At 61.1% G+C, this 115,343-nt stretch carries 85 protein-coding genes (2 of these 85 only partly in view); 49 read left to right on the top strand and 36 right to left on the bottom strand.

The window, feature by feature from the left end:
- Positions 1 to 938 carry the beginning of an Ig-like domain repeat protein gene (locus tag MOP44_RS11670; RefSeq protein ID WP_260796209.1) on the bottom strand. It extends 1,489 nt beyond the left edge of the window, so 938 of the gene's 2,427 nt are visible here — the first part of the coding sequence; its start codon is at positions 936 to 938; the stop codon falls past the left edge of the window.
- A 409-nt stretch (positions 939 to 1,347) separates the two neighbouring features.
- Here MOP44_RS11670 and kdsA point away from each other — a divergent pair, with 409 nt between their 5' ends.
- From kdsA to MOP44_RS11685, 3 genes are all read left to right on the top strand, one after another.
- Complete coding sequence (gene kdsA, locus MOP44_RS11675; RefSeq protein WP_260796210.1) at positions 1,348 to 2,166, top strand: 3-deoxy-8-phosphooctulonate synthase; 819 nt, start codon at positions 1,348 to 1,350, stop codon at positions 2,164 to 2,166.
- 173 nt (positions 2,167 to 2,339) lie between these two features.
- Positions 2,340 to 3,293: a M50 family metallopeptidase gene (locus MOP44_RS11680; protein ID WP_260796211.1), complete on the top strand. Its 954-nt coding sequence runs from the start codon at positions 2,340 to 2,342 to the stop codon at positions 3,291 to 3,293.
- A gap of 18 nt (positions 3,294 to 3,311) precedes the next feature.
- Positions 3,312 to 4,499 carry a glycoside hydrolase 5 family protein gene (locus MOP44_RS11685; protein ID WP_260796212.1) on the top strand — a complete coding sequence of 396 codons (1,188 nt, stop codon included), beginning with the start codon at positions 3,312 to 3,314 and terminating at the stop codon, positions 4,497 to 4,499.
- Between the two features lie 427 nt (positions 4,500 to 4,926).
- Here MOP44_RS11685 and MOP44_RS11690 read toward each other — a convergent pair whose 3' ends face one another.
- Positions 4,927 to 5,553 carry a hypothetical protein gene (locus tag MOP44_RS11690; RefSeq protein WP_260796213.1) on the bottom strand — a complete coding sequence of 209 codons (627 nt, stop codon included), beginning with the start codon at positions 5,551 to 5,553 and terminating at the stop codon, positions 4,927 to 4,929.
- Between the two features lie 119 nt (positions 5,554 to 5,672).
- Here MOP44_RS11690 and MOP44_RS11695 point away from each other — a divergent pair, with 119 nt between their 5' ends.
- The 11 genes from MOP44_RS11695 (at position 5,673) to MOP44_RS11745 (ending at position 21,151) form a co-directional block, all read left to right on the top strand.
- Positions 5,673 to 7,796 carry a S9 family peptidase gene (locus tag MOP44_RS11695; protein ID WP_260796214.1) on the top strand — a complete coding sequence of 708 codons (2,124 nt, stop codon included), beginning with the start codon at positions 5,673 to 5,675 and terminating at the stop codon, positions 7,794 to 7,796.
- Positions 7,797 to 8,069: 273 nt separating this feature from the next.
- Positions 8,070 to 10,493 (top strand): hypothetical protein, encoded by a 2,424-nt coding sequence (locus tag MOP44_RS11700; protein WP_260796215.1) that lies wholly within the window; start codon positions 8,070 to 8,072, stop codon positions 10,491 to 10,493.
- A 144-nt stretch (positions 10,494 to 10,637) separates the two neighbouring features.
- Entirely contained in the window at positions 10,638 to 11,519 is an 882-nt protein-coding gene (gene ribH / locus MOP44_RS27865; RefSeq protein WP_313901066.1) for a 6,7-dimethyl-8-ribityllumazine synthase, read from the top strand.
- Positions 11,516 to 11,935, top strand: a complete 420-nt coding sequence (gene nusB, locus MOP44_RS11710; RefSeq protein WP_260796216.1) for a transcription antitermination factor NusB — start codon at positions 11,516 to 11,518, stop codon at positions 11,933 to 11,935. Before ribH ends, nusB begins: the two co-directional genes overlap by 4 nt.
- A gap of 224 nt (positions 11,936 to 12,159) precedes the next feature.
- Positions 12,160 to 12,633, top strand: coding sequence for a YtxH domain-containing protein (locus MOP44_RS11715; protein WP_260796217.1), 474 nt, complete (start codon positions 12,160 to 12,162; stop codon positions 12,631 to 12,633).
- Between the two features lie 131 nt (positions 12,634 to 12,764).
- Complete coding sequence (locus MOP44_RS11720; protein WP_260796218.1) at positions 12,765 to 13,319, top strand: hypothetical protein; 555 nt, start codon at positions 12,765 to 12,767, stop codon at positions 13,317 to 13,319.
- A 55-nt stretch (positions 13,320 to 13,374) separates the two neighbouring features.
- Positions 13,375 to 14,457 carry a beta-propeller fold lactonase family protein gene (locus MOP44_RS11725; RefSeq protein ID WP_260796219.1) on the top strand — a complete coding sequence of 361 codons (1,083 nt, stop codon included), beginning with the start codon at positions 13,375 to 13,377 and terminating at the stop codon, positions 14,455 to 14,457.
- Positions 14,458 to 14,751: 294 nt separating this feature from the next.
- Positions 14,752 to 15,753 (top strand): polysaccharide biosynthesis/export family protein, encoded by a 1,002-nt coding sequence (locus MOP44_RS11730; RefSeq protein ID WP_260796220.1) that lies wholly within the window; start codon positions 14,752 to 14,754, stop codon positions 15,751 to 15,753.
- Entirely contained in the window at positions 15,750 to 19,091 is a 3,342-nt protein-coding gene (locus MOP44_RS11735) for a GumC family protein (protein WP_260796221.1), read from the top strand. Before MOP44_RS11730 ends, MOP44_RS11735 begins: the two co-directional genes overlap by 4 nt.
- A 54-nt stretch (positions 19,092 to 19,145) precedes the next feature.
- Positions 19,146 to 19,757, top strand: a complete 612-nt coding sequence (locus tag MOP44_RS11740; protein WP_260796222.1) for a hypothetical protein — start codon at positions 19,146 to 19,148, stop codon at positions 19,755 to 19,757.
- Positions 19,758 to 19,846: 89 nt separating this feature from the next.
- Entirely contained in the window at positions 19,847 to 21,151 is a 1,305-nt protein-coding gene (locus tag MOP44_RS11745; protein WP_260796223.1) for a glycosyl hydrolase family 8, read from the top strand.
- Positions 21,152 to 21,156: 5 nt separating this feature from the next.
- Here MOP44_RS11745 and MOP44_RS11750 read toward each other — a convergent pair whose 3' ends face one another.
- Positions 21,157 to 21,894, bottom strand: a complete 738-nt coding sequence (locus MOP44_RS11750; protein WP_260796224.1) for an HpcH/HpaI aldolase family protein — start codon at positions 21,892 to 21,894, stop codon at positions 21,157 to 21,159.
- Positions 21,895 to 22,087: 193 nt separating this feature from the next.
- On the opposite strand from MOP44_RS11750, the gene MOP44_RS11755 reads away from it, so the two are divergent.
- On the top strand, positions 22,088 to 22,600 hold the full coding sequence (locus MOP44_RS11755; protein ID WP_260796225.1) for a DUF3617 domain-containing protein: 513 nt from the start codon (positions 22,088 to 22,090) through the stop codon (positions 22,598 to 22,600).
- 132 nt (positions 22,601 to 22,732) lie between these two features.
- On the opposite strand, the gene MOP44_RS11760 is transcribed toward MOP44_RS11755, so the two are convergent.
- The 4 genes from MOP44_RS11760 to MOP44_RS11775 all read right to left on the bottom strand — a co-directional run bounded on the left by MOP44_RS11760 (position 22,733) and on the right by MOP44_RS11775 (position 30,553).
- Positions 22,733 to 23,938, bottom strand: coding sequence for a hypothetical protein (locus MOP44_RS11760; protein WP_260796226.1), 1,206 nt, complete (start codon positions 23,936 to 23,938; stop codon positions 22,733 to 22,735).
- Positions 23,939 to 23,940: 2 nt separating this feature from the next.
- The gene (locus MOP44_RS11765; protein ID WP_260796227.1) at positions 23,941 to 25,017 is read right to left on the bottom strand and encodes a hypothetical protein; all 1,077 of its coding nucleotides are present in this window, start codon (positions 25,015 to 25,017) and stop codon (positions 23,941 to 23,943) included.
- Positions 25,018 to 25,097: 80 nt separating this feature from the next.
- Positions 25,098 to 26,507 carry a tetratricopeptide repeat protein gene (locus MOP44_RS11770; protein ID WP_260796228.1) on the bottom strand — a complete coding sequence of 470 codons (1,410 nt, stop codon included), beginning with the start codon at positions 26,505 to 26,507 and terminating at the stop codon, positions 25,098 to 25,100.
- Positions 26,508 to 26,590: 83 nt separating this feature from the next.
- On the bottom strand, positions 26,591 to 30,553 hold the full coding sequence (locus tag MOP44_RS11775; protein ID WP_260796229.1) for a TonB-dependent receptor: 3,963 nt from the start codon (positions 30,551 to 30,553) through the stop codon (positions 26,591 to 26,593).
- Positions 30,554 to 30,961: 408 nt separating this feature from the next.
- Here MOP44_RS11775 and MOP44_RS11780 point away from each other — a divergent pair, with 408 nt between their 5' ends.
- From MOP44_RS11780 to MOP44_RS11795, 4 genes are read left to right on the top strand one after another with little or no spacing between them, the layout of a single operon-like run.
- Positions 30,962 to 34,786: an FG-GAP-like repeat-containing protein gene (locus tag MOP44_RS11780; protein WP_260796230.1), complete on the top strand. Its 3,825-nt coding sequence runs from the start codon at positions 30,962 to 30,964 to the stop codon at positions 34,784 to 34,786.
- Positions 34,783 to 37,326 (top strand): tetratricopeptide repeat protein, encoded by a 2,544-nt coding sequence (locus MOP44_RS11785; RefSeq protein WP_260796231.1) that lies wholly within the window; start codon positions 34,783 to 34,785, stop codon positions 37,324 to 37,326. Before MOP44_RS11780 ends, MOP44_RS11785 begins: the two co-directional genes overlap by 4 nt.
- The gene (locus MOP44_RS11790) at positions 37,323 to 39,077 is read left to right on the top strand and encodes a CRTAC1 family protein (protein ID WP_260796232.1); all 1,755 of its coding nucleotides are present in this window, start codon (positions 37,323 to 37,325) and stop codon (positions 39,075 to 39,077) included. The genes MOP44_RS11785 and MOP44_RS11790 overlap by 4 nt, the downstream gene beginning before the upstream one ends.
- 40 nt (positions 39,078 to 39,117) lie before the next feature.
- On the top strand, positions 39,118 to 40,893 hold the full coding sequence (locus MOP44_RS11795) for a CRTAC1 family protein (protein WP_260796233.1): 1,776 nt from the start codon (positions 39,118 to 39,120) through the stop codon (positions 40,891 to 40,893).
- 15 nt (positions 40,894 to 40,908) lie between these two features.
- Here MOP44_RS11795 and MOP44_RS11800 read toward each other — a convergent pair whose 3' ends face one another.
- The 3 genes from MOP44_RS11800 to MOP44_RS11810 all read right to left on the bottom strand — a co-directional run bounded on the left by MOP44_RS11800 (position 40,909) and on the right by MOP44_RS11810 (position 43,745).
- Positions 40,909 to 42,507: a tetratricopeptide repeat protein gene (locus MOP44_RS11800; protein WP_260796234.1), complete on the bottom strand. Its 1,599-nt coding sequence runs from the start codon at positions 42,505 to 42,507 to the stop codon at positions 40,909 to 40,911.
- A 125-nt stretch (positions 42,508 to 42,632) separates the two neighbouring features.
- A complete protein-coding gene (locus tag MOP44_RS11805) occupies positions 42,633 to 43,286 on the bottom strand; it encodes a ribonuclease HII (protein WP_260796235.1) in 654 nt (217 codons plus the stop codon).
- A 105-nt stretch (positions 43,287 to 43,391) separates the two neighbouring features.
- On the bottom strand, positions 43,392 to 43,745 hold the full coding sequence (locus MOP44_RS11810) for a hypothetical protein (RefSeq protein WP_260796236.1): 354 nt from the start codon (positions 43,743 to 43,745) through the stop codon (positions 43,392 to 43,394).
- Between the two features lie 103 nt (positions 43,746 to 43,848).
- Between MOP44_RS11810 and MOP44_RS11815 the strand changes: the two genes are divergently transcribed.
- Positions 43,849 to 44,130: an acylphosphatase gene (locus MOP44_RS11815; RefSeq protein ID WP_260796237.1), complete on the top strand. Its 282-nt coding sequence runs from the start codon at positions 43,849 to 43,851 to the stop codon at positions 44,128 to 44,130.
- 1 nt (position 44,131) lies between these two features.
- Here MOP44_RS11815 and tilS read toward each other — a convergent pair whose 3' ends face one another.
- Positions 44,132 to 45,490 (bottom strand): tRNA lysidine(34) synthetase TilS, encoded by a 1,359-nt coding sequence (gene tilS, locus MOP44_RS27870; protein WP_313901067.1) that lies wholly within the window; start codon positions 45,488 to 45,490, stop codon positions 44,132 to 44,134.
- A 44-nt stretch (positions 45,491 to 45,534) separates the two neighbouring features.
- Here tilS and MOP44_RS11830 point away from each other — a divergent pair, with 44 nt between their 5' ends.
- The 9 genes from MOP44_RS11830 (at position 45,535) to MOP44_RS11870 (ending at position 53,273) form a co-directional block, all read left to right on the top strand.
- Positions 45,535 to 46,002: a GNAT family N-acetyltransferase gene (locus MOP44_RS11830; protein WP_260796238.1), complete on the top strand. Its 468-nt coding sequence runs from the start codon at positions 45,535 to 45,537 to the stop codon at positions 46,000 to 46,002.
- A gap of 48 nt (positions 46,003 to 46,050) precedes the next feature.
- On the top strand, positions 46,051 to 46,767 hold the full coding sequence (ispD, locus tag MOP44_RS11835) for a 2-C-methyl-D-erythritol 4-phosphate cytidylyltransferase (RefSeq protein WP_260796239.1): 717 nt from the start codon (positions 46,051 to 46,053) through the stop codon (positions 46,765 to 46,767).
- 148 nt (positions 46,768 to 46,915) lie between these two features.
- Positions 46,916 to 47,533, top strand: coding sequence for a 2-C-methyl-D-erythritol 2,4-cyclodiphosphate synthase (gene ispF, locus MOP44_RS11840; RefSeq protein ID WP_260796240.1), 618 nt, complete (start codon positions 46,916 to 46,918; stop codon positions 47,531 to 47,533).
- Between the two features lie 198 nt (positions 47,534 to 47,731).
- Positions 47,732 to 48,037, top strand: a complete 306-nt coding sequence (locus tag MOP44_RS11845; RefSeq protein WP_260796241.1) for a hypothetical protein — start codon at positions 47,732 to 47,734, stop codon at positions 48,035 to 48,037.
- 192 nt (positions 48,038 to 48,229) lie between these two features.
- On the top strand, positions 48,230 to 48,523 hold the full coding sequence (locus tag MOP44_RS11850; RefSeq protein WP_260796242.1) for a hypothetical protein: 294 nt from the start codon (positions 48,230 to 48,232) through the stop codon (positions 48,521 to 48,523).
- A gap of 99 nt (positions 48,524 to 48,622) precedes the next feature.
- Positions 48,623 to 50,155, top strand: coding sequence for a glutamate--tRNA ligase (gene gltX, locus MOP44_RS11855; protein ID WP_260796243.1), 1,533 nt, complete (start codon positions 48,623 to 48,625; stop codon positions 50,153 to 50,155).
- A 220-nt stretch (positions 50,156 to 50,375) separates the two neighbouring features.
- Entirely contained in the window at positions 50,376 to 50,789 is a 414-nt protein-coding gene (locus MOP44_RS11860; RefSeq protein ID WP_260796244.1) for a hypothetical protein, read from the top strand.
- Between the two features lie 69 nt (positions 50,790 to 50,858).
- Positions 50,859 to 52,589: a glutamine--tRNA ligase/YqeY domain fusion protein gene (locus tag MOP44_RS11865; RefSeq protein ID WP_260796245.1), complete on the top strand. Its 1,731-nt coding sequence runs from the start codon at positions 50,859 to 50,861 to the stop codon at positions 52,587 to 52,589.
- 375 nt (positions 52,590 to 52,964) lie between these two features.
- Entirely contained in the window at positions 52,965 to 53,273 is a 309-nt protein-coding gene (locus MOP44_RS11870; protein ID WP_260796246.1) for a Rieske (2Fe-2S) protein, read from the top strand.
- A gap of 60 nt (positions 53,274 to 53,333) precedes the next feature.
- Here the strand turns inward: MOP44_RS11870 and MOP44_RS11875 are convergent, their stop codons facing one another.
- From MOP44_RS11875 to MOP44_RS11900, 6 genes are all read right to left on the bottom strand, one after another.
- Positions 53,334 to 55,892: a hypothetical protein gene (locus MOP44_RS11875; RefSeq protein ID WP_260796247.1), complete on the bottom strand. Its 2,559-nt coding sequence runs from the start codon at positions 55,890 to 55,892 to the stop codon at positions 53,334 to 53,336.
- Between the two features lie 303 nt (positions 55,893 to 56,195).
- Positions 56,196 to 59,015, bottom strand: coding sequence for a cytochrome P460 family protein (locus MOP44_RS11880; protein ID WP_260796248.1), 2,820 nt, complete (start codon positions 59,013 to 59,015; stop codon positions 56,196 to 56,198).
- Between the two features lie 177 nt (positions 59,016 to 59,192).
- On the bottom strand, positions 59,193 to 59,483 hold the full coding sequence (locus MOP44_RS11885) for a GNAT family N-acetyltransferase (RefSeq protein ID WP_260796249.1): 291 nt from the start codon (positions 59,481 to 59,483) through the stop codon (positions 59,193 to 59,195).
- A gap of 88 nt (positions 59,484 to 59,571) precedes the next feature.
- The gene (locus MOP44_RS11890; protein ID WP_260796250.1) at positions 59,572 to 60,453 is read right to left on the bottom strand and encodes a polysaccharide deacetylase family protein; all 882 of its coding nucleotides are present in this window, start codon (positions 60,451 to 60,453) and stop codon (positions 59,572 to 59,574) included.
- Between the two features lie 444 nt (positions 60,454 to 60,897).
- Positions 60,898 to 61,398, bottom strand: a complete 501-nt coding sequence (locus MOP44_RS11895) for a protein-disulfide reductase DsbD N-terminal domain-containing protein (protein WP_260796251.1) — start codon at positions 61,396 to 61,398, stop codon at positions 60,898 to 60,900.
- Between the two features lie 106 nt (positions 61,399 to 61,504).
- Positions 61,505 to 62,137, bottom strand: coding sequence for a TlpA family protein disulfide reductase (locus MOP44_RS11900; RefSeq protein WP_260796252.1), 633 nt, complete (start codon positions 62,135 to 62,137; stop codon positions 61,505 to 61,507).
- 124 nt (positions 62,138 to 62,261) lie between these two features.
- On the opposite strand from MOP44_RS11900, the gene MOP44_RS11905 reads away from it, so the two are divergent.
- The 5 genes from MOP44_RS11905 (at position 62,262) to MOP44_RS11925 (ending at position 69,332) form a co-directional block, all read left to right on the top strand.
- Positions 62,262 to 63,272, top strand: a complete 1,011-nt coding sequence (locus tag MOP44_RS11905; protein WP_260796253.1) for a KpsF/GutQ family sugar-phosphate isomerase — start codon at positions 62,262 to 62,264, stop codon at positions 63,270 to 63,272.
- 441 nt (positions 63,273 to 63,713) lie between these two features.
- Positions 63,714 to 64,568 (top strand): SDR family NAD(P)-dependent oxidoreductase, encoded by an 855-nt coding sequence (locus tag MOP44_RS11910; RefSeq protein ID WP_260796254.1) that lies wholly within the window; start codon positions 63,714 to 63,716, stop codon positions 64,566 to 64,568.
- Between the two features lie 63 nt (positions 64,569 to 64,631).
- On the top strand, positions 64,632 to 64,874 hold the full coding sequence (locus MOP44_RS11915; protein ID WP_260796255.1) for a hypothetical protein: 243 nt from the start codon (positions 64,632 to 64,634) through the stop codon (positions 64,872 to 64,874).
- A 144-nt stretch (positions 64,875 to 65,018) separates the two neighbouring features.
- Complete coding sequence (locus MOP44_RS11920) at positions 65,019 to 66,833, top strand: proline--tRNA ligase (protein ID WP_260796256.1); 1,815 nt, start codon at positions 65,019 to 65,021, stop codon at positions 66,831 to 66,833.
- Positions 66,834 to 66,956: 123 nt separating this feature from the next.
- Positions 66,957 to 69,332, top strand: a complete 2,376-nt coding sequence (locus MOP44_RS11925; protein ID WP_260796257.1) for a transglycosylase domain-containing protein — start codon at positions 66,957 to 66,959, stop codon at positions 69,330 to 69,332.
- Positions 69,333 to 69,344: 12 nt separating this feature from the next.
- On the opposite strand, the gene MOP44_RS11930 is transcribed toward MOP44_RS11925, so the two are convergent.
- Positions 69,345 to 70,223 carry a response regulator gene (locus MOP44_RS11930; RefSeq protein WP_260796258.1) on the bottom strand — a complete coding sequence of 293 codons (879 nt, stop codon included), beginning with the start codon at positions 70,221 to 70,223 and terminating at the stop codon, positions 69,345 to 69,347.
- Between the two features lie 310 nt (positions 70,224 to 70,533).
- Between MOP44_RS11930 and MOP44_RS11935 the strand changes: the two genes are divergently transcribed.
- The gene (locus MOP44_RS11935) at positions 70,534 to 71,997 is read left to right on the top strand and encodes an alkaline phosphatase family protein (RefSeq protein WP_260796259.1); all 1,464 of its coding nucleotides are present in this window, start codon (positions 70,534 to 70,536) and stop codon (positions 71,995 to 71,997) included.
- Positions 71,998 to 72,083: 86 nt separating this feature from the next.
- On the opposite strand, the gene MOP44_RS11940 is transcribed toward MOP44_RS11935, so the two are convergent.
- From MOP44_RS11940 to MOP44_RS11950, 3 genes are all read right to left on the bottom strand, one after another.
- Complete coding sequence (locus MOP44_RS11940) at positions 72,084 to 72,533, bottom strand: OsmC family protein (protein ID WP_260796260.1); 450 nt, start codon at positions 72,531 to 72,533, stop codon at positions 72,084 to 72,086.
- A 593-nt stretch (positions 72,534 to 73,126) separates the two neighbouring features.
- Positions 73,127 to 73,957, bottom strand: coding sequence for a DNA-formamidopyrimidine glycosylase family protein (locus tag MOP44_RS11945; RefSeq protein ID WP_260796261.1), 831 nt, complete (start codon positions 73,955 to 73,957; stop codon positions 73,127 to 73,129).
- 3 nt (positions 73,958 to 73,960) lie between these two features.
- Positions 73,961 to 79,036: an Lhr family helicase gene (locus MOP44_RS11950; protein WP_260796262.1), complete on the bottom strand. Its 5,076-nt coding sequence runs from the start codon at positions 79,034 to 79,036 to the stop codon at positions 73,961 to 73,963.
- Between the two features lie 67 nt (positions 79,037 to 79,103).
- Here MOP44_RS11950 and MOP44_RS11955 point away from each other — a divergent pair, with 67 nt between their 5' ends.
- Positions 79,104 to 79,652 carry an adenine phosphoribosyltransferase gene (locus MOP44_RS11955; RefSeq protein WP_260796263.1) on the top strand — a complete coding sequence of 183 codons (549 nt, stop codon included), beginning with the start codon at positions 79,104 to 79,106 and terminating at the stop codon, positions 79,650 to 79,652.
- Between the two features lie 378 nt (positions 79,653 to 80,030).
- Entirely contained in the window at positions 80,031 to 81,950 is a 1,920-nt protein-coding gene (gene ftsH, locus MOP44_RS11960) for an ATP-dependent zinc metalloprotease FtsH (RefSeq protein WP_260796264.1), read from the top strand.
- Between the two features lie 136 nt (positions 81,951 to 82,086).
- Here ftsH and MOP44_RS11965 read toward each other — a convergent pair whose 3' ends face one another.
- Positions 82,087 to 82,389 carry a hypothetical protein gene (locus tag MOP44_RS11965; protein ID WP_260796265.1) on the bottom strand — a complete coding sequence of 101 codons (303 nt, stop codon included), beginning with the start codon at positions 82,387 to 82,389 and terminating at the stop codon, positions 82,087 to 82,089.
- A gap of 51 nt (positions 82,390 to 82,440) precedes the next feature.
- Here MOP44_RS11965 and pyrH point away from each other — a divergent pair, with 51 nt between their 5' ends.
- From pyrH to MOP44_RS11980, 3 genes are all read left to right on the top strand, one after another.
- Positions 82,441 to 83,145, top strand: coding sequence for a UMP kinase (gene pyrH / locus MOP44_RS11970; RefSeq protein WP_260796266.1), 705 nt, complete (start codon positions 82,441 to 82,443; stop codon positions 83,143 to 83,145).
- 172 nt (positions 83,146 to 83,317) lie between these two features.
- Positions 83,318 to 84,418 carry an acyltransferase family protein gene (locus tag MOP44_RS11975; protein WP_260796267.1) on the top strand — a complete coding sequence of 367 codons (1,101 nt, stop codon included), beginning with the start codon at positions 83,318 to 83,320 and terminating at the stop codon, positions 84,416 to 84,418.
- Positions 84,419 to 84,611: 193 nt separating this feature from the next.
- On the top strand, positions 84,612 to 86,045 hold the full coding sequence (locus tag MOP44_RS11980) for a serine hydrolase (protein ID WP_260796268.1): 1,434 nt from the start codon (positions 84,612 to 84,614) through the stop codon (positions 86,043 to 86,045).
- Positions 86,046 to 86,103: 58 nt separating this feature from the next.
- Here the strand turns inward: MOP44_RS11980 and MOP44_RS11985 are convergent, their stop codons facing one another.
- From MOP44_RS11985 to MOP44_RS12005, 5 genes are all read right to left on the bottom strand, one after another.
- Entirely contained in the window at positions 86,104 to 88,068 is a 1,965-nt protein-coding gene (locus MOP44_RS11985; RefSeq protein WP_260796269.1) for a hypothetical protein, read from the bottom strand.
- Between the two features lie 198 nt (positions 88,069 to 88,266).
- Positions 88,267 to 89,493 carry a beta-propeller fold lactonase family protein gene (locus MOP44_RS11990; RefSeq protein ID WP_260796270.1) on the bottom strand — a complete coding sequence of 409 codons (1,227 nt, stop codon included), beginning with the start codon at positions 89,491 to 89,493 and terminating at the stop codon, positions 88,267 to 88,269.
- A gap of 205 nt (positions 89,494 to 89,698) precedes the next feature.
- The gene (locus tag MOP44_RS11995; protein WP_260796271.1) at positions 89,699 to 90,910 is read right to left on the bottom strand and encodes a lactonase family protein; all 1,212 of its coding nucleotides are present in this window, start codon (positions 90,908 to 90,910) and stop codon (positions 89,699 to 89,701) included.
- Between the two features lie 154 nt (positions 90,911 to 91,064).
- Complete coding sequence (locus MOP44_RS12000) at positions 91,065 to 92,423, bottom strand: lactonase family protein (RefSeq protein ID WP_260796272.1); 1,359 nt, start codon at positions 92,421 to 92,423, stop codon at positions 91,065 to 91,067.
- 291 nt (positions 92,424 to 92,714) lie between these two features.
- Positions 92,715 to 93,341 carry a hypothetical protein gene (locus tag MOP44_RS12005; RefSeq protein ID WP_260796273.1) on the bottom strand — a complete coding sequence of 209 codons (627 nt, stop codon included), beginning with the start codon at positions 93,339 to 93,341 and terminating at the stop codon, positions 92,715 to 92,717.
- A 138-nt stretch (positions 93,342 to 93,479) separates the two neighbouring features.
- On the opposite strand from MOP44_RS12005, the gene MOP44_RS12010 reads away from it, so the two are divergent.
- Positions 93,480 to 94,115, top strand: a complete 636-nt coding sequence (locus tag MOP44_RS12010; RefSeq protein WP_260796274.1) for a YdeI/OmpD-associated family protein — start codon at positions 93,480 to 93,482, stop codon at positions 94,113 to 94,115.
- 40 nt (positions 94,116 to 94,155) lie between these two features.
- Here MOP44_RS12010 and MOP44_RS12015 read toward each other — a convergent pair whose 3' ends face one another.
- From MOP44_RS12015 to MOP44_RS12025, 3 genes are all read right to left on the bottom strand, one after another.
- Positions 94,156 to 94,773: a hypothetical protein gene (locus MOP44_RS12015; protein ID WP_260796275.1), complete on the bottom strand. Its 618-nt coding sequence runs from the start codon at positions 94,771 to 94,773 to the stop codon at positions 94,156 to 94,158.
- A 236-nt stretch (positions 94,774 to 95,009) separates the two neighbouring features.
- Positions 95,010 to 97,091, bottom strand: coding sequence for a M13 family metallopeptidase (locus MOP44_RS12020; protein WP_260796276.1), 2,082 nt, complete (start codon positions 97,089 to 97,091; stop codon positions 95,010 to 95,012).
- A gap of 254 nt (positions 97,092 to 97,345) precedes the next feature.
- The gene (locus tag MOP44_RS12025) at positions 97,346 to 97,852 is read right to left on the bottom strand and encodes a hypothetical protein (protein WP_260796277.1); all 507 of its coding nucleotides are present in this window, start codon (positions 97,850 to 97,852) and stop codon (positions 97,346 to 97,348) included.
- 321 nt (positions 97,853 to 98,173) lie between these two features.
- Between MOP44_RS12025 and MOP44_RS12030 the strand changes: the two genes are divergently transcribed.
- Both MOP44_RS12030 and guaA read left to right on the top strand, forming a co-directional pair.
- A complete protein-coding gene (locus MOP44_RS12030; protein WP_260796278.1) occupies positions 98,174 to 99,493 on the top strand; it encodes a metal-dependent hydrolase family protein in 1,320 nt (439 codons plus the stop codon).
- A gap of 102 nt (positions 99,494 to 99,595) precedes the next feature.
- Positions 99,596 to 101,146, top strand: coding sequence for a glutamine-hydrolyzing GMP synthase (gene guaA / locus MOP44_RS12035; RefSeq protein ID WP_260796279.1), 1,551 nt, complete (start codon positions 99,596 to 99,598; stop codon positions 101,144 to 101,146).
- A gap of 227 nt (positions 101,147 to 101,373) precedes the next feature.
- Here the strand turns inward: guaA and MOP44_RS12040 are convergent, their stop codons facing one another.
- The 5 genes from MOP44_RS12040 to MOP44_RS12060 all read right to left on the bottom strand — a co-directional run bounded on the left by MOP44_RS12040 (position 101,374) and on the right by MOP44_RS12060 (position 107,557).
- On the bottom strand, positions 101,374 to 102,177 hold the full coding sequence (locus MOP44_RS12040) for a hypothetical protein (RefSeq protein ID WP_260796280.1): 804 nt from the start codon (positions 102,175 to 102,177) through the stop codon (positions 101,374 to 101,376).
- On the bottom strand, positions 102,174 to 102,515 hold the full coding sequence (locus MOP44_RS12045) for a PadR family transcriptional regulator (protein WP_260796640.1): 342 nt from the start codon (positions 102,513 to 102,515) through the stop codon (positions 102,174 to 102,176). The genes MOP44_RS12040 and MOP44_RS12045 overlap by 4 nt, the downstream gene beginning before the upstream one ends.
- Before the next feature lie 66 nt (positions 102,516 to 102,581).
- Positions 102,582 to 103,169 carry a DUF421 domain-containing protein gene (locus tag MOP44_RS12050; protein WP_260796281.1) on the bottom strand — a complete coding sequence of 196 codons (588 nt, stop codon included), beginning with the start codon at positions 103,167 to 103,169 and terminating at the stop codon, positions 102,582 to 102,584.
- Between the two features lie 74 nt (positions 103,170 to 103,243).
- Positions 103,244 to 104,356: a hypothetical protein gene (locus MOP44_RS12055; protein ID WP_260796282.1), complete on the bottom strand. Its 1,113-nt coding sequence runs from the start codon at positions 104,354 to 104,356 to the stop codon at positions 103,244 to 103,246.
- A gap of 120 nt (positions 104,357 to 104,476) precedes the next feature.
- On the bottom strand, positions 104,477 to 107,557 hold the full coding sequence (locus MOP44_RS12060; protein WP_260796283.1) for a VWA domain-containing protein: 3,081 nt from the start codon (positions 107,555 to 107,557) through the stop codon (positions 104,477 to 104,479).
- Between the two features lie 238 nt (positions 107,558 to 107,795).
- Here MOP44_RS12060 and MOP44_RS12065 point away from each other — a divergent pair, with 238 nt between their 5' ends.
- The 3 genes from MOP44_RS12065 (at position 107,796) to MOP44_RS12075 (ending at position 110,817) form a co-directional block, all read left to right on the top strand.
- On the top strand, positions 107,796 to 108,983 hold the full coding sequence (locus MOP44_RS12065) for a thiolase family protein (RefSeq protein WP_260796284.1): 1,188 nt from the start codon (positions 107,796 to 107,798) through the stop codon (positions 108,981 to 108,983).
- A 41-nt stretch (positions 108,984 to 109,024) separates the two neighbouring features.
- Positions 109,025 to 110,143, top strand: a complete 1,119-nt coding sequence (locus tag MOP44_RS12070) for a glycerol dehydrogenase (protein ID WP_260796285.1) — start codon at positions 109,025 to 109,027, stop codon at positions 110,141 to 110,143.
- Between the two features lie 161 nt (positions 110,144 to 110,304).
- A complete protein-coding gene (locus MOP44_RS12075; protein WP_260796286.1) occupies positions 110,305 to 110,817 on the top strand; it encodes a hypothetical protein in 513 nt (170 codons plus the stop codon).
- Positions 110,818 to 110,892: 75 nt separating this feature from the next.
- On the opposite strand, the gene MOP44_RS12080 is transcribed toward MOP44_RS12075, so the two are convergent.
- Positions 110,893 to 111,774, bottom strand: coding sequence for a hypothetical protein (locus MOP44_RS12080; RefSeq protein ID WP_260796287.1), 882 nt, complete (start codon positions 111,772 to 111,774; stop codon positions 110,893 to 110,895).
- A gap of 251 nt (positions 111,775 to 112,025) precedes the next feature.
- Here MOP44_RS12080 and MOP44_RS12085 point away from each other — a divergent pair, with 251 nt between their 5' ends.
- The 3 genes from MOP44_RS12085 to MOP44_RS12095 form a co-directional block, all read left to right on the top strand.
- Positions 112,026 to 113,249: an efflux RND transporter periplasmic adaptor subunit gene (locus MOP44_RS12085; protein ID WP_313901068.1), complete on the top strand. Its 1,224-nt coding sequence runs from the start codon at positions 112,026 to 112,028 to the stop codon at positions 113,247 to 113,249.
- 96 nt (positions 113,250 to 113,345) lie between these two features.
- Entirely contained in the window at positions 113,346 to 114,065 is a 720-nt protein-coding gene (locus MOP44_RS12090) for an ABC transporter ATP-binding protein (protein ID WP_260796289.1), read from the top strand.
- Between the two features lie 138 nt (positions 114,066 to 114,203).
- Positions 114,204 to 115,343 carry the 5' end (the start) of an ABC transporter permease gene (locus MOP44_RS12095; RefSeq protein WP_260796290.1) on the top strand. It continues 1,422 nt past the right edge of the window, so the window shows 1,140 of its 2,562 coding nt (coding positions 1–1,140); its start codon is at positions 114,204 to 114,206; the stop codon falls past the right edge of the window.

The raw sequence follows: 115,343 nt of genomic DNA on the forward strand, positions 1-115,343 counted from the left end.
GGCTGTACCGTCGAGAACGCACCTCCGCTGCTCTGCTCGGTGAAGAACATGTGATTGTATGGGTCCATGCTCATTTCCCCGGGTTTCGTAATCAAATGCGAACTCAGGGTGCAGGGCGTCGCAGCGGGACAAGCTCCAGTCGTCGATCCACTGATGGTGACAACCGGGCCGTAATCGTAGATCTCATGCAGTGCATTCGACGCCGGCCGGCTAAAGTAGGCCTGTCCGAATGTGTCCACCGTAATGCCCCACGGAGCTGAGAACCCGGAGGCAAGAGTCTTGAAGGTCGCGCTCGAATCGTAATTGCGAACTACGTTGTTCCCGGTATCCGACACCCACAAGGTGTCGCTTCCGTCGATCGCCAGGTTCTGCGCTCCGTTCAGCAGACCCACGTTGGAGGGATAAGAACCGGGAAGGGTGGTGATCTGGGACGGGACGAAACTAATGATGGGAGAGTAGCCGTATCCGCCCAGGCCGAAGGCAAACGGGGTGGGCGACAGGTTGGTGCTCAAGGTGATGTGACCGAGCCGGCTTCCGGCGCCTTGCGGCGTAAAACGCACCAGGAGCGAGCAGGTGCTTTTGGCCTGGTAGGTAGTACCCTGAGCGCAGCTCCCGCCGGGCTCGATCCGGAAATCCTTCGTAGATTTGATCCCGGTCAGCTTCGTTGTCGCGGTGAAGCGAAATGTGAGCGCGTGCACATCTGCGGCTTCGCCCACGCGGCCTTCGCCCAGCCGGCGGAAGTTGGCCGGTGCCTCCGGAAGCCGAGTGCCTCTGCTGTCAAAAGCGTGCGCCTGCATTTCGAGCCCGGCAGGCGGATCCAGCGTGATTGCGGTTTGTGGCGATTGTGCAGTGATGCAGCGGGAGCTCAGAGACCACGTGAGCGCCAGACAGAGGCCCGTGCATGCCATGGGGATAGATTTGGCGATGGAGCGATTCATAGGTTTCTCCTGTCGGGGGCGAATTCGAATGGAGCGCGTGCCGGATTCAGCCGTGGGCGCTTGCCTCAAGGCCCGGTGTTGCGCGACGACTTACCTTATCGGCTTTATGCGAACCGAGGCGAACAACAACTGAAGGGAAGCAACTCCACTAGGTGGGAGCCAACTCCGGATCGTGACAGAGAGCCGGAACAGTAGTGCTATCTACAAGCCTGGGAACAGCTCGAAATTAGGAAGTAGATTGTCCGAATGAGAAAGCGGGCCTTGAATCGGACTGGAGTGTAAACGAACTTCTGCGGAAATGTCTCGAAAAATCTTTGTGGTCGCGGAACCATCGTGCAAAGCAGTGGTGACCTGTTCGGCGCGTCATTCAGTTCACGGCGCCATGGCCGGCAGACGCTAGAATTTCGTTGTGAGTCATTCGTTTGAAATCGGGCCCGTGCAGGTGGGGACGGGCCGGCTGTTCCTGATCGCCGGGCCTTGCGTGATCGAGTCGGAGACGCATGCGCGCAAGATGGCCGATGCCATCCAGCGCATCGCCTCAGACCTCAAGATTCCCTATATCTTCAAGGCCAGTTACGACAAGGCAAACCGGACCAGCGTGAAAAGCTTTCGCGGACCCGGCATTGCGGAGGGCACCAGGATTCTCGGGCAGGTCGCCAGGGACACTGGGCTGCCGGTGCTGACGGATGTCCACGAGCCATCGCACTGCGAAATTGCGGCGGAAGCCGTGGATGTGCTGCAGATCCCGGCATTCCTGTGCCGGCAGACGGATCTGCTTGTTGCGGCGGGCAAGACCGGGCGCGCCGTGAACATCAAGAAGGGGCAGTTCGTCGCGCCGTGGGATATGACGCATCCGGTGGAAAAGGTCCGCTCTACAGGCAATGAACGCGTGTTCCTCACCGAGCGCGGTGCCAGCTTCGGCTACAACACGCTGGTGGTCGATTTCCGCTCGCTGCCGGTGATGCGGCAGCAGGCGCCGGTAGTCTTTGATGGCACCCACAGCGTGCAGCAGCCCAGTGCGGCCGGTGGGGTGAGCGGCGGGCAGCCGGAGTTCATTCCACTGCTGGCACGTGCCGCGGTGGCCGCGGGCGTCGACGGCCTGTTTCTCGAAGTGCACGATGACCCAGCCAATGCTAAGAGCGACGGCGCGAACGCCCTGCGCCTCGACTTGCTGAAGTCGCTGCTGGAGCGACTGCTGGCCATCCACGGGGCTGCTGGCGGATCTTAGCTTGCTTCGCTGCGGGGATGACGACGTCGGCGACGGCAATGTTGGCGGAGAATCCTGACCATTGCGGCACAGCATGTGAGATTGAAAATCCTCCATCGGAGGAGTCAACAGAGCCAGCCACCACCTTCGTAACGTTCCCCTGTTTCAGGCGAGTGCGCTAGTCTCTTGCCGACATGCTAAACAACATAGGCCGCTCCACCCGCATCTTTCGGGCCGCTGGAATCGACGTTTACCTGCATTGGTCGTGGTTTGTGGTGGCCGTGTACGCGATCGTAAGCAGGGGGCACCGTTATTCCTCCATTGTGTGGAATGTACTGGAGTATGTCGGCCTTTTCGTGATCGTGCTCCTGCATGAATTCGGGCACTCGCTGGCGTGCCGCCAGGTGGGCGGACGATCCGATCGCATCATGCTGTGGCCGCTGGGCGGCGCCGCTCACGTTGTGCCTCCACCGCGGCCTGCCGCTACTCTCTGGAGCATCGCTGCCGGCCCGCTGGTGAATGTCGCTTTGCTGCCCATCCTGGGAGGCGCGTATATGCTTGCGGACCGGGGTGGATGGGAGACCACGACTCCGGATGCGTATCGCTTTCTGCTGATGCTCCTGAGCATTGACGTCATCCTCCTACTGTTCAATTTGCTGCCCATTTATCCGCTGGATGGCGGCCAGATATTGCGTTGCCTGCTGTGGTTCATCGTCGGCCGCGGTCGCAGCCTGATGATCACCACGATTCTGAGCTTCGTCGGCGCTGCCGGAGTTCTAATACTGGCGGCCTGGCAGCGTTCCGGCTTGATGATCGCGGTGGCGGTGTTCATGCTGATGAGCTGCTGGAGGGGACTCACGCAGGCGCGAGCACTTCTGCGCGCCGCCAAGGCTCCGCGCCGCGCCGGGGCCGCATGTCCCTCCTGCCACAGCGCTCCGTTTCTTGGGCCCCGCTGGGTTTGCAACCAGTGTTCCAGCCGCTTCGATCCATTCGAGAGTGGCGGAGCCTGCCCGGTTTGCTCCGCGCCGAACGCCACCACGCAGTGTCCCGATTGCCATCTGCGCTCGCCTATAGAGCAGTGGTTTGCGCCGGACGCGGCCCGGGCCGCAACACTGGAGACTCAGCCGGAGCATCTCGCTTCGCGCTGAGCAGCGTACAGTGTTGTCATGAATCGACGGGAATTCGCAGCGGGTACTGCGGCGGTTTTGCTCGGACAAAGACTGGTCGCGCAAACAGCGGGTGTGGATCATCCTGGGCTTGATCTAAATCGCCATCGCTTCGGCGTCAACTACACGCCTTCGCGCAATTGGTGGTTCTGCTGGAACGACTGGGACGCGGGCCCGATTGCGCGCGATCTTGATGCCATCGCCGCGCTGGGCGCGGATCACCTGCGCATCATGCTCGTCTGGCCGTTCTTCCAGCCCAACCCGAAATGGGTGAGCACGGCGCATCTGGAGCGGATGGATCAGCTCTTATCGCTGATGGGCGAGCGCAAACTGGATGCGCTGGTCACAGTGTTTACCGGCCAACTCAGCGGCTGGTACTTCCTGCCGTCGTTTAATCGCCTCAGTGATGGTTTCTATACAAAGAAGGAAATGTGGGATGCGCAGGAGCTATTCATCCGCGAGTTGGCGCGCGTGATGAAGCCGCACGCCAACATCATCGGCTTCGACTTTGGCAACGAACTTAACACCTGCTGGAAGGCGAAGCAGGCGGAGGGCGATGCGTGGATGGCGAAGATGTTCGCGCTGATGCAATCGATCTTGCCTGATGGCCTGCACGTCAACGGAGTCGATCATCATCCCTGGTTCGAGGACGACACGTTTTCGCAGAAGGCGCTCGCTACGGCGCGCTTCCCGGTGATGCATTGTTATCCGTGGTGGACCGAGGCGCTGAAGTACGGCGGCGCGATGGATCCGCCCAGCGTGAAGCTGCTGGCGGCGATGGCTGCGTTGATCCGGAGCTATGCGGGCGACGTGCGCAAGCCAGTGTGGGCGGGCGAGTTCAACACGTGCATCGAAGCGCTTCCGGAGAAAGGCCAGGCCGAGTGGCTGGAGAAGGCTGTGACCGCGGCCATCGAGCAGGGCGTGAGCTGGTTCAGCTACTGGGACTCGCATGACGTGGATCGCAAGTTCGAATTCAATCCGCTGGAGTACACGCTGGGCCTGCTCACCAATGACGGCCGCGTGAAAGAGCAGGGGCGCGTGTTCAAGCAGTTGGCGGAGACGTATCGCGGGAAGCCGGTGAAGTATCCGAGTGCCAGCTTGCCGGCGCCGCCGAAGACCAGGACCATCGCGGGGACTTGGGACTGGATCAACGGGTGGCTGGGTTGGAAGAAACCGGGAACAGCATGATACGGGTTTGCGTGCTGTGAGATGCGGGTGCCCCATATCTCCGGACGGCTCTTCGGTCCGGAGATGTGGGACCAGGGAAAACTGGTTGTGGGTCACCGCAACTTGTGATGACCAACACAGCCTCGTCTCACCCACTTACCCCACACTTATCGCTCAGGGAGACCTATGCCCATGCGTTTGTTCATTGCCGACACTGAAGTCTCTAAACAACCGAACGGGCTTTGTTAACCAGAAAAATAACGGCTTAATTCTCTATTCCGGGCTGCGTTGGTCCAAATTGAAGAGCATGTCCTTGTAAATAAATACCTTACTCCAAGCAATAAATTCGCCATTTTCGCCCCTATCGCGAATAAAAAACGAATACAAAGCGAAAATACACAAGTCACATTGATCAGAACGTTTACTCACGAGTAAACATTTCGGTGAATCAGTGCGCCACCCGGCCGTGCATCCCTGCTTCGAAGCTGCGCCGGTCCAGGCGCGGCAGCTTGCGCGCCACCTTGTCCGGGAACAGCGGATAGTGCCGCGCGGCCATGAGCAGCTCCGGCACGCACCAGAGGTCTTCTTCGGCGGTCATCCAGTTCAGGCGGTCGAGGCGCGCCAGGTTCACAGCGCGGGAGTAGGCACGCAGCGTGCGCTCGCCGCGCAGGTTGTAGTAATGCTCGAAGTAGCTGAGGGCCAGTTCGCGCAGCGTGCGGTAGACGGGCGCGCGGAAGCGCAATCCTGCGAAGTTTGACTTGGCGACGCTTCCCCAGAGGCCGTGCTCGCGGTAGAGCGCCACGACGTGGTCGTCGTCGCGAACGCCTTCGAGGTCCATCACGAGCGGCGGATGGCCGTTGACGCGCAGAGCGGCTGCGGCGATGAGCGCTCCTTCCAGGCAGTGGCCGCGGCGCTCACGTAGTGTGCGATGTGGGGAGCGGGCGGTGTCGGCGTAGTCGTACTGGATGTCGTCGACGAACCGCTGAATGCGCGCCGGCGTGTTGAGGCTGCGCAGGGTGCGCAAGTCCCCCGGCGCCAGGCCAAAGGCGGTGCGCGATCCGTTCGTCGACGGCACTCCGATGCTCCGTATTGAGCGGTTCGCAGGCAATGCTTTGGATCTCCTGAAAGTTGCGCAAATTATATCGAGGCATGGCTGGACAGCGGCGTACCGCGCGGACTTGATAGCATTCGGCTATGAATTTCCCCTCAGCGGAAAGACTCTTTCGGCTTGTGATTTCGGGCCCGGCAATGGCGGGCTTGCTGGTTTGCGCAGCGGGTGCTCAGAGTGTTGACCGCGCGCATGTAGAAGAGGTGCTGCGCGGTTTGAATCGCGGGCACGGCGGGGGCCAGGTGGCGGTTTCGCCGGATGGCAAACAGCTGGCGTGGATTGCGGGCGGCCGCGGTGGCGGCGAAATCCTCGTAGCTCCGATCGACGACCTGAAGAAGACGCAACACGTGACCGCGGCGACAAAGCCCGACCAGCATTGCAGCGAGAATGACCTGACCTGGGAGCCGGATTCGAAAGCTCTGGCGTTCTTCTCGGATTGCGCCAGCAGCGACGGACAACACGATCTCTATTTGTCGCGCGTGGACGGAACACCAGCAAAGCGGCTGACGCAGTTGAAAGGCTACGTGCACGAGGCAGCTTTCTCGCCGGATGGAAGCAAGATCGCGTTCCTCTATGTGGCGGGCGCGACTCGACCGGCGGGTGCGCTGGCGGCGATGAAGCTTCCTTCGGGAGTCATCGGAGAGGACGGCGTGGAAGTGCAGCGCGTGGCGTATGCCGATGCTGCGGCGGCTACTCCGGCGGATGCGACGCTGGCCACTCCCGCCAATCTGCACGCGTATGAATATGACTGGGCGCCTGATTCGAAGGGTTTCGCGTATGTTGCGGCTGCTCCGCCGGGCGAGAACAACTGGTGGGTGGCCAAGCTTTATACGCAGACGCTCGGCAGCGAACCAAAGGCAGTGCTGGCTCCGGCGGAGGTTGCAGGGGCGCTGCATGGGTTGCAGATCGCGGTGCCGCGCTGGTCGCCGGATGGCAAGACGATCGCCTTCATCGGCGGACTCATGAGCGATCAGGGCTCAACCGGCGGCGACGTGTGGATCGTGTCTGCGCAAGGCGGAGCGCCTCGGGATCTCACCGCCGGCAGACCGACCTCTCCCGCGTGGGTAGAGTGGAGCGGCAATGACTACTTGTTCGTAAGCGAACTGGCCGGAGGAAATAATCAGCTAATCCGGCTGCATTTGCAGGGCGACCGCACAGGCGACGGTGCCGTGACGTTCGGTTCGCCAATCTTCAGCATTCCGGGCAGCGTGGGTGACGGCCGGTGGTCGCACTCGCTGTCGAGCACTGCGGACCATTCGATGTTCGTCTTCGAGGCGAGCACGTTTGAGAAGGCTCCGGAGATCTATGGCGCGAAGCCAGGAACGGTGATGTCGTCGGGACTCGATGGTGTGATGCAGTTGTCGCACCTGAACGACGGCGTGGAGCCGGCATGGGGCAAGGCTGTTTCACTGAGCTGGAAGAATGACAACTTCCGGGTGCAGGGCTGGCTGCTGCTCCCCAAAGACTATGACCCGAACAAAAGATATCCGCTGATCGTCGAGGTACACGGCGGCCCGGCGTCGGCAGTGCAGGCGGCCTGGGGCGGACGCGGCGGCCTGAGCGCGACTGCCTTTTCGGCTCTGGGCTACTTCGTGCTGGAGCCCAATCCTCGCGGAAGCTTCGGGCAGGGTGAGGACTTCACCAAGGCCAACCGCAAGGACTTCGGCTACGGCGATCTGCAGGACATCCTCAAGGGTGTCGATACAGTGCTGGCGAAGTACCCGGTCGACCCGAACCGCGTGGGCATCACGGGATGGAGCTATGGCGGGTTCATGACGATGTTTGCCGTGACACAAACCAATCGCTTCAAGGCGGCGGTCGCCGGGGCGGGAATATCGAACTGGCAGAGCTACTACGGCGAGAACTCAATTGACCAGTGGATGATTCCGTACTTCGGCGCCAGCGTCTATGACGACCCGGCGGTGTATGCGCGCGAGTCGGCCATCAATTTCATCAAAAACGTTAAGACTCCGACCCTGGTGGTGGTGGGTGATCGCGATGGCGAATGTCCCGCGCCGCAGTCGTATGAGTTCTGGCACGCACTCAGGGATGAGCATGTACCCACGCAGTTGGTGATCTATCCGAACGAGGGGCACGGCTTCGTCAATCCCGAACATCGCCGCGACGTCATGGACCGCGCGGTCGAGTGGTTTGCGAAGTATCTGCCTGCCGGAGAAGGGAGCGAAAACCAGGCAGGTGCTAACCGGTAAGGCGCTCGCCTACAAGCGCGTGCGGAGTCTATTGAATGAGCGCGTTGGCCTCCCCCGCCCTCTACGGGCGGGAGATGGTCACGGGCTGGTACACTTTTCTTTGGAGAAAACAGGTCTCATTGGCCGGCAAATCCAGTCGGATTGCGCCGGATGCTTGAGCGGGTTTCCGCCGCAGGCCGTATAAGCGTGTCGGCGCGGAGCCTTCCCAGTTCTTTTTCTACGTTCTCAGGTGAGACCGCTTTGCCGCAGTCGAGGGTGAAGCGGGGAGGATTCATGCGGCGGTTTCTGACGCTTGTCTGTCTGTTGTTCCTGGCAATTCCGGCCGGGATTACCATCACCGGCTGCTATCGCAATCCAGCCGGCAATTATTGCAATGGTCTCGGCTATGGCGCCAAGGTCACTGATCTCTACTCGATCAATCTGGAGCCAAAGAACACCGGCATTTCTATGGCGTTCGGGCAGACGCGCCAGATCAATGCGCCCACGGCGTCTACCTGCAAGGGAACCTCCGTGTCGGTCACCGGCTATACCTACGGCACCACCAATAACCAGCTGGTGGATATTTCGCCCTCGGGCAATATGTGCGCCGGCACGTGGAACCGCAACTCGGGCGGCGGCATTGCGGACTACACCATCTGCAACTATCCCAGTCCCCTTCCGACTTCAGGTGGGCTGCCGTTCGGCTCGGTTCACGTTACTGCTTCAGCGCAGGCGGTGGTGTCAAATCCGGTAAGTGTCTATGTGCACGCACCAGTCACATCGATATCACTAGTGGGCCCATCGCAATGTCTGTCTCAGACCGAGCAGGAACACTTGGACGCGCAGGCGTGCTACGTGGCGAACGGCAAGCAGGTGCTTATGTGCGCACCCTCCTCGATTACCGCGGACAAATATGCCTGCCCGTTGCCGGCTGGCGTGACATCGGTGCCGAGCTGCTCCAACTCCATCGGAACGCTGAGCTACTCGGTGGGCAGCGCGGGCGTCGCTACCATCAATCCTGAGACCAACCAGATCACTGCGGTGAATCCCGGAACAACGGCGATCACGGCTTCCATCGCCGGATCGGGCTCGTCGGCCGGATATTTCTCCACCTGCCCTCCTGCTTCGATCTCGGTAACGCTGAACGGAAAGACAAGCGCCACGGTGACCCAGGGTGTGACCCAGAACATGGTCACTACCGTGCTCGATACCAACGGCAAGCCGATTACCGGTCTGACGCTCGACTACCAGTCGACGAACCCGCTGAACATTTCAGCCACGAGCGGCGGCGCGATCAATGCGACCTTCCCCGGCGCTTCGGCTCTTTATGCCGTGTGCCAACCGGGAACCTGCAATCCGGCCCCCATCAACCAGATCGGCGTCAACGGTACGGGCCTCTCGATTTCCAGCAACCCGGTGGAAGTCACTGTGCCGGGAACAGCCAGCGCGTATGTCTGGTACGGCGCACCCGGGTACTCGCAGTACTTTGTTCCGGTGCAGTTGTTGAGCGGGACGATCGGTTCGACTGTGCGCCTGCCTTACGTGCCTAACTCCATGATCATGGACCGCGCAGGCGTCAGCATCTATTTCGGCTCTTCGCATGAGCTGATGGTCTACAGCACGGCGAACAACAGCAAGGCGGCGGAGTATCCGTCGTTACCCGGCGTGGTTCTGGCGGTCAGCCCCAACGGCTCGCAGGTTCTTGTCAATGACCCTGTGCGGCAGGTCTTTTATCTCGCGGCCAGCAATGGTTCTAGTGTCTCGAGCTTTGGAGGCCTTGGCACGGCAGCCAACTGGACTCCCGACGGCAAGACGCTGTATGTGACTGACAGTACATCGGCGAACCAGAATGGCGTGACCGGCCACACCAACACGCTTTACGTATACAACGCGAACACCGGCTGGACGTCGTATCCTCTGTCGACTTCGGGCGGCACAGCAGGTCCGCAGAATCTTGCGATTACTATTCCGGGCGTCGGCGCGTACATGAGCGGCAACCCGACGGTTGCCCATACCTGGTGTCCGCAAGGCACCGCGGGCGCCTACGCCAACATGACCTTCTATCCACAGGGCGACTCGGTGAGTGTTGATACTGATGTTCTGGCCGCCACCGCGGACGGAGGCCACATTCTCGGCGCCGCGCTGGCAGGTTCAGGCCCGGGACCAATTTCGTTCTCGGATATTGCCGTGAGGATTCCGTCGACGGAGTGCCCCAGCGCGGGCAATCAGCTTAATCCACTGATGATCGATTCCACGCTGAACCCCCCGCAGACGCTGAATGTGAATGCCACGGCGGTAAATGCAATTGTGACCTCGCCGGCGGCGGTGAAGCAGGGCGTGGCTGTGGCAGGAAACAGCCTCAGCTTCGTTTTGTATCAAGGCTCAACCGCTGGCGCTCCGCTGCCCTACTACACGCAGAGTGTCGACGGCACGTCCGGGCTGGGAACGGTGGGTTATCTCACGCTGACTGGAAATTCGGCCGTGACTGCCCCGGTGGGCGGCGCATTCAGCCCCGACAACACGTTGTTCTTCGTGTCGACGTCGGGAGACAACATGATCCACTACATCGATACCACCACGCTGAAGGACACGCAGCAGATCAGCCCGAATCTTCCTGCTTGCACGCCCGGAGCAGATCCGGGCTGCAAGGTCACGAATCCGTCGCCGAGCGTGGTTCCTGCGACAGCAATCTGGGTGAAGCCGCGTTCCACCACGTAAGCAGCGGCTAAATTCAAGCAAGGAAGGCCGGCCACGTGCCGGCCTTCATGCTTTTGTAACCACTCTGCAATGAGCTGATCCGGGCGCCGCAGACCGGCGCCGGTGCGCCTCGGTTGCGGCAACTCAGCACGATAGAATCGAATCATGATCAAAGGGATTTCCTTCATTCGTCCCACGGCGAATCGAAGCAGCTACGACCGATTAGCCGGGTTCTTTGCGGCGCTGGGATTCGAGCCCGGCCGTGGATGGGAGGAGCCTGGAGGGCAGGGTGCATCGTTCCTGGCTCCAGTAGGAAATCTCGAATTGGTGGATGGCAGCATGCCGCAGTTCGCGCCTATCGCCATCGAAGTGACTTCGCTCGATACGGTGCTCCAGGCTGCCACGCGCTGGCTCGAATCGGAAGGGCTCGACGCGGAGAAGGCACTCTCGCCGATCAGCAGCACGCATTGGAAGTCGCACTACTTCACGGTGGAGATTGAACCGGGCCAGAGCTTTTCGTTCTGGGCATGGGACGATCCATTGAAGGGCAAGCCCGTTGCCCTTGAAGGCGATCTCAGCGCCGAAGGCATGCGGTTTGCCATCGTGGTTGCGCGCTGGAACGCGGTCATCACGGATCGCCTGCTTGAGGGCGCGCTGGACGCATTGCTGCGCAGTGGCGCGCGGCGTGGCGACATCACCATCGTTCGCGTGCCCGGGGCATGGGAGATTCCGTCCGCGGCTCGTACGCTCGCCAACCAGGCCGCGGGCGGGACCGTAGCACTCGATGCTATCGTCACGCTGGGATGCCTGTTGCGCGGTGAGACGGCACACTACGAAGCGATTTACAACGAAGTGTCGCGCGGCATTGGGCAGTCGCAGCAGGAAACGGGAATTCCGCACAGCTTCGGCGTGCTTACCTGCGAGACTCTCGAGCAGGCGCTGAATCGTGCCGGCATCAAGGCTGGAAACAAGGGCTTTGAAGCCGCGGCCGCAGCCATCGAGATGGTGAGCCTGCGCCGCAAACTGCTAGAGGGAGCGAGCGCATGACGGCTGGCACGCGAAGGAAGTCGCGCGAACTCGCCATGCAGATGCTTTTCCAGCAGGACATGGGTAAGCAGTCCCCGGATCAGGTGCGCGCCACGTTCTGGAAGGCGGGCGATGAGGTGGAGGCCGAGGTGAAGGGCTTTGCCGAAGACCTGTTCCGCGTGGCCACGCTGAACCAGGAGAAAATCGACGACCTGATCACGGCGAACGCCAAGAACTGGCGGCTTGAGCGGATGCCGGCGGTCGACCGCAATCTGCTCCGCATGGCCATTGGCGAGATGATTGGTTTCAAGGGCACTCCTTTCCCTATCGTGATCAATGAGGCCCTGGAGATCGGCCGGCGCTACTCAGCGCCTGAGTCCATCAACTTCCTGAACGGCGTTCTGGATGCCGTGGCGCATAGTCTCATCGGGAAATAACATCGCCAAAGCCCCAGCGCGGGACCGTTTGCAACTCCCCTTCATAAAGCGGCGTCCAAACCCGGAGAAGGCGAGACAGGCACGAACGCAGCCCGAGGTGCCTGTCTGTGCTTTGAACCGTTGATTCCGCGGCCGCCGAATTGCTGTAAGATTGAGACTCTTAGGCAAGGCCCCGGCATCCTTCGGGCTTAGCAAATTACGGGCTTATGGAAGGGAGATCTCATATGGCGGAAGAAAGCAGCAACATCAACGGGCTTGCATGGTTTCTGGCGGGCCTGGGCATTGGAGCGCTGGCAGGCATCCTGTACGCACCCAAGAGCGGCCGCGAAACCCGTGAAGATCTGGCCAACAGCGCGCGCGAGGGCACAGAGTATCTGCGCAACCGCAGCAAGCAGGTGGCCGACCAGGTCGGCGGCATGGTCGATAAGGGCCGTGAGCAGATGGGCGACTACATGGATCGTGGCCGGGAAGTGATGGATCGCGGGCGGGCACAGTGGGAAGAGTTCGTCGAGCGCGGCAAGAGCCTGGTAGGTGACCAGTCGCGGCGCGTCTCTGAAGCGGTGGATGCGGGCAAGCAGGCATTTCGCTCCGCAACGTCAACGGCCACCTCGACGAGCGGTTCCGGCAGCGGCGCCTTCGGTTCGGGCTCGGGCAACTCCGGTACGCCGGCCTCTTCGACCGGTGGCGCTGGCGTTTAGACCAGCCTTAGCACTTGATCACCTTCATCGAACCAGGATCCCGCCAGACGATGCCCTCGAAGCACGTTTGGCGGTTCCTGCGCTATAAAAATCGACCGAGAACGTGGCGTTTTGCCTTGTGAGGCACATTTATGGACATGCAACACCTGGATACCATTCTGATCGTGATGGTCGCTATTTTCGGAGTGTCGGTGTTGCTCCACATTGGCGTTCTGGCTGGCCTGGCTATCGGCATGAGCAAGGCTGTCAAGCAAGCCAGAGAGTACGGCCAAGAGATGGAAGAAAAAGTTCTTCCGGTTCTTGCATCCACTGCGGAAGTGCTGCAGCAGACCAAATCCCTTATTGTTCGCCTGGAGCCCAAGCTCGAGGCGGCGGCGACTGATCTTTCCGACATCACCCGCATGGCGCGGGAGGAAACTTCGCGACTTACCACGTCAGCCGATGAGATTGCGGAGAGATTCCGACAGCAGGCGGAGCGCGTGGCGCAGATGACCGACACCGCTCTCAATGGAGTGGAGCGCGCGAGCCATTTCCTCAACAGCGCCGTGAACGCCCCCGCGCGGCAAGCCTCAGGCATTCTGGCTGCGGCCAAGGCCGTGATCAGCTCGCTTCGCCAACCCACCTCGCCTCGGCCCAGCCAGCCTACCGACGAGGATTATCAGCGCGAACGGCAGCAATACGTTTAGATTTCCTGCACAGCTTCTCCGCCGCACTCGTTTAGTCTGATCGCGGAGGCCGAACGTGCGCTTGCAAGTCCCCGTGTTTCTTCTTGCTGTGCTTTCCCTCACGATTTCAGCGTCCGCCCAGGCCGGCGGATCCGCATCTCTTCTCGTGCTTTCCAAGCAGGACCACACCGTAGCGATCGTCGATCCGGCAACGCTAAAGGTGCTGGGCAAAGCTCCGGTCGGCGAGGATCCACACGAGATTGTCGCGTCTGCGGATGGGCGTGCGGCCTACGTGTCGAATTACGGATTTGGCCGCTTCCACACCATCACGGTGATAGACCTGGTGAGCAAGAAGCAGGAGAAGGTGATCGACCTGACTCCCCTGCGCGGGCCGCACGGTTTGGCGTTTGCGGATGGCAAGCTTTGGTTCACGGCCGAGGTGAACAAGTGCATCGGCAGCTACGATCCGCAGACCGGTAAGGTCGACTGGATTCTGGGCACCGGGCAGAATCGCACCCACATGCTCTATGTCCTTCCCGGCGCAAAGCGCATCGTGACCACGAATGTGAACGCGGGGACGGTCAGCGTTCTCGACTTTGTAGAGGCCAAAGGTGGCCCGCCGCCGGGCGGCCCCGGAATGGCAGGAGCGCCGGGTGGGCCACCTCCTCCGCCGGGATTTCCTCGGGGCGCGATTCTCCCGCCGGGTGGCGACTGGAACCCGACTGTCATTCCTGTGGGCACTCGAGATGAAGGCTTTGATGTCTCGCCGGGCGGCAAGCAGGCTTGGATTGCCAACGCCGGCGACGGTACCGTCTCAGTCATCGATCTGGATGCGAAGCGCGTGACCGCCACTCTGGACGTGAACGTGAAATCGGCAAACCGGCTGAAGTTCACCCCGGATGGAAAGCGGGTCCTGGTCTCGATGCTGGGAAGCGGCGATCTCGTCGTGATCGATGCCGCCTCGCACCAGGTGGTGAAGCGGGTGCCGATCGGCAAGGGTGCGGCGGGCATCCAGATGCAGCCGGATGGGGCTCGCGCGTATGTGGCGTGCACGCCGGACAATTATGTTGCGGTAATCGACCTGAAGACTCTTGAGGTGGTGGGTCACATCGATGCGGGTGGAAATCCGGACGGGCTTGCCTGGGCGATTGCGCAATAGCGGCGGCCACGGAGCTTCGCCTTGTTTTCTCCCGGGGGACGACAGAGGCTGTCTACCTATAGATTTCGATTACTTCTGGTTACCAATCGGCACAGCCTTCGCGCCCCCTTTGTGGGATTCAGAATTTGCCTTTCCGCTCATAAGCTTGTGAGCATGGCACTTCCGCCATCAGGAGTCGCGCGCCTTCACCCCCTTATGATTCGGGCGAGCCGTTCCAGAGGAGCCAGTTCAAAAAACGGCTGTACGGACCTGGAAACCGGGCGAGCAAGCTGTATCGAGGAAAGCGGAACAAAGTTGAACGGGCGGATTTTCAAGTCGTGTCTCAGCGTGCTTTTTGCGAGCGCGATGGGTGTATCTGCGGCTTGGTCACAGGCGCCGGCACAAGCTGCGTCCGAGCCCCAGAATCCTGCACTTAAGCCGAATCCGCTGGATGCGTTGCGCAAGTTCGAGCCGGCCGCCGATGAGGAGTATCAGCTCGGTCGCGGCGATGAGATTCAGGTTGATTTTTCCGGGCGCCCCGAACTGCAGGCCAAGCAGGTGGTGGGCCCCGATGGCCGCATTACGCTGCCGTTGGCGGGCGAGGTGATGCTTGCCGGGGAGACGCGCAGCGGCGCCGCAAAAAAGGTTGAAGCGGCGCTGGCGCCCTACTACGCAAATCTCAGTGTGTTGGTCACGGTAACCAAGTACACGGCGAACCGGGTGCTGGTGCTGGGCGCGGTGGATCATCCTGGCCCCGTTGTGTTCGACGGCGCGCCCACGCTGCTGGAGGCGATCACCCGCGGCGGTCTGCCGCTGGTTGGACCGCTGAAGCGGCCCCAGATTCCCGATCAGTGCGCCATCTATCGCGGCAGCGATAAAGTCATGTGGGTGCAGCTGCGTCAACTGGTCGATTCAGGTAATCCGCTGGCCGACATCAGGCTTCGGCGCGATGACGTGGTCTACGTGCCCGATCCGTCAGACCGGTTCGTGTCGGTTATGGGTGAAGTCAATCATCCCGGCCCCGTCGAGCTGAACAGCACCTCAACGTTGTCGAGCGTGCTCGCCCTGGCAGGCGGCATCACGGAAAAGGCCGGCGGCGATCCGCATGTGCAGATTGTGGACACGAAGACCGGCGCATCGCGCAGCCTCAAATTCAAGGATCTTCTGAGCTCGTCGAAATCGATGGAGATCACGCTGCATCCGGGCGATATCGTCTATGTGCCTGTGAGCGGGTTCTATCGTGCGACGTATTTCCTGGAGCGGCTCAGTCCGCTGACTTCGCTGGCGACCCTGGCCGCGGTGAACGGAGCGTTTTGAAGAGTCTCCGCGACAATTCGGAGTTCCAGGCCGCCGCGCCCAATCCGCAGGCTTCGGCGGCAACGGTGCGTCGCATGCCTGCCGCGGGACCGCAGGGGATGTTCTTCCATCTCGATTTTGTGCGCAGCCTGCAGATGCATCGCAAGCTGGCGATGGGCATCTTCTTCACGTTCCTGGCGCTTTCCGCGGGGTACATGGCGAAGCGCTGGAACACCTATAAGGCGCAGGCGCTGGTGTATGTGCAGCCGTCGCCGCATAAGGTCATCGAGAGCGGGCAGGCGCAGCAGTGGCCTTACGACGCGAACACCTATGAGTCGTACATCCAGCAGCAGGTTCATGACGTGACGCGGCCTGACGTGCTGGCTGCCGCGTTGAAGCAGTTGCCGGGCTGGCAGGGTTCGCGTGAGAGCGAGCAGGCCGCTGCGGACCGGCTGGGCAGCGCGGTGGAAGTGACGCGAGTCGGCTCCGCGTATGAAGTGCAGATCGAGTCTACGGCGGGCAGCAGGGAAGAGGCCGCGCAGATTGCCAATGCGGTTGCCGCAAGTTACATCGACAGCGCCACGCGCGAACAGAGAGCGGGCGATCCGCAGCGAATCGAATTGCTTAAGGAAGAGCGCGACCGCATTCTGAAGGAACTGGGCAGCGACCGCACCGAGCAGGAATCGCTGAACCGCCAGCTGGGCGTGGCCGCTGTGAGCGGAGCGACGCCTGATCCGATCGACGACCAGATTGCGCAGACGCGCGCCGAACTGGTGAAGGCTCGTACCGCGAATGATGAGGCTGCAGCGAAGCTGACCGCGCTGTCAGGCAAAGGCGCCACTAACGCGGCGCTTGATGCCGAGGCCGACGAGATCGTGGCGGCCGATCCGGGTTTGGTGAGCATGAAGACGGCGCTCAACAAGCGGCGTTCCGATCTCATCTCGCAGATGGCGAACCTGACGCCGAATCATCCGCAGTACAAGCAGGATGCGGAAGAACTGGCCAAGATCAATGCATCGCTCGAGTCGATGTCGCACGAATTGCGCGCGAAGGCATCGGCACAGATATCGCAGAAGCTGAAGAACGATCTGGAACGCACCTCGAGCGTAGAAGCGCGGCTGAATGGCCGTCTCGGCCAGTTGACGGGAGCGGCCGGCACCGCAGCGCCGCGGATGCAGCGATTGAATGAGCTAGAAACCGACATCCAGCGCTTGCAGAACCGTTTCACGGCGGTCGATGAGCAATACCGCAACCTGACCATGGAAAACAGCTCGCCGGGTGCGGTTTACCTGGCATCGACCGCGCTGCCGCCTTTGCACGCAGCGCGTGCGAAGGTGTTGCGCAACGGCTTCATTGTGATTCTTGCCGGGCTGATGCTCGCCCTGGCAAGCGCGCTGATCGCGCACAACTTCGACAAGCGCATCTATATCGCGCAAGACGTGGAGCGGGTGCTCGGGTTCGCGCCCATGGCGCAGATTCCAGATATGTCCGAAGTAGGCGCAGGAGTCGCCGAGGAGTACATGCTGCGGCTGGCCGCGGCAGTGGAGCACGCGCATCAGCAGGGCATGCTGAACAGCTGCATCGTGACCGGCATTACCACGGGCGCTGGCGTGACCACCGTGTCGACCCACGTGAGCGGCATGCTTCAAGCCATGGGCCGTGAGACCGTGCTGGTGGATACCGTCGGCGCTCCGCAGGCTCGCCTCGGAGAACCAGGAGGTAATCACGGGACCGGACTGGTGCACGCGCCACGCGGAAGCCGCTCCACAGCTCTGCTGCAGCAGATGAACGAGGAAGCCGGAGAGGACAGCGTCGTTGTCACGGACACTGCGCCGCTGCTGGTTTCAGGCGAGACGGAGTATCTGGCGCGATTCGTCGATTCAGCGATTGTGGTGATCGAATCGGGTGTGACCACGAAGGCGCAACTGCGCGAGGTGGCGCAGACATTGCAAAGGCTTGAAGTCTCATCGGTCGGCTTTGTGCTGAACCGGATCTCGCTGAAGAATGCTAACGCGGGTTTTCGTGAGTCAGTGGCCGCGGTGGAGAGCCATCTGCGTGCCCAGGCGCGGCAGGCCGAGGCCGTTTCGACACGTCCAGCTCCTGTAAAGGAGACTTGGGCCCAGAGCGTTCAGGAAGTTCAGCCTCTGCGGATCGCTCCAGAGCAGCCGCAACCCGCGGCACCCGCGCATGAGAATGTCGCCGACATGGAGACGCAGCAGGTTGTTGAATCTCCGGTACCGGTGCCGACTGCAGCACCGGTCGCCGAACCGAAAATGGTGGTGCGGACGCCTGAGCCGGTCGCCGAGCCTGTAGTTCCCGCGGCCGCCAGGACCGAAGTCGCTCCGGCAGAACGCTGGGGGCTGCCCTCGTATACGCCCGCGTATATCGCTCCGCGGATGGAGATGGCTGCCGAAGAGACAGTCGTTGAACTCGCTGCTGCTGCTGCGGAGGTTCCCGCGACGGTTTCCGAGCCGAGCGCCGCACCGGAGCCAGAGGAACCTGTCAACCGGATTGAAGAACTCGACAAGCCTGAAGAAAAGCTCGCCCAACGGGAGCGCCCGGCGGCAAATTCGCCGTTTCGCGCGCAGGTCGCCCTTCCTATGCGCGGACGCCAGACAGTGCGATTCGCACCTGCGGTCGAGAGCAAGCAAGAGGCGATGACACCGGATCTGCTATTTCCAGAACGGAAACCAGTGCTGAATGAACCCATGCCCGAGCTGGAATACGAGCCTGTTCAGGCCGCAGTGGCAGTCGAAGAGGCAGTGATCGATCCGGCTGTAGAGAGCACCAACCTTTGGGACTACAGCGCGGCAACCGCTGCTCACGACGCATATTGGGGCGGCAACCATCAGCCGCCTATCGCCGAGCAGCCGGCGACAGTAGCGCCCGAGCGCATCACGAGCAGTGCAACCATGGTGCTGGCGCCCGTCCCCGAGCCCGTCGCGGTGGCCGCGGGAGCCTTCGAAGCAGAATCGGAACGGACGGGTTCAATTGCAGTCTCTCGCCTGAGTGGATTGCGCTCGCTCATGACCTCGCTAGGGGTCAAGAATCTGCGCAAGGAACTTGAAGCGCATAGGGCTCATCTGGAGCTGCCGGCCGATGTCGAAAGGCCAGCCGAGCGCCCCATTTTTGCGCAGCCCGAGGCGCCTGCTTCGACAGCCGCGGCGAGCAGAGCGCTCCTTCCCGAGGTCGTGGCTCGGCCAGAGATCATTCCGCCGCGCGTCACTCCCAACGAACCCGCGGAACGCGAATCGGATGTAAGGCGCCCGGTGAAGGCGCCTCGCGTGAGCCGCTGGGATACGGTTGATGACGTGGAGATCCTGCCGTCCAAGCGCGGACAGTACCGCAAGCGGCACTAGAGCTATTTGCACTCCGGGTGCGCTGAGGCATACCCTTCTTTTTGAGACTCCGCCATGCTTAGAAACGTCCGCAGATCGCGATCGATGCTGCTGATGCTATTCGTGTGTGTGTGTGCGGCGGCTCAGGAACCTGAGGCTGCATTGCAGTCGCTGGTCACAACCGGCGAAGTCACGCTTCGCGGACAGACGCGGCAATACGTCGTGCGCCATCTGCCGTCTTCGTCCTTTCCCGACCTTCCCGACGCCGTCGCAAATGAACTCAACCAGCGCGGCTGTCTCATCCCGCAGACTTACCAGGCTCATCAGCCTGAAAACGTGGTGCACGGAAGCTTTCAGCGCGCGGGCTCATCGGACTGGGCCGTCCTCTGTTCTGTGAAGGGCACGGTATCGTTGCTGGTGTTCTTCGACAGCTCTTCCAAGCCATCTGTTCTGGCGACCTCGCCAGAGACGCAGCGGCTTCAGGCCCATGAGTCCACCGGTGTGCTCGGTTTCAACTGGGGTATTGATGCGGCATCGCCCCAAGTCGTCCATGACGCACAGAATGGGCTCTCGCCACGGCCCGCCCGGCTTGATCACGATGCGCTCTCCGATTCCATCGTCGATCGTAAGACCATCTATCACTACTTTGCCGATAGCGCCTGGTCGCTGCTCGATATGCCGGATTAGCGGCTGCCCCGCGAGACAGGCAGTTGCTAACGGGCAGCCTCCCAATTTAGAAACATAGGAATAAATCGGTTCACTTAGGAGAATCTGCGATGTCTGTTTCGCGCCGCTTTGTGTTGGCTGCAACTCTCGCGCTTGTCGCTGTGCTGGTCCCTGCGCTCCGGGCCCAGGCGCCCGACGCAAAGGGGCACGGCGCTTTCGCCACCGGCAAATACCGCAATCTCTTCGCTGAAGCGGGACACTCGCAGAAAGAGATCCAGGCGAAGATCGATGCGGCCTATCAGCAGCTCTTTCACGGCGATCCGCAGACCCAGTCAATCGGATTCGCGGCCGGCAAAAATGCCGATGGCCCGCTCATGTACGTCACCGACTGGAACAACCACGACGTGCGCACGGAAGGCATGTCGTACGGCATGATGATCGCCGTCCAACTCGACAAGAAGTCTGACTTCGACGCGATCTGGAACTGGGCCAAGACCTACATGTATATCTCAGACCCGAAGGCGCCGAGCTATCAATACTTCGCCTGGTCGTGCAAGTACGACGGCGCGCACAACTCCGAAGGAGCGGCGCCCGATGGCGAGTCGTACTTCGCAATGGCGCTGCTGTTCGCGGCCAATCGCTGGGGAAATGGTCAGGGCATCTACAACTACCAGGCCGAGGCCGACAAGCTGCTGAGCGCGATGGTGCATCGCGCGGTGATCTCTGCGCCCAGCAAGTTCGGGACGCACACTGTGGGTCCGATGATGAACGCGAATCCGCCGGAAATTCTTTTCGTGCCGGATATTTCGCCGCAGATGTTCACCGATCCCTCGTACCACCTGCCTGCGTTCTACGAATTGTGGGCGCGCTGGGGACCGAAGGAAGACCGCGCCTTCTGGGTGAAGGCCGCTGAAACCAGCCGCAAGTTCTTCCCAAAAACGGTGAACGCACAAACGGGTCTCGCGCCGGTGTATGCGAACTTCGACGGCACTCCGCACAAGAACGGCTTCGTGCAGTCGAACGAATTCGGCTACGATGCCTGGCGCACAGCGAGCAACTGGAGCGTCGACTGGTCGTGGTGGCGCAAGGAGCCGGTTGAGCAGGAACTCAGTGACCGCATTCAAGCGTTCTTTGAAGGGCAGGGAATCGACAAGTACGGTCCCGTGTACTCGCTGGATGGGAAGGACATGGGCGCCACTCCTGGCCTCACGCACGAGGATCATCCTGCAGGCCTGGTGGGCACCAATGCGGTCGCCGGTCTGGCCGCGACCAACGAGGAGCGTGCGCGCAAATTTACGGATGCCCTGTGGAACACGTCGATTCCCGACGGCAGGGGCCGCTACTACGACGGCATGCTTTACCTGATGAGCATGATGCACGTCAGCGGCAATTTCCGGATCTGGGCGCCGAAGTAGAAGAACTAAACCATCGATTGCAGAAGCTGCCTGTATGCGTTCATCAGGATCGATGAATCGATGCCGACGGCGATGAGATCGAAGCCCTGCGCTGCATACGCACGCGCCTTCTCTGCGGTTGCGGCAAAAATCCCACACGGCTTGTCGGCTTCTTTGCAGAGATCATGAACTTCGGCAATTGCCGCGACGACCTCCGGCGCTTCAACCTGGCCGGGAATTCCGAAGGAGCCGCTCAGGTCGTAGGGGCCGATAATGACTGCATCAATGGCATCCTGCCCCACGATCTCCCGCGCATTCTGTACGCCGGCGACGGTCTCGATCTGCGCGACGACTGAATAGCTCTTCGTTGTCAGGTACTCCTGAAAGGTCGAACCATAGCCCTGTGCGCGTGCGATGCCCACGCTGCGCTGTCCGCGTGGCGGATAGAGCGCGGCTCGCGCAATTGCCCGCACGTCCTCAATGGTCGACACGGCAGGCAAAATGATCGCGTCGCATCCCGTTTCGAGATAGCGCTTGATCGCTGTAGGCGAGAAGTCCGGCAGCCGCACAAACGTCAGCGGACCCGCGCTGCAGAGGGCGGAGGCCGCGGCGGCGCTGACTTCGTTGAACTGCCCGTGCTCGCCATCAATCCAAAGCCAGTCGAATCCCGATAGCTGGGCGATCTCAACAGCGGCGGCATTGTCGATGCTGAGCAGTGTTCCGAAGCGCGGCGTTCGCTCGCGCACCCATGCGTTCAGGTCCATGTGTATCAGCCTCTCCGGGATGCAAAGCCATACTCATTGTAGCCAAAGCCTTGATTCGGCTGGTCGACAGCAGGCTCTTCGGCACAGTACCGACCGCCCGGATCATGAAGAATTCTCTTCCCTTTGCTGCGTCACTGACGTTACATTGATCCCGGCGCGGAGCCAGTGCCGCGCGATCTCGCTCGGAGGATCTATGCGCAAATTTCGACTCTGGGTCCCAGTAGGCTGCTGTCTGGCTGCGTCGGCTCTTTTGCTGATGGCGCAGGCTGACCACAAGCCGGGGCTCTATGAAATGACTTCGAATATGAGCTGGCAACAGTCGCCCTTCCCCCAGGGTATGCAGATGCCCGCCAACTCCCCCTTTGGCGGTGGCCCACACACGTCGCAGGTATGCGTGACGCAGGAGATGATCGATCGCTACGGCGGCCCCACGCCACAGTCTCACGGAGACTGCCAGGTGAAGAATATGACCAGGAGCGCCACCGGCATGAGCGGCGACTATGTCTGCACCGGCCACATGAACGGCACTGGGAAGATCGACTCCACCTGGACTCCCGGAGGCGGTTCGCACAGCAAAGTTCACTTCACCGGAACCATGCAGATGGGCCAGCGCAGCACGCCGGTCGAGTGGACCATAGAGACCACGTCCACTTACAAGGGTGCCGATTGCGGCAGCGTGAAGCCTTACCCTCTTCCGCCGCAATAAACAGACCTCAGGTGAGTTCATCAAAAGCGCGCAGCTTGTCCGCTGCGCGCTTTTGTTTCAGCTCCTTCCAAAAATGAGCACACCGCAAAGGCCCGTATTTCTCTGGATGATTCGTCTGCAGCTTGTTTGAAACTAAGCGGTCACCAGCGACAACAGCTTGCTCATCTCGATCGGCGCATGCGATTCAGCTCCGCGTGGCATCGCAGGACCAATGGCAACCCCTTCACCATGGCCTTCAAACCATGCGATGAAAGCGGAATGCTCCGCATCCGGGAGCCGCTGTTGATCAATCCAGTGATAGTACGCGCCCATGTCCGCGTCCAGCAGCGAGCCTGACGGATCAAGCTCCGCTTCCCCCTGCTTGCCTGAGAGCAGCTCGTTCATCGGGCGCTGTCGCTGACGAGGCGCGTACCGAACCATCAGCGTCACTGCCTGTGCTCGTCGCAGTACCTCGCGTGACGTCCACTGCGCAAAGGTGGTGCTGTAGATCTGCGTGCCTGATCCTTCCGTGAAGAGCTTCATCTGAAAGCGGCTCAGAACCGGATCGGTGGCGCCCATGCCCAGGTCTGCTGGAGTCATCTTGGCAAGCCGCGTCCGAAGCTCCTCCGGCCCCATACCGGGCTGCCCAATTTCCGTCTGCATCTTCTTCAGAATCGATCCGCGCAGCGGGGCGAGGCTCTCATACGATATGCACGCGATCTCAGGAGCATGGGCCATTGCGGCGCCGCCGTCCACATACCAGTGCGCGTAGGCAGCGGAGCTGTTCCGCGCTCTCTGCTCCACTGCGGAGAGCAACGTCTGCAGTGCTCCATCGGGATTCACCTGAGTGAATCGCGTTCCGTGCTGGCGCAGCTTTCTGAAGAGTGGAGCGTCGTAAGTCGCCACTCCTCGGCCCGCCACTGCGATCCCCAGCCGCTGCATGGCGACTGGTTCCACATGTCGGGATTTCGCCAGGCGATCGCCATAATCGAGAGCGGCCTTGCGAAACGCATCAAGCTGATGGGTGGACCAGAGGTATGCGGCCTGCTGCTCGACAAATTGACGCGGCAGGTTGATCCAGTCAAAGTTCTCCAGCGAAGAGGAGAGCGAAATCGCGCTGAAATCGCGAAACCAGTCTTTGTGTTCCGAGTCCGAAAGAGAACTCAACGTTCGCATCTCGTCATCGATGACTGATCGTTCGACAGGGAAGCTGTAGTCGTAGTCCATCAATTGACGAAGCAGGCTTGGGGCAAACGCCAGCGGCAGCTTGCGAAGCGCATCAAGGTACGCCACCGCGAGCGTCTTTGCCTGCGAAGGATATCCGGCGAAGCTTTCAGCTTTCAGATCGCGCGGTAACATAACTACACCAACTCCCGAATGAGCTTGCCTTGCGATTGCGACGGAGAGAAACCCATCATTCCGCCGATGCTCGGAACAAGATCGACTGACTGGATTGGATCGTTGTAGATCACGCCCTGTTTCACCCCCGCGCCCAGCACCATCATCCACGTCGTACGGCTCGCCGCATCGCCGGTGCGGTGATGCTGGAAACCATTGCCTCCTGCGTCCATATCCGAGTCGCGTCCGAAATCGGGAAGCACGAACATGGTTGTGTTGCCGGCGTATTCCGGTTCCGCTTGAATTGCCTTCCACAACTCAGCGCACAGCCGATCCGTGCGCCGGATGCCCTCGATGTAGAGCGAATACGCGCCTGAGTGCGCAACATCGATGTCGTGCATCGTGATCCACAAAAGGCTCGGCGACTCTTCTCTCATCAGGCGCCTGGCGATGTACAGCGACAACTCGTCGGGGCTCGAGAGCGTGCGCGCGTGCGAAGCAAAATCGCCGACTGACAGCTTCAGGATCTCCTCCAACTGGCGCAGTTCCACTTCGCCGCCAGCAAGAGCCGGCGTATAGAGCGGAGTTTCGTAATTGTCGTGCAACAGGTGATCGTAATCCGCTGTTCCGCCCGGAGTAGCTATACCCAGCAAGCGCTTCGGCAGGATCACGCGTGCGCCCAGGCCCGGCCCGAAGCCACGGACTCCGCTTTCGCCGATGCGATTGAAGCCATTGCTGGGCGCGACCACCCATGCATCGGACGATGGTCTTCTCAGATCCTTGCGGAAGTACTCGAAGACAGTCGGATGCTCGGGCGCAACCGCCGCGAAATTGTTCAAGGTCTCGTAGACACCCGTGGTCAGGCTGGCTGTCGCAACGTAGTGCCCGAGGATTCCATCGTTCGTAACATGCGTGAAGAAGCTCGACTGCGGAGCCAGTTCGTTCAGCATGTGCGGAATATTCTCCTGGCCCTCAGGCGCGAATGTCTCCTGGTCGCGAGCTCCGCCTCCGAATGTAACCACGACCACCTTGCGCTTCTTGCGTGCCGCTTCCGCACGCACGAACGGACTCGCGCTCAGGACGGCGCTTCCCAGCGCCATTCCGGCCGCGCTCCGCAAAAAGTCTCTGCGGTTAAAACTAACCTTGCATGCGATCTCGCGCATTGACGAGGACTTCACGATCATGGCCTTTCAGTGTTCGCCGTTTGCTCTGAGTACACGAACTGGCGAACCTCTTCGTGTTCCTTCTGCACTTCCGCAAGGTGCTCGGCGCGCAGCTTCTGATACACGGCGAACTCCTTTTGTGCGTTTTCCTTTTGCCCGGTGTGCACCAGGTCCGTCGCCAGCCTGTAGTGCGCATCAGCGAGATTCGGATCGAGCTGCAATGCGCGCTGATACTCCGGGATCGACTGCTCATACTGGTGTTGATCGGCGTAGAAATTTCCCAGCTGCAGGTGCGCGTCTGCCATCGAATCGTCCAGCGAGATTGCCTTCTTGAGCAACGCCTCGACGGTGCTGGGATCTACATTGGAGTTCTCTACACGTTTCCCCTTCCACAAGCTCACGGCATAGTAGTACTGCGCCAGCGCGTTGTCTGGCTTCAGTTCGGCATAACGCTTGAATCGCGCCACAACTTCATCTGCTTGCAGAGGCGAACTGTTGTAGGCCTTGGAAAGGAAGACATAGCAACGGGCGTCCTGCGGATTCAGATCGGCTGCAGCAATCAGCGCATTCACCGCCTTGTCGTAAATGCCGCGCGAATATAGTGCGAGCCCCAGGCCGATCAGAATGCGCGGCGATTTAGGATACAGCTCCGAAGCCTTCTGAAAGATCGCGATCGCCGGCTCGTACGTGCGGTGCAGCAGCATCTCGCTGCCCCAGGCAAACAGGTTCTCTTCGCTCGGGTCAAGGTGCGCGGCAGCTTCATAGTCATTTGCAGCCGCTACAAACTTGCCATCCTTCTCGTCAATCTGTCCCAGAAGATTGTGCAACTCGCCATTGTTCTTCTGCTGCAACAGCGCCTGCACTACAGTTCTCGCTTCCTCGAATCGGCCGAGCAGGAAGTTGGCCATGGCCAGGTCGTATCCGTTGTCGTAAGCGTTGGGATTGATCTTGTAAGCCTGTTGGAGATACGGCTGAGCTTCCGCCACCTTGCCAATCTGGATGTAGTACTCGCCTAGATTGTGATTGGCATCGTAGCTCTTCGGCTCCATCGCCGCCGCTTTGCGGAACTGTTCGCCTGCGAGATCCTTCTGGCCGAAGCGCAACAGCGTTGCGCCGAGGTTGGTGCGGGCTTCGCCTGAGTCGGGCTTGAGTTGGACGGCGGTCTTCAAATGTGCGATCGCTTTATCGGTATCGGGAAGGGAGGCGTAAACCATCCCCAGCAGTTCATGAATCTCAAAGCTGTTTGGCGCGTAGGGCAGAAGCGGTTCAAGGCGGGCAGCAGCTTGGGCGTAACGGCCGGCTTCATAGTCGGCAACTGCGGACTGATACTGCTGATCGAGCTTTTGCTTTGGTGGTTCCTGTGCGGCACAGCAGAGGGCCCCTGCGAGCAGTGGGATAAATAGAGAGAGCCGGAACTTCCTGCTCACAAATCGCCTCCGCGTGAGCGGCTTTGCCCAAGATGAAAATACCCCGGCCCGGGGTCGCCGAGCCGGGGTTACCTCATCTTAGCCTAGTAGTACAGCTTCAGAGCAAACTGGATCTGACGCGGATCGTATGGATTGAAGCGCGTCGAACCCACTTCGCCGAAGTGCGGGTCAGTGTAGTTGCCTGAACCGCCGATGGCTACTACGCCGTTGCCGCCGAAGTTAGGCGGGTTGAAGTTGGGGTGGTTGAGGATGTTGAAGAACTCGGCGCGGAATTCGGTCGAGATCCGCTCGGTGATCTGGAACTTCTTGAACACTGAGTAGTCGAAACGATGAATTCCAGGGCCAACTGTGTTGCCGGGCTTGGAACCGAGAGCAGCGGCACCCGTCTCTGGGAGGCAGCCCTTCGGCGAGTCGGGAATAGGAGCAAGAGTGTTTGGATCCGTTCCGTTCCACCCGAGCTGGCATGGTTGATTGAATGCTGCGGCGTTGTTGAGCCAGAACGGCCGCGGCGCTCCGTCGATAGTCTTCGTCTTGATACCACGCTGCTGGCTTTGACCCTTGACAAGTACAGTGCGGCAGCCGGCGCCGGAAACCGACCCCGAGGGGCAGCTGAAGTCGAGCGGCGGACCACCCTGGGCCGTCACAATCCAGTTCATTGCCCATCCGCCCAGAATGGCATTGGCAATGCCGCCCGTGTTCATGTACTTCATCCCTTTGCCGAACGGCAACTGGTAACCGCCGCTGAAGTGGAACACGTTGCGGACATCGAAGTTCGCCGGACCCCAATCAAATCTGGGTCCGAGTCCCGGAATGCCCAGAGCTCTGAATGGACCGCTGTTGTTGCCGTTGCCGGACGCGCCGCCGTTTAGCAGGTCGCCCGCATCGGACATGGTCTTGGACCAGGTGTACGTCGCAAGGAACGTCAGCCCATTCGAGAACTGATCTTCAATCTTGGTCTGCAGCGCGTGATACGTGCTGTCGCCAAGATTCGCCGAGTAGGACCCGCCGCCGAAATCCTTGAACGGCACGCAGGCTCCGTTCGGGAAATCAGAGAAGGCACCGCAGTTCTTGGTGTCGAGGCCGGAGGGTAGCAGCTGATTCACGAGTTGATAACCCACGTTGGTTTGCAGCGAGCTGCCTTGCGTGAATACGTATGCCGCCTGCGCTGCAATCGACCGTGTGATCGAGTACTGGACGCTGAGGTTGGAGCTGAACGTGTGCGGCGTCTTGTAGTCGAACTGCATACCCTGCAAGCCGACGCCCAAGGCATTGACTGCCGTGGATGTAAGCGGAATGCAGGAGAAGCCCGATGTAAAGGTCGCCGTTCCGTGGCCGCTTCCTGGGTTGCCGCCAGCCGTACTGCAACTCGCGAACGGCGAGTTATAGCTGATCGGCGCTACCTGTCCATCGATGCTCGTACCGGTCGGATTCGATTGCGAGAAGTACGACAGGTTGAACACGAACGGATAGTTCTCGCCAATGTTCGGTCCATATCCCTGGTTCTCAAAGGCGTTGTAGAACACCCCGAACCCGCCGCGCACTACCAACTTCGGGTCTACCTGGTACGCGAAGCCGACACGAGGTGCAAAGTTGGTCTTCTGCGTCTGCACCAGGCCCTTTCCGTACCGGTTGGTCTGCATGAGAGTGATGCCGTCTTTCGCTAGAAGATCCACGAAGCCATAGCAACCTATGCCAGCGCAGGTCCCCGGCGTGTCAGGAGTACCAGTCGACAGCTTTCTGTTTCCACTCCCTGTAGCAGGGATGAGGAACGTGGGAGAACCAAGGTTCTTGTCTGGAAGCGCGTAGGGAACAAAGTTCGCCTGCGCGCCGCCAACTTCATTGATCGGCCCGAAGTAATCCCAACGGAGGCCGAGGTTCAACGTGAGCTTGGGCGTCATCTTCCAGTCATCCTGGAAGTAGGTTGCGAAGTAAACCCTCTGGTCGTGCGTGGTGGCGATGTTGGATGCGAACACGCCATCGGAGCCGCCCGAGTAGTCAAACTTCTTGGCACTCGGAGTGTCCGCAAAGTTGTATGAGTTGGCCTGGGCGGGCAGTACGAACTGTGCCACGCCGCCGGTTGTGCTCGATTGGTTCGGAATATCCGTGAATCCGCCGCCGTAGTTAAATTGGCCGTGCGACCATGCGGGCTGCAGCGTCGAGAACTTCACGTTCTGATACTCGATGCCCATCTTGAAGCCGTGCTTCCCGTAAATCCGCGTAAAGTCGTCCGTGACCTGGAGGGTCTGGCTGACTTCATCGGACGGCAGGAATGCGTTGCTTCCGAGCTGTGCCAGGTTTCCAATGCCGAAGGCTGGCAAGCCACCGTTCTCAGGGCCATCGGTAGGAGGTTGCGGAATACCCGCGATGCCGTACTTAGCCGGAATTCCAGCTTCCGTGGCCACCGGTCCGAAGCGCGTGGTGTGCAGGTGCGCGAACCCGCCGCGGACCTGGTTAATCACGTTCGGCGAGAACACATGCGTGTAGCCAGCGACCATCTGGTGCGACCGGGCCGTCTGCTCGCCCTGATCGAACGATCCGCCGTCGGCCACGCCGCCGAAGATGCCCGGGATGAAGATCGGATCGTCAGACATGCTATACCGTCCGAAAATCTGATTCTTATCGTTCGGGTTCACGTCCCCGCGGATGTCGAACTGGTTGCGATGCTCATAGAGCGCGGGGCTGGAGCTGAATGTCTGTAAGCCGGAGTTCGGCTCCGGAAACAGATTCAGAATGTTGATCGCAGCCTGAGACTCCGGATTGCTAAGTCTGCCGGCCGGTATGTGGTTGAGGTTGCAAGCCGCGGCTGTGAATGTCGCGGTGGCGGGTCCGCATGTGCCAAACGGATCGCGGACGTATGCTTGGCCGCCTGTGTTTTTGAGACCGGAAACGGGATCGATCGCACCGGCTGCCAAATAGCGCGTCGTCGCCGGATCGAGAATTGTGCCGCTGGGAATGGAGCGTCCCAAAGCGTCGGTACGCGAGCCGGAGTTAAATGTCAGGATGTCCGACAGATCGGTGTATCCGCTGCTGCGCATCAGCTTCGTCGGTACGTTGCCGTTCTCAGGCGTGCCCTGAACGCGGCGGAAGCCTTCGTAGTCGCCGAAGATGAACACCTTGTTCTTGATGATCGGGCCACCGAAGCTGGCGCCGAACTGGTTCTGGCGGAGCTTGCCGCGGGGCTGGCCGTTGTTGTTCTCGAAGTAGTCGGCCGCATCGAGCTTGTCGTTGCGGAAGAACTCCCACACGGCACCGTGAATGCTGTTCGTACCCGACTTGATTGTCGCGTTCATGACCGCGCCCGCCGAGCGGCCAAGCTCGGCGCTGAAGTCGGCTGTCTGCACCTTGAACTCCTGAATGGCGTCCACGGGTGGCAAAATCACGAAGTTGGTGCCGTTCAGGAAGTCCACGGCGTTGGAGTTGTTGTCGATGCCATCGATCAGGTAGTTGTTCTGCGAGGGGCGAAGGCCGTTGGCTGAAAACGCGCCGGAAGCGGCGTTGCCGCGCGTATCCGGCTGCGGCGTCTGCATGCCCGCGCCAAGCTGGGCTAGGAACGTAAAGTTACGGCCATTCAGCGGCAGCGCGTTCACCTGCGCTTCGCCAATCACCTGTCCAACCGAGGCCTCCTCGGTCTGCAGCACGGGAGGGGCGGTATTGACCTCGACGGTTTCCGTAGTGGCGCCAGGCTTCAATGAAACGTTCACCTGGACCACCTGCGCGACCTGGACCGTGATCTTGGTCTGCGTCGTCTTGGCAAAGCCCGTCGCAGTCACCGTCAGCGTGTAGTGCCCAATGCGCACTGGTGAAAACGTATAACCACCGCTCGAGTTTGTCTTGGTCTGGAGCGTGATTCCTTGGTCGATGTTCAGAAGGGTGACGTCCGCGTTGGGTACAACGGCGCCACTTGTATCCTGAACCGTTCCAGTGATTGCTCCTTCGTCAACCTGGCTGAGTGCAGGTCGGCTCTGGAGAAGCAGAATGCACAGGCAGCCAAGAACTGCACATCGTAATGCGTTGAACAGCATGGACCTTCCAGAATCACGACCCATGAGAGTAAACCTCCAAATTGCTTGCGGTTTGCTTGTTTCGCGTCACACTTCTCGATTGGGAAAAGGCAGAGCCCTAAGAGAGATCCAGGGAAGACAACGACGCCCGCTTTGTAAACGGTTTCAGTTCTTGGGCAGCAAACTACGTGATTCTTAAAATGGTTGTCAACCAAAAGTTGGAGATCAGACTAACCCTCACTGTGGATCTCGTTCTGGTGAATCGATTTGTGGCCGCCTAATCTGATCTCGCAATCCGGACATAAGCAGTCCATTTTCAATATGATACAGTCTCTACGATCGACAGACAGCCCTCGGGTAGTGCTTGTTTACATAACGACATTTAATTTTCGTGGGATCAAAGATTTCCAGCCGCGTGCCAGCCCCAAAAGATTTCCTCTATGATGTCCACCAATGAAGTCCCAGTTGAACTTACTTAGACCACGCGTCTCCAGGAGAGCGGTTCTCAAGGGACTCTCACTCGCCTCTTTCGCGCTTAAAGCGGCGCCTATCTTGGGCTTCGAACTCGGTGAAGGCGTCGAACGTGCCGGCGAGTTATCACTGGCCGATGTTCATCTTTCTCCTCACTATCCCTCGCAGTCGCCGTTGACTGACATCTTTCGCCTGGTGCCCCCAGGATCCGATGACTATCCGCTCGAAAAAGCCGCGGTCGAGATCGAAGCTCTCCTCGACCGCTGGGGGACGACGCTGAAAAATTCCCCACAAAGCACAGCTGCCCTTTCCGATCTTCTCGAGCCCGAACTCGACGCGACCGACATTGAGAAAGGCATTCAGCGCCCGATCCGAACCGGCTTTGGCATCGACGCAGTCGCGAGCAGCTTTTCCTCCACCTCGAAACGGCCGCGCGAGCAGTTCATCGCCGGCATCGCTGAGTGGCTGAAACCGGCGTCCTCCCTTCAAACAGCTGAATTCGAAATTTTCAGCATCGAGCCGGTCTCGCAATCCTCCTCCGCGCTGCGCATTGAAGTTCGATATGACATCGTCTCAACTCTGCCTGACAACAAGCGCGAGGAGCGCGTAGGCACGTGGAACATGGAATGGGCGCGCGACGAACAGCAACAATGGCGCGCGCGGCTCTGGCACTTTGGCGAGGAAAAGCGCTCATTCTCTAAGGGGCCCGCTTTTACTGACGTCACTGCCAACGCATTCGCTGGGGTCGATTCCTATCACGCGCAGTTAATGCACGGTGCCGACTATTGGCGCACAGTGATCGATGGCGCTGTAGGCATCGACGTCTACGGTAACAATGGCGTGGCTGCTGGCGATTTCGATGGAGACGGTTTTGATGATCTCTACATCTGCCAGCCCGCCGGCCTGCCCAATCGCCTCTATAAAAACCATGGAGACGGCACCTTTGAAGATGTGACGGAGAAGGCCGGCGTTGGCGTTCTAGACCGCACCGCCTGTGCTCTTTTCGCCGACTTCCAGAACCGCGGTCGCCAGGATCTGCTTGTCGTCTGCGGCAGCGGACCGCTCCTGTTTCTCAACAATGGCAACAGCACGTTCACGCTCAAGCGCGATGCCTTCAAGTTCGCACGTCCGCCGCAGGGTGCGTTCACGCACGCAGCGATTGCCGACTACGACAATGACGGCCGTCTCGACGTCTACTTTTGCCTCTACATGTACTACCTCGGTCTGGAGCAATATAACTACCCAGTCCCTTACTACGACGCACGCAACGGTCCGCCCAATTACCTCTTCCGCAATCAGGGTGACGGCACCTTCATCGAAGCCACAGAGCCCGCAGGACTCAACGTCAGCAACAATCGCTACAGCTTCGCCTGCGCCTGGGGAGACTCAAACGGCAACGGACATCCTGATCTCTTCATCGCCAACGATTTCGGAAGCTCTCAGCTCTATCGCAACAATGGCGACGGTACCTTCAAAGACGTGTCGCAAGAGGCGCACGTAGAGAGTGTCGGAGCGGGCATGGGCTGCTGCTGGGCCGACTACGACAACGACGGTCGCCAGGACGTTTACGTTCCAAGCATGTGGGAAGCCGCTGGCCAGCGCGTATCCCAGCAGCGGCAGTTTCACCCCGATGCGCCAGCCAATATTCGTGAGTTATACCAGCGTCACGCGCGCGGGAATGCGCTCTACAGAAACCGTGGCGACGGCACATTCCTGAACGTTGGCCAATCCGCCGCGGTAGAGATGGGGCGTTGGTCCTGGTCTTCCGACTTCTGGGATTGGGATCACGACGGCTACAGCGACCTGTATGTTTCGAACGGGTATCTGACCTGCCCTCAAGCGGACGAGCTCGCTGGATTCTTCTGGCGTCAGATAGTGGCCAAGTCTCCCGAAGATACAACTCCTCTTCTGACCTACGAACGAGGCTGGAACGCCATCAACGAGCTGGTGCGGGCCGATCACACGTGGCACGGTCTGGCCCGCAATGTGGCTTTCGTCAACAATCGCGATGGCACCTTCACTGAAGCGTCCGGCACGCTGCAACTCGACTTCCGCGACGACGCGCGTGCCTTTGCTCTTTCCGATCTCGATCATGACGGCCGGCTCGAAGTCATCGTCAAGAACCGCACCGCGCCGCAAGTCCGCGTACTTCGCAACGACCTGAACCCCATCGGATCGTCAATCTCGTTCTGCCTGACCGGTACGCGCAGCAACCGCGATGCGATCGGCGCATCGATCTCGATCACCGCAGCGGGCACAACACAAACGAGGTACCTGCAGGCCGGCGCGGGATTCCTCTCGCAGCACACCAAGGAACTGTTCATCGGCCTCGGCGCGCAACAAGGCATGATCCAGGCTATGGTTCGATGGCCTTCGGGGTTGACGCAGACATTCTCCGAACTACCCGTTGGCCATCGCATCCACATCGAAGAAGGCAACTCCACGTTTCGTGCGGTTGCCCATGCCGCTCCGCGCACCGGTCAGAAAGCGAATGCCTCCGCTTCTGCGCGTGAACCTTTGCCGCTGCAATCGGAGACATGGCTCATCCAGCCGCTCAGGGCCCCCGCCTTCCAACTGCCAGATATCGACGGAGCCAATCATGCGCTCGACTCCTGGAGCGGGCGCCCCTTGCTGCTGACCTTCTGGTCGACAGAAGCCGCGCAGAGTCTCCGCCAACTCTCAGCCTTGAAGGCCGCGGCTCCGCTGCTCGAACGCAGTCACCTCAAAGTCGTCGCAATCAGCCTCGATGAACCTGCCCGAGTGCCCGAGGCGCGCAAGGAGGCGACTCAATTCCGTTCTTTCGCCACGGTGCTCTTCGCAACGCAGGACGTCTCCGGAATCTACAACATTCTTTATCGCCATCTCTTCGATCGCCGGCGCGACCTGCCCATTCCCGCGTCGTTCTTGATCGACAGCAAGGGAATGATCGTGAAGATCTATCAGGGCTTCGCCGAAGCACCGCGCATCGCCGACGACACCAACGCTATTCCCACGGACAGCCAGGCCCGTATGCGCGCCGCCCTACCGTTTTCAGGCATGCTCATACAGGATGCGTTTGAGCGCAACGACTTCACCTACGGCGTTGCACTCTACCAGCACGGGTTCCTCGATCAAGCAGACGAGTCGTTCCGCCAGGTCGTCGCTGCCAAGCCCGATAACGCCAACGCCTATTACAACCTCGGCACGCTTAATCTCCGACGAAACCGCCTCGCGGAAGCTAAGGGCTACCTGCAGAAGACAGTCGAACTGCGCCCCGCCTTTGCAGAGGCCTGGAACAATCTCGGCATGATCGCTGCGCAGCAAGGCGACGCAGATGAAGCCATTCGCGATTTCCAGCAATCCATCGCGATCAGGCCCGCTTACTTCACTGCGCATCTGAACCTCGGCAATCTCTATCGCCGGCAACGCGCCTTCGACAAGGCAGATGCATCGCTTTCGCGCGCACTCGCCATCCGTCCAGACGATCCTGAGATTCACTACAGCCTCGGCATGCTGTTCGCGCAGCAGGATGACTTCCAGCGCGCCGAACAATATCTCGAGCATGCCGTCGCATTGCGGCCCGACTATCCCGAGGCGCTCAACAACCTCGGCGTCCTCTACGTGCGCCGTCAGGATTACGCGAGAGCCGAAGACAAATTCCTCGCCGGGATCAAGGCGGCGCCCACCTTCGATCAGTCGTACCTGAACCTGGCGCGTCTCTACGCCAACCGCAACGACAAGCAGAAGGCGCGCGACGTGCTTCAGCAGTTGCTCCAGTTGCGGCCGGACGACGACAACGCAAGGCGAGCTTTGGAAGTGCTACAATGAGCGCCGCAACACATCTACACATAGGTATCGAGAGGATGGCTCCCCGCATCGCCTCAAAAGCACGTTCCGCGATTGCAGATAGATTCACGCGTCAAGCCGGCGTTCTCGCGCTTCTGAGCCTTGCAGCGCTTGGTTTTGCGCAGCAGAAGGTCGACACATCTCCCTACCATTCAGCGGAGACACTTCTGGCCGAGCACAGGCTCGCCGAGGCGCGCACTGAGGCGCTCGAACAGTTGAAGACGCACCCCAGCGTTGAGGGTTACAACCTTCTCGGCATCATCCAATCGAACCAGCAGGATTATGAAGCGGCGATTGCCTCCTTCCAGCAGGCTCTGCGTCTCAGTCCGCGCTCGACCAAGACTCTCAACAACCTGGGCAACACCTACGCGGCACAGAAGCGCCTGGACCTGGCGGAGAGCGAGTTCCGCACTGTTCTTCGTATGGACCCCGCCAATGCCGATGCCAATTACAATCTCGGCGTTCTTTTGATGATGAAGGGCTCTGCCGGCGCGGCCATCCCGCATTTCGAGCGCGTTCATACGACGCAATCGCAGTTCAACCTGGTGCGAGCCTACCTGCAGACGCAACGAGCGGCAGAGGCTCTGCGCACTGCCGACACTCTCGCCGACGCTCACAAGAGTGAAGTCCAGGTGCAGTTTTCGCTGGGTGTTCTGCTGGCCTCTGCGCAACAATACAAAACCGCTCAGCGGCTGCTTGATCGGGCGGAGGCCCTAGAGCCAGAGAGTTTCGAGATCCTCTTCAATCTCGGCCAGGTGCAGGTCCGCGCCGCGAACAATGCCGCTGCCGAGGTCACGCTTACAAGGGCGCTCAAGATCCAGCCGGGAAACGTCGAGGCGCTCCACCTTCTTGCCCAGGCCTACGTCGGTCAATCGCGCCCGCTCGACGCATTGGATGTACTGATGCAGGCGCACAAGATAGCCCCGCAAAACGCCGACATCATCTTCCTCATGGCCCAAGTCACCATGTCGCAGAATTACTACGAGGATGCGATTCCGCTTCTCGAATCGGGCCTTGAGATCGCTCCACGCCGCCCCGATCTTCTCGCTGCGCTGGGCGAAAGCTACTTCATGGCGGGAAAGACCGAGAAGGCGATTGAGAAGTTCAACGCCTTGCTCGAAATCGACAAGACTTCGCGCTCCTATGCCTTTCTGGGCCTCTCCTATCGCAACCTCGGCCGCTTCGATGAAGCGAAGACCTACTTCCAGCAGGGTCTCGCGCTCGATCCGCACAACAGCACCTGCCTCTTCAATCTAGGGTTCATTGCCGAGCGCCAGGGCGACGCCGCTGCGGCAGAGAAATATTTTCAGCAGACCCTGCAATACAATCCTGATTACGCCGACGCACTACTAGAGCTCGCAAATTTGCGTACGGCTGCGAAGCGCCTGCCTGAAGCGGAAGAACTGCTTCGCCGTTATGTGAAGATCGCGCACGATCCGGGCAATGGCTACTACAAACTAGCCATGGTTGAGCGCAGCCTTCATGAAATTGAGGCCGCAAATCGCGACCTGAACGTGTTTAAGACGATGTCCAAGAACGCGCAGGCCGGACCATACCCGTTTGAACACCTCTTCGATTACCTCGACAGCCGTTCGCAACTAGCTACCGGCGCTCGTCAGCAACTCGACATTGCCGAGTTGAACAACGAGATTCAGCGTCATCCCAACCAGCCCGCTAACCTCTACATGCTTGCGGAAGCATATCTCAAAGCCGGCAAGATTCCAGAAGCGCGCGGGACCGTTCAGCAACTCAATGCGCTGAGCGCGAGTGATTATCGAACCCTGAACGGCGTTGGCGTGTTGCTGGCGCGTTATCGTCTGTATGACGACGCCATCCAACAATTCCAGTCCGCCCTTCAGGCGAACTCCGGCTCGGACGAGGTGAAATTCAATCTGGCCAACGCGTACTTTCAGAAGCACGATTACTCGCACGCCCTCGAGATCACCAGCCAGATATCCGAAGCCGGCCGCAAAGATGACGCATATCTCACGCTGATGGGCGACATCTTCGCGCATCTCGGCGACACAGCGCAGGCCGCCGGCATATTCCGCGATGCCATCGTGCGCAATCCCGACAACGATCAGAACTATCTTTCGCTCGCATTGATCGATTTGCGCTCCAACGATGTTCCAGCCGCCCAGCAGACGCTCGCCAAAGGACAGTCGCGCATTCCCGCTTCAGGCAAAATCTACTGGGGCCTCGGCCTCACCTCCGCTCTTGCCGGAAACGTTGATCAAGCCGCATCGCGTTTTGAGCGTGCTGTGGACCTCCTGCCCGAGTGGCCCGGCGCCTATTCCACACTCGGCGTCTTTTACTTCCAGATCGGCCAGATCGACAAGGCCCGCGATGTGTTGAAGCGCTTTAAGGAAAGCAATGCCGGCTCCAGTGCCGACATCAGCCGCATCGAACAGGTGCTCGATCAGGCCTCTCCACAAGCGAATCAGGAATCTGGTGTCTTGAGCGCGCAAAACAAACAACAGCTTCTTCAGTTCGCGCTCTCGCTCGCGGATAGGACACTATGAATCCGGCGCTCCGCTCATCGGCGCTATGCGCCCTTCTCACTGCGCTTGTCCTACAAACGCCGGCTAATTTGGTCTTTGGGCAAGCGGCGAAGAGCACCAAGCCTGCCCCGCCGGCCGCGCCCGCTTCTGCAGTGCGATTCACTGACATTCGCAAGTCTGCCGGAATTAGCTTCGTGCAGGACTCGACGCAGACTGACGAGAAGTATTACCTCGAGACCATGGGCACCGGGGTGGCCTTTCTCGACTACGATCAGGACGGCCTCATGGACATATACTTCGTCCAGTCTGGCGCAACCGAAGCCTACAAGCCCGCGCAGCCCTTGCGCTCAGCGCTCTACCACAACAACGGTGACGGCACTTTCACAGATGTGACCGCCAAGGCGGGCGTAGCTGGTGAAGGACATTACGGCCAGGGCGTCGCGGTCGGTGATTTCAACAACGACGGCTATCCCGACCTCTACGTCACGGGCTACGGCAGCGCAATCCTGTATAGCAACAACGGCGACGGCACGTTCACTGATGTCACTTCGCACTTAGGCCTCGCCGATGAAGGCAATTGGTCTACAAGTGCCGGCTGGTTCGATTACGACAAAGACGGCTATCTCGATCTTGTCGTCACTAACTACATCGAATGGTCGCCTAAGAACAACATGTGGTGCGGAGACCGCAAGCCCGGCTACAGATCTTACTGCAACCCGAATAACTACCGCGGTCAGAAGACGAAGCTCTACCACAACAACCACGACGGCACATTCACAGATGTGAGTGACAAATCCGGTGTCAGCGCGCCCGAGTCGAAAGGTATGGGCGTGCTGCTCGCGGATCTGAATGGCGACGGCTGGCCCGACATCGCGATCGCGAATGACACATGGCCGAATTTCCTCTTCCTGAATAACCACGACGGCACGTTCACTGATGCATCGCTGATCTCGGGACTCGCAGCCAGCGAAGATGGCCGCTACGAAGCCGGAATGGGGATCGACGCCGCCGACGTGGATGGCGACGGTCTCCTCGACATCTACATCACCCACCTCGACTTTGAATTGAATCGCATTTATCACAACAACGGAGACAGCACTTTCACTGACGCGACTTACAGCTCGGGCATCGGCAACAAAGCCATTCTGCTAAGTGGCGTCGCGGCAAAGTTCATCGACTACGACAACGATGGCTGGCCCGACATTCTCCAGGCCAACGGAGCCATGGTCGACAACGTGCAGCTCTATCACAGCCTTGTGAGTTACAAAGAACCGCTGCTGATGTTCCACAACCTGGGCCACGGCAAGTTCGAGAAAACGTCCGAGTCTCTTGGTCCCGACTTCAACCGTCCCATGGTCGGCCGCGGTCTCGCTACGGCCGACTTCTTCAATGACGGCCAGGTTGGAATAGCCGTCAATTGCCGAGGAGAGTCGCCCGTGATTCTGCGCAATGAGGGCACAGCCAACCATTGGCTTGAAGTGCTCCTCATCGGCGACAAATCCAATCGCGACGGCATCGGTTCGGTGCTCAAGCTCACCTCCGATGGCGTGGTGCAGGTCGACCAGGCCAAAGGCGGCACCAGCTACATGTCGGCCAGCGATCCCCGCATTCACTTCGGCCTTGGCAAGCGCAACAAGATCGAGTCGCTTCAGATCACGTGGCCCAGCGGCCGCGTCGACAAACTCACCAGCCTTCCCATCGACACCATCATCGCGGTAAAAGAGGGGACCGGCATCGTTCCGCATCCCTTCCCGAAGGTGAAACCGCGATGATTCACTCAGTCATCAACCGTTTTTATAATCGCTGAATCTTATGATCATTCCTCGTCGCCGCTTCCTCGGGTCCAGCTCATTCCTGCTCGGCGCCTCATTGCTCGAAAGGCTCACCACGCCCGTGTGGAAACTCGGCGCAGCGGCGCAGGTTAAGCCTGCCGTCGCATCCACGCCCGCATCGCCCGTGCAGTTCATCGACGTCGCTGAACACGCCGGACTCACGGTACCCAATGTCTGGGGAGGCGTTGAACACAAGCGCATCATCATTGAGACCAAGGGCAGCGGCATAGCCTTCTTTGATTACGACAACGACGGCTGGCTCGACATCTACCTCACAAACGGCAGCCGTCTCGACGCGCACTGGGCTCCCGGAGCCGCACCCACCACCCACCTGTTCAAGAACAATCGCGACGGAACGTTCACGGACGTGACCGAGAAATCAGGCCTCGGCCGCAGCGGCTGGCAGACGGGCGTCTGTGTCGGCGACTACGACAACGACGGCTGGGACGACCTCTTCTGCACCTTCTGGGGCCACAACATCCTGTTCCATAACAACGGCAACGGCACCTTCACTGACGTCACAAAGAAGGCCGGCCTCACGCAGAGCAAAGGCCGCTGGGGGACAGGTTGCAGCTTCGTCGACTACGATCGCGACGGACACCTCGATCTCTTCGTTTGCAACTTCGTCAGGCTCGACCCTGATAACCCGCCGTCGATCGATAACGCAAGCTTCTGCCAATGGAAAGGCGTGCCCACCATGTGCGGCCCGCGCGGGCTCCCCGGCGACACCAACATCCTCTACCGCAACAATGGAGACGGCACCTTCACGGATGTTTCGGAGAAGGCCGGCATCCTTAAGCCCGGCCCGCGCTACTCCATCACATCCGTGTGTTGCGACTTCGACAACGATGGCTGGCCCGATATCTACGTCGCTGTCGATTCCATGCCCAGCATCCTCTATCAGAACAATCACGACGGCACGTTCACTGATATCGCAGTCATCGCGGGATGCGCCTACAACGCTGATGGCCACGAGCAGGCCGGCATGGGCCTCGCTGTTGCTGACTACGATTGCGATGGCTGGTTCGACATCTTCAAAACCAACTTCGCAGACGACACCAGCAATCTCTACCACAACAACGGCGACGGCACATTCAGCGATCTCTCCTTCAACTCCGGAGTCGGCATCAACAGCACCTACGTCGCATGGGGCTGCGGCTTCATCGATTACGATAACGATGGCTGGACCGACATCGTGCAGATCAACGGCCACGTCTATCCTGAAATCGACAAGTACAACTTCGGCGAGACCTTCAAAAATCCGCGCCTCGTCTACAAGAACCTCGGCAACGGAAATTTCAAAGACGTCTCCGCGTCCATGGGTCCGGGCGTCACCGCGCGCTTCTCAAGCCGCGGCGCCGCCTTCGGCGACTACGACAACGACGGCGCCGTCGACATGCTCATTCTCAACATGAACGAGCCTCCCTCGCTGCTTCATAACGTAGGTGGAAACAAGCAGAACTGGATCAAGCTGAAGCTCATCGGCACAAAGTGCAATCGCACTGCCATTGGCGCACGCGCGCGCGTATTCACAGGCAAGCACATCCAGATCGCCGAAGTGCAGAGCGGCGCCAGCGTCATGTCGCAGAACGATCTGCGGCTTCACTTCGGGATTGGCTCCAGCACTGTTGTCGACGCGATCGAAGTTAAGTGGCCCACCACGCAGAAGGTGGAACGATTCGAGAAAGTGAAGCCGAACCAGATCCTCACCATTCGTGAAGGGGAAGGCATCATCGCCGCGCATCCGCCGGCATAGCTCGCTCGCGACAAACTACGGCTGCGCGGTCTTCTTTTCGTCTCCGCCCACCTGCACCAGGAACTGCTTCACTTCGCGTCGTTGCTTCTCCACGGCGGCAGCCTGTTGCTTTTTGAGTTCGTCGTGAACCCTGAACTCCTCGGCCGCCTTCTCCTTCTCGCCCAGCCGATCGTACGCAACACCGAGTCGATAGTGCGCCTCGGTCGAGAGCGAGTCAGCATCAATCGCCTTCTGATAAAACTCAGCGGCCCCGCGATAATCCGACTGCGACGCGCGAATCACGCCAAGCTGCAGATAAGCGATGCTGCATTTTGCATCGGCATCCACGGCCTTGTTCAGTGACTGCTCAACCTGCCGCAGCGTCTCGGCATCTGTCTTCTTCCCGTGTTGCTTCCAATACGCCATGGCGTAGTAGTAATTCGCCAGCGCATTCGCCGGCTGCAATTCTACAAATCGCTTCAGCTTCGTCTCCACGCATGGCAGCGGATTCGGCGATGCAATGTCCACCCTGCCCATGAAGAGATAAGGCGCTGCATCCTCGGGACTCAGGTCTGACGCTTCACACAGACGCTGCGCTGCATCCTCATACATTGCTCCGCTGAACAACGCCGTGCCCAGCGCGGTCAGCAGCCGTACTGATTTCGGATACGCCCTCACGCCCGACTCGAACACATCCTTCGCCTGCCAGATCGCGCGATGCTCCAGCAGTTCTGTGCCCCAGGCGAAATAATTCTCTTCGCTCGGATCTTCCTTCACCGCCCGCTCGAGCTCACGTACCGCGCCCAGCGGATCGCCGAGCTTCTCATCCACCTCACCCGCCAGCCGATGCCACTCCGACCTGTCGCCCTCTGCCAGCAGCTTATCGACATGCGCCCGCGCCTTCGCCGCATCGCCGTTCCGAAACAATGCAAGCGCCAGTTCATACTCTGCTTCCTTCTGCGTCGGATCAACTTCGAAAGCGGTCTGCAGAGGCACCACGGCCTCGGCATAGCTCTCCGTGTGCAGATAGAAACGGCCGAGCTCTTCATTTGCCTTGTAGTCCCTCGGCGACTTCGCCACCGCCTCGCGCAACTGCCGCTCCCTGCTTGCGGTCACTTCCGCGCCCTTCGGCTCAGCCTTCAACTGAAGCGTCTCGCGCGTTAACGACTCGCTGGCCCGCAGAGTTGTATCGGAGCCATGTCCTCCCGCAGCCGTCCAATCAGTAACTCCTGCCACCGTAAAGTTCGGCGCGTCAGAAAACTCCATCTCCGGCGTCTTCGCGTTCTTGTCTCCACCGCTCGCACCGTTGCCAAGCGTGAGTTCCACCCGCTGCACTGCGCCACCTGTTCCCCGCACGGTGACTTCGTTGCTGTGCGCGTCTGCCATGTGGGCGCTCACCACGTACACGCCGGCTTTCAGCCCCGCGAATCCAAAGCTGCCGGTGCCATCCGTCTTTAGTTCCTGCGCATGCCCATCGCCTTGCGCCTGCAGCCGCACGGCCGCGCCTGCGACGCCTTTCCCCGCGCCGTCGTGCACAACGCCTGTGATCGCAAACGTGTCCTGCTGCCATGCAGGGGCGAGAGGCGCCGTCATCCAAAGCGCAGCCAGAACGCAAATAATCCATCTTGCTTTCATTTGATTTTCGAAACCGATCGTACCAGCGTTCCCATCATCCAGCCTCTTATCGCCATGAGGCTATCTAGGATAACGGTTGCAGAACGAGAAAGGGAACACTGCGCGCCGGCCGCGGTGGAACCGCATCAACTCTCGCGGAGTTCCAGCAGGGAAGGGAACTCGAGCATAGTTTGCGCCACCGGACTCCAATTCTTGCGATGCAGAGGCGTCGGACCCAGCCGCGCCAGTGCCGCCATGTGCTCGGCGGAGCAATAGCCTTTGTGGCTTGCCAGCCCATAACCGGGATACTGCGAGTCCAACTCCACGATCATGCGATCCCGAAAGACCTTCGCCAGAATGCTCGCCGCCGCAATCGAGAAACTCGTGCCGTCGCCCTGCACCACCGCCTGTTGCGGACAAGCAAAGTCGATCGTATCCACGCCATCAATCAGCAGGTAGTCCGGCGTCAGCGCCAGTTGCTCTACGGCGCGCCTCATCGCAAGCAGAGAAGCGTTGCGGATGTTGATCTGGTTGATCGTTTCCACGTCGATCGCCGCAATGGCCCATGCTACCGCGTTCTCGCGGATCTCCATATCGAGCTGGTTGCGTTTCTTCTCGGAGAGCTTCTTCGAGTCGTTTAGCCCCTCCAGCCGGCACTTCGGCGCCAGGATCACCGCCGCTGCCACAACCGGTCCAAACATCGGCCCGCGCCCCACCTCGTCCACACCGGCAATGCGCAGAGCGCCGCATTTGCGCGCAGCCCGCTCGAGCCTCCATCCGCATACCGGAGTTTTTGCCATTGCGACCAGTATAGGATCATCGGGCCTGTGGGAAAGCAGGTCATTATCCCATGCTCACGCGTGCTTCGCTGCATCACGCCCGGCAATGAGAGGGGAGAATGCGGATCAGTTGCCGCCCGGGTCACCCGGCGCTGGACTCTTTCCGGCTCGTCGGCTGTTCAACGCTGTCTTCAGCCGGGTATTCTCCTGGTCATAGAAGGTCTTCGCCTCGGAGTACGTCTGGGGCAGGATCCTTCCCACCACCCAGTTGCCGCCTCGCAGGCTGGTCACCGCCACCTCGCCGGCAAATTCCACCTCGTAGTCACCGTCAGGAAGATCCAAAGGTGCCTCAATGATCGCGCAGTGTGAATAGACGGCGCGGGTCGCCTCGCTGAGTACGGTCTTGGTAGCCAGCAATTCGCAGGACGCCTCACGGCCCATCCCGCGCAATACGCCCCTGCAGAGAACAGCAAACCTCATTGAAGCCAACCCCGGAAGAAAACGATGCTGTGTTGGATGGGCGACACAGTCCGCCGGGTTGCCTGGTGGGCTCCGCCAAACTCGCCCGTTACACTGGCAACGTATGGTTCTTCACTTCCTCATCCGGGGCCGCGTTCAGGGAGTAGGCTTCCGCTGGTTCGTCCAGCGCGAGGCCAGCGAGCTGGAACTGCGCGGCTGGGTTCGCAACACTGAAGATGGCGACGTGGAAGTGGTTGCCGCAGGAGACCCCGAGGACCTGAACGAGCTACGCGCCAGCTTGCGCCGTGGTCCGCGGGGGGCCCGCGTCGACAACGTCATCGAACACTACCTCGAACCCGCCGAAGCCACCGACCTCACCGCTTTTCGAATCGAAGGCGCCTGGTAGCTCAGACCACCGTAATCCGAAATCCCGGCTCCGGCTCGACCGCAGCTCCCCGCATCCACACGATGCGGCCGTTTAGCTCCAGCACCGGCCACTTCGCCCGCTCGCTCCCGGAGACCTTCATCCGCTCCAGGACTTCCTTCACCTTCCGCGGCCCGCTCGAGTGCCGCAGGTGCACCCGGTCTCCCGGCTTCCAGTTCCGCAGAACTGCAACCGGAGGGCTGACAAAAGAGGGCTGAGCGCCGTCAACTTCAATCGTGACCCGTACTCCGAACCCCTCGTCCTCTCCCGGCACCGGAATCTCGACAACTTCATCCCCTTCAGCCTTTCCCGCCGTAACCGACTGAATTGAAAGCCTTAGCTCCCGGTGGCTTCGCTCAGCCCGCAACCCGGCGCCCAGCTCGCATTTCTGCCCGGCCCGGCCGTTCAACGCCAGCTCCCTCAGCTTCTCAGTCCCGACGAAATCCATCGCGGCGCCCAGCCGCTCCACGGCATAGCGAATCACCCGCCGCTGCAGCGCCACATCCAGCGCCGCCATCTTTGAGACCTCCAGCACCGCCAGTCCCTCGGCTGCAGCCCGGCCCCCTCCTCGCACCGGCCGCCCCTCCAGCATCACCTCCGCGGCCACTCTCGCCACCTCGGCCTGCCACCAGCTCTCCTCGTTCCGCGCCAGTTCTGCCATTTGCGCCAGATGCTCCTTCAATTTGGGGTTCCACTCTTCCAGCACCGGCAGCAACTCATGCCTGATGCGGTTCCGCGTAAACGTCAGATGCCGGTTCGACGAGTCCTCTCGCCACTCCTGCCCCAACGCCTTGAGATAGGTTTCAACCTCCGCCCGCCGTATCCCCAGCAGCGGCCGGATCACCCGTCCCTCCGCAAACTCCACCACCGGATGAATGCCAGCAATTCCCTCCGTCCACGCCCCGCGCAGCACCTTGGCGATCACGGTCTCCGCCTGGTCATCCAGCGTATGTGCCGTCGCCACGGCATCCAGCCCGCCCGAAGCCATTAACTCCCGGAACCACTGATACCGAACCCGCCGTGCCGCCTCCTCGATCGTCTCTGCTGCTTTCCCCGGCAGCTTGGCCGCCTCCGCCGCAACATCGACGTGCCGCGTCAAAAACGGCAACCCGAGCCGAGCCGCCAGCGCTCGCGCAAACTCCAGATCCGCATCCGCCTCTGCTCCCCGCAGTCCGTGATGCAGGTGCGCCACACTCAGCACAATTCCCAACTCGCCGGCCCGTTCCTGCAGCGCCCGCAGCAGCGCCACCGAATCCGCTCCGCCCGACACCCCCACGGCCACCCGCATCCCTGGCTTCAACAGGGACGCATCCAGCAGCAGATTTGCAGATTCACTTCGCACCAAGAGGATCATAGCCTCCCGCAATCCCGCCCTATACTTTCGAAATGTTAGAGACGCGCTCAGCCACCCTCAAAGACGCATCCCTCATCGTCGCTCATCGTCACGCCATGTTTGCTGCAATGGGCAGCGGTACGTCCGAAAGTCTCGATGAGATGAGCCGCAGCTTCGAGCCCTGGCTTCTCCCGCGTCTCGCCGATGGTCGCTATCGCGGCTGGATCACCGTAGACGGCGCCCGCCCCGTAGCCTCGGCCGGTCTCCTCATTCTCGACTGGCCGCCTCACGCCCTTCACCCATCCACGAGCGAGCGAGGCTACATCCTCAATATGTTCGTCGAACTCGACTACCGTCGCCGCGGTATCGCCCGAGCCCTCGTCCAGCGCTGCATCGACGAAGCTCATCGTCTCAACATCCGAGTCACCAGCCTTCATGCCTCGGCCGAGGGCCGCCCCGTCTACGAATCCCTTGGCTTCGGCCCCTCCAATGAAATGCAGTTCATCGACAAGTCCTTCTAAGGCCTAATCCCTTATCTCTACTCCCTGCCGTTGTATACTCGCCAAGTTATGCAAGTATTTGCCATTATGCCCGCTGCCGGGCTCGGTACCCGCATGGCCGGTCCGCAGCCTAAGCAATTTTTGTCCCTTGGTGGCATCCCTATCCTGATCCACTCGCTTCGCGCTTTCGCGGCCGTGCCCCGCATCACCCACATCGTTGTGGCCGTCCGCAAGACTGAGATGGAGCGAGTCCAGGCCCAGATCGCCGAGCACGGTTTTGCCGACCGCGTACAGGTCGTCGAAGGCGGAGACACCCGCCAGGATTCCGTCGCCCACGCCCTTGCCGCTGTCGAAACCACCTACGGCGCCGCGCCCGACGACATCATCCTCGTCCATGACGCCGTCCGCCCCCTCATCGATGCCGCCACCATCTCCCGCACCATCGACGCTGTCGGAGAGCACGGCGCGGCCATCGTCGGCGTCCCTGCAGTCGACACCATCAAGCAGGTTGAGCGCACTGCCCATGGAGCCCTCATCACCGCGACCATCCCGCGCGAGTCCATCGTCTACGCTCAGACCCCCCAGGGCTTCCGCTTCGGCCTGATCCAATCCGCCTTTGCCGAGGCCACCGCCGACGGCTTCGTCGGCACTGACGAGGCCTCCGTTGTGGAGCGCGCCGGGCACCCCGTTGCCGTCGTACCCGGCTCCGCGTTTAACCTGAAGATTACCCAGCCCGGCGATCTGGAACTGGCCGAGTTCTATCTGCAGCACTACCGCGCCCGCTGACGGGAAGGTCTGGAGGGGCGCCGCTAGCCGGCCCTGCTGTTCTTGCTTTTCTTCTGTCATTCGCGCAGGGAATTTGTTTTTTGCGGGCACCGCAGGTGCGGGATCTCTCGACCTCGCTTCGATTTAGCTTTATCTTGAACTGGAGACCATGGACACACGCATCGGATTCGGATACGACTCGCACGCCTTCAAAGCGGGCGTAACCTTGCGCATCGGCGGCCTCACCATCGACCACCCTGAAGGCCTCGCTGGCCACTCGGACGGCGACGTCCTCCTCCACGCCATCACCGATGCCCTGCTTGGAGCCGTCGCCGCCGGCGACATCGGCAGCTTCTTCCCTCCGGGGGACCCCCGCTGGAAAGACGCCGACTCGGCGATCTTTCTCAAGCTGGCCCTCGAAGAGCTCGAGCACGCCGGCTATCGCATCGTCAACATCGACACCACCCTGATTTTGGCCGCACCCAAGATCTCGCCCATCGCCGGTGAAATGCGCGTCCGGGTCGCCGACCTGCTCAATATCCAGCTCAACCAGGTCAGCATCAAGGCCAAGACTCCCGAGGGCCTGAACCTCGACCATGTCGCCCAGTGTCATGCCGTCGCCCTGGTCGAGCGCGCCCTCGACGAAGAAGACCTCAAGAGCATGGCGGCCGTAGTCGAGTCGCAGCGCCAGCTTGAAGACGTTGTCGAAGACCTCCTCAGCCAGGTCCACGGCGTTCCCAAAAAACGCACCATCGCCCCCCTCTACGACACCGAAGACATCACCTAAGGCAGGGAATAGGGAATAGAAAACACCGCCCGCTCGGATCGATCTCCGAGCGGGCTTTTCTAACGCCCTAAGCCTTAACCCCTAAACTCTTCTACTCCCTATTCCGTGTTGCCTACTCCCTGCCTTTTCCCGTTGCACCGTCGCCCCAATCCGCGTACCTTGACTGCGAGCACTCATTCCATCCAGGAGTTCCTTCGAATGCCTCTACTCGCATTGTTGCTGCTGCAGTCTCAAGCCGATATCCAGCGCGCTCAGGCCATGCTGCCGGCCGTATTCACCGGAATGTTCCTGTTCGCCATCATCGGTATCGCCCTCGTCATCATCCCGACCTGGTTCGTCTGCAAAAAGGCTGGATTCTCGCCCTGGCTCTCGCTGCTGGTCATCGTCCCCATGGGCGGACTCGTCCTGCTCTACGTCTTAGCTTTCGCCGAGTGGAAGGTCGTACCCACCGCACAAACGGCCTATATCCCGCCCGCACCGCCCGCCTACCCACCCCAGGCATAAAGTTAACGAGTCACCAACCTCCCGTGCCCCATCCTTTCGCGATTCCGGCGAAAGGGTGGGATACCACGAACCTGTGCGCTTCGGCCTCGCCTGGGACCAGGCCGCCGCAGGCCAACACAAATCCCTTCCCCCTCGACTTCATCCGGTGCTACGATTCCCGCGTCGCCTTCCCCCGACAATTGGAGAATCTCCATGGCCTACCTCCTCCAGCACGCTTATTTCGTATTCTTCATTGCCATCCCGTTTGTGCTGGTGTTCTGGATGCTCCCGCTCTGGTTCATTTGCAAAAAGGCCGGCTTTTCGCCGTGGCTCACCCTGCTCAATTGCATCCCTTTCGGCAACGCTGTTCTGCTTTATCTCATTGCCTTCGCCGACTGGAAGCGCCACCCCATGTTCCAGGCCGAGCCCGTCCCTCCGCCCGCCGCGTCCGAAACCACACAAAACGCTACCCACCCGCACATCGTTGCCCGCCGCATCCAGCCCTGAACAGGAAGTGGAGTAGCGCCGGTGTCCACACCGGCTGTTGTGCGGGTGTCCTCACCCAGGCTCGTGTGGCCATAAGACAGCTAAAATCGAAATAGAACAATGTCAGACCAAACCGCCACAAAACCCCGCGTCCGCTTCGCCCCCTCGCCCACCGGATTCCTCCACGTCGGCTCCGCCCGCACGTTCATCTTCAACTGGCTCTACGCGCGCCACAACGGCGGAACCATGGTTTTCCGCCTCGACGACACTGACGTCGAGCGCAACACCGACGCGAGCGTCCAGTCCATCTTCGAAGGCCTCCGTTGGCTCGGCCTCAATTGGGATGAGGAATACAAGCAATCCGAGCGGCTCGATCTCCACCGTGCCGCCGCCCAGGCCATCTTCGAGAAGGGCCTCGCCTACCGCGACTTCACCCCCGCCCACGCTGCCGAAGGCGAAGCCTCATCCGCCCAGGGTGCATGGCTCTTCAACCCCGGCATGCGCGAGCTCTCCCGCGAGGCGTCCGACCGCCGCGCCGCCGCGGGCGAGCCCTTCGCCCTCCGCTACCGCGTCCCCCGCGGAGCCGGTCGCCTGGTCCAGTTCAATGACGCCGTCTACGGCGAGATGTCCAAGCCTGCCGACGAGGTCGAAGACTTCGCCCTCCTGCGTTCCGACGGCAATCCGACTTACCACTTATCGTCCTGCGTCGACGACGCCGACCTGCGTATCACCCAGATCATTCGCGGCCAGGACCACCTCACCAACACCTTCAAGCATGTCCTCATCTTCGAGGGCCTCGGCGCCACCCCGCCGCAGTTTGCGCACCTCCCGCTGCTCGTCGCCCCCGACGGCGCCAAGCTCAGCAAGCGCAAGCACGGTCCCGTGGTCAGCGTCACCACCTACCGCGACGCCGGATTCGTCCCCGAAGCTTTCATCAACTTCCTCTGCCTCCTCGGCTGGTCACCCAAAAACGACCTCGAGTTCATGCAGATCGCTCAGCTCACCGAGCTCTTCACCCTCGAAGGCGTCAACCGCTCCAACGCCGTCGTGAACTTTTCCGAAGAGACGCCCTTCGACCCTAAGGCCGTTCATCTCAACGGCGAGCATCTCCGGGTGCTCTCCGTCGAAGACTTGACCCAGCGCCTCCTGCCGTTCTTCGTCAACGCCGGCCTGATCGCGACTGACCCATCCTCTTCCCCCTCTTCTTTCGAAAACGGCGGGATCGACGATGCGGCGATCAAGAAACTCCTCGCCGTCACGCCCCTCATCCGCGAGCGCATCCGCCTCATGGCCGAAGCCCCGGCCGCGGCCGACTTCTTCTTCCTCTCCGAACTCCCGCCCTACGACCCCGCGGAGTTGATCCCGCAGATCAGCAAGAAAGAGCAGGGCGATGCCGCCCTCGCCCTGCGCGTCCTCAAGCACGCCGCTGAAGTCCTCGACGAAACCGACTTCAACCACGACGCGCTCGATCACGCCCTCCGCGAAGCCGCCGCCGACCTCGGCCTCAAAGCCGGCCCCATGTTCCAGCCGATACGTGTTGCCGTCTGCGGCCGCAAGAACGCCCCGCCCCTCTTCGAAACCATGGTCGTCCTCGGCAAAGAAACCTGCCTGACCCGCATCCGCCAGGCCGAAGAGAAACTAACGACCCTGTAGCGCCGGTCTCCAGATTCGGCGCCCCCCGCGAGCGCTTTGTGCTCGCTGGGATAGAGATCGGCTGTCGTGCCGGTCTTCAAGACCCCACATACCGCAGCCTCCCACCTGGCTCGCTGCGGCCTGGAATCCGCAGTCCGAATTGACAGAGATCCCACCACTCCTTACCCTAATGAAACCCAATCCCTGCAATTCCTAAACCTAGAAGGAAAAGAAGGTGCTCGTGTCGAATAAGCTGATTCTGCGACTCACCGTTCTCCTCGCATGCTTCACCCTTTCCGCCAACAGCTTCAAAGCAGAAGCACAATCCCCGGCGCCAAGCGCGGGCCAGGCTGCCGGAATCTTCGCCATCCTCATCGGCTCCGCTGCCGGTGCCGGCGTTGGGATATATCTATTGGTCCGTCCAGCGCACAATGTAACCGGCTGCGTATCCGCGGAAGTCAACGGTCTGCAGCTTACCGATGAAAACGGTAAGGATCATTACGTTCTCGGGGGAGAAACTGCAATGCTCAAGGCCGGCGATCGGGTGCGCCTCTCCGGAAAGCCGGGCAAGGACGCGAACAAACAAAAGACCTTCCTGGTGAAGAAAGTAACTAAGATTTATGGCGCCTGCAACCCGGACACCCGATTACCCTGAACTGGCAGCTCGCAAGATTGCGCCAGGGCCGGCGGGCATGAACCCATCGCTCCGTGAAAAAATAGACTCATGGCAGCCACCACAGACTCGAACCCGGAAAGCACCGCGACCCGTACCGAAGAACCCCGCACCACCCCCAACTTTCTCCGCGACATCATCGCCGAGGATGTCCGCACCAAAAAGTACGGCGACGCCACCATCCAGACCCGCTTTCCGCCCGAGCCCAACGGCTACCTCCACATCGGCCACGCCAAGGCCATCTGCCTCGACTTCGGCCTCGCCGACGAAGTGGGCGGCCGTACCAATCTCCGCTTTGACGACACAAACCCCGAAAAAGAAGAGCAGGAGTACGTCGACTCTATCCAGGCCGACGTCCGCTGGCTCGGCTTCGAGTGGGAGCGCCTCTGCTACGCCTCCGACTACTTCCACCAGCTCTACGACTGGGCCATCCAGCTCATCAAAGCCGGCAAAGCCTATGTCGACGACCTGACCGCCGACGAGATCCGCCAGTACCGCGGCACCCTCACCGAGCCCGGCAAGAACTCGCCCTACCGAGACCGCTCCGTCGAAGAAAATCTCGACCTCTTCACCCGCATGAAAGCCGGCGAGTTCCCCGACGGCACGCGCGTTCTGCGCGCGAAGATTGACATGGCCTCGCCCAACATCAACATGCGCGACCCCATCATGTACCGCATCCTCCACGCCGAGCATCACCGCACCGGCAACGAGTGGTGCATCTACCCGATGTACGACTACGCGCACGGCCAGTCGGATTCGATCGAGCAGGTCACGCACTCCATGTGCACCCTGGAGTTCGCCGACCATCAGCCGCTCTACAAGTGGTTCATTGAGAACCTCGGCATCTTCCCCTCGCAGCAGATCGAGTTCGATCGCCTCAACCTCACGTACACCATGCTGTCGAAGCGTAAGCTGCTGCAGCTTGTGAACGAGAACCGCGTCTCAGGTTGGGACGACCCGCGCATGCCTACGCTCAATGGCATCCGACGCCGCGGCTTCACGCCTGAGGCCCTGAGGGCCTTTTGCGGCTATATCGGCGCCACCCGCACCAACGGGACTACCGACATTGAAGTCCTTGAACACTTCCAGCGTGACGACCTCAACAAGCGCGCCTCCCGCGCCATGGCCGTCCTGCGCCCGCTCAAACTGGTGATCACGAATTACCCAGAAGGCCAGACGGAGCACGTCGAAGTCCAGAACAACCCCGAAGACCCGACCGCTGGCACCCGCCAGGTGCCCTTCTCGCGCGAGATCTACATCGAGCAGGACGATTTCCGCGAGGTCCCGCCGCCCAAGTATTACCGTCTTTCGCCCGGGAAGGAAGTGCGTCTGCGCTCGGCTTACTTCGTTACTGCACAGTCCGTGGTGAAAGATGACGCCGGCAACATCACCGAGGTCCACTGCACCTACGACCCCGCCAGCCGCGGCGGCAACTCGCCTGACGGCCGCAAGGTCAAGTCAACGATGCATTGGGTCTCCGCGGCCCATGCGCTCACGGCGGAAGTCCGTCTCTACGACAAGCTCTTCTCCAAGCCCGACCCCTACGACTTCCCTGAGGGCGGCGACCTCTTCGACAACCTCAATCCCAACTCGCTTGAAGTCATCACCGACGCCAAACTCGAGCCGTCGCTCGCCGCGGCGAAACCTGGCGCACCCTACCAGTTTGAGCGCGTAGGCTACTTCACTCCCGACCCGGACTCAACAGCGGATAAGCTCGTCTTCAACCGCACGTTGCCGCTGAAAGATTCGTGGGCCAAGATTGAAAAGAAAACTGGAGCGTAGTAACTTACCTGCGAACCCAACTCCATGCGCGATCTGCGAGAGTTCGAGACTCTTTCCGAGGACTGGCCGAAGCGCCTCAAATCGTGGCGTGACGCTGTGTTCGTTTGGAAGCAGTGGGACCGCCCAAATGAGATCTGGACACACGATCATTGCTGGCCGTGTTTTGCGTGCATTTGCGACCATCGCGAGCGCTTCCCGGAAAGGAAACAGGCACACGCAGAACGTGGTTGCTATCGGCACGCCTACTATACGGAGCAAGAGCCTGGTGTTTACCTTTGGGTCTGCCGCAATTGTTTCAAGCGTTTGAAATCCGAACTCCACTGGACTGTCGCATCACCCGAATAGACACGTGAATGCCTTCCGAAGCGAGGAACCATGCCCGACTTCATCCGCATCTGCTCCCAGTCCGAACTCCCCGCCTCCGGCACTGTAGCCGAATTCACCGCCAACGGCCGCGCGCTCTGCGTTGCCAATCTCAACGGCGCCATCTCTGTGCTGAATGGCGTCTGCCCGCACGAGGAAGGCCCGCTCGGCGAAGGCACCATCGAGAACGGCTGCGTCGTTTGCCCCTGGCACGGCTACGGCTTCGATCTTCGCACCGGCCAGGCCCCCGACGACCCCTCCATGAAAGTTGAAGTCTTCGAATCCAAACTCGAAGACGGCGAACTCCGCGCAAAGCTCTAGCAGCAGAAACGGCAACACCCTGCCTCGCAGCAGGGTGTTGCCGTTGGTGGCGCGTTCAGTCTAGTTCAATCCCACATCATCAAACAGCGTGACGGTAGGATCTCCCGAGTAGTTATCGTCGTGACTGGTCATCGTCAGCGTGTAGCTGGTTCCGGCCGTCACGGCAATCGTCTTGTTCACCCAGGCTGTGGTCGAGCATGTCTTAGCCAGGATCGTGCTCGTGGTGCTCGTTGCGTTGTTCTTCAGCGTGATCACCGCCCAGTCGTAGGTCACGGTATCCGGGCAGGTCTCCTTGTACCACAGGCTGAGCTGGCTCTTGCCCGTTGGCACCGTGAAGGTCTGCGCGAACGTGCTGTCGCCATTCGTTGCCGCTGTCGAGCCCGCTCTTGCGCAGTAGGTGCCGCCGTGGCAGCCGCTGTTCGCAATGCTGGTTGAAGCGCCCGAAACCGTCCAGCCGCTCGACGTGCCGGTTTCGAATCCGCCATTCGTGATGCCGCCCGTCACAACCGTGTTAGTCGTCGCAACATCGTCGAACAGCGTATACGTCGCATCGCCCGAGTAGTTATCGTCGTGGCTCGTCAGCGTGAGCGTGTAGCTGTGACCCGCCGTAAGCACGCCCGTGATGTTCACCCATGAACTGTTCGTCTGGCACACCTTCGAGAGCAGCGTCGCCGTGGTTCCGGCCGTGTTGTCCTTCAGGCTCGCAGTCGCCCAGTCGTAGGTCACGGTGTCCGGGCACGTCATCTTGTACCAGAATGAAATGCCCGTAGCACCCGTCGGAGCAGTGAACGTCTGAGCAAGGCTGCTGTCGCCGTTCGTCGGTGAAGTCGAACCGGCGCGTGCGCAATAAGTGCCGCTGTGGCAGCCGCTGCTCACTACGCTCGTGGATGCGCCGGAAACCGTCCATCCGCTGGTGGTGCCGGTCTCGAAGCCTCCATTGGTGATGCCGCTGCCTCCGCCTCCGCTGCTGGTAATGGTGAGCGATACGGTGGTGGAGTGGGTTGCGGATCCCTCGGTGCCCGTCACCGTCAGCGTGTACGTCCCAGCTACCGCAGCCGAGGTGGTCGAGATACTCAGAGTAGAACTGCTGCCCGCCGTCACCGATGTCGGACTCAGCGAAGCAGTCACTCCACTCGGCGCGCCGGAGACAGCCAGCGACACCGTCCCCGCGCTGCCTGAAGTTACGGCCGTCGATATCGTGCTGCTGCCCGCACTGCCTGCCGCCACGCTCATGCTCGATGGCGATGCCGAGATCGAAAAGTCATTCGACGTCGTCCCGCCGCTCACTGAGACTGCGGAACTCGTTCCCTTGAATCCCACGTTGATTGTGCCTGTGGCAGTAATCGTCTGGCTGCCGCTCGTATTCAGCACCACGCCGCTGAAGGTGTGCGCGCCCGCGTCCGTGGACGTGAACGTGTAGTCAGCCGGCAGCACTGCAGACCCGTCCGTGCTGGTGAAATGAATCTTTCCGCGATACGACGACATGTTTGCCCCGGCGCTGTTCTTGGTCTGCACCGTGATGCTGAACGCCGATCCGGCCGTTGCGCTCGCCGGTGTCGTCACCGTGAAAGACACAGGGCCAAGAGCGCAGCCATTCTGCAGGTTCGACCACTCGGCCTGCACTGTGTACCCATCCGCTGTGCCCTGGATTGCATTGCAGATGTCGCCCACTTCGCCATTCGTGTTGTCATACCAGGCCAGCGGCGGCGCGGTCGTAGTCGCCAGGCCCACCGCGGCATCGGTGATCGTCTCCGCAAACTCGTGACTGGCAACCGAGGTGTAGTTGTTGAACCCAGTCGCGGAATTGCCGCAACCTGTATAGCATCCGCTGCCCGACTGCATATCGGGCTGCACTCCATAGAGGAGGTTCCGACCGGCGCTCGAAATCGTTCCGTGATACGCGCAGAATCCACCTGAAACGCAGCTCGATGACCCGCCCTGCGTAATCGTCTTCCCCGCCGGGAAGTAGATCATGTAGAGCGTGTCGGCGTTGCCGCTCGCGTCGTAGTCGGGCGCTGGCAGATGGCTCGCGTTGATCTGCGCCTGCAGTTCCGACTGGATCTGCGCGTCACTGATCGTCGAGCCATTATTCGCGGCGCTCGGCGTAATCGTGTAGCTGCCCAGGAATGCGTTGGAGCCGCCTCGCGCGATGATCTGATTCCCAGTGGTGCCGCCGCCGCTCACGCCCTGCGTGCTGTACTCGCTGAGCATGTCCATGTAGGTGCCATTCGTCAGCGCGGAATAGAAGTTGGGCAGCCCCGTGCTCAGGGCCGGCAGATACGAGCCGCTGCCGTAGTACACCACCACCACCTTGATGTTCGAAACCACCGGCCCACCGTAATACGTCAAGTGGGCGCCCGATGGTCCGGGGCTGATCGGCGACCGCGGATTAATCAGCGGTCCGCTGTCGTTCTTCATCGGCACGTCATGGTGCAGACGCACCTGGTAAGCCCTCTCCGGCTGCGGCGCCGGCATCGACTGGTTGGGTTCGGGAACCTGCGCCCCGGCACTCATAGCCGAGAGGCTGATGATGGCAGCGGCAAGCGCGCTGCGAGTGAACCTGAGCTTGACAATGGACTTTCCCTCGCCCGCAGGCGCGGGACGGCATGCCAGACGCATACTAACCTCCGAAGAGATTTCGTCTCTTCTCTTCTATGTAGTGTTGGAAAGGATTTTGTGCCATTCGTAGATGGCTTTTAGTGGATCGATGGGTCCGCAGGCGAACGAAGGGGAAGCAGTCATGCCCGTCGAGCAAGGGCATGACGAAAATTACCGCGGCAGTCTACGAACCCCCTGCAACACTGTCAAGACGAAAAAACCAAACGAGAGGCAAAGCGATTAAGCATCGGCACGCTTCTCATTGAACGAGGCGTGTGCCGTACTGGTCCCTGGTGCCTGGTCCCTGACTTTCTACTCTCTGCTTTACCGTCCCGCCTTCCCCACCAGCAGCTTCCAGTTCGCGTAGTCCGTTCCATCCAGCGAATTCAGCGAGTTCACCAGGAACTGTAGCCGTCCCGTAGCCGGGGTCTTCGTCTGGTAGCGGTCCGCCAGAAAATATGGCGGCAGCGTTTGCGAGTACAGACTCACCGTGGCATGCACATTCGCTGCAGTCGCTCCCGCGGGCAGCGGAATCTCGTACCGCACAATCGATTCTCCCTTGCCCTCCAGGTACACCGGATCCTTCAGCGCGTCGCCCTTCGGCAGTGTCGACTCTAGATACGGCTCAGGAATCTTCAAGTCCTTCGGTCCATCGATCCGCCAGCCCACCGGTAACAGCCTGTTGTCCTTGACTTCATGGTCGCGCCGCGTAAATTCCGTCGTGAACTGATGATTCACGTCCTGTGTCAACTCCTCGTAGATCTGCACCTGGTCGCTCGACGTGATCGGACGCTCCTGGCTGAAATGCGGCTGATAGGTTCCGTTGTCGAATGACTCGGTCTGCAGCACCTGTCCCGCAAAGTTCGTAATCTGCCCCTTCGCATTCGTCGCGCCTGAGCTGAAGAACGGCTTGCCATCCACCGTTGCCTCAAAGTCCAGAAACGCCCGCCTGAACCCTACGCCGCTCGGGAAGCGATGCCCAGCCTTGTTGGTCACCATCACTTCGGCGATCAGCTTGCCGTTCTCAACCTCCCACTTCGTGATGTTCACCGTCGCCGTGATGCTTTGTGCCTGCTGCACCACGTTGTCGCTCGCGGCCTGCAGGTCGCTGGTCAGGCCTGACATGTAATCGCTCAGCCGCACGCCCAGCGTTTCGTTGTTCCCCGCCTCGTTCACCGGCTTCAGGAACATCTGCAGCAGGAAGCCATTCGTCCCGAGCAGTTCATGCCTTCTAAAGCCCGCCTCGCGATACCGAACGTTTACATCGCTCGGAGAAGCCAGATGCTCCGCCGCGGGATAGGTCCCGTCCTGCACAATTGCAATCTTGTCTTTGATCTGCAAAACGCTCATGCCGGTCTTCGCGTTCTCGTAGTTGGTCGGCATGTGGCACTCCTGGCAGGTCTGCGGAGTCGCGCCCACTGAGCCGTACTCGTTACGGTAGTCGCTGTTCAACCACTCGGGGTACGTTGCCTGCTCCACGCTCTTCATATTGGGATCTGGGCTGTCCAGCACCGGCAGCAGGATAGTGTGGCACGTTCCGCACATCTGCGGTGATTGGATATACGCGTCATACTTCGGCTTCACGTTCACGCCCTGCAGCATGGGGTATGTCGTGATCTCGTTATCCTTGAACGGCCCGTGCAACTCGTCATGCTCGGTCACGTTGAACACGCCGTTGATCTGGTGCTCCAGGAAATACGGCAGGCTCGGGTCCTTCGGCGCCTGCATGCGATGGCATACTTCGCAGCTGATCCCATCGCGCGCCAACCCGCCAATCCTGAAGCCCTTGCTGTGCGGATCCGTGTCGAGCACAAACGCCATCTTGTAGTCTTCACCGGGATTCTCCGCTGCGAACGTTCTCTTGCCCATCGCGTTATGGCATTGCGTGCAGGTGTTGATCACGTCCTGCTGCTTATCCGTCTTCTTCAGTTCGGCCAGATAAGCCAGCTCGCTATCAATCTGCGAATAGAAAACCGGATCGCGCCCGGCGAGCCCCATTGGCGTCCAGCGCCACTCTCCATATGGAGAAACATTGATCGTGGGCGACGTGCTCGATGTCAGCACCATCGTCGGACCCAGTCCCGCTCCCGTCAATCCGCTGTGGCATCCCGTGCACTGGTCCGATGTTACGAATCCAGGCGAGTTCGCCGGCCCCGCTCCCTTCGGCTCCGCCACCACCGTATCCAGAGGCTCTGGAGGCAGGTTCTGGATGCGCGGGCCAGTCGCGCGAAGCCGCTGCACCAGCGCCATCGTCTGCACCTGCTTGGGCATCTCGCTCACGTTCTCCTGGATCGCTGCGTTCCGCTGGTGTTCCGGAAAAAGTGCAGGCGGAATCGCCTCCTCATGCTCCAGCCGCGGCGTCTCCATCAGCGGGGTGCGCGCCGACTCAATCGCATCAATCAGCGTCGGGCCGAACCCGCACGACGCCGGCGGCATCGGCGCTGTCGTGCTACGCCAGCTATCATCCACGCGGAACTGCAGCGGCCAGCCCGGCGATCCCTCAATGTTGTTCAGCGTTACAAACGTGTGCTGCTTCTCCGCGCTCGAGTGGCACCGCAGACACACCAGCCCGTAGCCCGCATTTGGATACTGAAATGCATTGTCGAACTTCATTGACGTCGATGGCTTGCTCCCGTTCCACACCTCCGCCCAGAACCACCCATCGAACGAAGCCTTCGAGTCCTTGATCATGATGGTCCAGTCGTTCGAGCAGCCCAGCTTATCCGCAGGAATATCCCGGTATCGCTCCGCCGGAACCGGCGAGAACTGCTCCTTGATGATCACCGCGCCATCCGGAATCTCGCCCTTGCGCCCGTTCACCAGCCACTGCGATACCTCCGGCGAGTAGTAGATATGCACCGCCGGATGCACAATCGATGCCGTACCGTCGATCAGCGGTCCCGTATCTCGCACCCACTTGTCGCGGCACCATCCAAGGTTGCGATACCCCAGCGTATTCAGATACGCGAGCAACTGCTTCTCCACCGCCACGGGCTCACCGGGCGGAATAAACGCGGGCAGCTTCAACTGCGCAGGAACCGGCTGCGCGTTCGGGCAGGGGTTCGCAGCAGACTGCGCGTGCGCACCTTGCACCGCAACACCAAGGAAAACCGTAAAGAGGACACAAAGACGGGAGACACGCATCGCACCGACCTCGGCAATGATCTAAAGACAGGAGTCTCATGCGCGTACGCGCACGGATTCGTTTTGCAGATTTCGGGGACGCGAAGGAAAGACTGGAGCTGATTTGCTATCGATGGGGAACATGCCAAGTCTCTGCGACTTGGCTTCAAGTGTCAACCTCGAAGTTAGCCCGAGTTACTAACCCCTGAACTTCAAGCTCTGCCGCAACTCCGGATGCTGTTGCAGATAGCTCAGCGCGATCGGGCAAATCACATCTACCCGCAACTCATTCGCCTTCGCATATTCAAAGGCCGACTTGACCAGCTCCGTTGCCAGCCCGCGCCCCCGCAGCGCCTCCGGCACTTCGGTATGCCAGATCGTCATCCACCCCGCCCCATCCAACTCGAACTCGAGCCAAGCCGTCTGCCCCTCTTCCGTAATCTCCATACGGCTCATCGTGTTCTTCTTCTCACCCGCTCTTCTATCCATAATGTCCGCCACTCTCCAGCCACCTGATCACCGGACCACCTGACCACTCGACTACTCGACCACCTGGCCACTTGACCACCTGACGCCTCTATTTACACATCCCGTTCACATCGAGGCTCATCTTCGGCCGCTCCGGCATCTTCAATCCCTTCGCGGCGATTGCGCCTTCAAGGCTGTCGGGCTCCGCGGGAAGGGAAGGATCGAGCGAGCTCCTATAGAACGGATCCTTCTCCGCCTCTTCGATCGTCACGAAGCTGAACCCCTTCTCGCGATACATCTTCAATAGCCGCGGCAGCATACGCGCGTCGAACGCCCCCACGTGCATCAGCAGCACATAGGGAATATCGTGCCCGAACAGCGCCTTCGCCATCGCGCGCCGGAAATCCACGTCTTGCGCCGCCGCATCCAGATAGCTCGACTCAAGCTGCGCAATCGCCGCCTCGTCGTTCTTCGCCACGCAGCGCGCATATGGGTCGTTCCAGGTGTAGTCGCCGAAGCCCATCGTCACCGCAGCGATCTTATAGTGGTGCTCGGCCAGAAATTTCCGCGCCGCGTCCCGCTTTTCCGGCGTGTCCCCTTCGGCCAGGTACGGATATCGCAGCCAGTGCCAATCCGAACTGCCCGCATACTTTTCAAGCACTGGCTCGTTCTTCAGCACATCGGCTTCCCAGTCCTCCAGCTTGGCGGTATTCAGGTTCATGTGTGACCACGCATGATTTCCCAGCGGAAACCCGGCCGCCCGCCAGTCCTTCATCATCGGCTCTGACGCGGGCTCGCGCTCCATGGACACGCCGTTCACAAAGCCGTACGCGTCGTCCATGTGCTCGGCCTGCATCGTGGCAATCAGCTTCTTGCCGATCTCGACGCGCGTCTCCCCGGCTGGCAAAGGACCATGCACCGGAACGTCGTCCCACGTAAAAGCAATCTGCTGCGCGCCTGCCGAAACGCCAGCCGCGAGAACCGCAGCCAAAAGAGTACCCCACCTGCTGAAACCCTTCATGTTGCCCCCGGAGCGGATAAATGGCTCACAGCCATGGTAATGATCCGGAGCGGCGGAACAAAGACGGGAGGCACCGGCTATTTATTGGGAAGTAACTTTCCCGTTTCGGGGCTTCTCGCGCTGGACGGTGGTTTCGCCATAAATTCGCATTTTCTTTCAGGAGGGTAGGCGAATACCGGACTGTAGGTGTCTGATTTTATCTTGTTTGTTTTGAATATGTTACGGATTAGAATTGGACTTAAGCGGTTCGAAAAAGAAATTTTAGCTATTATTTTTCTGGTTAACAACTTGCTTGTTTCGCTGGGGCAATTTGGGGACTTCGAAGAGCGCGGCTTGAAGCTGTCAGGCATACGAATAAATACAGCATGATTTTGCCGCAGATCGGAGGGGCCATATGTGCCGGCCATCACACGTCTATTTCGCGACGATGTCGATGGGAACCGTGATGGTCTTCGGCGGCATGCACTGCGTCTCATCGCACGCCTGGTACCGCAGCTTCGCCTCGACGAGATGATCGCCCCGCGTGGCCGTCAGCTTCGCCTGAATGGCGAACTCTCCGCTGAACACATTCAGCCTGGTCGCAGGATCAGCTGGCAGGGTATAGTCGTGCCCCTCAGGGTAAGCAGCCGACTCGAGCTTCACCCCGGCCCCGTCCGGCAGGGAGAAGGTGGTCGGAATCAGGAACTGTTCCTTCGGCGTATGCGAGTTGATATGCAGCCCCTGCGCGATCCGGAAGTGCAACTCAACGGCCGTGGGCTTCCCGGCCGGCAGCGTGACCTGCTCCGGGTAGAGGTACTTGACTGCGTTCAGCTTGGCGCCGGCGGGCTTCGTATCCCGCCACAGTGGTTCCTGGGCCGGTGCGAGAACGCTCAGGCCGAGGATGATGCTGATGGTGGCTTTTCTAGTCAGACCCATGACGCCTCGCATGAAACATCCCTCGGGGGCTAAAGCCCAAGGTCCATAGGATGAACGCCTGTTCGGCATGACTGAAGTCATGCCCTGATACAAGACTGCAGTGTTGCTACTGGAGCGCCTTCTTAATCTTCTCTTCCATATCGTCTTTCGACGTGATCCCCATCTGCGCCGCCACTACCTTGCCGTTCTTATCCACCCAGAATGAGGTCGGCATGGCATCCAGGCCGCCATACTGATTGGCAATGCTATCGCCATTCAGCAGCACGGGATAGGGCATCTTCTCCTGCTTCACGAACTTGGCCACCGACTCCTTCTGCTTTGCGAGCCCGTCCTTGTCATCGGCCTTCAGGTCGTCGCCCTCGGAGTCGATCCCCAGTACCTCGAACCCCTTATCGGCGTACTGGTTGCGCAGCTCCACAATCCACGGTGTCTCCAGCTTGCACGGCCCGCACCACGTCGCCCAGAAGTTGATCAGGAGCGCCTTGCCTTTGTAGTCCGCCAGGGTCACGGGCTTGCCACTCAGGTCATCCAGCTTGAACTCCGGAGCCGGCTTGCCCAGCAGCGGCGACGAGGTAAACATCGCATCGGCGGTCTCGCCCTTCTCCAACGTGGCCTGCACGCCAGCCGCGGCGGTTTTCTCCGCCTGCTGCTGCCGGTACTCCCAGTTGGCCCAGCCTGCCCAGGCAAAGGTGGCCAGGATGAACAGCGTAACGCCAAGCACAATCGTGTTTCGTCTCACAGGGGACAAGGACCTCTGTCCTTCATTGTACGAGAGCAGCAAATCTAGCTAAACTCCCGAGCCTGGAGCCAGTAGCCAGTAGCTACAAGCTACCGGCTACCGAAACTGTTACCATCGATAACCGATGACCCCCAAGCAGCACGCGGACTGCCCGGAGAGTGAGGCCCTTACGCCTGCGGCACTCGTGCGTACGGAAGCGGCTGCTCTTGAAGCCCTTGCCAGCCGTCTCGAGGGTCCCATGGCCTCCGCCTTTGACCGCGCCGTAGAACTCATCCTGAATTGCGGCACCTGCAACGGCCGCGTCGTTGTTACCGGTATGGGCAAAAGCGGCATTATTGCCCAGAAGATCGCGGCCACCCTCAGCTCCACCGGCTCGCCCGCCCTCTTTCTCCACCCCGCTGAAGCAGTTCACGGCGACCTAGGCGTGTTGATGCCGGGCGATGTCGTCATCGCCCTCTCTGCCAGTGGCGAAACCGAAGAGATTCTCCGTCTGCTCGCCACCCTCAAGCGCAAGGGCGATGCCCTCATCAGCTTCTGCTGCAATCTCAGCTCGACCCTGGCCACGGCCTCTGACGTTGTTCTCGACTGCGGCGTGGAGCGCGAAGCCTGCGGCATGAACCTGGCCCCCACGGCCTCCACCACAGCCATGCTGGCCTTGGGCGACGCCCTCGCCGTCGCTGTCAGCCTGCGCAAAGGCTTCCGTCCAGAAGACTTCGCCGAACTCCACCCCGGCGGCAAGCTGGGCAAGCGGCTCGCCAGCGTCCGCGACCTCATGCACGCCGGCGAAGGAATCCCAGTGGTATCGCCGGCCACACCCATGACGGATGTGATCTACGAGATGTCGTCGAAGAAGCTCGGCATGACCACTGTGCAGGAGAGCGGCCGTCTCGTCGGCGTCATCTCCGACGGCGACCTCCGCCGGCTCCTCGAGCACGAAGGGGGCGCAGCGCTTTCGAAGACCGCCGGCGAAGCCATGAACCCACACCCCCGCACGATTGCTGTCGGCGAACTAGCCGCCCGCGCCCTTTCTATTCTCGAAGAGCGCAAGATCACCAGCTTGATCGTTGTTGATCAGGATCAACACGTCGAAGGCGTGCTGCACCTCCACGATTTATGGGGTATGGAGTTGATCTGAAAGGAGAGCTGGCCGTGGACTCAGAGCCTCGCAAGACCCTTAGAGAAGTCCGAGCCGAAGTCGAGTCGAACCAGAAGGCAATCTTGTGGGAAGACGCACGCACCGGTGGCGCGAAAGTCGATGAGTTCTTATGGAAGGGGGATCCGAATGCAAAGCCCATCCAAAGGGCGGGTCTGATCGTATTTGGTCTTTGTTTTCTGTTAATCTCTTTCGGGCTCGCTCTGGTTCCGTTTCAGAAGCACTTCGAGGACGGATGGTCCATCTACTTCCTATTGGCCGCCGCCTTCGTGGCGATCTCCGGTCGGCTTGTCCGAAACGCATTCCGGGGAAATCCGAGACACGCCGGAAATCGCAGACACCATAGCGACGAATAAGCTGAACTGAGCCCCCCCGACAATCCAAACCTGTCCCACCCTCGTTCCTGGATCGGAGGCTACCTTCTTGGCTTCGACAGATCGCACCGTCCTCATCACCGGCGCATCCTCGGGCTTCGGCCTGCTGACCACGATCACTCTCGCGCGCCGCGGATGGCACGTCCTCGCCACCATGCGCGACCTCAACCGTCGCAGCCATCTCGAAGACGCCGCCCGCGGTGCCGGCGTCCTCGATCAGATCGAGATCCATCCGCTCGACGTCACCCACAACGACCAGATCGCCGCTATCGCCTCCCTGGTCGAGCAGCGCCAGACCTCCCTTCACGCACTTATAAACAACGCCGGGTTTGCCGCTCCTGGTTTTGCCGACGACGTCACCGACGCCGAACTCCGCGAGCAGCTCGACACCAACTTCTTCGGCGCCGCCGCTGTGACCCGCGCCTTTCTGCCCCAGCTCCGCCGCCAGGGCTTTGGGCGCATCGTCATGGTTTCGTCCATCTCCGGGCGCCTCGGCTTCCCCGGCGTCGGCAGCTACGCCGCCGCCAAGTTCGCCCTGGAAGGCTGGACCGAGTCGCTCCGCTACGAGATGAAGCCGCTCGGCATCCAGGTCGCACTCGTGGAGCCCGGCGCATTCGAAACCGACATCTGGACCCGCAACGCCAAGCTCTCCGCCCGCCTCCTCGACCCCGCCTCACCCAATGCAGCCCGCGTGGAACGCTGGCGCGCCCGCATCGAGGGGCAGCGCAAAAAGGCCGACCCTCAGGTGGTTGCCGACACCATTGCCCGCATCCTCGACAACCCGCATCCGCGCCTCCGCTACGTCGTCGGTGCCGACGCTAGAATGGGCCTTCTCCTCCGCAAACTCCTGCCCGCTGGGGTCTTCGAGCGCATCATCCTCAAGAACACTGGTCTTGACGGCTAGCCCTCCAGGCATGCGGCGCGTCTGCGGCTGGAATGTGTCACATTTTTGCGTGACAATACTTTTATGCCGAGCATCGACCTCCGCCAGCTTCGTGACACCCGCAAGCTCAAGCGATGGCTCAGAGCTGGCCAGACAGTTGAGGTCCGCGAACGGAACGAAGTGATCGGCGATCTGATCCCTCGTCCGCCGAGTGCCGCGCCAACGAGATTGCCCGACTTCGCGGCGCGCTTGAAAGAAGATTTCGGCGATCGCCTGATCCCCGCAGTTGACACGCTGCTCGAATCGCGGGAGAACAGCCGCTACTAATCGTCTATGCCGATTTCAGCTTCCTTATCGCGCTCAGGAAGCCCACCATTTCCCCCTCGCAAACCCCAACCTTTAAAATGAATGCTGTCCTTCTATCGTCCTGCGTCCGTCGCAGACGGACGGGAAAGCACGCGCACTCTTTCTATGCATCGTTGGTCCAAGCTCTTTGTCCCCACGCTCCGCGAGGCCCCGGCAGACGCTGAAGTCGCCAGCCACAAGTTCCTGCTCCGCGCCGGCTACATCCGCCAGCTCGGCGCCGGAATCTACAACTATCTCTTCCTCGGCCAGCGCTCGATCAACAAGATCGTGGCCATCGTCCGCGAGGAGATGGACAAGATTGGCCAGGAGTTCCTTCTCCCCGCCATCCTGCCCAAGGAGCCTTGGGAAGAGTCCGGCCGCTGGACCGGCATGGGCGACAACATGTTCCGCCTCAAGGACCGCAAGGGCGCCGACCTCTGTCTGGGCATGACCCACGAAGAGATCATGACCACCATCGCCCGGGGCGAGCTGCGCAGCTACAAGCAGTTGCCGCAGATCTGGTATCAAATCCAGACCAAGTTCCGTGACGAGCCCCGCCCCAAGTCCGGCCTGCTGCGCGTGCGGCAGTTCATCATGAAGGACAGCTACTCCTTCGATATCGATGCTGCCGGACTCGACAAGTCCTTCGATAAGCACGACCAGGTCTACCGGACGATCTTCACGCGTTGCGGCCTCAAGTTCGTCTCGGTTGAAGCCGACTCCGGCGCCATGGGCGGCTCGCAGTCGCAGGAGTTCATGGTCTACACCGATGCGGGCGAAGACCTCATCGCCTCGTGTCCGAAATGCGGCTACGCGGCCAATGTCGAAAAGGCCATCTCCCGGCTCGAGCCCATCACTGAAATGGAAGCGACCGGCGACGGCACGCCTGAGCTGGTGCATACGCCCGGCTGCGCGGCTATCTCCGACGTTGCGGCGTTCTTCAAGATCTCGCCGGCGTCGGACATCAAGTGCGTGGCGTATATGGCGCTGTATAAGGACTGGCAGCCTGTCGTGGTGTTTTTGCGGGGTGACCACGAGGTAAATGAAACTAAGTTGCTCTCTGTCTTGGGAGCTCGGCAACTGGATTTCATGGGACCGGATCAACTGGACTTGTTCCTCGGCGCTCCTGCTGGCTATTTGGGGCCAGTCGGCGGTTTCAACCGAATCCCAATGAACGAATGGGAATCCACTCGCGATGAGTTCCAGACCGGCCTCATGAAGGATGTGAATCCCATGGGCGAAGTAATTGTGGTCGTAGATCCCGGGCTTGAGGGCCGCAGGAATCTAGTCGCGGGTGCTAATAAGAAGGGTTACCACCTGCGGAATGTCGTCCCCGGCCGCGATTTCCAGTGGACCCTCGCCGCCGATATCCGCAGCGTCAACGAAGGCGAAGCCTGCCCGAAGGATGGATGCGGCGGTGTGCTCGTCGTCGGCAAGGCCGTCGAAATCGGACACATCTTCAAGCTCGGCTACAAGTACTCTGAGTCGATGGGAGCGCGCGTTCTGGACCCCAACGGCAAGGAAGTCACGCCGATCATGGGCAGCTACGGCATCGGCATCGAGCGCATCCTCACCGCGGCCATCGAACAGTCCAATGATGCTAACGGCTTCTGCCTGCCGGCGAGCATCGCGCCCTTCACCGCCGTCATTACTATTACCAACATCGCTGACGCGGCCCTGCGCGAAACCGGCGAAAAGATCGCCGCCGTCCTCGACCAGGCCGGAATTGATGTCCTGCTCGATGACCGAGACGAGCGCGCCGGCGTCAAATTCAAAGACGCCGACCTGGTCGGAATCCCCTACCGCATCAACGTGGGCAAGAAGACCGCGAGCGGAATCGTGGAACTGGTCTCGCGCGCGACATCGACAAGCGCCGATGTGGCCATCGATCAGGTCTTGCACGAACTCAAGGCCCGCATCGCCGAGGAGAATCTGCTCTAGACCGCATCCAACAACTGAGAACCGCAACCATCAACTGTGAACTGACGCTCAAAACTGACCACTGATCCCTGATCACTGACCACTATCCCTGGAGCAGCAATGGCCTTAAAAATCAAATTCCGAATGCCCACCAACCTTCGTGCCGGGTGGGCTTCCTGGCTGCTCCGGATCGTTCTTATCATCGTCGCCGCCGCGGCCATCACGTTCCTCAGCGTCGGCAGCTATCTCTATTTCAAATACGGCGCCATCGTCGACGCCCGCCTGCAGCATCCGGTGTTCGCGAACACTGCCAAGATTTATGCGGAGCCTCGCGAGGTCCGCCCCGGCCAGAAGGTCACCGTCAGCCTCATCGGGGACGAGCTGAGGCAGGCCGGCTATACACCTAAAGGCGCGCAGAAAGAATCTCTGCTCGGCACCTACCGCCAGGGCGGAGGCTCTGTCAGCGTCTATCCCGGCCCGCAGTCGTATCACGCGCAGGACTCGGCTACCATCCACGTCTCCGATGGCGTAGTCGAGTCCATCACGGATGACAAGGGCCAGCCCCTCGCCTCCTACGAACTCGAGCCCGTCCTCATCACAGGCCTCAGCGAAGACGCCAACCGCACCAAGCGCCGCCTCGTCACCTACGACCAGCTACCGCAGAATCTTGTCAACGCGGTCCTCGCCATTGAAGACCGCCGCTTCTTCGAGCATGGCGGCGTCAATTACACCAGCATGCTCGGCTGGGCGTGGCACGACCTTGTCGGCGACCGCAAGCATCGCGGCGGCGCCTCCACCGTCACCATGCAGCTCGCCAAGCAGCTTTTCGTCGCGGACACCGGCACCATCAAGTACAAGATCACACAGATCCTGGTCGCCTTTCACCTGGAGCATCGTTTCAATAAGAAGCAGATCTTCGAGCTCTACGCCAATCAGGTGCCCCTCGGCCAGCGCGGCAGCTTCGCCATCAACGGATTCGGCGAGGCCGCCCACGCCTACTTCGGCAAAGACGTCCACCAGCTCGACCTCTCGGAGTGCGCCACGCTCGCCGGCCTCATCCAGAGCCCCAGCTACCTCAACCCCTTCCGTCACGGCGAGCGCGCCATCGACCGCCGCAACCTCGTGCTTGATTCCATGGTTGAGATCGGCGCAGTCACCAAGGACGACGCCGAGCGCGCCAAGGCAGAGTCGCTCCATCTCGTACCCGGCAGCGTCGACGCCAGCGAGGCGCCCTACTTCGTCGACCTGGTGCACGATCAGCTGATTCAGAAACTCGGCGAGCGCGACGCCAACCTCGAAGGCTTGCGAATCTATACCTCGCTTGACCCCGACCTCCAGCGTCTGGCAACTGCCGCGGTCGACAGCACCACCCACCTCATCGACGAGCAGGTCGACAAGGTTCACGCCAAGCAGCGGAAGCTCGGCCAGTCTTACGTGTATCCGCAGGTGGCGCTGGTCGCCCTCAACCCGCATACCGGCCAGGTCCTCGCCCTCGTCGGCGGCCGCAGCTACGGCACCTCTCAGGTGAATCATGCCGTCGCTCACCGGCCCACCGGGTCCATATTCAAACCGTTTGTCTACGCAACCGCCTTCACCACCGCCGTTGAAGGCACCCCGCTCGAAGGACAGGACAAGCTCTTCTCGCCCGTCACCATCCTCAACGACCAGCAGACCACCTACGAAGTCGGCAACCAGGAATACACCCCGCGCAACATGCATGGCGAGTACCACGACGCCGTCACTGCGCGTTATGCCCTGCAGTGGTCGCTCAACAACGCCACCATCTCGCTCGCCTCCATGGTTGGGTTCGACCGCGTCGCCGCCCTTGCCCGTGAAGCCGGAATCAAGTCAGCCCGCGGCACGCCCTCCGTCGCCATCGGCTCTTATGACGCCACCCCGCTCGACATGGCCGGCGCGTACACCGTCTTCGCCAACGGCGGCATGCACATCGACCCCTGGATGGTCGCCAGCGTCCGTACCTCCACCGGCGACATCGTCACCGACTACACGCCCACCACCAAGCAGGTCCTCGACCCTCGGGTCTCCTACCTCACCACCAACATGATGGAAGCCGTGCTGAACGGCGGCACCGCCGGCCGCGTCCGCACCACCTACGGATTCCGCGCCCCCGCCGCCGGCAAGACCGGCACTTCCCACGACGCATGGTTCGCCGGATTCACCTCGAACCTGCTCTGCATCGTGTGGGTCGGCAACGACGACTACACCGACATCAGGATGGAAGGCGCGCACGCTGCTGCGCCCGTGTGGGCCGAGTTCATGAAGAAGGCCGTCGAGCTTCCGCAGTACTCCGACACCAAGCCCTTCGTGGCTCCTACAGGCGTTGAAGTCATCAGCCTCGACAAGACCACCAATCTGCTTGCCGACTCCGCCTGCCCCGACGATTACCAGGCCGCCTTCCTCAGTGGCACCGCCCCCACTGATACCTGCGACCACCCGCCCGACCACCGCAATGTCTTTCAGAAGATATTCGGGCTCGGCACCCCCAAACCCGGCAACTGACGCAGGCCTCTGCTACGACCTCCGCCCCGCCCAATCCTGAAGCCGATCCCACCACGATCGATCTTCTCGCCGCACGTCCGGGGTGCAGGGGAACAACTCAGGCACGGCGCCGCGATCTGCCCTCTCATACTCCTTCAACCGGTTGATCAGATCTTCCGGATGCAGCGGCTTTGCGAACACATCGAACTTGTAGCCGCGCGCCCAGAACTCCTCGATCGCCGGAGCTCCCGCCGCGCTCCCTGAGAAGATAATCACACGGCACTCCGGCAGAAACCTGAGCACCTCGGCTGCCGTCTCGCAGCCGTTCTGGTCGCAGCCGTTTTCGAAGCCGGACAGCAGCACGTCCGGCTCAAACGCACGTGCCGTCGCGATCGCCTCGTCGTGCCTTCTTACGCCCCTTGTTTCGTAGCCGTTCTGCTTCAGAATCATGCACAGCGAATCGACGGTGCTCTTATCGTCGTCCAGAATCAAAACGCGCATGGGCCTTGGCGCCATGCTCACGTTTCCATCCGCCGCCTCGCACTTCCGCATCTGGTTCAATAAATCCTGCGGATGCACCGGCTTGGCGAGAACGTCGAACCTGTACCCGAGCTGCCAGAACTCCTCGAGCACGGGCGCAGTCGAGGCACTCCCCGAGAAGATAAACACGTAGCAATGGGGCAGGAATGTCAGCAACTCGGCCGCTGTCTCGCACCCATTCTCTTCGCAGCCATTGTTGAAGCCCGTGATCAGCACATCCGGCTCGAACTCCCGCGCCGTCGCCATCGCGGAAGCATGGTCGTACGCAGGCCGCGCCTCGTAGCCGCTCTGGTTCAGCACCATGCACAGCGTATCGGCGATGACCTTCTCATCGTCCAGGATCAACACGCGCATGGGCTTGTGCACCGGCATGGAGCGTCCTCGCGAACATGATGCCTCTACCGGGCCCCAAATGCAACGTTCAGTGGGCCGAACCCGCCCCATCCGGCTCTCCACTGGCCGTTTGACCCGGCTGGCGAACTCGTAGATTGGCTAACTTGCTGAAAGCTCGCCGCTTCTGGTGTAGTCGTTGCCTCACCATGAGCACGAGTGTCGCCGGCGAAGTCGCAGTCTGCCGCGCCGCAGGCGCCAATTCACCTCGGATTCATTCCCGCCGGCCCGGCTTCAGCGTATAACTTAGCTCAAGAAACACAATTAGCTAGACCTGCAAGATAAATCCCTTATGGATGGTCCCCCCACCATGCCGTTTAAAGCCCTCTGCTTCGCCCTGTCCATTTTGTTCGCCGGATTCACCGGATACGCAACCGCTCAGTCCGTTCCCCGTTCCTCGCACGTTTGGATGATCACTGAAGAAAACCACAGCTATGAAGACGTAATCGGCAATCCAGACATGCCTTACTACAACCAGCTAGCGCGGCAATACGGCCTCGCAACCCAGTTCTACGCCAACCAGCACAGCTCCCTGCCCGCCCTCATGTGGCTTGTGGCCGGTGCCGCGGTCGAACCCAACAACGACACCACCTCCTGCCAGCACTCGCACGACAACATCGTCCGCGAACTGCTGAACTCCGGTTACACGTGGCGCTCCTACCAGGAAAACCTCCCCTACGCGGGCTTCCAGGGGCTCTACAGTTCCGACTATCTCTACTACCGGCGTCACAACCCGCTCATCGACTTCACCGACGTCTGCCCCGGCACCGGCCAGGAGAAGAACTCCGTTCCTTACTCCCAGATGACCGCTGACTGGGCCGACAATACGGACGTCAACTATGCCTACATCACCCCTGACACAGACGAAGACGCCCACAACGGCACCCTCGCCGGCGCCGATCAGTGGCTCCAGGCCAACGTTCCCGCCATACTCGCCCGCCCCGAGTTCCAGCCCGGCGGCGATGGCATCCTCTTCATCGTCTGGGACGAGGGCACGCTCTACACCGATGATCGCTGCTCAGCCACCGTCCCCATCGGCTGCGGAGGCCGCACCGCTACCCTCGTGATCGGTCCGGCCGTGAAGTCCGGCTACAAATCAACCACGCTTTATCACAACGAGAACGTCCTCAAGACCGTCTGTGTCGCCATGGGACTCTCCACCTGCCCCGGAGCCGCCCAGGACGCTGCCCCCATGGCCGATTTCTTCTCGACGAGTTCCACCCCTGCCGCCACCGAGGGCGTACTCATCTCCAGCCCCGGCAACGGAGCCACCGTCACCGGCCAGGTCCACCTGATCGCCAGCGCCTCCGAGAGCCAGACAGTCTCCCAAACCCAGGTCTGGGACAACGGTTCCAAGCTTGGCGTCTATGGGCCGCAGATTGATCAGATCTATAACCTGGCTCCCGGCACGCACACCACCACCGTCACTGACCTCGACTCAAACTACAACGTGATTCACAAGGCATCGGTCACCTATACCGTCGCGGCTCTCACCAACGGGGTCCAGATCATTGCGCCCACTCCGGGCGAGAACCTCGGCATAGCCACGGTCAACGTGGTCGCCCACGCCACCGAGTCGGTCCCCGTGAGCCAGATGCAGGTTTGGGACAACGGCACGAAGCTCGGCCACTACGCCGGCACCGACGTCAATCAGTACTACTCCCTGGCGCCCGGCTCCCACGCCGTCACCGTTCTCGACCTCGACAACAACTGGAATGTCCTCCACAAAACCACTGTCTTCTACTCGGTCCAATAGAGATCAGGATTGGAGAGGTTCGCGGACTTAGCTTGAAGATCCCCGGCGCTGGCCGGGGATTTTCTTTCTTCCGCACCTGTCTTCGTTCAGGGGGGCAAGTTGGTTGGGGGTTCAGGGACGATGCGGTAGGTGGCGGTGATGGGAGTGCTGGTTTTGAGCATGTTCCAGACGGGGCAGAGTTTCTGCTCGGAGAGGGCAAGGGCGCGATCGACGGCCTTGGGATCGATGGAGGGGCCGCTGAGGAGGAATTCCAGGGTGATTGCGGTGAGGACGGTGGGATGCTCGGTCCGGCGGCTGGCGTGGGCATGGACCTCGAGACAGGTGATGGTCTGACCGAGTTTGCGCTCGAGGAGCAGGCGGACGGAGTTGGCGGAGCAGGCGGCGAGACTGGCGAGGAGCGTCTTGAGGGGCGTGAGGCCGGTGACGGATTCGCCTGGGAGCGTGGGGTAATCCATCTGGATCTGGTGGACACCGTCGGCGGCGGTAACGCGCATTGCGCCCTGCTGGACAGCGCGGATGGAGAGGTCGGAGGTCATGATTTCAGGGTGCGGGAAGAGGCGCAGGCGGGGACGTGCCAACTGTCACGGATGCGCGTGACAAGCACTGAATTGCCGTATTTACTGATAAGTACAATTGATCGTTTGACGTTGGAACGACTGGTTTTGGACCTATGGGACTTGGCAGTTGAATAAACCTAATGTAATGGTTTGTTTAAGTCGATTTTAGGCGAATATAGGGAGAAGTAAAAACAGGGGGAGGGGTAGCTAATTTTCTAGTAACCCCAGTAAATGATTGGTTAACCCGCTTCAGGTTCTTCGTTTTGGGCTGGGCATGCGGCAGTTTTGGTTGATCCGCGTGGCATTATGTGAGCCCCTGGAAGTCGGAAGACACAAATCCCGACGCTTTCACGATAAAAGAGCGAACTTGCCTTGTAAGTGATGGCGGTCACGATTGGTGGAACTTCACTCCGGGGCGCTGCCGCTTCGCGGTCTGGTTCGATCTGTTCTCACTCAGGCACTCAAGCCCCGGTTCGATCAGGGGAGTGGCAGGCGGGACTGGCGGAAGGCAGCCCCTGATACGAAGCAGAACCTGCTTTGGAACTCAGGCAAATCAAGCCCCCTGGACATGGTCATCTTTGGCAATTGGGACACCAGAAGGTGACGCGTGCATCTTTGCCCTGCATCCGCTGCTCGATGGGGGTGGCGCACTTGCGGCATGGCTCGCCGGCCCGGCCGTAGACCCAGAGACTCTCGGATGGGGCGGAGCTTCGCGTCGTTCTGCGGCCCACGCCGCGCCAGGTCACGATGCGGTCGCCTGAGTCCTCCATCACGTTGGCTGCAAGCTGCTTGCGGGCGACGTCGACGATCTCGCGGACCTGGGCTTCGGTGAGCGTGCCCACCTTGCGAAAGGGATATAGCCCGGTCATGAAGCACACCTCCGACTTGAAGACATTGCCGACGCCGGCCATCACACGCTGCCGCAGCAGCACGTCGCCCAGCTCGCCGTCGGCCTCGGCCAGGATGCGGGCTACGGCAGTTTCGGTGTCGAAGTCGGCGTTCAGCAGGTCGCCCTTGGCGGCCGGAATCCGCCGCTCGCGGCGCAGTGAGTCGGCGGTATGCATCTCGGCCAGGGGCACGTTGAATCCGACGGCGACGTAATCGGCGGTCTCGATCACGATGCGGGCTGCCGATCCGGGAGCGCGCCACTTCTCGCCCGGCTTGTAGATGTGCCAGCTCCCGTTCATGAGCATGTGGGTGACGAGCTTGGCTCCGCCGGAGAAGTGCATGAGGACCCATTTTCCCCGCGATTCCACGCTCTGCACAGTCTGGCCGGTGAGCGGATGATCGTCGTTGAACCGCGTGAGCAGCGGATAGGCGGAGTGGAAGCCGGTGATGGTTCTGCCAGCGAGAGCGCGATTCAGGGCGCGCGCTGCCCGGAATATCGTGTCGCCTTCAGGCATGCGCTACTGCCACTCCTCGGGCGCGGCTTGCTCCTGCATGTAGGCCATGGGTACGCGGCGCAGATGCAGGCCAAGGGGCCCGAGATGGAAGCCGGCATCCATCAGGAAGCGCGCCATGGGATGCGCGGCCGCGGGCTGGCCGTTGATGGTGGTAATGAGGACGCCCTGGTGGCGATCGGACTGCATGCGCTCCTGCCCGCGCCGGCTGAGAAATTGCGCTAACCCCTCCGCTGCACGCGACCGCTCGGGCTCCTCTGCGGGTAGAAAGACCAGCAGATTGGGATTGTTGCGGCGCACCCAGGCGACCAACTCGCCATTTCGCAGAATCACCTCGGCATAGGCGGCGCGGGTCAGCACGCGCGGAGCAGCGTCCCGTCCCGCAGACGAAGACCTGTCTGCGGGGACTCCGTTCGAGTCCTCCTCGGCAACAGGCAGGTCGGGCCAGTTCAAGACTGAGCCATAGGGGTTGGCCGGATCGGTTGCGGCGATCTGCACGAACTCCGGTTTCTCGACGTCCGGCTCGGCGCGCAACTGCCGGAGCAGATCGACCGCGGCCGGCAGGGCGAATTGCGTTGCGCCGAGGCCCGCGACGAAGTATCCGCGCCGAATACGGCCTGATTCCTCGAGAGCCTTCAGCACGTCATAGACAGCGGAGAAGCCGCCGGGAATGTTTTCAGCGGCTACCTGCTCGCGCAGGAGGACGCCGTACCGGCTGAGCAACTGCATGGCGAGAGCGTGGCTGCGTTCGGTCCCGCTGGGGCCGGAAGTCGTGTCAGCGGCTAAAGCCCCAACCCTTGTGCGGCTCTGATCGGCACGACTGAAGTCGTGCCCTGTTACGAGGCTCTTTGGTGTGGAGGATGAAGGTACGGGGAGCACCGACCAGCGGCCCTGTGCGTTGGGCGGCGTGGTGCGGCGGGAGCGGAAGACGGCGCCCGTCTGATGCGGCCTGCGGGTCGCCTTCGTGTCCGGCTTCTGAATGTAGGCCCGCAGGGCGTGCAGCGAGTCATTCGTGACCAGGCCGCGCCAGACGAGGCTCCACAGCGCGTCGATCGACTCGCCCGGATAGCCGCCGCCCACCGACTGGTGCAGCGGCTCAAAGAAGCTGGCGCCGGAAGCTTCGAGAGCTGCTAGCAGCTTTTCCTCGCGTTCGGTCATGGGATTTGCGTCTGAAGCGCTGCTGCGCGCGGGCAACAGCAGCGGCAGTTTGTCGGCGAGATACAGCGCAATGCGGCCATCGCGCTCGCCCAGGGGTTCTACGCCCACCCATGCCACTTCGCCCGCGGCTATGAGCGTATCGAGCCAGGCTGGATCGTAACCTGCGATGCGCGCGGGCAGAATCGATGTCTCCAGCAACGAGGCGGGAATGGGCGCGCCCTGCAGGCTCTCTATGACATCGAGCAGCGCGTCGAGGTGAACCTGGCCGCGTCCAGCGCCGATGTTGCGCGGGCGCAGCAGGCCTTGCCATTGCGTGAGGAAGCGTGCGAGCGTGTGCTGCTCCACGGGCTCTACTTCGCGCCGCAGCCGGGCGAGAGACTTGCGGCGGATTTGCCGGAGAATTTCGGCGTCGCACCACTCGCGATGCAGGCCGCCGGGCACGAATCCGCCTTCGAGCACGCGGCCGTCGTGACCCAACTGCCGCAGCACGTTCTCGACTGCACCGGCATCGAGGCCGAAGCGCGCGGCGACATCCTTTGTGGTGAACGGGCCGTGCGTGCGCGCGTAGCGTCTGACCAGTTCCAGCACAGGCTGGGCGACCGGTTCGAGAAGCGAAGCGCCGATGCCGGGGGGCAACGGAACGCCGAGCGCATCGCGATAACGCGCAGCATCTTCGGCCGCTATCAGGCGCCGCTCGCCGGCGATGCGCAGTTCGAGCACGCGGCGGGCGCGGAGGAGGCGGTCCACCTGATCGAGGAGGTCGGGAGAGATGATGCGGCGGGAGAGCTCTTCGCGCGATAAGTCGCCGAGTTTGAGCAGCAGATCGTGAATGCCATCTGCGGAACGGGCGCGGTAGTTTTCTGCCAGGCACTGTGCTGTCTCTTCGACCTCGGCGATGGCATCGGGATCGAGCAGCTCGCGGAGGTCGGCCTCGCCGAGAATTTCGCGCAACTGCTCCTGGTCGATGGTGAGGGCCTGGGCGCGCCGCTCGGCCAGAGGGGCGTCGCCATCGTAGATGAAGTTGGCCACGTAGCTGAACAGCAGCGACGAAGCAAAGGGCGAGGCCTTGCGCGTCTCCACTACATGCACGCGGAGCTGACGCTGCTCAATGGCGCGCAGCGTCTCCACGAGCGCGGGCATGTCGAACACGTCGCGCAGACACTCGCGATAGGCCTCGAGCAGCAGCGGAAAGGATGGATAGCGCGAGGCAACGCTCAGCAGGTCATAAGACCGTTTGCGCAACTGCCACAGAGGCGAGCGTTGATCGGGCCGGCGCCGCGGCAGCAGCAGCGCGCGGCCCGCGGCTTCGCGGAAGCGGCCTGCGAACAGTGCCGTTGAGCCAAGCTGGCGGAGGACGAGTTGGAGAGCTTCGCGCGACTCCACCATGATCCAGTCGGGGTCGGGCGGCCCGTCGGTATCGGGGAAGCGCAGCACGAAGCCGTCGTCGCCCCAGATCATCTCTACATCCGGGCCGCCGGCGGCGTTCATGCGCGCCGCTACCGCCATGGCCCACGGGATATGAATGCGGCTGCCGAACGGCGTGAGCACGCACATGCGCCAGTCGCCCAGCTCGTCGCGAACGCGCTCGATGACGATGTTGCGATCGTCGGGGATCTGGCCGGTCGCGGCCTGCTGATCGTCGAGGAACTGGACCAAATTTTCGGCGGCGTTGGGATCGAGATCGTGCTCCGCAACGAGACGCGTGAGCGCCACGGGCTTGGGAACCTCGCGCAGCTCGCGGATGAGCGCGCCGATGCGACGGCCGAATTCAAGGGGGCGACCGGGGCCATCGCCCTTCCAGAACGGCATTTTGCCGGGCTCGCCGGGCGCGGGTTCGACGAGAACGCGGTCGTGCGTGATATCGACGATGCGCCACGTGGATGCGCCGAGGATGAACGTCTCGCCGGGATGCGACTCGAAGACCATCTCTTCATCGAGTTCGCCCACACGAACTGACTTGCCATCCTGGTGCGCGAGGAAGACGCCGTAGAGTCCGCGGTCGGGGATGGTACCCGCGTTGAGGATGGCAAGGCGGCCGGCGCCTTCGCGTGCGGTGACGGTGTTTGCGACGCGGTCCCAGGTGAGGCGGGGGCGCAGTTCCGCGAACTCGTCAGAGGGGTAGCGGCCACTGAGCAGATCGAGGACGCCATCGAAGGCGGATCGGGTGAGGCCGCCGAAGGGAGCGGCGCGGCGGACAAGGTTATAGAGGTCGTCGACGGAAACTTCAGCGGGGCTTGCGGCGTCAGCGGTGCTGGCGGAGCTAGAGAAGAGAGCTGCCTCAGCCTTCTTGTTCGCTCGGACACTGGTTCTCTTACTCGCTGTTTTTCTGGGTGCCGGGGTCTGGTCCGTGGTCCGTCGTACGGGCGGGTGGGCGACGATGGCGACCATCTGCTGGGCGAGTACATCCAGGGGATTGCGAGGGTAGCGCGTGGACTCGATGTGGCCTTCGTGCATGGCGCGGGTCACGGCGGCGCAGGCGACGAGGTCGGCGCGGTACTTGGGAAAGAGCACGCCCTCGCTGACCGTATCCACGCTGTGGCCGGCGCGGCCGATGCGCTGCATGCCGCTGGCGACGGATGGAGGCGATTCGATCTGGATGACGAGATCGACCGCACCCATGTCGATGCCCAGCTCCAGCGTCGATGTGGCGCACAGCGCCTTGATCTGGCCGGCCTTCAACTGCTCTTCGATGACGGCGCGCTGCGAGGCAGCCAATGATCCGTGATGCGCACGGGCGACGGGCTCGCCGGCCAGCTCATTCAGGGCGCCGGCGAGGCGCTCGGCGATCTGGCGGCTGTTGACGAAGAGGATGGTGGAGGTGCGCTCGCGAATGATCTCGAGCAGGCGGGGGTGGATGGCATCCCAGATGGATACGCGCTTGGGGCCTTGTGACGCCGGGCCTGAGGGGATTTCCTCGATGGTGTTGAGGCGGGCCATGTCTTCGACAGGGACTTCAATGCGGAGCTTCAGTTCCTTGCGCGCGCTGGCATTGACGATGGTGACGGGACGATAGCGCAATGGCTCGGCATCCGCCGAGCCAGGGAGTAGGACCGGTGAAGCAGGGAGTAGGGAATAGGGAGTAGGGAGTAGGATCGCCGAATCGTCTCGACCCGAGGTCTGGGCCTTCAGCGCATTCTCGATGGGTGCGGTTTCGTCGCGCTCGTCCGGGGTGGCGCTGATTTCTAGTTCCTTTTCCCTACTCCCTACTCCCTGTATTTCCACGCCGCCTAGGAAGCGGGCGACTTCTTCCAGGGGGCGCTGCGTTGCTGAGAGGCCGATGCGCTGGATGGGGCGGGCGACCAGGGCTTCCAGGCGTTCGAGGGTGAGCGCGAGGTGGGCGCCTCGCTTGGTGGGGACCAGGGCATGGATTTCGTCGATGATGATGGTGTCGACGTTGCGCAGGGCCTCGGCGGCCTGTGAGGTCAGCAGCAGATAGAGCGACTCGGGGGTGGTGATGAGGATGTCGGCAGGATCGCGGCGGTAGCGGGCTCGCTCCTGCTGGGGGGTGTCGCCGGTGCGCACGGCGATGGTGGGATCGTGGAACTCGATGCCCATACGCCGGGCCATGTTGGCGATTCCAGCCAGCGGGGAGCGCAGGTTGCGCTCCACATCGACGGCAAGGGCTTTCAGAGGCGATACATAGACGATGCGGGTGCCCTGCTCGCGGTCGGAGGGGCGCGGATGGAGCATCAGGCGGTCGAGGCACCACAAGAACGCCGTCAGGGTCTTGCCCGTTCCGGTTGGAGCGAGGATCAGGGCGTTCTCGCCGCGCGCGATCACCGGCCAGCCCATGCGCTGCGGGAGCGTGGGCGCGTCGAAGACGGCATTGAACCACTCGGCGGTGACGGGATGAAAGGCGGCGAAGGCGTCGGCCGGATCAGCTGAGGTCTCGGGAGCTTCCGGCTTGGGGGGACGACGAGCCATGCTACCCAGCATAAACCGGTTTCGCTTTTCATACGCCTGAGACCTCCGGCGACTTTATAATCGATTCATGCCGGAAACACAGAAGCCAGTCGACGTCGATAGCCTCAAAGCGCTTGTGCGCACCGTACCCGATTTCCCCAAGCCGGGAATCCTGTTCTACGACATCACCACCCTGCTCAAGGACAAGACCGGCTTTGCACAGCTCATCGATGCCATGGCGGCGCACTATCTTTCACAGAAGATTGATCTTGTGCTGGGCATTGAGGCCCGCGGATTCATCTTTGGACCGGCCCTGGCTTATCGGCTGAACGCCGGGTTCGTGCCTGTCCGCAAGCCGCGGAAGCTGCCTGCGCCGGTGGCGCGCGTCACCTACGACCTCGAATACGGTACCGATACGCTGGAGATTCACCTCGACGCCATCCAGTCCGGGCAGAAAGTGGTGCTGGTCGATGACCTTCTCGCCACGGGTGGAACCATGGAAGCTACGGTCAAGCTGGTGAAGCAGCTAGGCGGCGAGATCGCCGGCCTGGGCTTTGCCGTGGAGCTCGATTTCCTGAAAGGCCGGGACCGCTTCCCCGGGTACGACGTTTTCAGCCTGCTGCACTACGACGAATAAAGCAGGGAGTACGGAATAGGGAGTAGGGAATAGAAGACCAGTGATGAAGTGGCAAAGTGGCGGAGTGGCAAAGTTACGAGGGATTCGGTCTTTTGGCCGTGCTTGGTCACTCCGAAACTTTGTAGGGCTGGAACTCTGTGCGTTGGTTTTTCGTTTCCCCCAGAAGTGGCACTTCTCCACCGCCTGATCGGTACACGTTTTATCAGTCTGGGAGTACAATCTGTACTACTGCTCATCCGGGCGGTCGGGTGAACTGTCCCCAGCAAGGTCACCTTAAGATTGTGTGACCTCCAGGGGATTAAGCGCGTCTTAAAAGATGAAGCAGGCGGTTGGAGTGTTTCTGAGCGGATACTTCCCGCCGCGAGAAGAGGAGTCCTGGTGAATTCAACCGTAAAGACAATCATGTTCTGGGTCTTCATCCTGGTCTGCCTGATGATGCTGTGGGCAGTGGTGTCGAAGAGCACGAGCATGGGTAAGACCGCGGAAATTGGCTATTCCGATCTGCTCGACAAGATCGACGCCGGCCAGGTTCAGGATGTAACCATCCAGGGCACCGATGTTCATGGCCATCTCAAGGGGCAGAAGGACGAGTTCCACACCGTTATCGCTGCGGGGCAGGTGGACAACCTGAGCAAGGAACTGCGCTCCAACAAGGTGACGTTCGGGAACAAGGACCCGCAGAACAACGGCCTCATGTTGCAGATTCTGTTCAACGTGGGTCCGTTTGTGCTGATCGGCGCCATCTGGTTCTTCATGCTGCGGCAGATGCAGAGTGGCGGCAACAAGGCGCTGAGCTTCGGCAAGAGCCGGGCGCGCCTGCTCTCGATGCAGCAGAAGAAGGTCACGTTCAAGGATGTGGCCGGCGTGGATGAGGCCAAGGAAGAACTCAAGGAGATCATCGAGTACCTGCGCGAGCCGCAGAAGTTCCAGAAGCTCGGTGGACGCATCCCCAAGGGCGTGCTGCTCGTCGGACCTCCGGGAACCGGCAAGACCCTGCTGGCGCGTGCGGTGGCCGGCGAGGCCAACGTGCCGTTTTTCTCCATCTCCGGTTCTGACTTCGTGGAGATGTTCGTCGGCGTGGGCGCGAGCCGCGTCCGCGACCTGTTTGAGCAGGGCAAGAAGAATGCCCCCTGCATCATCTTCATCGACGAAATCGACGCAGTCGGCCGCCATCGCGGTGCCGGTCTGGGCGGCGGACACGATGAGCGCGAGCAGACGCTGAACCAGTTGCTCGTCGAGATGGACGGCTTTGAGTCGAACGACGGCGTGATCCTGGTCGCTGCGACCAACCGGCCCGACGTGCTCGATCCGGCGCTGCTGCGCCCTGGACGCTTCGATCGTCGCGTGGTTGTGGGCCTGCCTGACGTGCGTGGCCGCGAGGAAGTGCTTCGCGTACACGTGAAGAAGGTTCCGCTGTCTGACGATGTGAACCTGAACGTGCTGGCGCGCGGTACACCGGGCTTCAGTGGCGCCGACCTGGCCAACATGGTGAACGAGGCCGCGCTGAACGGCGCTCGCCTGAACCGCAAGCAGGTCACGATGTACGACTTCGAGCTCGCCAAGGACAAGGTCCTGATGGGCGCGGAACGCAAGTCGATGTTGCTGACCGACGAGGAGAAGCGGGTAACCGCGTATCACGAGGCCGGCCACGCGCTGGTGTCGTTCCTGCGCGATCACTCGGATCCGATCCACAAGGTGACGATTATTCCGCGTGGCATGGCGCTGGGCGTTACGGTGTACCTGCCTGACGACCGGCACAACTATACCCGCGACTACCTCGAAACCCGGCTGGCAACGGCTTACGGCGGACGCGTGGCGGAGGAGATCTTCCTCAACCAGATGTCAACCGGCGCCGGTTCCGATATCGAAGTGGCTACCGATCTTGCTCGCCGCATGGTGTGCGAGTATGGCATGAGCCGCCTGGGACCGCTGACCTTCGGCAAGAAGGAAGAGCAGATCTTCCTGGGCCGCGAGATTGCGCAGCACAGGGACTTCAGCGAAGAGACGGCGCGCCAGATCGATCTTGAAGTGCGGCGCTACATCGACGAGGCGTACCAGTCGGCGTACACGCTGATCAACACGCACCAGGACGCGATGCACCGCCTTTCGGCCGCTTTGCTTGAGCGTGAGACGATTGATGCCGATGAAGTGAAGCTGCTGATCGAGGGCAAGGAACTGCCTCCGATGCGCAGCCCGCTGGCTGCTCCTGGCGACGGCCCCGGCACCGGACAACAGGTGCTGAAGCCGGAATCGCGCGGCGGTTCGGGATTCCCCGAAGGCTCGCCGAGCCCGGCATAACCACCTGCGGTGGGGCCAACTGCGCCTTCGGCGCCATTCGTGCCAACCGCAGCTTCAGAGGTGAATGAGAGGGTCGCTCTTCGGAGCGGCCCTTTTTCGTTGGGGGGTCGTTGCGCGGGGATGGCATCGCGCGCCGCTAGGTCGCGGCGCCAACCAGTGCTTCTCGCAGATCGGCGATCAGGACGTCGGTCTGAACGATTCTTTCCTGCGTTTGCGAGATCATTGCGATCGTTTCTGCAACGCACTTTGATTGCTGCTCATTGCTGGAGTTTCCGATCTGGATCCGCAGCCGGGTGACATTCATCCTGACGCTCAGGGCGTCGTAATCAACCATCTTTGAACCTTTCGGGGCGACGATCCATATGGAGAGCCTATGTGCCGGGGAGGCGCTCCGTAACTGGGGAGTACCCGTGTTTTTGCTCGGCTTGCGGCACAGCATTGAAAGCCCTCCGCTGGGGCAGACAAGCGTTATGCGATACTCGAAAGAGGTATGTTTAAACGCATTGTTCTTAAGCTCTCTGGCGAGGCGCTGGCCGGTACGCGCGGCTTTGGACTGGACGCCGTGAAGGTGGCCGAAACCGCTGCTGAAGTGGCGGACGTTCACGAACTTGGTGTGCAGATCGCGCTGGTGGTCGGCGGCGGCAACATTTTCCGCGGCGTGGCCGATCAGGCCCGCGAGATGGACCGCGTGAGCGCCGACAACATGGGCATGCTCTCGACCATCATCAACGCCATTGCCCTGCAGGATGCGCTGGAGCAGCGCGGCGTGCAGTGCCGCGTGATGACCGCGGTGTTTATGAACCAGATCGCCGAGCCGTATATCCGACGGCGTGCGGTGCGCCACCTGGAGAAGGGGCGCGTGGTGATCTTCGCGGCGGGCATCGGGAACCCGTTCTTTTCGACGGACACCGCTGCCAGTCTCCGTGCCATGGAGATCAAGGCCGACGTGCTGCTGAAGGGCACCAAGGTCGAGGGCGTCTACAATGCCGACCCCAAGCTGGTGGAAGATGCGGTGAAGTATGACGAGCTCACGTACATGGACATTCTGCAGCAGGGGCTGAAGGTGATGGACCTGACCGCGGTGAGCCTCTGCAAAGACAACAACCTGCCCATGATCATCTTCAACATGAACCAGCCGGGTAATATCAAGCGCGTGGTGATGGGGGAGAAGGTCGGGTCGCTCGTCACTGCGTGATGAGCGACAGGAGTAGGCAGTAGGGAATAGGGAGTAGAAAGACAGGGACCGAGACAACAAGGGTCCAAGGTAACAGAGATCAGCGGGCGGCGAAGTTCGGCCGCCCATCTTCCGCAAGAGAGTCAACATCCTGCCCGCATCGCCAGCCTCGACAACGCCGTCTAAGCAAGTGGTGGAGACACGCAAGCCAGACAGGCTGAACGCGTTGACCGGCCTGCGCACCTTCGCGGCCGTCAACATCGTCTTCTTCCATTTCTCCAATCCCCTGTGGTTTGGCATCTTCGCGCCCATCGTTAATGCGGGCTACGCTTCGGTGAGCTACTTCATTTTGCTCTCCGGTTTTGTGCTGGGTTATAACTACGGCGGCCGCGCGCGGACGGGGCAACTGCACACATGGCGCTTCTATAAAGCGCGGTTTACGCGGCTCTATCCCATCTACCTGCTGAGCCTTTTGATGGCGTGGCGCATGGTGCCGCAGGAGTACGCTTCGCACACACACACCATGTTCTGGCTGGGCATGGTGCTGAGCCCTCTGCTACTGCAGGGGTGGATTCCCGAAATTGCCACGTTTCTGAACACGCCGGCGTGGACCATGTCCGCCGAGTCGTTCTATTACGTGCTGTTCCCGTTCCTGGCGCGCTGGAAGCAGCCGCAGACGATGGGTCCGCTGCTGCGACGGCTGACGGTGATCTGGCTGTTGGGACTGATTCCGGGAACGCTGTATGTGATCTTCAGTCCCGACGGCATTCCGCATCCCGACCGCTTCTCGACTGGGACCTGGCTGCAGGCGTTGAAGTTCACGCCGCTGCCCCACATGGCCAGCTTCGTCTTCGGCGTGGTGCTGGCGGAGCTGGACGAGTTGATTCCCCGCGACGGGCATCTGCGGTTCTGGCTGGGCGTGGGGGGATTCGGAGCGGCGTTCTTACTGCTTTCGCTGGGTGGCCGCATTCCCTATGCGGTGATCCACGACGGCCTGCTCATGCCGCTGTTCGGATGCATCATTCTGGGCCTGGCCGGCAGGAATCCGCTGGCGCACGCACTGGGCGTGAGGCCTCTGGTCTTCGTCGGTGAAGCCAGCTACTGCCTCTACCTGCTGCACTTCAACTTCTGGAACCTGATCCACGACACGCACGTGCTCGATCGGGTGGGACTGGCTTGGATGGATCCGTGGATCAGCTACGTGATTCTCATTCTCATGTCGCTGGCTGCGCTGCACTTTGTCGAGAAGCCCGCGCAGAAGTGGTTGCGGAAGCTGATGACGGCGAATGCGTAGAGGCAGGGAATAGGGAGTAGGGAATAGGGAGTCGGAAGGCCGGCCTGAGGGTCGGCTTTCTTGTTTCTATTTGTGATCCGGATCACGTAAGTCAAAGAAAACAAGCAATATTTGAACAGGGATGCATATCTGCGCGTAGTAGCATGCCATGGGATTCAATCCGGGCCTGCTTTCGTACCGCAAGGGGGACAGGATGCATTCATTGTTTCGTTTTGCCGCAATCGTATGTGCCGGTGCAGCGTTGAGTGCCGGATTTGCCGCGCAGAATGCTGCTGCAACATCGAGGGTTGATCCGGCCGCCAAAGCTGATGCGGCCGCATCAGCCGACCAGTACTTACGCGCGTGGGCCGATCAGGGGCGGTTCGCGGGGACGGTGCTGATTGCCAAGGGGGACAAGATTCTGCTGCGCAAAGGCTATGGGCTGGCCAATTACCAGGGCAAGGTGCCGAATGCGCCGGAGACGGTCTTCCGTATCGGGTCGATTACGAAGATGTTTACGGCCTTTGGCATCTTGCAGCTTGAGGAGAAGGGCAAGCTGAGCGTGAACGATCCGGTGGTGAAGTATGTGCCGGAGATTCCCGCTGCGTGGAGCGCGATCACGATTCATCAGCTGCTGTGCCACAAGTCGGGTATTCCGGATTTTGTGAACGCCAAGGCGTATGGGGCTTTCAACCAGCCGCATGCTGTGGAGAACGCGATCAGGGAATACGCCGATAAGCCTCTGGTCAACGCGCCCGGCGCTACTCTGCGCTACAGCAACTCGGGCTATGTGCTGCTGGGGCGGGTGATCGAGAAGGTGAGCGGCAAGCCGTATGACGAGTACATCACCGAGAACATTCTGAAGCCGGCAGGGATGACGCACACCGGGATGGATCCGACGCGCGAGCCGAAGGCCAATCTTGCAAACGGCTACAGGTGGGATGGCGAGGAAGTGGTGAATGCTCCGTTTAGCCAGCCTGATTACTCGCCGGCGGGCGGGCTGATGTCGACTGTCGACGACATGTACAGGTTCGATCGCGCGCTGAAGGCCGGCACGCTGTTCAGTAAGGCCATCATGGAGAAGGCATGGGGCAGCTATGGGCGCTGGACGGCGCCGCCGCCGATTCCCATGGAGGCCGACTATGGCTACGGGTGGATGACTGGGAATGATTTCGGGCACAAGTGGGTGGGCCATGGCGGATGGGTGAACGGATTTGTGTCGGAGTTCAACCGCTATCCGGATGACGACATGGTGGTGATCGTGCTGTGGAACTTCGAGACGTCGAACCACATGATCGTGAACCGCGACCTGGAGGCGATCCTGTTCGGAGCGCCGTTCGAGATGCCAAAGGCGCAGCCGATCGTGCATCCCAAGGTGGAGACGCTGGCCCGCTACGTGGGCAACTACCAGCTAGGGCCCATGACGGTGCAGATCACCCTGAAGAACGGCAGGCTGTATGCGTTTGCTCCGGGGCAGCCGACGCCGTATGGGCTGGTGGCTGTTTCCGATACGGAGTTCTACTGCAACGATGCGCCAACCCAGTTGCGGTTTGTTCCGGATGAGAAGGGGACTGCCGGGCAGATCGTGCTGAATCTGATGGGGCGGGAGATGACGGCGGTGAGGGCTGCGGGAACGCCGGGTCTGTGATGGGGCCTGTGATTGCGCGGGCGCCGGCCTGGTAGATGGCTGGCGCCCGCAGCTGTCTTTATTCGAGGGCAAACGCCACAAAGCTGTGCGGCTGGACGGTGAAGGTGAACTGAGTCCGCTCCGGGGCGCGGCGATGGGAGGGAGCGGTCATGGGCTTGCCGTCGATGACCGCGCCCGTGGCGATGTTGCGGAGATGCGCGGTCCTTCCGGCGGCTGACACGGTTACGGTCTGCGGCGCGTCGAGAAACGATTCGACTACGAAGCTCGAGTTGTCATAGGCGAAGAGGCTGACCTTGGCGGGGGCATCCGGTACAACAGGGAAGCCGACCATGAGGTACTGGCGAAGCTGCGCCAGGACGGGCTGCGGTAGGGCATAGAGGTCGCTGGCGTTCTCGGGGACGGTGAGGACGTAGAGGATTCCCTTCGAGAACTTGTCCATCAGCAGGATGGGGGCGCCGCGACCGCTCGCGGTGCCGCGCACGATGGGCCACGCGTCATTGGTCTGGAACTGGATTTCAGGGATCAGGATGCCGGTGGCATCGCCCAGGCTGAAACCCGCGCCAGCGCCGTAGCCGCTCCACCAGTGATCGATGCGGAGCACGTTGCCGGTGTAGTGCAGCTCGGCGATGCTTTCGATGCTGTCCGGTCCGCCGGAGCCATGGCCCTCAAGAGCTTTCAAAAGATTCGCCGTGATGACGACGTTGCCGCCCTCTTCAAGATGCTTGCGGATCTTGCTGACGATCTGGGGGTCGGCTTTCGCCTGCTCGGTAAGCAGAACGGTGTGGGCTTCCGTGGCGCTGGGGAATGTGGGGCGGATCTCGATGGGGATGCCGATCATGCCCAGGTAATTCTGGAGGAAGTCTTCGCCCGTGGATTGATAGGGCTTGTAGCTGGCGATGCCTACGGGTTTGCCGAGCTTGCCCAACACGGCGTTCACTTCGTTGAGGGCATATCCGGCTGCGGAGGCGAACGTGGGTTTGCCGGTGACGCCGGTTGCGGAGCGCCATTTGTCGAGGCCGGCAGTGGTGAAGGTGGTGGGTTGGCTGCCCCAGCTTCGGTCGCCGATGAAGGCCGGCTGGATCATGTCGCTGTATTGAAAGAGCATGATCTGGGGAGCCTTGGCGAGCATGGTGTCCCAGAGCTGCTCGGCGTAGCGGTCGATGGTGCGGGAGTCGTATGTGTCGACCCAGCCGCCGCCGTTCGTTCCCTTCTTGGAGTCCGCGGCGACATTGTCGAAGTAGCGGACGATCTCGTAGCTTTCGTACTGCTGCAGGTGCTGATCATTGTCTTCGGGGTCGCGCGTCTCGGTGCCCGTATAGATGCCGTCATAGAGCTTGGGCTCTACATCGAGGTCGTAGCCGTTGGCAGGGAAGTGCTCATACCAGTTGGGGAACTTGATGATGACCTTCGCTTTGGGATTGACGGCGCGCGCCGGGCCGAGGACGAGGTCACGCGAGACATCGGCCATGAGCTTGAGGCGGAAAGCGGTCCAGGACTGCGAGCCACGAGCGGAGATGTCGGAATCCCGCTTGGTGTTGGAGAAGAAGAAGTCATCGAGCATGATTTCGTCGAAGTGGCGGGCGGCCTGCTCGGCTACCTGCTTGACCAAGTCGCGCTGCCTGGGGTCGGTGTAGCACATGGAGATGAACTGGCCTTCGCCGCCGGCATCGGGCGAATCGGAGCCGGCGTTGTCGCCCGCGCCTACGTAGGCGATGCCGCCGGCTGTCTCCACGCCCTGCGACTTGAAGAAGGCCTTGGCGTTTTCGAGCGCGGCGTCGCTGGTGACTGTGCCGCTGCGGTAGGTCTCGATGTAGACCTTGTCGACCCGCACCTGGCTGGAGAGCTCAGCCCACGATTCTTTCATGTACGCGGGGTCTTTCATCATCCGCTCCACCTGGAAGACCGGGATGTAGACGGCGACCTTGAACTGGTCGTGCGCGGGGGCGGCGGCGCGGGCTGGAATCGAAAAGAGGGCGGCCAGGGCAAAAAGGCCAGAAAGGATCAAGCGGGCTCGGACAGACATGCGTATCTCCCATGGATTGTCGGAACGAGCCAGTATATGCGGCGAATCGCCTTTGGTAAAACGTTTGCGCGGGTAATGCAGGGACCAGGGACCAGGCAACAGGTACAAAGGGGCAAGGGAGTAGGGAGTAGGGAATAGGGACAAATGAAAAGCCCAGCCGATTGGCTGGGCTTTTTGCTTGAGTCGATTGGGTGCTGTTTACGGCGTGGTGTTCTGCAGCGAGTGGTTGCCGTGCGAGATGATGGCGATGGCGCGCGGCTTCGACAGAGACGGATAGGGCGTTGCCTGCGTCTGCGCGAGAGCGCCGGTATTGGGATTCAGGCGGAAGCCGCTGACCGAGTTGCCGAGGAAGTTGGACGTGTATACGTAGCGTCCCAGGGCGGGATCGACTGCGACGGCGACGGGCTGGGTGTCAGACGCGTTCAACTGGCTGCCGGTGGTGTTGATGACGATGGAGGGGATACCGGTGGCGAGATCGATGGCGTACGCCGAAACCGTGGAGTCGAGCGAGTTGGAGACGTAGATGTACTTGCCGCGCGGATCAACGGTGACGGCACTGGGCTCGGCGCCGGTCTTGTAAGGACCGCTGATGAGGAAGTTCAGCTTGGTGTTGTCGGTGATGCCGTAGCCGATGAGCTGATTCGACGCATAGTCGGTCACGTAGACGAAGCGGTTGGTGGGATCGACGGCCACGCCGGTGGGCTTCACACCCGCCTGGAACGCGTTGCCGTTCGCCGGCGTGAGAGCGCCCGACGAATCAGCTCCGAAAGAGAAGACCCAGCCCGGGTGCGCGGCGCTGGTGATGGTGCCGCCGGGATTGTAAGACGACTGGTCATACACGCTGGCGAACACGGCGCTGTTGTTGGGCAGCACGGCCACGGCGGTGGGCACTGTGACATCGCCTGCGTAGCCGGGGATAATCAGCTGGTGCTGCTCGGTGGCCGATCCGATTGCGCCGCCCTTGATGGAATAGGCGGTCAGGGTCGACGTCGTGGTTCCCGAAAGCACGTAGAGGAACGAGTTCGCCTGGTTCACGGCCAGAGCCGTGGGCGGATCGGCGAGCGTAACACTGTCCTTCTTGGTGAGCACGCCGTTCGAAGCGATGGTGTAGTGAACCACGGTGTTGTTATCGGCCACGGCGACGTAGAGATTGGCCTCATCGGAGCTCACGGCCATGGCGACGGGAGTCTGGCCGCCGGTCAGGAAGGGGGTCTTCTCCGTGCCTGCGGCAAAGCGTATCGCGCCGGATTGCGAATCGACAGCGAAGACCTGGATGGCGCCATTGGTGCCCTGGGTATTGCTGTAGGTGCCGGCGACATAAAGATAGTCAATTGTTACCAGCTGGCAGGCTGAGAGCAGGGAGGCCACCACGAGGCCGATCAGAGCGACCAGCAAGAGCTGGCCCGATGATTTGCTGAACTTCATGCGCTTCCTTCGTCGCGGGCCGTTACGGGTAACCCCGGCTGCGAATTTCTGTTGCCGGAGAACCCAAGGAAAAAGCCCCATGAGAACTCTGTTTTAGTTTTCCATAGGGATTGTAAAGTCCGCTATGGGCTGTTGCTACTTGCCGGCCGGGCGATGCGCACCCGTTCCGGTGGAATCTCTCGGGCTGCTGCCCGTTTTCACTGCATTACTTCTTCGAGACCGTGGCGTGCGAGACGGCTGCTACGGCCGTTGGGTTGGCGTTTGCCGTGTACGGCGAGAATTGCGAGTTGAGCAACGCTCCGGAGCCGGCATTGATCTGGTATCCGGACACCGTGTTCGCCAGGAAGTTCGCCGTGAAAAGATACTGGTTCATTGCTGGATCGATGCCGATGGCAACGGGCTGAGTGTCAGACGGGAACGTACCGCTGCTGGCGAGAGCGCCGTTGGCCGCGATCGTGAATCCGCTGATGGTGGAGTCGGACGAGTTTGCCACGTAGGCCAGCTTCCCGGTCTTGTCGACAACGATGGCCGAAGGGGCATTGCCGGTGACAAACGGGCTGCCGGCGATCGGCGTGAGCGCTCCTCCGGAAATGCTGAAGCCGTGAACGTTGCCACTAGTCTGATCTGTGACATACAGGTGCGAGCCAGACGGATCGGCAGTAATCGCGGATGGATGAATCCCCGCGGGAGTGGGCACGCCGCCGTTCAGAGGCGTAAGCGAGTTGCTGCCTACCGCAAAAGCGAAGACATAACCGGCATTCGCCGTCGTATCGTAGGCAGCCACGTAAATCTCTGAGCTAGTGGCCGCGATGGCGACCGGGAGAACGATATCGGATTTGCTGCCGGGAACGATCAGCGGCCAGTAGTTGGTACCGAGGTCAGTGTTGGCGAATGGGTTCTGGCGATCCAGGGAGTCATCGGCTTTGATGGGCCATGCAGCGACCGAGCCCGTGCAGGGCGAGGCAGGCGAGCAGGTGGGGAGGGGCTCGTACGTATCGGCAACGAACAGGTTCGTGCCGGCAACGGCTGTGGCTACCGGGAAGATACCGGGGGTGTTCACGGTGTTTTGCGGATAAAGCTTGCCGTCGGTGCCGATTGCGAACTGAACGATGGTGTTGTCGTCGCGGTTTACTACATACAGCGTTTTCTCGTCGGGGTGGGTGGCTTCGGCCACGGGATTGCGTCCGCCTGACGGGAACGGCGATGTGGGAATCTGGCGCATGCGGCCTGACTCCTGGTTGATTTCGAAGACATCGACTTCGCCGTATTGGTTCGGGCCGGCCGCTCTTGCGCTGGTGACATAGACGAAGTCGACGGTAAGCGAGCCGGTGAACTGGTCACAGGCCGTCAGCAGGGAGGCCACTCCGAGGCTGGCCGCGGCGACCAGCAACAACTGGCCCGATTTGTTGAACTTCATTGGCATCTTTCGTCCGCAGAGAAACCGGGTTTGCATTTTGCCGGACGAGCACGCCAGGTACTCGTCCGGCAGAGGGGTTCTAATTGCAGGATCGCGATTCGAGATCCTGTTGAGGCGGTCCGTCCGGCTTACGCCGGATGGGGCGCAGAGCCGACTAGCTGGTGCGTCCGTTGACCAAGCAGTAGGTGGCCGGGCCAGGAAGCGCGTACGCCTTGTTGGCCTTTCCGGGCAGCAGGTTCAGTACGCCTGAGTTCTGGTCGAGCACGCGGCCGCTAACCGCTGAATCATTGAAGCCGGCCGTATAGACGAACTGATTCGACGGATCCTCAACCAGGCACTGCGGACCAGCTCCAGCGCCGAACGGGCTGCCCGACATGGGGGTCAACTGCTTGGTCGAGTTGTCGATCACGTAGCCTGTCAGGCCGCTCTGGGCGTTGTTCGGGTCGGCACTGTTGCCGGTGTTCGCCACGTAGGCCCACTTACCCTTGGACTCAACCAGGAGGAACAGGGGGTTCGACTGTGTGGCATCGACCGGAACCGCGCCGCCACTCTGCGCCTGAAGGGCGCCGCCGCTGCCGACGGTGTAAGGCAGGATCTGGCTGGGAGCAGAGCCGCTTCCAAAGATTCCGCCGGAGTAGGTGATTGGCTCGTTATCGAGAACGTAGATGGATCCGTTGCCCGACTGGATTGCGGTCGCCTTGTTGATGTTCAGGGGCTGCGGGCCGTTCTGGCTGATCGTGAGCTGGCCGGTGGCCTGCGAGTAGTTGTACGGGAAGACCAGATTGCCGACCGACGGATTGTCGGTAAGGGTCAGCACGTAGCTGCCGGAGATGACGAAGTCGACAGGATTGACTGGGACAGGGAAATACGGCAGGGGCTGTCCGGCCGCCGAAGAAACCTGCGAATTCAGGACCAGGCTGAGCCGGCCTGTGGTGGAGTCAACCTTGAACACGGTGATGTCGCCGCAGGTAGTCACGTTCGGCCCAAGCGCGAGCGAGCAGGAATTCGAAGTCCCCTTGCCGCTGTCGGGAGCATCGTGATCGAGAACGAAAACGTAGGTGCCGGAGGCATCCGCGATCATGCGCAAGGGATTGTTGCCCTGGCTGGTGAATGTCTGCGGCTGAGGGCTCAGTGAACCATTGCCGCCGACGGAAAAGAGGGTGACGTTGGCACCTGCGCACGGAGAACCGGCGGAGGTGCAGTCTGCACCTCCATTGGCGTCGCGTCCTTTATTCAGGACATAGACGAACCGGGAACCCTGCAGCAGAATGGCACGCACCGGATTGGAGCCGCCTGAGGCGACCGGCATTCCATTCACCGGTCTCAGCTGGCCGGTGTTGTGATCAATCTTGAACCCGCTGATGACGCCCTGGCCGGTTGATCCGGAGGTCTGGTTACCGGTTACATAGAGGAAGCCGACGGTATAACTCTGGACGCAAGACGAAAGGCTGAGGACGGCGCCAACAGAGAGGGCGCTCATCAAAAGGGCCTTGCCGAATTTCCTAAACTTCATGCGATTCCTTCATCCTGGCCGGGCGTACGCCGCCAAGTGGGTGCGTTCCGCAGCAGTGCTGGGTTGGGATGGGTCCCTGCTGAATTGTAAAAGCCGAGGGTAGTTTGTGCCTAGTTTACCGGGTTGGCGTGCAGAAATGCCGTACAGCGCGGGCATTCCGAAAAAGTGCAGAGTTGTCATCTGCGCCCGTCAAGGCTGAACTTGCTGATCTGTCAGGCGCAATCGTGTTTTGGACGGGGCCGGTTGCGGAAAGTCAACTGATTTGCGCAAGCGGACCTGCGGCTTGCAGCGCTAGGGGCACGAATCGCAGTTCACCGTCACGTTGATATTGGCCGTGGTGCTGATTGCGGGCCTTACATCGGGTGGTGTGGCTGCGTGAAGAGTGTAGGTGTACTTGCCGGGCGTCATCGCCAAGCCGGGATTTCCGCCGCAACCTGTCAACCCGGTGGAGAGCCAAAGAGCGGGCGCGACGCTGATGGCGGTGAGGGTGCTGAGCCGGTATCTGCGGAGGCGCAGGCCCAACAGCCCAAAGCCCAGGAACGCTCCAGCCATGAGCGGCGAGGAGGGGTGCCGCGAGGACTGTGACTTTGCCTGCATGGCCGAGGTTGGCCCGGGTTGAGCTGTCCACGGCGGATAAAACTCGATGGTTCCGGTGACGGAGCCTCCCGAGGGAACCATGACGTTCTGCGTGGGGTGATTGCACTGCGCGAGCACGTAATCGGGCAGGAGATTGGGGTTCGGCCCCAGGCAATAGGCGCCTACTTTTCCGGCGAAACCATTGGTGGATTTCACGGTGAACGTTGTGGATGCGGTGCCTTGACCGGAGATCTTCACGTCGGTTCCGGTAATGGTGAAGGATGGCGTGGCTGCTGAGATTGGCGGAGAGGCAAGCGATAGCGCTAAGAATGCAAATACCAAGAGTCTTCCTGAGGAGATGACCACCGTTAGAGCTCCAGGGTTGAAGCGAAGTTTAATTCTGGGGCTTAGACGCGGCGGCGACGGCAACATCACTAGTGAAAGGCTGATACACTGCGGACCAAAACGAGGAGCGATTGCATGGCAGGCGAGAGCATGAACCCGAAGGTCGACGCATACATTGAGAAGGCGAAGCCGTTTGCGCAGCCGATTCTCGAACACTTGCGCAAGCTGATGCACAAGGGCTGTCCCGATGTGGAAGAGGCCATCAAGTGGAGCATGCCGTTCTTTGTCTACAAGGGCGCGATTCTGGCCAACATGGCAGCCTTCAAGGAGCACTGCAGCTTCGGCTTCTGGGGTAAGGAGATTGCGGCGGTACTGGCGGAGGCGGGCGTCGTGAGCGGCGAGGGCATGGGTACGCTGGGCCGCATCGCGAGCGTGAAGGACCTTCCATCAGACAAGCAGATGCTGGGATGGATTCGGCAGGCAGCCAGTTTTGTCGATGATGGGACGTATACGAGCCCGATGGCGGGACGCAACAAGGTGGTAAAGGCACCGAAGGCGCAGGTGGAGATGGGACCGGAGTTTGCCGCGGCGCTCAAGAAGAACAAGGGCGCCGCGAAGGTCTTTGAGGCCTTCAGCCCGAGTTGCAAGCGGGAGTACATCGAGTGGATTGCCGATGCCAAGCGCGAAGAGACGCGGGATAAGCGGATTGCGCAGGCGGTGGAGTGGATCGCGGAAGGCAAGCAGCGGAACTGGAAATATCAGAATTGCTGAGGGCGCCTGCGGTGCGGCGGATTGCCGCTCAGCCGAGGCGCTAGGAGCATGCGTTGTGTGTTCCCGCCAAGCTGTTCTGCCTGGCTGCCCGGACCTTTGCATCCGGCTCTACGCAGACGTGATCACCGGGGAAGGCTTCCCTCCACACGTATCCCTGCAGACAAGTGTCGGCCCCATAAGCGCCTCCGCCGGGGCTGCGCCGCGAGGCACCTAGCGCATTTTCGTTTTGACTCTGCTCGCGCACGGCGGGGGTCACGCACACGTGATCGGAAGGGCCGGCTTCGCGCCAGACATAGCCCTGTTTGCAGGTGTCCGCAACAGATGTGCAGTTCTCTGTTGTTCCGTTGTTTGAGGGCGTCCGTGCGGGCTTTTGGCCGCTGGTCTTTTCAGCAGCTTCAACCCCTGTCATCTGGCCTCCGTCTCGAGCGGCCTGCGAGGTGTCAGCAGGTGACCGTTTCTGGGCATGTCCCACGTGCATTGACAAACCGGCGATTAACAATACGGGACCGATGAGCCCTGCTGCGATCCGCCCGTGCTTGCCAGCCTTGATCTTGTCGGAGATGTTTCCTGCGATGGCCAGGAGCAAGAGGAGGAGACCACCGGCTATCAAGAGGGTGTCGGGTCTGGCCTTCAGCAGTTCAGACAGGAATTCTTCCATTTGTGAACACTCCTTCCTCTGCGGGCCCGCGAAACTGAAGGGAACAAGGGAAAAAGCGAGATCGGGGATGGGATGTGCGCGATCAGCGCCGGTGTTCATCCCAGGAAAACGCTGCCTAATATAAGCATGAATAACCACTCGATTACCAACAATATGTGGCACTGAGCGGGGATGTGTGGCAGTTTCGAAAGAGAAAACGGGTGGGCGCTATCGCTCCCACCCGTAGTTGAAACTGGCTACCAGACCCGGCAGGCGTTCTCCGGATACATTGGCTGACCCTTCTTGCAGTTCCAGGCCTTGGCGAATCCGTCGAAGTTCTGCACGCTGCCGTTGGTGCGCCACTTGCCCGGCGAGTGCGGATCGGTCAGCGCAAGCTGGCGGGCTGACTGCTCGGTCTGGTTGGAGCACCACACCTGCGCAAAGCCGATGAAGAAGCGCTGCGCCTCGGTGTAGCCGTCGATCTTGTCGTCGATGGACTTGCCGTCCTGCGCGAGCGTATCGAGCAGGGCCATGTAGGCGATGCGGAGGCCGCCGTTGTCGGCGGTGTTCTCGCCCAGGGTGAGCTTGCCGTTGAGATTCTGTGCGGCTATGCCGTCGTGCGCGGGCGCCGTCTCAAAGCCGTTGTACTCCTTGACTTCGCAATCGGTGCGCTCGTTGAACTTTTGGCGATCGTCGGCGGTCTGCCACTCGCGCAGGTTGCCGTGGCCATCGTACTTTGAGCCCTGGTCGTCGAAGCCGTGTGTCATTTCGTGTCCGATGACCACGCCGATGCCGCCGAAGTTGACGGCCGGATCGATGTTGGGATCGAAGAACGGTGGCTGCAGAATGCCGGCGGGGAAGTTGATGTCGTTGTTCGACGGGCTGTAGTAGGCGTTGACGGTGGGAGGAGTCATGCCCCACTCCTTCTCGTCGACGGGCTTGCCCAGCTTGTTCAGGTTGTAGTTGCGGTCGAACACATCGGTGCGGCGCGCGTTGCCGAGCGCGTCGTCGCGCTTTACTGTCAGGGCTGAATAATCACGCCATTTCTCGGGGTAGCCGATCTTGTTGCGATAAAGCTCGAGCTTGGCCTCGGCGGCCTTCTTGGTCTCGTCGCTCATCCAGGGCAGCGTTTTGATGTCGTCGGCCAGAGCTTTGTCGAGAGCGGCCACCAGCTTATCCATGCTGGCCTTGGCCTTGGGCGGGAAGTTCTCCTTGACCCAGTCCTGGCCAACGGCTTCGCCGAGCGCGCGGTCGGTCTGCGCGGTGCACTGCTTCCAGCGCGGCGTCTGTTCCTTCTGCCCGGCCAGCGTCTTGCCGAAGAACTCGAAGTTCTCGTCGCGGAAGCTCTTGGGGAGCTCGGACGCGGTGCTGTGAATGGTGTGCCAGCGCAGATAGCTCTTCCAGGCATCGATGGGCTGTGAGGCGATCTGCTCGTTCAGGCCTTTGAAGAAGTCAGGCGTGGCGACGTTGAGCGTGTCGAAGTGCCTAACATCGATGTCTTTGAAGTAGACGCTGAAGTCGAAGTCGGGCGTGAGCTTCTGGAAGTCGGCAACGGTGTAGATGTGGTAGCGCTTCTCGGGGTCGCGCAGGTCGACGCGGGGCGTGGAGACTTTGGCCAGCGCGGTCTCGATGGCGATCACGGCGTCGGCTTCCTTCGCCGCCTGATCGGGGGAGTCGCCGGCGAGCGTGAACATCTTGGTCACGTGCGCGCGGTACTGGTCGCGGATGGTGTTGAAGCGCTTGTTGTCGACCAGGTAGTAGTCGCGGTCAGGCAGCGAGAGGCCGGCCTGCATCACGCCCGCAATCTGCTTCGTCGAGTCCTTCTGGTCCTGCTGCACGCCAAAGCGGAACAGCGGCACGCCGTCGCCCTGCTTCTCAAGCGCGCTTACAACCGTGGCGATGTCCTTCGTGGACTTCAGCGCAGCGATTTGGTCGAGCGGCGACTTCAGCGGCTCAATGCCTTTCTGATCGATGAGGTCGGTGTTCATGCAGGCGGCGTAGTAGTCGCCGTATTTCTTCTGCAGCGGCGTTTTGGGATTGTTGGCAGCGGCGTCGAGTTCCTTCCAGAGCAGGTAACGGTTGCGCTCGGCCAGCATGTTGAAGCTGCCCCAGCGCACCTGGTCTGCGGGGATGGGATTGTTCTTGATCCAATTGCCGCAGGCGTACTGGTAGAAGTCGGTGCAGGGATCGGCTGTTTTGTCGATGGCCGACGCGTCGAAGCTTTTGGTTTCGGCCGGAGGAGCAGGTTTCTCGTCCTGGCTCTGGGAGGGGGCTTGCGCCTGGGCTACAGCAGTTCCCACGGCCGCCAAAAGCGCGAGCGCAAAAGGAGCAGTCTTCATCTTTTTGAAGTCCTTTTCTATCGAGATATCCGAGCAGGCTGCGGCGTGCACGTCCGCCAAACCCGTTAGACGACGGCATCAACGCACGGGCCGACCATCGCCCAAAGCCTACCACCTTAATGAGGACGCGTGGATCGTCGGACAGGACGCAATGGCAACCGCTGAAGGTTGGTGTCGCGAACCAGGGCGCGGCGTGGGAGAGAGAGGTCGAGCGGTTTGGTCCGGTTTATCCGCGGTTTTTGCGCCGTGGCGAGTCAGCCCATCCGCTCCTGGTCGCCGGTCTGTCCCTGGTTCGACCTGTGATCGACGCGTAGCGCGGCTAGCTGAAGGAGAACTATGCGCCTGAGTTCAAACAAAGCGGGGTCGATCGAGTTGGAGTATTGCTTTTCCATGCCGGGAAGCGTTCGGCAAAGGCTGTCTGCATGCTGGCGAGAAGAGTGCAAGGATGAATCGGCGGGCACGATCTGCCTGTGGGTGGGTTGGTTCAATTCAGTGCTCGCGTTTGATAGTTCAAGCTCTGATGGATGGAACCAACCGCACTCCAGTCTTCTGCCGTTCAGCCATTGGCAGCGTGCGCCTGCGGCACTGATCTCGAGAATGGTCATTATGGGGCCGCCTTTTGATCGGACCCAGTCACCTATTTTCAGGCGTTGTTTTCTCTTTGCGACTCCGTAGCGACGGTCGTAAATCATTTTGAGCCCGACAAAAATTAGGAGTAATAGCTGTCCGAGAGAGTACGCAGCGTTCGGCGCAATCTCCATTCCACTTGTGTGCCATGAGAGCCGGACTCGAGGTAACTCCGGGATGTGTGACGTTCCGGTTTGATAGCCTGCATCGTTGGTGCTATTTCCGAGGGTGGTTCCCCTCGTTTTAATGTGGATCATTCAGTCGGGCCTCGTGGGGTGTCTCGTGCCGGGTTCTGGGGGAGGGCACGGCGTGGGCACCACGAGGTAACTGAACGAGGTGCAGCGAAAGCTGCGCCTCGCTGTTTTTGGGGGCAGGAATGCGGCGACAGGTCAATGCCGTTTGTTACACTCCGTTTGCGACTTCCCAACCCATTCCTCGCTTTCGGAGACGACCGGATGAGCATTCTGCGCACACCTGCGACAGTTCTTTTGGTGACAGCCCTTGCCGCCACGACGCCCCTTAGCATGCGGGGTCAGGCCGCGGCTGCCAAACGTACGCTGGTGCGGGCCGGCCACGTGCTCGATGTGAAGACCGGCAAACTGAGCGATGCGCAGACCATTGTGGTGGTCGGCGACACGATTCTGTCGATCAGGCCGAGCGCCTCCGAAACGCAGCAGCCCGGCGATACGGTGATCGACCTGGGCGGAATGACGGTGATGCCGGGGATGATCGACGTGCATACGCACTTGACCGGCAATCCCGACTTCGACACGTATCACGAGCTGACTTCGACCAACGCGAAGGAGGCCATCAACGGCGTGGTGAATGCGAGGACTACGCTGCTGGCGGGATTTACGACGGTTCGCAACGTGGGCGCGGGGGGCTTTACCGATGTGGACCTGCGCGACGCGATCAATGGCGGGCAGGTGCCGGGTCCGCACATGCTGGTGAGCGGCCCGCCGCTGGGGATCACCGGCGGCCACTGCGACGACAATCTGCTGCCAATTGAGTATCACCAGGTGGGCGACGGCGTTGCCGACGGCATCGCCGAGGTGCAGCACAAGGTAAGGCAGAACATCAAGTATGGTGCGGACCTGATCAAGATTTGCGCCACTGGCGGCGTGCTCTCGAAGGGCGACGATCCGCAGGCTTCGCAGTACACGCTGGAAGAGATGCAGGCAATTGTTGCCGATGCACACCGGCTGGGCCGCAAGGTCGCGGCGCACGCGCATGGGGCGCAGGGAATTCTGTGGGCTGCGAAGGCAGGCGTGGATTCGATCGAGCACGGCAGCTACATCGACGACGCGGCTATTGCGGAGATGAAGAAGGATGGCACGTACCTGGTGCCGACGCTCTACCTGGAAGACTGGATGATCGAGAAGGGCAAGCTGCCGGCGTTCTATCACCAGAAGATGCTGGACGTGAGCGCAGTGGCGAAGGCGAATATCAAGCGCGCCATGCAGGCAGGCGTGAAGATTGCATTGGGGACGGACTCGGCGGTGTATCCGCACGGGCTGAACGCACATGAGCTGGATGTCTATGTGAACCAGCTCGGCATGACTCCGCTGGCTGCGCTGCAGTCGACCACGATCAACGCGGCTGACCTGATGGGCCTGACTGCGAAGACCGGCACATTGGAGCCGGGCAAATGGGCCGACATCATCGCCATCGAGAAGAATCCGGTGGACGACGTGCGCGTGCTGCAGGATGTGAAGTTCGTGATGAAGGCAGGCGTGGTCTACAAGGGGCAGGGGTCGGTGCTGGAAGGCAAGTGAAGCAGTTCATAGTTCACAGTTCGTAGTTCACAGCGCGAGTACGAACAGGGTGTGCGGGCGGTTTTGCTGCCGCGGCTGCGGCGGCGCACGATAGAATGAAACGTGGACACCCAAACCATCGTTATCCTTGATTTCGGCTCGCAGTATACCCAGCTCATTGCGCGGCGTATACGCGAGCTGAACGTCTTTTCGGCCGTGGTGCCCTGCACGGCGCCGCTCTCTGAGATTCAGGCTTACAAGCCCATCGGCGTGATCCTGTCGGGCGGCCCCTCGTCTGTGTACGACATCGACGCGCCCGCGGCAGATCCCAAGCTGCTTGAACTTGGCGTGCCGACCCTCGGCATTTGCTATGGGCTGCAGTTCATCGTGCACCACCTGGGCGGCAAGGTGCGCTCGGCATCGAAGCGCGAGTACGGGCATGCGGAAGTGTCGATCGAGGACGGCTCAACTCCGCTGTTCAAGGAACTGCCTGCATCGCTGCAGGTTTGGATGAGCCATGGTGACGAGGCGCTGGAGCTGCCCACGGGGTTCCGCAGGACCGCGGTTACATCGAATGCGCTCGCCGGCATTGCGAACGAGGAGCGCCGCATCTGGGCCGTGCAGTTCCATCCGGAAGTGCACCACACGCCGCTCGGACCACAACTCCTGAAGAACTTTGTCTTCGGCATCTGTGGAGCAAAGGGCGACTGGACGCCGGCACACTTCGTCGAGACGACTGTGACTGCAATTCGCGAGAAGGTAGGTACTGGTCACGTGATCTGCGCGCTGTCAGGCGGCGTGGATTCGTCGGTAGCGGCGGTGCTGGTGCACAAGGCCATCGGCAAGCAGCTCACATGCGTCTTCGTCAACAACGGCGTGCTGCGCAAGAACGAATTCCAGAAGGTGCAGGAAAATCTGCGCGACAAGCTCGGGCTGAACCTTGTTGCTGTTGACGCGAGTGAGCGATTCCTCTCGAAGCTGGCTGGGGTGACAGATCCCGAGAAGAAAAGAAAAATCATCGGCAACGAGTTCATCGCGGTCTTCGACGATGAGGCGCACCGCATCTCGCAGGAGACGGGCGGCGTGGACTGGCTGGTGCAGGGGACGCTCTATCCCGACGTAATCGAGTCGAGCAGCGTGAAGGGCCCGAGCCAGACGATCAAGAGCCACCACAACGTCGGCGGCCTGCCGGAGACGATGAAGCTCAAGCTGATCGAGCCGCTGCGCGATCTGTTCAAGGATGAGGTTCGCCGCATCGGCCGCGACATGGGCATGCCGGAAGACATCCTCGGGCGGCAACCGTTCCCCGGGCCGGGGCTTGCGGTGCGCATCCTCGGCGAAATCACGCCGGACAGGGTGGCGCTGCTGCAGGAGGCCGACGACATCGTTGTCGCCGAGATCAAGGCTGCAGGGCTCTATACGAAGATCTGGCAGAGCTTCGCGGTACTGCTTCCGGTGATGAGTGTCGGCGTCATGGGCGACCAGCGCACCTACGCCTACACCGCAGCGATTCGCGCAGTGCACTCGGAAGACGGCATGACGGCTGATTGGACTCCGCTGCCTTATGAAGTGCTCAAGAGGATTTCCAGCCGCATCGTGAACGAGGTGCGCGGGATCAATCGCGTGGTTTACGACATCACGTCGAAGCCACCCGGCACAATTGAGTGGGAGTAGCTGGCGCTACAGGCGGGCGCGCCTTCGGCGGGACCTGCCGTCCAAGCAGCTGCGCCTTCGGCGCCATTTGTGGAAAGGCGATGCTTGCAGGATCGCCTGTGCCTGCTGCGTCAGGCGTAGTTGATCGACGAGATGTGCAGTGACGTGCTTCGCGACTCTGGAAGATTAATCCCATGCTGAGAGCCCGTGACGAGTTACGGGGCTGCGGCGCTGATTGAGGTAGAACGTCAGACCGTTGTTCCCTTGAGTTTCTCCCGCGTCATGGAGCCAAGCGCGATGGTGCCGACGGCGATGAGGGCGAGCATGCCGAGCCAGGTGAGGCATGCCAGGTTCCGAATGTGCTGGATATTTGCCTGCACTTCGCGAAGCGAACGGGCGGCGAGTACGAAGCCGGGCTGAGCGCCGTTGACGCGCTCCACTACAGCAGCGACCCGTACACCATCGGCCGGCCGCCACGTCACGCGTTCCTCGCCGTGGGTCCGCACGTAGTCGAATATTCCTTTGGGCGGCACAGGTATCTGGCCATTGAGTTGCGCGTTTGAGCTGAGCGCGCGGCCCTGATCGTCATACACGATCAGGAAGGGCGACAGGCTGCGCGTCATGTCCACTAACCCGCCCTTGCTATCCATAGCGCCCTGCTGCAGCCCTGCTGTGATTCCCTGCAATTCGAGGCGCGCGGCGAGATTCGTCGCCAGTTCGACCTGCGGATCATTGGCGCCGTTGCGGAGCACCTGCTGTGGAATGAGATAGAGGGCCAAGGCGAGCACGCTGGAAATTCCGGCGAGAACCAAAGCGTTGAACAAGAGGACGGGTCGGGAATACGTTTCACGCAGCATGGCGAAGTGCTCCTTGATCAGCGAAGTCACAAGGTCCCTGAATACAAGCGGAATCAGCGTGCGGTGGGGGATGGAGTTGTCAGCGAGCGCGTCCCGGAAGGACCGCAGCATCGGGTCGGCATAGTCCTCGCGAAAGGCGGCCGGATAGAGCCGCAGCGCGCATGCGTAGAAAGTCTCGAGGCGACCGGCGGTCATGAGCGGCTCCGGTGCGGCAACAGGCCTTGCGAGCGCGCCGAGGCGACCGCGGCATCAAGGCGCGCGAGTTCAGCAGCAAGAGCGGTGCGGCCCTGTGCTTTGAGCCGGTAGTAGCGCCGGCGCTCGTCGTCGGACAGGCCAGACTCCTCCACCAGACCGTCGCGGATGAGGCGGTCGAGCGTACCGTAGAGCGTGCCGGGGCCCATGGCAACGCCGCCACCCTGCGGCGTGCGCGCCTCCTTCATGATGGCGTAGCCGTGCTTGTCACCTTCAGCGAGGGAGAGCAGGATGGCGAATACGGCGGGCGTGAGCGGGGCGGGTGCTGAAACGCTTCCCATAGGCACAATATATATCCGTTACGGATGTATCCGCAAGGGGAATGGTGAAGCTATGTCGGGTATTTTTCAGGAGCCTTCGTCGAGGCGTGCGCGCAGGGCAGAGATTTCGCCGGTGAGGGCATCGAGGCGGGTGATCAGATCGCGGTGCTGGTTATCGGTACGCGAGGGCTCGAGGGCCTCAACATAGAAGGTCCCGTTCGGTTCGAGCACGACTCGGCCGACCTCGTGCAGGTGTTCGAAGCCCTGGCGGTGGATGATTTCCATCAATTCTTCGCGGGTGAGGCGCTCGTGCTCCATGGCTTTCCTGTCGACTTTGCCATCATTGACCAGCACGGTGGAGCGGCCCTCGAGCATGCGGTTGAGGCGCGGCGCTTTGTAGAGCGTACGGACCACCAGCCAGTTGATGGTGAGCAGGCCGAATGCGCCGATGACCCCGCCGGTTACCGAGTTGTCGTCGCCAATGATCGCGTTCTGAACGGTGTTTGACAGCGAGAGCAGCACGATCAGATCGAACGGATTCAACTGGGCAAGCTCGCGCTTTCCGAACACGCGCACCAGCACGATCAGCGTGAGATAGACCAGGACAGGGCGAAGCAGCTTCTCGAGGATGGGAAGCTGCAGATGGAACATGTCGCTGAGGAGCGCGTGCATCATGGCACGAGGATAAGCTATAGGCGGCGACGCGGGTCAGATGGAAGCCCGCAACGGGGCTTCCACTTTTTCGCTAATTACTTGCCGGCCGGTTGATAGTTCTTATAGTCCGCCGTAAACATCGTGTTGCGCTCGGCGTATCCGCCGGCACCCGCTTCGCCGTTTACGACGATCTCTGTAACGACAAACGCGCGGACCGGCAGAATCAGGCTTTTGTCGCCAATGGTCACCGGGCCGTAATCCGTGCGGATGTCAGCCTGGTGAACCACATCGGTGGTTTTGGGTTCCATCTGCGTGACCATGCGGACGACGACGCCCGTATCGGGATCGATGAAGAACTCGCCGTGATAGGGCAGATCTTTTTGCTTATAAGGCTGCCAGTTGGTGTTGGTCTGGAAGTTGCCGCCGCCACCGGTTGCGCGTCCAGCGCCGCCGATGCCCGATGAATTGGAGAAGTTCGCGATACCGGCCGAGTCGAGCGACGGGAAGCAGCAGACAGTGAGGGGCACGTGCCCTTTCTTCTTGGGAACCTGGAAGGAGAAGACGGCGACGGGTTTGTCGTTGATCATCTCCCAGCGCGACCACTTGATCGTGCCGGCGTCCTTGGCTTCCTGAAAGACCTGAGAGAGGCCAGGGTAAGGTTCCATCAGCTGGATACGCTTGTTCGGTCCCCAACTGGCCTTGTCGGCCGGCAGCCGTTCGACGCCGTGATCCATTCCGATGCTGACGTCATTCGCTTCGATATAACGCACATAGTTGAATGGGCTGACACCGCTGATGGAACTACCCGTCATCGTTTTCGCACTGCCTGTCTGGCCGGAGCTCTGTCCGAGCGATTCGACATTGTCCTGGAAGCGCAGAGTTGTGCGCGTTGCTGAGAGGCTGGGCAACTGTTGGTAGGTTGTGGAGGCGTAGGTCGCCGTCTTGGCGAGCAGGGCTTGTTGCGCGGCGGCATCCAGAGCTGCGGTTTTGGGCTGGTCGGCCGCAGGCGTCGGAAGCATAGCGCTGCGAGCCTCGAGAACGTACATCTGTTCTGTCGTCTGCTGCCCGGGAACCGCATCGGCGAAGCTGTTCATCACCGGCCGCGTAAGCTGCTCGGTCAATTGAACCTGCTTGAGAGCGAGGGCAACCTCGCCGTCGTCCTTGTTGTCCTTATGCATGGACTGGAGCATTTCCTGGAGTTGAGCCACGGTGATCTTCCTGGGCGCAGACCAGGCGGAGGCCGAAAGTGACAAGAATAGCGCAAGACACAACACTCGTTTCATGGGTCGATTCTCCGCAAAAGATTGGACCGCGCCATTGTAAAGCGGTTACGGGGTTTTTGCTCGCGGAGTGTGCACTTGGGCCTGGCCGCCCGGCTGCAGGGCCGAGGAGGGAATGGTCACCGAGCCGATGCGGCCGGAGTTGTTGTCGACCACCACGATGCGCACGGAGGACATGCCCGGCTGCAGCTCAAGGGGATAGTCGAAGGGAATGCCGGCGCTCATGGACTTCTGGTAGGTTTCCGGCTTCAGGTTCATCACCAGCGCCTGGCTATCGACATGGCTGCGCATGCCAGAGTCGTCGCGCTGTATGAGGAAGACGTCGACTTTATCCATCCAGCGGCCGGTCTGCTGCTCCATACCGAGGTCCGACGCGGCTATATTCAGGTGGATGGTGTTGCCGGAGGAGGACGCGTCTGCGACGGCGGCGCTGAGCGCGATGCCTGTTGCATCATTGGGGCGCCATACCGTGGCCTGGAACCGTTCCTTCAGCGTTGGCGGTTCCTGCTCACTCAGGTAGCCGGTTCTGGACCGAAGCGTGATGCCGCGGCGGCTGGTCAGCCGGAGCGTAATTGAATGGAACCGGCCGTCAGGTTGGTCCTGCGGGACGAATCTCAACTGGTAGGCCGACCGGCCCTCTCGAGCCATCGCGATAAGAGCCTCGTCGAGGTCAGCCGAGCGGGGAATTGCATGGCCACCGGTTCCCTCTGCCAATTCACGGATTGCGCCTTCTACCCCTCCCGACTCCAGACCATCCTGCGACTGCATCTGGGTGATTCCGGAACCGGGGCGGGACTGACTTACGCTTCCCGATCCACCGGCTGGACCGGCAGAGGCCGCCGCATTGGCTGTGGCACCTGCCGCGGCGGCGAGATCGAGACTGGAAGACGCCAAGTCGGCCGTCGAACCTGTAACCGTCTGGGCAAGGTTCACAGGAAAGACGGACACCTGCGCCTCGTTCAGGGAATCCTGGCCGTGAAGGGCGAGCGCCTGGAAGAGACGCGGGTCGGGGGCCGGGTTCTCCTTCCTGGCATTCGCGGCCGATGCCCGCTCGCTCAGGAACCATGCCAGATTCTTGTGCCCGGGGATGGAGGCGAGGTGTCGCGCGACCTGATCGAGAGCGATGAATGGCGCGGCGGGCGAATCGGCGTCAGAAGCGGCACTATTGTGCACGGCGGCGGCGGAAGGTTCATTGTGCGCGACAGCGAGGAGCGCGCCGATTTTCCCAGCCGCTTCGGAGTGGTCGCTGGTCAATTCGAGCAGGGGCTGGAACTCCGCCCCGGTCATCGTGTAAAGCCCCACGCGCTCGTCCGTCGGGAGCGACGACATAAACTTCAGGATCTGACCCCGTACCCAGGCAAGATCGTCCGAGGTGACGTGAGTCTCGTCGATCAGCAAAATGGTGCCTGCCGAAAAGACGTGTCCGCTGGCGGCGCTCGTTCTCGATGCATCGGGACTGCCGTTCGAAAACGTGCGGCTGGCGACCGCTCCTTCGGCTGTGGACTGCGCGGCCCCATTTGCCGGCGATGACAGCAGGATTTCCTGCTTTCTTCCGACATCCAGCAGTTCAATATCTTCAGCCTTGAGATCCGTGACCGGGTGGCCCTTTTTGTCGAGGGCGATCAGGTTGGCACACACCGTGCGAGCGAGCGCTTCCGCGGTCATTGCCGTGTGGGCCGCGGGTACGTCGGGCAGAGGACCGGGGTCAGACATGCTGATCTCAGGTTCAGACGAAGCGGGCGCACTTGCGGGATCAATCGAAACCGCACTGGCGCGCTCCACCACGACTGTGGACTGGCTCCTGGCAGGAGGATCGCTGGCCGGCTGTGCTGGATCGGCGTTCGCAACGGCAGCGGATGGCGTTGAGGACTCGGTCACCTCTGCGGATTTCTGCACGGCTGTGCCGCCTGCATCGGTGACCGGCTGCGGCGAACTCACAGCAGCGCCTGCCGCGGCGGCGTCCGGTACAGCGGCAGAGGCGATGAGGCGCGCCGACGACCCGAGCCGGTGGTACTGCGTGAATGAGGTCTCGTTGATCGCGAGGACCGGCATGCGTGGCAGGCCTTCGCCTGCGGGAGGCGGACCCTGCTGCGAAGAGATGGCGAGGCTTCGCACCGGACAAATAAAAGGCTGGTCGCCGATCACGACGCGGGCGTACTCCACCACGGTGGAGGCGCGGGTGATCGCGTTCTCCGGATCAAGCTCCGCATCCAGCGTCAGTCGTACGATCGCGCCGCTGGCGGGCTCGATGGCGAGCGTCCCGTGATACGCGGGCGTAGCGTCGTAGGGGTTGCCCACGCTGGTTTCGACCGGGTTCTGGTCGGCCGAGTGGTAGCGCGGCAGGTTGCGGTTGCGATAGCTGGGGCCGCCCTGAAATTCCTGGTTCATCAGGCAGCAGTAGTGCACGCGGTAGTGCGACTCATGGCGAGGAACGGAGTAGTGAAATACCGCCGCGACACCCAGCGGCGACCCTTCCCAGTGACTGAACTGGATTTTGCCTCTGGCAAGGTCGGCGAGTGTGCGTGCCAGGATGGGACCGAATTCTCCAAAGGAGTGAAGGCCCATGATCTGTTCCGGCCTGGCCGCTGCCTGTTGCGGGGAATCGGTTACTTCCTGCCCGTCGCGCATGGTAACGGTGCGCGAGGCGTTGCCGATGAGATGAAATCCGGCGCGAATGGGCCACTCGCCTTCGCGTACTACCTGGGCAGAATCGTCGAAACGCACGGTGCTGCGGGTCGCGAAGAAGTTTGGCAGCCGCGGAATTGTCTCCACGACATATGCCTGCGCCGCCGCCAGGATTCGCTTTTGGGTAGCCGCGTCGGGGGTCGCAGTTGCGGGTAGTTCGTTGCGCGGCGGGTCCAGCACGGCGGATTCGTCGGCCAGCAATTCGAGCGCCAGGGCGGCGTGCGCTTCCAGAGCGTAGCTGGAAATCAAGCGGTCCTTCGTGTGAGCGGTGAGTCGCTCCGAGAGTTGGAGGTCGCTGAGCTGGCGTGCGATGTCGAAATCGTTGCGGTGTTTGGTTGCGTCGGCGGCGAGGGTCTGCTCAAGCTGGCTGACGCTGACCCGATGCGCTGCCCAAGCCGGCAGTGCGGCGAAAACGGCAAATCCCAGGATGATCAGCCTGCGCATCGGACACAACTCCAGCTCTCTGGACTGTGATTGGAAAACCGTGCCTCAGGGCAGGGAAGCACTGCAAGGGTTCAACCGGCCGCGCTGATTATTGCTACATATATGCGCGGCTCAACGCAAGGTCAATGTACAGGGTTTCAACAAGCACAGACAAGGGGCGATTCGACGGGGTCAAAACCGGGGCACGCAGGCAGTAGGCCGGTAGATAATAGCCTGCGGGGCGACCGGGAGGTTGGTGATGAAAGAAGCAGTGATTGTTTCCGCAGTGCGTACGCCGATTGGGAAGTTTCAGGGTTCGCTTTCCGGGTTCACGTCGCCGAAGCTGGGCGCCATTGCGGTGCGTGAAGCCGTGCGGCGCGCGGGCATCGATCCAGCGAACGTGGAAGAGAGCATCATGGGGTGCGTCCTGCAGGCGGGCGTGGGGCAGAATCCAGCACGGCAGGCGGCGATCCACGGCGGCCTTCCGCCGGAGTCGGCCGCGCTGACTGTGAACCAGGTCTGCGGATCGGGCCTGCGGGCTGTGGCGCTGTGCGCGCAGGCTGTAGCGGGCGGAGACGCCGAGATTATGGTGGGCGGTGGCATGGAATCGATGTCGAATGCGCCTTACCTTCTGCCGCAGGCGCGGACCGGGTATCGGATGGGCAACGGAACAATGGTGGACGCGATGGTGAACGATGGCCTCTGGGAGGCATATCGCGGGTTCCACATGGGCGTGGGCGCGGAGATGATCGCGGAAAAGTACGGCATCACGCGCGAAGAGCAGGACGCGTTCGCGGCGGGTTCGCACCAGAAAGCAGCCAAGGCCACGACGGAGGGGCTGTTCCGCGATCAGATTGTGCCGGTCGAAATTCCGGCAGCGAAGAAGGGTGAGGCCCCGCGAATTTTCGACAAGGACGAGGCGATCCGGCCCGAGACAACGGTGGAGATCCTGGCCAAGCTGAAGCCGGCATTCAAAGAGGGTGGAACGGTGACAGCCGGCAATGCTCCAGGAGTGAGCGACGGCGCGGCGGCCGTGGTGGTGATGAGTGCGGAGGCAGCGAAGGCATGGGGGCCGAGGCCGATGGCTGCTGTTCGCGGGCAGGTGACAGCGGGCCGAGAGCCGGAGTGGTTTGGGCTGGCGCCTATCGATGCGGTGAAGAAGCTGATGCCGAAAGTCGGCTGGGAACTCGATTCAGTGGATTTGTTTGAACTGAACGAAGCGTTCAGCGTGCAGGCACTTGCGGTGATCCGCGACTTGGGTCTCGATCCGGCAAAGGTGAACGTGGACGGAGGCGCCGTGGCCATGGGGCATCCCATCGGGGCCAGTGGCGCGGCGGTGCTGGTCAAGCTGCTTTATGCGATGGAGCGTCTGGATAAGAAGCGCGGCGTTGCAGCGCTGTGCCTGGGTGGCGGAAACGCGGTGGCGATGGCGGTTGAGCGGGAATAGGACAGGGAAGAAAACAGAGCAGGCAAGAGGCAGGTGATCCGATGCTTAAGGTGTTTTGCGCTCCCGCTCGTTATACGCAGGGTCCGAACGCGACGGAGCAACTGGGCCCCGAGATTCTAAACCTGGGGCTGGAGGGCCCGGCGCTCATCGTGGCGGGACGCAGCGCTATACGGCTGCTCTCGCAGACGTGGGCTGAGACGCTCGCCGCCGCCGGAATACGGTACGAAGTGTTTCCCTTTTCGGGCGAATGCACCGCGGTGGAGATCATGCGCGGGGATGAGGCTGCGCGTGCGATCGGTGCCCGGGTCGTGATCGGCGCAGGCGGCGGCAAGGTGCTGGATACGGCGCGGGCAATTGCCGCGGATCTCTCGATGCCGGTCGTGAATTGTCCGACGCTGGCATCGAGCGATGCGCCGTGCAGTGCGCTATCCGTCGTGTATACAGAAGCGGGAGCGTGGGAAGAGTACCGCATCTACCGGCGCAATCCCGATCTTGTGCTGGTGGATACGGAGGTTATCGCGAAGAGCCCGGTGCGGTTGCTGGTGGCTGGTATGGGAGACGCGCTGGCGACATGGTTCGAGGCGAAGGCCTGCGCGGAAACCGGAGCGAGAAACATGCGTGGCGGCGCCTCGACGCGCAGCGCACTAGCTCTGGCTGAACTTTGCTACGAGACGCTCCTGGCCGATGGAGTGGCGGCGATTGAGGCGCTGCGCCGCCAAGTACCGAATGAGGCTCTGGAACGCCTCGTTGAGGCGAATACGCTGCTTTCCGGATTGGGCTTCGAGTCGTCCGGACTGGCCGCCGCGCACGCCATTCACAACGGACTCACGACGGCGGCTGGAACGCACAGCTACATGCACGGGGAGAAGGTTGCGTTTGGCCTGGTCGCGCAATTGATGCTCGAATCGCAAGCTGAGCCCGTCATTAACGAAGTGCTGGCGTTCGCAAACAGCGTGGGCCTGCCGACCACATTTGCCGACATCGGCATTGGCGGCCCGGCTGAGGAGACTCTCGAAATCATCGCGAAGCGGGCCACCGCGCCAGGCGAGACTATTCACAACGAGCCGGTGCCGGTGTCCGTGGGGGCGGTAGTTGAGGCGATGCGCGCAGCCGATGCGGCCGGAAGGGCATTTCGCGGGCAGGTGGGAGCGCGTGTCTGACCGTCGCAGGAAGCGGGCTAGCAGTTCTGCCAGTTTCTCGGGTCGAGCGAGGCCAATACCTTTTCTCTTACAAGCTCTGGAATAGCTGCATGCATAGCGATTGCTACGCACCGGTGGTCCCTGACCACTCAGCGCGGAGGACTGCATTGAAGGAGAAAAGGATGTTGAAGAAGACGTTGGGTTGGGGCATTTTAGCGGCTGTTGTGATCGCGGGTAACGTTCGGATTTCAGCGCAGGCGGCGCAAAGCTCCGGGGACGCGGCGAAGAATGTCGAGGTTACGATTCAGCAGATCCGGCAGGAGATTCAGGACCAGCGGAAGCAAGTGATGGCGGCAAACATGGTGCTGACGGGGGATGAGGCCACCAAGTTCTGGCCCATCTATGACCAGTACATCCAGGAAACGATGAAGATCAATGATGCGCGCTGGGAGCTGATGAAGTCGTACGCGACGAATTACGACGCGATGTCAGACAGCACCGCCGACGATTTGATGAAGAAGTCGGCAGCCATCCAAAAGCAGTTGATCGACCTGCGCGACAAGTATGTCGGGAACTTCGAGAAGGTGGTTTCGCCCAAGAAGACGGCTCTTTGGTATCAGATCGATCGGCGGCTCGACCTGGTGATCGAGGTGCAGTTGGCGAGCATGATCCCTGTGGTCGACGCGACCAAGTAGTTGTGCCTGTCGGATCGAAGATAGAGCGAGATGCGCGGCGCCGAATCCCTAGCTATGGGGTTTGGGCCGCGCGTTTTAGCGTTCCAGCACTATTTCTATGTGGCGGCGGATTATCTGCGGCTGAGCGGGCCCGCATTTCGTCAGCGCGGCATCGTCGCACAGCCGGCCGCTGGTGATAACGGGATTTTCCATCACGCCGGAGAGGATTCTGCCGTCCTCCGTGCTGACGGTCAGGGTGACGTCGAAGGTCTCCTTGCCCGCGGCCGCTTCATATTTGCCATCATCCGTCCTGGTGACTTCGACCCAGTTGTTGGGAGTGTCAACGACGGGCGCCTTCATCCACTCGGCGGGGAACTCCAGATTTGGATGAGCCGGCGGAACGTGGCGAACTAGGACCACGGCAGTGTGGCTCGCCTCATGGACCGATTGAATGTTCAGGTCGAAGTCTATGTGGTCCTTGCCGAGTATGACCCGGGTTCCGTCCGCCCATGAGGCAGGTTGGGGATTCGGTACGTGGAAGTGATCGCCGGCGCGGTGCAGGAATCCAATCTTATTGATCAGCCAGAGGTCCACGTAGAAGGTGAAGAGGTCGGTGATCGGGCCGACCATTTTGGAATCGGCGTTCGCCAGGCTGGGGCCGCCGGGCATCCACGAGGGGTCAAGCGATACCGTTTGCCGGAATGCGGCCATCGCGGGCGAGAGAGCAAGCTGCTTTCCGTCGGAAGTCATGCCGGTCCAGCGAAACTCCTCGACGAACGCGCCGGCTGGAGTCTTCTTTGTGACGCCGGATGCCTCGGCGGTGTAGCGCCAGCCGTCGTTGACGGCAGTCATGCGGTAGGTCAGAGTTTGACCTTCCTGATAGTGACGCTTGAGGGATCCGCCGGCGGGGGCGGCGGTCTGCGCGACTACGACGGTTGAGGCGAAGAGGAGGGCGTACATTGCGCGGGAGCGCATCATCCTGTGTGTCCTCAGGTGTTGCTCACCAGCATAGCTGCTTCCAAGCGCTAGAGGGGCCCTGAAAAGTGTTCGATTCCGGACAGTAGGGTGTGTGAGCGGTCAGCAGGCGACGAACCGCGCATCGTTAAGCTGGCGTGCAAGTTACCTGTTTTCAATAGGCAGGCCGGTGGGAAATTTTGGCCCCCCAAATGCAACCTTTCCCGCGTATGGATATCGCACGCCCTGATATTAAGCAGAAAAAGAAGCGCCAGATGGCGATCTGGATCGCTGTAGCGGTTGTCGTATTGGCCGGTGCGGCGTTTGCAGTTTCCCGGCTGAAGCCGGCGGCCCCCACAGTGGACGCATCGGCTGTCTGGCCCGACACGGTAAAGCGCGGCAACATGATTCGGCAGGTACGCGGCTCGACGGGCACCCTCACCCCCCGGGAAGATTCGATTGAACTGATTCCGGCGCTCACAGAAGCCACGGTCGTCCGGATTCGCGTGCTTCCCGGCACTATCGTGAAGCCCGGCACGGTGCTGATGGACCTCGCGGCTCCCGAGGTGCAGCAGAAGCTGCTGGACGCCCAGTTGCAGGTGAAAGCGGCCGAGGCGGATTACAGGGCGCTGCAGGCCACCCTCCACAGCACGCTGATGGACAAGAAGATGGCGGCGGCGCAGGTGAATGCGGATTACACCACCGACCAGTTGCAGGCCAAGACCGATGAGCAGCTCTTCCATCTCGGCGAGATCTCAGGCATCGCCTATCAGAAGTCGAAGAACACGGCCGACCAGCTTGAGGCGCAGCACAAGCTTAGCCTGCAGCAACTCGACATGAACGAGAAGAACATCGAGGTTCAACTGTCGTCTGCGCAGGCAAAGATTGACCAGGCCAAGGCGCTGCTCGCGCTTTATAACAAGCAGAATGACGCGCTGCAGGTGAAGGCGACCATCGAGGGCGAGGTGGATCCGCTGCAGGTGCCGGTGCAGGTGGGCATGCACGTGACCGCGGGCCAGTCGGTTGCAGAAGTTGTGCAGCTTGGCAAGCTCAAGGCTGCGTTGCAGATCGCCGAGACGCAGGCCCGCGACATCACCATCGGTCTGCCGGCCTCCATTGACACGCACAACGGCGTTGTTCCGGGCCACGTGACCCGTATCGATCCCGCCGTATTGAACGGAACGCGCACTGTTGACGTAGTACTCGATGGCGCGTTGCCGGCAGGGGCCGTGAAGGGCCTCAGCGTCGACGGCACGATCGACCTGGAGCACCTGAACAATGTGCTGTATGTGGGCCGGCCGGCGCTGGGCAACGAGAACTCCACGCTGAGCCTGTTCAAGGAAGATCCCGATCACAAGGGCGCTACCCGTGTGCAGGTGAAGGTAGGACGCCAATCGGTGCAATACATCCAGGTGCTTGATGGATTGAAGGAAGGCGACACGGTGATCTTGTCCGACATGTCGCGCTACGACAACGTGGATCGCATACGGCTGGAATAGGCAGGGATCAGAGGTCAGGGATCAGAAACCCCTGTCCTGAGAACTGATTGCTGACCACTGAAAACTGACCACTGACAACGGAACAGCGAGGACTGCATGGCAAACGACAAGCTGATTGAGATCGAGGAACTCACCAAGGTCTTCTACACCGACGAAGTTGAGACGCACGCGCTCTCGGGGATTCATCTCACCATTTCGCGCGGCGAGTACGTGGCCATGTCGGGCCCGTCCGGCTGCGGCAAGTCGACGCTGCTGTCGATCCTTGGGTTGCTGGACACGCCGACCGGCGGCCGCTATCTGCTGAATAACAAGCCGGTGGAGAACCTCAGCTTCAGCGAGCGTTCGCGCATCCGCAACCAGGAGATCGGCTTCATCTTCCAGAGCTTTAACCTGATCGGCGATCTCACGGTGGAAGAGAACGTGGAGCTTCCGTTGACCTATCGCGCCGGCATGCCTTCTGCTGAGCGCAAGAAGCGTGTTAAGGAAGCGCTGGAGCGCGTGAACATGGCGCACCGCATGCGGCACTATCCCGCGCAGCTCTCTGGCGGTCAGCAGCAGCGTGTAGCAGTGGCGCGCGCCCTGGCTGGTTCCCCTTCTATCCTGCTGGCGGACGAGCCTACCGGAAACCTGGACTCGAAGAACGGCGAAGCGGTGATGCACCTGCTTGCCGATCTGCACCGCGAAGGCTCTACCATCTGCATGGTGACGCACGATCCGCGCTTTGCCAAGCACGCTGAGCGCGAAGTCCACCTCTTCGACGGCAAGGTAGTTTCCGAGGACGAACTGCGCAAGCTCACCGCCGAAGTGGAAGCGTAACTACTGTCGAGCAGGAAGTGCGTGTGTGCGCACTTCCTCTAATGATGCGACCAAGGGCTCCCGATTCTTCCCACTCGGGCTCGTACGCTACCCGTGTCAATTCCGACGATGACCGACACCAAGAATGTGAGAACCAGGATGAACCAACTATTCCAGGACCTTCGCTACACTATGCGCCAGTTGCGCAAGTCGCCGGGGTTTACTCTCACGTCGGTCATCACGCTGGCGCTAGGTATCGGAGCAACGACGGCGATCTTCACGCTGGTGCATGCAGTTCTGCTGAAGTCGCTGCCCGTTACCAAGCCCGACGAACTCTGGCGGATCGGCAAGAAGGTTCATTGCTGCAACTGGGGCGGCTATACGCAGTGGGAAGAGTTCTCGCTGTTCAACAACGAGCTCTATCACCGGTTCAAAGACAACACACCGGCGTTCGCAGAGCTTGCCGCCTTCCAGGGCGGCAACGCGAGCCTTGGAGTGCGGCGGGCAGGCTCTACGCAACCGGCGGAAACGCGCAACGGGCAGTTTGTATCCGGCAATTTCTTTTCTACCTTCGGCGTGGGTGCCTGGGCCGGCCGGCTTCTGAATCCCTCTGACGACCGGGAGGGTGCTCCGCCGGTAGCCGTACTCAGCTACCACGCATGGCAGGAGAAGTTCGGAGCCGATCCATCCGTGGTGGGCTCGGTGTTCCTGTTCAACAACAACCCATTCACCATTGTGGGTGTCGCCGCTCCCGGATTTTTCGGGGCAGATCTGCGCGGTTGGGCGATGCCTGAGATTTGGATGCCGCTATCGGCGGAGCCGCTGATCGACAGCAAACCGCCGCGACTGACCGAGCCGCGAGCGAACTGGCTGGACATCATCGGGCGCGTCAAGCCGGGGACGGATCCAAAAGCGCTGGAAGCGCAGTTGAGGACCGAGTTGCGCCAGTGGCAGATGAGCCACTACTCCGATCTGACTATGCAGGATAAGGAGTATCTGCCCAAGCAGCAGATGTTCCTGACGCCCGGCGGCGCGGGCGTTACCGATATGCGCGAGCAGTACGAAGACGCGTTGCGCGTGCTTCTCATCGCTGCTGCCTGTGTGCTGCTGATTGCGTGCGCGAATCTCGCCAATCTTCTGTTGGCTCGCGGCCTGAGAAGGCGGCAGCAGACTTCGCTACGAATTGCGTTGGGCGCCTCTCGCGGCACGCTGGTACGCAAAGCGCTGGTGGAGAGCCTCACACTGGGGGTTGTGGGCGGTGGGCTCGGGCTATTGGTTGCCTATATGGGGACCTCGCTC

This window comes from Occallatibacter riparius (genome assembly GCF_025264625.1).
GTDB classification, from domain to species: Bacteria; Acidobacteriota; Terriglobia; order Terriglobales; family Acidobacteriaceae; genus Telmatobacter; species Telmatobacter riparius.

Coding starts and splice junctions, on each gene's coding strand:
- MOP44_RS11680 (WP_260796211.1), top strand. CDS start 2,340: ATGCTAAACAACATAGGCCGCTCCACCCGCATCTTTCGGGCCGCTGGA.
- MOP44_RS11685 (WP_260796212.1), top strand. CDS start 3,312: ATGAATCGACGGGAATTCGCAGCGGGTACTGCGGCGGTTTTGCTCGGA.
- MOP44_RS11695 (WP_260796214.1), top strand. CDS start 5,673: ATGAATTTCCCCTCAGCGGAAAGACTCTTTCGGCTTGTGATTTCGGGC.
- MOP44_RS11700 (WP_260796215.1), top strand. CDS start 8,070: ATGCGGCGGTTTCTGACGCTTGTCTGTCTGTTGTTCCTGGCAATTCCG.
- ribH (WP_313901066.1), top strand. CDS start 10,638: ATGATCAAAGGGATTTCCTTCATTCGTCCCACGGCGAATCGAAGCAGC.
- nusB (WP_260796216.1), top strand. CDS start 11,516: ATGACGGCTGGCACGCGAAGGAAGTCGCGCGAACTCGCCATGCAGATG.
- MOP44_RS11715 (WP_260796217.1), top strand. CDS start 12,160: ATGGCGGAAGAAAGCAGCAACATCAACGGGCTTGCATGGTTTCTGGCG.
- MOP44_RS11720 (WP_260796218.1), top strand. CDS start 12,765: ATGGACATGCAACACCTGGATACCATTCTGATCGTGATGGTCGCTATT.
- MOP44_RS11740 (WP_260796222.1), top strand. CDS start 19,146: ATGCTTAGAAACGTCCGCAGATCGCGATCGATGCTGCTGATGCTATTC.
- MOP44_RS11745 (WP_260796223.1), top strand. CDS start 19,847: ATGTCTGTTTCGCGCCGCTTTGTGTTGGCTGCAACTCTCGCGCTTGTC.
- MOP44_RS11750 (WP_260796224.1), bottom strand. CDS start 21,894: ATGGACCTGAACGCATGGGTGCGCGAGCGAACGCCGCGCTTCGGAACA.
- MOP44_RS11755 (WP_260796225.1), top strand. CDS start 22,088: ATGCGCAAATTTCGACTCTGGGTCCCAGTAGGCTGCTGTCTGGCTGCG.
- MOP44_RS11760 (WP_260796226.1), bottom strand. CDS start 23,938: ATGTTACCGCGCGATCTGAAAGCTGAAAGCTTCGCCGGATATCCTTCG.
- MOP44_RS11765 (WP_260796227.1), bottom strand. CDS start 25,017: ATGGCGCTGGGAAGCGCCGTCCTGAGCGCGAGTCCGTTCGTGCGTGCG.
- MOP44_RS11775 (WP_260796229.1), bottom strand. CDS start 30,553: ATGGGTCGTGATTCTGGAAGGTCCATGCTGTTCAACGCATTACGATGT.
- MOP44_RS11780 (WP_260796230.1), top strand. CDS start 30,962: ATGAAGTCCCAGTTGAACTTACTTAGACCACGCGTCTCCAGGAGAGCG.
- MOP44_RS11785 (WP_260796231.1), top strand. CDS start 34,783: ATGAGCGCCGCAACACATCTACACATAGGTATCGAGAGGATGGCTCCC.
- MOP44_RS11790 (WP_260796232.1), top strand. CDS start 37,323: ATGAATCCGGCGCTCCGCTCATCGGCGCTATGCGCCCTTCTCACTGCG.
- MOP44_RS11795 (WP_260796233.1), top strand. CDS start 39,118: ATGATCATTCCTCGTCGCCGCTTCCTCGGGTCCAGCTCATTCCTGCTC.
- MOP44_RS11800 (WP_260796234.1), bottom strand. CDS start 42,507: ATGAAAGCAAGATGGATTATTTGCGTTCTGGCTGCGCTTTGGATGACG.
- MOP44_RS11805 (WP_260796235.1), bottom strand. CDS start 43,286: ATGGCAAAAACTCCGGTATGCGGATGGAGGCTCGAGCGGGCTGCGCGC.
- MOP44_RS11810 (WP_260796236.1), bottom strand. CDS start 43,745: ATGAGGTTTGCTGTTCTCTGCAGGGGCGTATTGCGCGGGATGGGCCGT.
- MOP44_RS11815 (WP_260796237.1), top strand. CDS start 43,849: ATGGTTCTTCACTTCCTCATCCGGGGCCGCGTTCAGGGAGTAGGCTTC.
- MOP44_RS11830 (WP_260796238.1), top strand. CDS start 45,535: ATGTTAGAGACGCGCTCAGCCACCCTCAAAGACGCATCCCTCATCGTC.
- ispD (WP_260796239.1), top strand. CDS start 46,051: ATGCAAGTATTTGCCATTATGCCCGCTGCCGGGCTCGGTACCCGCATG.
- ispF (WP_260796240.1), top strand. CDS start 46,916: ATGGACACACGCATCGGATTCGGATACGACTCGCACGCCTTCAAAGCG.
- MOP44_RS11845 (WP_260796241.1), top strand. CDS start 47,732: ATGCCTCTACTCGCATTGTTGCTGCTGCAGTCTCAAGCCGATATCCAG.
- MOP44_RS11850 (WP_260796242.1), top strand. CDS start 48,230: ATGGCCTACCTCCTCCAGCACGCTTATTTCGTATTCTTCATTGCCATC.
- gltX (WP_260796243.1), top strand. CDS start 48,623: ATGTCAGACCAAACCGCCACAAAACCCCGCGTCCGCTTCGCCCCCTCG.
- MOP44_RS11865 (WP_260796245.1), top strand. CDS start 50,859: ATGGCAGCCACCACAGACTCGAACCCGGAAAGCACCGCGACCCGTACC.
- MOP44_RS11870 (WP_260796246.1), top strand. CDS start 52,965: ATGCCCGACTTCATCCGCATCTGCTCCCAGTCCGAACTCCCCGCCTCC.
- MOP44_RS11875 (WP_260796247.1), bottom strand. CDS start 55,892: ATGCGTCTGGCATGCCGTCCCGCGCCTGCGGGCGAGGGAAAGTCCATT.
- MOP44_RS11880 (WP_260796248.1), bottom strand. CDS start 59,015: ATGCGTGTCTCCCGTCTTTGTGTCCTCTTTACGGTTTTCCTTGGTGTT.
- MOP44_RS11885 (WP_260796249.1), bottom strand. CDS start 59,483: ATGGATAGAAGAGCGGGTGAGAAGAAGAACACGATGAGCCGTATGGAG.
- MOP44_RS11895 (WP_260796251.1), bottom strand. CDS start 61,398: ATGGGTCTGACTAGAAAAGCCACCATCAGCATCATCCTCGGCCTGAGC.
- MOP44_RS11905 (WP_260796253.1), top strand. CDS start 62,262: ATGACCCCCAAGCAGCACGCGGACTGCCCGGAGAGTGAGGCCCTTACG.
- MOP44_RS11915 (WP_260796255.1), top strand. CDS start 64,632: ATGCCGAGCATCGACCTCCGCCAGCTTCGTGACACCCGCAAGCTCAAG.
- MOP44_RS11920 (WP_260796256.1), top strand. CDS start 65,019: ATGCATCGTTGGTCCAAGCTCTTTGTCCCCACGCTCCGCGAGGCCCCG.
- MOP44_RS11925 (WP_260796257.1), top strand. CDS start 66,957: ATGCCCACCAACCTTCGTGCCGGGTGGGCTTCCTGGCTGCTCCGGATC.
- MOP44_RS11930 (WP_260796258.1), bottom strand. CDS start 70,223: ATGCCGGTGCACAAGCCCATGCGCGTGTTGATCCTGGACGATGAGAAG.
- MOP44_RS11935 (WP_260796259.1), top strand. CDS start 70,534: ATGGATGGTCCCCCCACCATGCCGTTTAAAGCCCTCTGCTTCGCCCTG.
- MOP44_RS11940 (WP_260796260.1), bottom strand. CDS start 72,533: ATGACCTCCGACCTCTCCATCCGCGCTGTCCAGCAGGGCGCAATGCGC.
- MOP44_RS11945 (WP_260796261.1), bottom strand. CDS start 73,957: ATGCCTGAAGGCGACACGATATTCCGGGCAGCGCGCGCCCTGAATCGC.
- MOP44_RS11950 (WP_260796262.1), bottom strand. CDS start 79,036: ATGGCTCGTCGTCCCCCCAAGCCGGAAGCTCCCGAGACCTCAGCTGAT.
- MOP44_RS11955 (WP_260796263.1), top strand. CDS start 79,104: ATGCCGGAAACACAGAAGCCAGTCGACGTCGATAGCCTCAAAGCGCTT.
- MOP44_RS11965 (WP_260796265.1), bottom strand. CDS start 82,389: ATGCTGTGCCGCAAGCCGAGCAAAAACACGGGTACTCCCCAGTTACGG.
- pyrH (WP_260796266.1), top strand. CDS start 82,441: ATGTTTAAACGCATTGTTCTTAAGCTCTCTGGCGAGGCGCTGGCCGGT.
- MOP44_RS11980 (WP_260796268.1), top strand. CDS start 84,612: ATGCATTCATTGTTTCGTTTTGCCGCAATCGTATGTGCCGGTGCAGCG.
- MOP44_RS11985 (WP_260796269.1), bottom strand. CDS start 88,068: ATGTCTGTCCGAGCCCGCTTGATCCTTTCTGGCCTTTTTGCCCTGGCC.
- MOP44_RS11990 (WP_260796270.1), bottom strand. CDS start 89,493: ATGAAGTTCAGCAAATCATCGGGCCAGCTCTTGCTGGTCGCTCTGATC.
- MOP44_RS11995 (WP_260796271.1), bottom strand. CDS start 90,910: ATGAAGTTCAACAAATCGGGCCAGTTGTTGCTGGTCGCCGCGGCCAGC.
- MOP44_RS12000 (WP_260796272.1), bottom strand. CDS start 92,423: ATGAAGTTTAGGAAATTCGGCAAGGCCCTTTTGATGAGCGCCCTCTCT.
- MOP44_RS12010 (WP_260796274.1), top strand. CDS start 93,480: ATGGCAGGCGAGAGCATGAACCCGAAGGTCGACGCATACATTGAGAAG.
- MOP44_RS12015 (WP_260796275.1), bottom strand. CDS start 94,773: ATGGAAGAATTCCTGTCTGAACTGCTGAAGGCCAGACCCGACACCCTC.
- MOP44_RS12020 (WP_260796276.1), bottom strand. CDS start 97,091: ATGAAGACTGCTCCTTTTGCGCTCGCGCTTTTGGCGGCCGTGGGAACT.
- MOP44_RS12025 (WP_260796277.1), bottom strand. CDS start 97,852: ATGGAGATTGCGCCGAACGCTGCGTACTCTCTCGGACAGCTATTACTC.
- MOP44_RS12030 (WP_260796278.1), top strand. CDS start 98,174: ATGAGCATTCTGCGCACACCTGCGACAGTTCTTTTGGTGACAGCCCTT.
- MOP44_RS12040 (WP_260796280.1), bottom strand. CDS start 102,177: ATGACCGCCGGTCGCCTCGAGACTTTCTACGCATGCGCGCTGCGGCTC.
- MOP44_RS12045 (WP_260796640.1), bottom strand. CDS start 102,515: ATGGGAAGCGTTTCAGCACCCGCCCCGCTCACGCCCGCCGTATTCGCC.
- MOP44_RS12050 (WP_260796281.1), bottom strand. CDS start 103,169: ATGATGCACGCGCTCCTCAGCGACATGTTCCATCTGCAGCTTCCCATC.
- MOP44_RS12060 (WP_260796283.1), bottom strand. CDS start 107,557: ATGCGCAGGCTGATCATCCTGGGATTTGCCGTTTTCGCCGCACTGCCG.
- MOP44_RS12065 (WP_260796284.1), top strand. CDS start 107,796: ATGAAAGAAGCAGTGATTGTTTCCGCAGTGCGTACGCCGATTGGGAAG.
- MOP44_RS12070 (WP_260796285.1), top strand. CDS start 109,025: ATGCTTAAGGTGTTTTGCGCTCCCGCTCGTTATACGCAGGGTCCGAAC.
- MOP44_RS12075 (WP_260796286.1), top strand. CDS start 110,305: ATGTTGAAGAAGACGTTGGGTTGGGGCATTTTAGCGGCTGTTGTGATC.
- MOP44_RS12080 (WP_260796287.1), bottom strand. CDS start 111,774: ATGATGCGCTCCCGCGCAATGTACGCCCTCCTCTTCGCCTCAACCGTC.
- MOP44_RS12085 (WP_313901068.1), top strand. CDS start 112,026: ATGGCGATCTGGATCGCTGTAGCGGTTGTCGTATTGGCCGGTGCGGCG.
- MOP44_RS12090 (WP_260796289.1), top strand. CDS start 113,346: ATGGCAAACGACAAGCTGATTGAGATCGAGGAACTCACCAAGGTCTTC.